The 115343-nt window shown below is 37.7% G+C and carries 93 protein-coding genes and 1 pseudogene (2 of these 94 cut by a window edge); 39 read left to right on the top strand and 55 right to left on the bottom strand.

The features are described 5' to 3' along the window. The 5 genes from NRL14_RS02980 to NRL14_RS02960 all read right to left on the bottom strand — a co-directional run. Window positions 1-68 carry the beginning of a DUF3185 family protein gene (locus NRL14_RS02980; RefSeq protein WP_306723960.1) on the bottom strand. 124 nt of this gene lie to the left of the window's left edge, so only the first 68 of its 192 coding nucleotides appear in the window; it begins with the start codon at window positions 66-68; its stop codon lies off the left edge, out of view. A gap of 49 nt (window positions 69-117) precedes the next feature. After that, a complete protein-coding gene (rmuC, locus tag NRL14_RS02975) occupies window positions 118-1584 on the bottom strand; it encodes a DNA recombination protein RmuC (RefSeq protein ID WP_007378811.1) in 1467 nt (488 codons plus the stop codon). A gap of 1320 nt (window positions 1585-2904) precedes the next feature. Next, the gene (locus tag NRL14_RS02970; RefSeq protein ID WP_306723959.1) at window positions 2905-6051 is read right to left on the bottom strand and encodes a DEAD/DEAH box helicase; all 3147 of its coding nucleotides are present in this window, start codon (window positions 6049-6051) and stop codon (window positions 2905-2907) included. 423 nt (window positions 6052-6474) lie between these two features. After that, complete coding sequence (locus tag NRL14_RS02965; RefSeq protein WP_306723958.1) at window positions 6475-7437, bottom strand: transcriptional regulator; 963 nt, start codon at window positions 7435-7437, stop codon at window positions 6475-6477. Window positions 7438-7452: 15 nt separating this feature from the next. Next, entirely contained in the window at window positions 7453-8691 is a 1239-nt protein-coding gene (locus NRL14_RS02960) for an AAA family ATPase (protein ID WP_007378808.1), read from the bottom strand. 774 nt (window positions 8692-9465) lie between these two features. Here NRL14_RS02960 and NRL14_RS02955 point away from each other — a divergent pair. Continuing rightward, window positions 9466-10680: a hypothetical protein gene (locus tag NRL14_RS02955; RefSeq protein ID WP_008134405.1), complete on the top strand. Its 1215-nt coding sequence runs from the start codon at window positions 9466-9468 to the stop codon at window positions 10678-10680. Window positions 10681-10745: 65 nt separating this feature from the next. On the opposite strand, the gene NRL14_RS02950 is transcribed toward NRL14_RS02955, so the two are convergent. Further along, window positions 10746-11621: a DNA replication terminus site-binding protein gene (locus NRL14_RS02950; RefSeq protein ID WP_007378806.1), complete on the bottom strand. Its 876-nt coding sequence runs from the start codon at window positions 11619-11621 to the stop codon at window positions 10746-10748. An 859-nt stretch (window positions 11622-12480) separates the two neighbouring features. Between NRL14_RS02950 and NRL14_RS02945 the strand changes: the two genes are divergently transcribed. Then, window positions 12481-13830 (top strand): class II 3-deoxy-7-phosphoheptulonate synthase, encoded by a 1350-nt coding sequence (locus tag NRL14_RS02945; RefSeq protein WP_306723957.1) that lies wholly within the window; start codon window positions 12481-12483, stop codon window positions 13828-13830. A gap of 63 nt (window positions 13831-13893) precedes the next feature. On the opposite strand, the gene NRL14_RS02940 is transcribed toward NRL14_RS02945, so the two are convergent. After that, window positions 13894-14703 carry a pyruvate, water dikinase regulatory protein gene (locus tag NRL14_RS02940; protein WP_007583184.1) on the bottom strand — a complete coding sequence of 270 codons (810 nt, stop codon included), beginning with the start codon at window positions 14701-14703 and terminating at the stop codon, window positions 13894-13896. Window positions 14704-14860: 157 nt separating this feature from the next. Here NRL14_RS02940 and ppsA point away from each other — a divergent pair, with 157 nt between their 5' ends. Then, a complete protein-coding gene (ppsA, locus tag NRL14_RS02935; protein WP_306723956.1) occupies window positions 14861-17236 on the top strand; it encodes a phosphoenolpyruvate synthase in 2376 nt (791 codons plus the stop codon). An 83-nt stretch (window positions 17237-17319) separates the two neighbouring features. Here ppsA and NRL14_RS02930 read toward each other — a convergent pair whose 3' ends face one another. After that, entirely contained in the window at window positions 17320-17529 is a 210-nt protein-coding gene (locus tag NRL14_RS02930; RefSeq protein WP_039488918.1) for a PGPGW domain-containing protein, read from the bottom strand. Window positions 17530-17674: 145 nt separating this feature from the next. Here NRL14_RS02930 and NRL14_RS02925 point away from each other — a divergent pair, with 145 nt between their 5' ends. Beyond that, window positions 17675-20722, top strand: a complete 3048-nt coding sequence (locus NRL14_RS02925) for an FAD-binding and (Fe-S)-binding domain-containing protein (protein WP_306723955.1) — start codon at window positions 17675-17677, stop codon at window positions 20720-20722. A gap of 141 nt (window positions 20723-20863) precedes the next feature. On the opposite strand, the gene NRL14_RS02920 is transcribed toward NRL14_RS02925, so the two are convergent. Together NRL14_RS02920 and NRL14_RS02915 are read right to left on the bottom strand one after the other, a co-directional pair. Next, window positions 20864-22063, bottom strand: a complete 1200-nt coding sequence (locus NRL14_RS02920) for a sodium:proton antiporter (protein ID WP_306723954.1) — start codon at window positions 22061-22063, stop codon at window positions 20864-20866. Beyond that, the gene (locus NRL14_RS02915) at window positions 22063-23274 is read right to left on the bottom strand and encodes a tyrosine-type recombinase/integrase (protein WP_306723953.1); all 1212 of its coding nucleotides are present in this window, start codon (window positions 23272-23274) and stop codon (window positions 22063-22065) included. Before NRL14_RS02915 ends, NRL14_RS02920 begins: the two co-directional genes overlap by 1 nt. Window positions 23275-23423: 149 nt before the next feature. On the opposite strand from NRL14_RS02915, the gene NRL14_RS02910 reads away from it, so the two are divergent. Together NRL14_RS02910 and NRL14_RS02905 are read left to right on the top strand one after the other, a co-directional pair. After that, window positions 23424-23987 (top strand): YSC84-related protein, encoded by a 564-nt coding sequence (locus tag NRL14_RS02910; RefSeq protein ID WP_306723952.1) that lies wholly within the window; start codon window positions 23424-23426, stop codon window positions 23985-23987. 215 nt (window positions 23988-24202) lie between these two features. Further along, window positions 24203-24886 (top strand): hypothetical protein, encoded by a 684-nt coding sequence (locus NRL14_RS02905; RefSeq protein ID WP_306723951.1) that lies wholly within the window; start codon window positions 24203-24205, stop codon window positions 24884-24886. Between the two features lie 15 nt (window positions 24887-24901). Here NRL14_RS02905 and NRL14_RS02900 read toward each other — a convergent pair whose 3' ends face one another. From NRL14_RS02900 to NRL14_RS02885, 4 genes are all read right to left on the bottom strand, one after another. After that, on the bottom strand, window positions 24902-25933 hold the full coding sequence (locus tag NRL14_RS02900) for a patatin-like phospholipase family protein (RefSeq protein ID WP_306723950.1): 1032 nt from the start codon (window positions 25931-25933) through the stop codon (window positions 24902-24904). Between the two features lie 138 nt (window positions 25934-26071). Then, window positions 26072-27478, bottom strand: coding sequence for a sodium:alanine symporter family protein (locus NRL14_RS02895; protein WP_149606761.1), 1407 nt, complete (start codon window positions 27476-27478; stop codon window positions 26072-26074). 121 nt (window positions 27479-27599) lie between these two features. After that, window positions 27600-28511, bottom strand: coding sequence for a citrulline utilization hydrolase CtlX (gene ctlX, locus NRL14_RS02890; RefSeq protein WP_306723949.1), 912 nt, complete (start codon window positions 28509-28511; stop codon window positions 27600-27602). Then, a complete protein-coding gene (locus NRL14_RS02885; RefSeq protein ID WP_182672346.1) occupies window positions 28508-29578 on the bottom strand; it encodes an ornithine cyclodeaminase in 1071 nt (356 codons plus the stop codon). The genes ctlX and NRL14_RS02885 overlap by 4 nt, the downstream gene beginning before the upstream one ends. A 171-nt stretch (window positions 29579-29749) precedes the next feature. Between NRL14_RS02885 and NRL14_RS02880 the strand changes: the two genes are divergently transcribed. After that, the gene (locus NRL14_RS02880; RefSeq protein WP_149606764.1) at window positions 29750-30181 is read left to right on the top strand and encodes an Lrp/AsnC family transcriptional regulator; all 432 of its coding nucleotides are present in this window, start codon (window positions 29750-29752) and stop codon (window positions 30179-30181) included. 93 nt (window positions 30182-30274) lie between these two features. On the opposite strand, the gene NRL14_RS02875 is transcribed toward NRL14_RS02880, so the two are convergent. The 3 genes from NRL14_RS02875 to NRL14_RS02865 all read right to left on the bottom strand — a co-directional run bounded on the left by NRL14_RS02875 (window position 30275) and on the right by NRL14_RS02865 (window position 33460). Then, entirely contained in the window at window positions 30275-31288 is a 1014-nt protein-coding gene (locus NRL14_RS02875; RefSeq protein WP_007377580.1) for a patatin family protein, read from the bottom strand. Between the two features lie 297 nt (window positions 31289-31585). Further along, window positions 31586-32575 (bottom strand): LLM class flavin-dependent oxidoreductase, encoded by a 990-nt coding sequence (locus NRL14_RS02870; RefSeq protein WP_306723948.1) that lies wholly within the window; start codon window positions 32573-32575, stop codon window positions 31586-31588. A gap of 141 nt (window positions 32576-32716) precedes the next feature. Further along, entirely contained in the window at window positions 32717-33460 is a 744-nt protein-coding gene (locus tag NRL14_RS02865; protein WP_008139016.1) for a siderophore-interacting protein, read from the bottom strand. A gap of 134 nt (window positions 33461-33594) precedes the next feature. On the opposite strand from NRL14_RS02865, the gene NRL14_RS02860 reads away from it, so the two are divergent. From NRL14_RS02860 to NRL14_RS02850, 3 genes are all read left to right on the top strand, one after another. Beyond that, window positions 33595-34014 carry a MarR family winged helix-turn-helix transcriptional regulator gene (locus NRL14_RS02860; protein WP_306723947.1) on the top strand — a complete coding sequence of 140 codons (420 nt, stop codon included), beginning with the start codon at window positions 33595-33597 and terminating at the stop codon, window positions 34012-34014. Window positions 34015-34094: 80 nt separating this feature from the next. Continuing rightward, on the top strand, window positions 34095-34508 hold the full coding sequence (locus NRL14_RS02855; protein ID WP_007377584.1) for a S24 family peptidase: 414 nt from the start codon (window positions 34095-34097) through the stop codon (window positions 34506-34508). After that, window positions 34496-35755 (top strand): Y-family DNA polymerase, encoded by a 1260-nt coding sequence (locus tag NRL14_RS02850; RefSeq protein ID WP_306723946.1) that lies wholly within the window; start codon window positions 34496-34498, stop codon window positions 35753-35755. The genes NRL14_RS02855 and NRL14_RS02850 overlap by 13 nt, the downstream gene beginning before the upstream one ends. A 20-nt stretch (window positions 35756-35775) precedes the next feature. On the opposite strand, the gene NRL14_RS02845 is transcribed toward NRL14_RS02850, so the two are convergent. From NRL14_RS02845 to NRL14_RS02825, 5 genes are all read right to left on the bottom strand, one after another. Then, window positions 35776-36237, bottom strand: a complete 462-nt coding sequence (locus tag NRL14_RS02845) for a hypothetical protein (protein WP_306723945.1) — start codon at window positions 36235-36237, stop codon at window positions 35776-35778. 443 nt (window positions 36238-36680) lie between these two features. Continuing rightward, the gene (locus tag NRL14_RS02840; protein WP_007377587.1) at window positions 36681-37199 is read right to left on the bottom strand and encodes a DUF4240 domain-containing protein; all 519 of its coding nucleotides are present in this window, start codon (window positions 37197-37199) and stop codon (window positions 36681-36683) included. Then, entirely contained in the window at window positions 37199-37390 is a 192-nt protein-coding gene (locus tag NRL14_RS02835; protein ID WP_007377588.1) for a YwbE family protein, read from the bottom strand. The genes NRL14_RS02840 and NRL14_RS02835 overlap by 1 nt, the downstream gene beginning before the upstream one ends. 69 nt (window positions 37391-37459) lie before the next feature. After that, entirely contained in the window at window positions 37460-37741 is a 282-nt protein-coding gene (locus tag NRL14_RS02830) for a hypothetical protein (RefSeq protein ID WP_306723944.1), read from the bottom strand. A gap of 17 nt (window positions 37742-37758) precedes the next feature. Beyond that, window positions 37759-37971 (bottom strand): hypothetical protein, encoded by a 213-nt coding sequence (locus NRL14_RS02825; RefSeq protein ID WP_007377590.1) that lies wholly within the window; start codon window positions 37969-37971, stop codon window positions 37759-37761. Between the two features lie 100 nt (window positions 37972-38071). Here NRL14_RS02825 and NRL14_RS02820 point away from each other — a divergent pair, with 100 nt between their 5' ends. Further along, window positions 38072-38881: an ion transporter gene (locus tag NRL14_RS02820; RefSeq protein ID WP_149606769.1), complete on the top strand. Its 810-nt coding sequence runs from the start codon at window positions 38072-38074 to the stop codon at window positions 38879-38881. Between the two features lie 88 nt (window positions 38882-38969). On the opposite strand, the gene NRL14_RS02815 is transcribed toward NRL14_RS02820, so the two are convergent. After that, on the bottom strand, window positions 38970-40094 hold the full coding sequence (locus NRL14_RS02815; RefSeq protein WP_306723943.1) for a DUF748 domain-containing protein: 1125 nt from the start codon (window positions 40092-40094) through the stop codon (window positions 38970-38972). A 253-nt stretch (window positions 40095-40347) separates the two neighbouring features. Further along, window positions 40348-41487: an aspartate-semialdehyde dehydrogenase gene (asd, locus tag NRL14_RS02810; RefSeq protein ID WP_306723942.1), complete on the bottom strand. Its 1140-nt coding sequence runs from the start codon at window positions 41485-41487 to the stop codon at window positions 40348-40350. A gap of 268 nt (window positions 41488-41755) precedes the next feature. Here asd and NRL14_RS02805 point away from each other — a divergent pair, with 268 nt between their 5' ends. Next, the gene (locus NRL14_RS02805; RefSeq protein ID WP_007377594.1) at window positions 41756-42175 is read left to right on the top strand and encodes a hypothetical protein; all 420 of its coding nucleotides are present in this window, start codon (window positions 41756-41758) and stop codon (window positions 42173-42175) included. Between the two features lie 92 nt (window positions 42176-42267). Here the strand turns inward: NRL14_RS02805 and NRL14_RS02800 are convergent, their stop codons facing one another. From NRL14_RS02800 to NRL14_RS02730, 15 genes are all read right to left on the bottom strand, one after another. Further along, window positions 42268-44901 (bottom strand): TonB-dependent receptor domain-containing protein, encoded by a 2634-nt coding sequence (locus NRL14_RS02800; protein WP_306723941.1) that lies wholly within the window; start codon window positions 44899-44901, stop codon window positions 42268-42270. 74 nt (window positions 44902-44975) lie between these two features. Then, the gene (locus NRL14_RS02795) at window positions 44976-47771 is read right to left on the bottom strand and encodes a hypothetical protein (protein ID WP_306723940.1); all 2796 of its coding nucleotides are present in this window, start codon (window positions 47769-47771) and stop codon (window positions 44976-44978) included. Between the two features lie 304 nt (window positions 47772-48075). Continuing rightward, window positions 48076-49416 carry a lipopolysaccharide assembly protein LapB gene (locus NRL14_RS02790; RefSeq protein WP_306723939.1) on the bottom strand — a complete coding sequence of 447 codons (1341 nt, stop codon included), beginning with the start codon at window positions 49414-49416 and terminating at the stop codon, window positions 48076-48078. A gap of 51 nt (window positions 49417-49467) precedes the next feature. Next, on the bottom strand, window positions 49468-50073 hold the full coding sequence (locus NRL14_RS02785) for an energy transducer TonB (RefSeq protein WP_306723938.1): 606 nt from the start codon (window positions 50071-50073) through the stop codon (window positions 49468-49470). Window positions 50074-50082: 9 nt separating this feature from the next. Further along, window positions 50083-50493, bottom strand: coding sequence for a biopolymer transporter ExbD (locus NRL14_RS02780; RefSeq protein WP_007377599.1), 411 nt, complete (start codon window positions 50491-50493; stop codon window positions 50083-50085). Between the two features lie 51 nt (window positions 50494-50544). Further along, window positions 50545-51072: a MotA/TolQ/ExbB proton channel family protein gene (locus NRL14_RS02775; protein ID WP_306723937.1), complete on the bottom strand. Its 528-nt coding sequence runs from the start codon at window positions 51070-51072 to the stop codon at window positions 50545-50547. Window positions 51073-51075: 3 nt separating this feature from the next. Beyond that, window positions 51076-52443 carry a MotA/TolQ/ExbB proton channel family protein gene (locus NRL14_RS02770; protein WP_008139039.1) on the bottom strand — a complete coding sequence of 456 codons (1368 nt, stop codon included), beginning with the start codon at window positions 52441-52443 and terminating at the stop codon, window positions 51076-51078. A 10-nt stretch (window positions 52444-52453) separates the two neighbouring features. Beyond that, window positions 52454-53206: a DUF3450 domain-containing protein gene (locus tag NRL14_RS02765; protein ID WP_096794623.1), complete on the bottom strand. Its 753-nt coding sequence runs from the start codon at window positions 53204-53206 to the stop codon at window positions 52454-52456. Between the two features lie 231 nt (window positions 53207-53437). Beyond that, complete coding sequence (locus NRL14_RS02760) at window positions 53438-54052, bottom strand: DsbA family protein (RefSeq protein WP_007377603.1); 615 nt, start codon at window positions 54050-54052, stop codon at window positions 53438-53440. 8 nt (window positions 54053-54060) lie between these two features. Next, window positions 54061-55149: a GGDEF domain-containing protein gene (locus NRL14_RS02755; RefSeq protein ID WP_306723936.1), complete on the bottom strand. Its 1089-nt coding sequence runs from the start codon at window positions 55147-55149 to the stop codon at window positions 54061-54063. 932 nt (window positions 55150-56081) lie between these two features. Then, a complete protein-coding gene (locus NRL14_RS02750) occupies window positions 56082-57335 on the bottom strand; it encodes a sugar MFS transporter (protein WP_306723935.1) in 1254 nt (417 codons plus the stop codon). A 291-nt stretch (window positions 57336-57626) separates the two neighbouring features. Continuing rightward, window positions 57627-58520, bottom strand: coding sequence for an ABC transporter substrate-binding protein (locus tag NRL14_RS02745; RefSeq protein WP_007377606.1), 894 nt, complete (start codon window positions 58518-58520; stop codon window positions 57627-57629). Between the two features lie 363 nt (window positions 58521-58883). Beyond that, window positions 58884-59396 (bottom strand): RNA methyltransferase, encoded by a 513-nt coding sequence (locus NRL14_RS02740; protein ID WP_033029664.1) that lies wholly within the window; start codon window positions 59394-59396, stop codon window positions 58884-58886. Continuing rightward, window positions 59396-59908 (bottom strand): YcgN family cysteine cluster protein, encoded by a 513-nt coding sequence (locus tag NRL14_RS02735; protein ID WP_306723934.1) that lies wholly within the window; start codon window positions 59906-59908, stop codon window positions 59396-59398. The genes NRL14_RS02740 and NRL14_RS02735 overlap by 1 nt, the downstream gene beginning before the upstream one ends. A 97-nt stretch (window positions 59909-60005) precedes the next feature. Continuing rightward, window positions 60006-61847: a DUF885 family protein gene (locus NRL14_RS02730; RefSeq protein ID WP_306723933.1), complete on the bottom strand. Its 1842-nt coding sequence runs from the start codon at window positions 61845-61847 to the stop codon at window positions 60006-60008. 154 nt (window positions 61848-62001) lie between these two features. On the opposite strand from NRL14_RS02730, the gene NRL14_RS02725 reads away from it, so the two are divergent. Both NRL14_RS02725 and NRL14_RS02720 read left to right on the top strand, forming a co-directional pair. Then, on the top strand, window positions 62002-63279 hold the full coding sequence (locus NRL14_RS02725; RefSeq protein ID WP_306723932.1) for an amidohydrolase family protein: 1278 nt from the start codon (window positions 62002-62004) through the stop codon (window positions 63277-63279). Between the two features lie 319 nt (window positions 63280-63598). Then, a complete protein-coding gene (locus NRL14_RS02720) occupies window positions 63599-66019 on the top strand; it encodes a TonB-dependent siderophore receptor (RefSeq protein ID WP_149606780.1) in 2421 nt (806 codons plus the stop codon). Between the two features lie 131 nt (window positions 66020-66150). On the opposite strand, the gene adhP is transcribed toward NRL14_RS02720, so the two are convergent. After that, window positions 66151-67161, bottom strand: coding sequence for an alcohol dehydrogenase AdhP (adhP, locus tag NRL14_RS02715; RefSeq protein WP_306723931.1), 1011 nt, complete (start codon window positions 67159-67161; stop codon window positions 66151-66153). Window positions 67162-67368: 207 nt separating this feature from the next. Between adhP and NRL14_RS02710 the strand changes: the two genes are divergently transcribed. Then, window positions 67369-67914 (top strand): GbsR/MarR family transcriptional regulator, encoded by a 546-nt coding sequence (locus NRL14_RS02710; RefSeq protein WP_033015088.1) that lies wholly within the window; start codon window positions 67369-67371, stop codon window positions 67912-67914. A gap of 40 nt (window positions 67915-67954) precedes the next feature. Here NRL14_RS02710 and NRL14_RS02705 read toward each other — a convergent pair whose 3' ends face one another. Then, the gene (locus NRL14_RS02705; protein WP_306723930.1) at window positions 67955-68971 is read right to left on the bottom strand and encodes a lytic transglycosylase domain-containing protein; all 1017 of its coding nucleotides are present in this window, start codon (window positions 68969-68971) and stop codon (window positions 67955-67957) included. Beyond that, entirely contained in the window at window positions 68964-69251 is a 288-nt protein-coding gene (locus NRL14_RS02700) for a YcgL domain-containing protein (RefSeq protein ID WP_007377616.1), read from the bottom strand. The genes NRL14_RS02705 and NRL14_RS02700 overlap by 8 nt, the downstream gene beginning before the upstream one ends. Before the next feature lie 155 nt (window positions 69252-69406). On the opposite strand from NRL14_RS02700, the gene minC reads away from it, so the two are divergent. From minC to minE, 3 genes are read left to right on the top strand one after another with little or no spacing between them, the layout of a single operon-like run. After that, the gene (gene minC / locus NRL14_RS02695) at window positions 69407-70111 is read left to right on the top strand and encodes a septum site-determining protein MinC (RefSeq protein ID WP_007377617.1); all 705 of its coding nucleotides are present in this window, start codon (window positions 69407-69409) and stop codon (window positions 70109-70111) included. 5 nt (window positions 70112-70116) lie between these two features. Further along, complete coding sequence (gene minD, locus NRL14_RS02690; protein ID WP_007377618.1) at window positions 70117-70926, top strand: septum site-determining protein MinD; 810 nt, start codon at window positions 70117-70119, stop codon at window positions 70924-70926. A 1-nt stretch (window position 70927) separates the two neighbouring features. Further along, on the top strand, window positions 70928-71191 hold the full coding sequence (minE, locus tag NRL14_RS02685) for a cell division topological specificity factor MinE (protein WP_007377619.1): 264 nt from the start codon (window positions 70928-70930) through the stop codon (window positions 71189-71191). A gap of 155 nt (window positions 71192-71346) precedes the next feature. Here minE and rnd read toward each other — a convergent pair whose 3' ends face one another. The 3 genes from rnd to NRL14_RS02670 form a co-directional block, all read right to left on the bottom strand. Next, window positions 71347-72477 carry a ribonuclease D gene (rnd, locus tag NRL14_RS02680; RefSeq protein ID WP_033029677.1) on the bottom strand — a complete coding sequence of 377 codons (1131 nt, stop codon included), beginning with the start codon at window positions 72475-72477 and terminating at the stop codon, window positions 71347-71349. Window positions 72478-72528: 51 nt separating this feature from the next. Further along, a complete protein-coding gene (fadD, locus tag NRL14_RS02675; RefSeq protein WP_033039982.1) occupies window positions 72529-74181 on the bottom strand; it encodes a long-chain-fatty-acid--CoA ligase FadD in 1653 nt (550 codons plus the stop codon). A 115-nt stretch (window positions 74182-74296) separates the two neighbouring features. Next, complete coding sequence (locus tag NRL14_RS02670; protein WP_306723928.1) at window positions 74297-75148, bottom strand: alpha/beta hydrolase; 852 nt, start codon at window positions 75146-75148, stop codon at window positions 74297-74299. Between the two features lie 391 nt (window positions 75149-75539). On the opposite strand from NRL14_RS02670, the gene NRL14_RS02665 reads away from it, so the two are divergent. After that, window positions 75540-76829 carry an alkaline phosphatase gene (locus tag NRL14_RS02665; RefSeq protein WP_306723927.1) on the top strand — a complete coding sequence of 430 codons (1290 nt, stop codon included), beginning with the start codon at window positions 75540-75542 and terminating at the stop codon, window positions 76827-76829. A 98-nt stretch (window positions 76830-76927) separates the two neighbouring features. Here the strand turns inward: NRL14_RS02665 and NRL14_RS02660 are convergent, their stop codons facing one another. From NRL14_RS02660 to NRL14_RS02640, 5 genes are all read right to left on the bottom strand, one after another. Next, entirely contained in the window at window positions 76928-77257 is a 330-nt protein-coding gene (locus NRL14_RS02660) for a hypothetical protein (RefSeq protein WP_033029686.1), read from the bottom strand. A gap of 68 nt (window positions 77258-77325) precedes the next feature. After that, on the bottom strand, window positions 77326-78027 hold the full coding sequence (tsaB, locus tag NRL14_RS02655; protein WP_149606784.1) for a tRNA (adenosine(37)-N6)-threonylcarbamoyltransferase complex dimerization subunit type 1 TsaB: 702 nt from the start codon (window positions 78025-78027) through the stop codon (window positions 77326-77328). Between the two features lie 9 nt (window positions 78028-78036). Continuing rightward, window positions 78037-79953 carry an ATP-dependent DNA helicase gene (locus tag NRL14_RS02650; protein WP_306723926.1) on the bottom strand — a complete coding sequence of 639 codons (1917 nt, stop codon included), beginning with the start codon at window positions 79951-79953 and terminating at the stop codon, window positions 78037-78039. A 106-nt stretch (window positions 79954-80059) separates the two neighbouring features. Next, the gene (locus NRL14_RS02645) at window positions 80060-81922 is read right to left on the bottom strand and encodes a M28 family metallopeptidase (protein WP_306723925.1); all 1863 of its coding nucleotides are present in this window, start codon (window positions 81920-81922) and stop codon (window positions 80060-80062) included. Window positions 81923-82011: 89 nt separating this feature from the next. Beyond that, window positions 82012-84204 carry a M4 family metallopeptidase gene (locus NRL14_RS02640; RefSeq protein WP_008138583.1) on the bottom strand — a complete coding sequence of 731 codons (2193 nt, stop codon included), beginning with the start codon at window positions 84202-84204 and terminating at the stop codon, window positions 82012-82014. Window positions 84205-84725: 521 nt separating this feature from the next. Between NRL14_RS02640 and NRL14_RS02635 the strand changes: the two genes are divergently transcribed. After that, entirely contained in the window at window positions 84726-86009 is a 1284-nt protein-coding gene (locus NRL14_RS02635; protein WP_306723924.1) for a sodium:proton antiporter, read from the top strand. Window positions 86010-86292: 283 nt separating this feature from the next. Then, window positions 86293-88149, top strand: coding sequence for a cytochrome c/FTR1 family iron permease (locus NRL14_RS02630; RefSeq protein WP_306724045.1), 1857 nt, complete (start codon window positions 86293-86295; stop codon window positions 88147-88149). Window positions 88150-88261: 112 nt separating this feature from the next. Here NRL14_RS02630 and NRL14_RS02625 read toward each other — a convergent pair whose 3' ends face one another. After that, a complete protein-coding gene (locus NRL14_RS02625) occupies window positions 88262-88498 on the bottom strand; it encodes a hypothetical protein (RefSeq protein ID WP_306723923.1) in 237 nt (78 codons plus the stop codon). Between the two features lie 419 nt (window positions 88499-88917). Between NRL14_RS02625 and hisG the strand changes: the two genes are divergently transcribed. The 10 genes and pseudogenes from hisG to NRL14_RS02575 all read left to right on the top strand — a co-directional run bounded on the left by hisG (window position 88918) and on the right by NRL14_RS02575 (window position 96869). After that, on the top strand, window positions 88918-89817 hold the full coding sequence (hisG, locus tag NRL14_RS02620; protein WP_007376294.1) for an ATP phosphoribosyltransferase: 900 nt from the start codon (window positions 88918-88920) through the stop codon (window positions 89815-89817). A gap of 5 nt (window positions 89818-89822) precedes the next feature. Beyond that, on the top strand, window positions 89823-91124 hold the full coding sequence (gene hisD, locus NRL14_RS02615) for a histidinol dehydrogenase (protein ID WP_024597350.1): 1302 nt from the start codon (window positions 89823-89825) through the stop codon (window positions 91122-91124). Continuing rightward, complete coding sequence (gene hisC / locus NRL14_RS02610; protein ID WP_306723922.1) at window positions 91114-92223, top strand: histidinol-phosphate transaminase; 1110 nt, start codon at window positions 91114-91116, stop codon at window positions 92221-92223. Before hisD ends, hisC begins: the two co-directional genes overlap by 11 nt. Beyond that, complete coding sequence (hisB, locus tag NRL14_RS02605) at window positions 92220-93281, top strand: bifunctional histidinol-phosphatase/imidazoleglycerol-phosphate dehydratase HisB (protein ID WP_306723921.1); 1062 nt, start codon at window positions 92220-92222, stop codon at window positions 93279-93281. Before hisC ends, hisB begins: the two co-directional genes overlap by 4 nt. Continuing rightward, window positions 93278-93868 carry an imidazole glycerol phosphate synthase subunit HisH gene (hisH, locus tag NRL14_RS02600; protein ID WP_002960265.1) on the top strand — a complete coding sequence of 197 codons (591 nt, stop codon included), beginning with the start codon at window positions 93278-93280 and terminating at the stop codon, window positions 93866-93868. The genes hisB and hisH overlap by 4 nt, the downstream gene beginning before the upstream one ends. Window positions 93869-93901: 33 nt before the next feature. Then, window positions 93902-94636 carry a 1-(5-phosphoribosyl)-5-[(5-phosphoribosylamino)methylideneamino] imidazole-4-carboxamide isomerase gene (locus tag NRL14_RS02595; protein WP_306723920.1) on the top strand — a complete coding sequence of 245 codons (735 nt, stop codon included), beginning with the start codon at window positions 93902-93904 and terminating at the stop codon, window positions 94634-94636. Then, on the top strand, window positions 94618-95397 hold the full coding sequence (gene hisF, locus NRL14_RS02590; protein WP_007376298.1) for an imidazole glycerol phosphate synthase subunit HisF: 780 nt from the start codon (window positions 94618-94620) through the stop codon (window positions 95395-95397). Before NRL14_RS02595 ends, hisF begins: the two co-directional genes overlap by 19 nt. Further along, entirely contained in the window at window positions 95388-96002 is a 615-nt protein-coding gene (gene hisIE, locus NRL14_RS02585) for a bifunctional phosphoribosyl-AMP cyclohydrolase/phosphoribosyl-ATP diphosphatase HisIE (RefSeq protein ID WP_306723919.1), read from the top strand. Before hisF ends, hisIE begins: the two co-directional genes overlap by 10 nt. 119 nt (window positions 96003-96121) lie before the next feature. Next, a pseudogene (locus NRL14_RS02580) lies at window positions 96122-96676 on the top strand (hypothetical protein). 1 nt (window position 96677) lies between these two features. Continuing rightward, window positions 96678-96869, top strand: a complete 192-nt coding sequence (locus NRL14_RS02575; protein WP_149592920.1) for a DUF1289 domain-containing protein — start codon at window positions 96678-96680, stop codon at window positions 96867-96869. Between the two features lie 41 nt (window positions 96870-96910). Here the strand turns inward: NRL14_RS02575 and NRL14_RS02570 are convergent, their stop codons facing one another. Continuing rightward, the gene (locus tag NRL14_RS02570; RefSeq protein ID WP_306723918.1) at window positions 96911-98182 is read right to left on the bottom strand and encodes an O-acetylhomoserine aminocarboxypropyltransferase/cysteine synthase family protein; all 1272 of its coding nucleotides are present in this window, start codon (window positions 98180-98182) and stop codon (window positions 96911-96913) included. Between the two features lie 521 nt (window positions 98183-98703). Between NRL14_RS02570 and NRL14_RS02565 the strand changes: the two genes are divergently transcribed. Both NRL14_RS02565 and NRL14_RS02560 read left to right on the top strand, forming a co-directional pair. Beyond that, complete coding sequence (locus tag NRL14_RS02565; protein WP_306724044.1) at window positions 98704-99582, top strand: GTP pyrophosphokinase family protein; 879 nt, start codon at window positions 98704-98706, stop codon at window positions 99580-99582. Window positions 99583-99627: 45 nt separating this feature from the next. Beyond that, complete coding sequence (locus NRL14_RS02560; RefSeq protein ID WP_306723917.1) at window positions 99628-100419, top strand: FRG domain-containing protein; 792 nt, start codon at window positions 99628-99630, stop codon at window positions 100417-100419. 132 nt (window positions 100420-100551) lie between these two features. Here NRL14_RS02560 and NRL14_RS02555 read toward each other — a convergent pair whose 3' ends face one another. Both NRL14_RS02555 and NRL14_RS02550 read right to left on the bottom strand, forming a co-directional pair. Continuing rightward, a complete protein-coding gene (locus NRL14_RS02555) occupies window positions 100552-102723 on the bottom strand; it encodes a S46 family peptidase (protein WP_306723916.1) in 2172 nt (723 codons plus the stop codon). 310 nt (window positions 102724-103033) lie between these two features. Further along, complete coding sequence (locus NRL14_RS02550) at window positions 103034-104821, bottom strand: M61 family metallopeptidase (RefSeq protein WP_306723915.1); 1788 nt, start codon at window positions 104819-104821, stop codon at window positions 103034-103036. A 204-nt stretch (window positions 104822-105025) separates the two neighbouring features. On the opposite strand from NRL14_RS02550, the gene NRL14_RS02545 reads away from it, so the two are divergent. The 6 genes from NRL14_RS02545 (at window position 105026) to NRL14_RS02520 (ending at window position 112313) form a co-directional block, all read left to right on the top strand. Beyond that, complete coding sequence (locus NRL14_RS02545; RefSeq protein ID WP_306723914.1) at window positions 105026-106561, top strand: GGDEF domain-containing protein; 1536 nt, start codon at window positions 105026-105028, stop codon at window positions 106559-106561. A gap of 75 nt (window positions 106562-106636) precedes the next feature. Next, entirely contained in the window at window positions 106637-107980 is a 1344-nt protein-coding gene (ppnN, locus tag NRL14_RS02540) for a nucleotide 5'-monophosphate nucleosidase PpnN (RefSeq protein WP_007376311.1), read from the top strand. 10 nt (window positions 107981-107990) lie between these two features. Further along, the gene (gene xni, locus NRL14_RS02535) at window positions 107991-108764 is read left to right on the top strand and encodes a flap endonuclease Xni (RefSeq protein WP_306723913.1); all 774 of its coding nucleotides are present in this window, start codon (window positions 107991-107993) and stop codon (window positions 108762-108764) included. 69 nt (window positions 108765-108833) lie between these two features. Further along, on the top strand, window positions 108834-109211 hold the full coding sequence (locus NRL14_RS02530; RefSeq protein WP_007376313.1) for a DUF3192 domain-containing protein: 378 nt from the start codon (window positions 108834-108836) through the stop codon (window positions 109209-109211). 17 nt (window positions 109212-109228) lie between these two features. Beyond that, complete coding sequence (locus tag NRL14_RS02525) at window positions 109229-110917, top strand: hypothetical protein (RefSeq protein ID WP_306723912.1); 1689 nt, start codon at window positions 109229-109231, stop codon at window positions 110915-110917. A 388-nt stretch (window positions 110918-111305) separates the two neighbouring features. Continuing rightward, window positions 111306-112313: an isocitrate dehydrogenase gene (locus tag NRL14_RS02520; RefSeq protein WP_007376316.1), complete on the top strand. Its 1008-nt coding sequence runs from the start codon at window positions 111306-111308 to the stop codon at window positions 112311-112313. 67 nt (window positions 112314-112380) lie between these two features. Here NRL14_RS02520 and NRL14_RS02515 read toward each other — a convergent pair whose 3' ends face one another. Further along, on the bottom strand, window positions 112381-115343 hold the 3' portion of the coding sequence (locus NRL14_RS02515) for an immune inhibitor A domain-containing protein (RefSeq protein ID WP_306723911.1). Its footprint extends 58 nt past the window's final position; only the last 2963 of its 3021 coding nucleotides appear in the window; its start codon lies off the right edge, out of view; its stop codon occupies window positions 112381-112383.

Raw genomic sequence — 115343 nt, 5'->3', positions numbered from 1 at the left:
TCATATCCCCACATAATTAAAGCGATACCTATAACGATTAAAACAATTCCTACAATCTTATTATTCATAAATATCCTTAAGGTTTAACTTACATAAGCTAAATAAAATAAATCAGGGTTAATCTAATTCTAATTGAGCACGTTCAACGCTCTCACTAGGTAACTCTTTTTGTACCGATACACCAAGCTCTTTAAACTCTGATGCTTGTTTAATTAAATTACCTTTACCACGGTATAATTGCGAGAACGCTTTGTCGTAACTTTCTTTCGCTTTATCAAGCTGCTTACCTACGCCTTCCATACTCAATAAAAAACCATTGAGCTTGTTATAAAAACGCTCAGCTCGATTTGCCAACTCTTTTGAATATTTGGTTTGCTCTTCAAAACGCCAAAGCTGTTTAACGATATTTAAACTAGTCAGCAGGGTAGTGGGTGTGGCTACTAATATATTTTTTTCGATTGCTTGTTGGTAAATATCACTTTGATATTTAAGTGCTTCAACAAAAGCTGATTCTATTGGTACAAACATAACCACCACTTCTGGCGAGTTAATACCAGGCAAACGGTCGTAAGATTTACTCGCAAGCTCATTAATACGTGCTGTAACCGCATTTACATGCTCTTTAATCGCTTGATTAGCATCTAACTCATTTTCAGCATTTACGTAGCGTGTATAAGCATTTAATGATGTTTTAGCATCAATAACTAAGTGGCGGCCTTGTGGTAAGTACACAACTACATCAGGGCGTAAGCGGCCATCTTCAGTGTTAAACGACACTTCGCGCTTGTAATCAACACCTGCGCGTAAGCCTGCGCTATCTAACACGTTTTCGAGCATGAGTTCCCCCCAATTACCTTGGGTCTTCTTTTGCCCTTGTAGCGCGTTACTGAGCTTATCGGCTTGATCTGTTATAGCTTGGCTTTTGGCTTGTAAATGCAGTAGCTCAGTTTTTAGCGCGGTCCGTTGCTTTATATCTTCAACGTGTATTGATTCCATTTTTTCTCTAAAACCTTTTAGCTCGCCTTGAACTGGTTTTAATAATTGCTCAATGCTTTCTTGATTTAAGGTTTTAAAGCTTTGTGATTTTTCTTCTAGAATTTTATTGGCTAGATTTTCAAACTCTTTTTTGAGCATATTTTTACTTTGCTCAATTTGCGCGAGTTGCTCGCTAAAGCTTTGCTGTTTCTGCTCAAGGGTGGTGCGCATATTATTATACTCAACATCGCGTTGATTATATTGCTCACGAAGCATTGTAAGCTCGTCTTCGGCTTTGCGCCAAAAATGGTTGTATTGAATGCTTTGTTTTTCTTGTTCGCTAAAACGCGTTTTAAAATGCTGCGCCTCATCGCGCTGCTCTTGGTGAGTATGTTCGAGTAGTTCGTGATCCTCGAGTAAGGTGCTGTATTGTAGCTCTTTATTATCAAACTGATTTTGTAAGAGTGAAAGCTGTTGTTGTTGTTCGCTTATTTTTAGGTGTAGCTTTTTGCTAAGCTGCGCAGATATAACACCATAAAATACAATACCTAAAATAGCACCAGCGCCTGCACTTAACCAATCGATGTTAGTGAGTATTTGAGTGAGCATAAAAATAAACTTATAAGATTTAGAGACATGCCATCATAACCAATAACAAGCAATAGAAGTAGAGGAGCAAAGAAATTACAGACATAAAAAAACCAGCTCAAATAAGCTGGCTAAATATTACTAAATTAAGTAATCAAAGGGAAAATCAACATGTACCCGAGCAAGCTGCAACTTAAATACACACTTGCCAAAATAAATTACATTATTTGGCTAAGTTGTATAACAACAGGTATTACAGTAGACCGGTAAATGAAGTAATTAATTCAAAAATAATTTAATAACTTTAAGTGATACCAATCAGCATAGGTATTTGAACAACTGAACGAATTAAATCACTTCATACCAAAGCAGATTGGTACAAATTCGTTTATCTGAGTAGTGGTTGATTGGAATTGGCAAATTTTAGGCATAAAAAAAGCCAGTTCAAAATGAAGTGGCTTAATTATTACTAAAATTAGTAATTAAATAGGGGGGAATCAACATGAAAACTTGTATTAACTGCAATTAATCAACAAGCATAATAGTAGACGCCTGCTTTTAAATTAAGTTCATAAAAAAATAAAAAATTTTAAAATAAGTGCTTAACGCTAAATTTTAGACATAAAAAAAGCCAACTCAAAATGGGCTGGCTCAATCATTACTAAAATTAGTAATCAAATAGGGGAAATCAACATAAAACTTGTATTAACTGCAATTAATCAACAAGCATAATAGTAGACGCCTGCTTTTAAATTAAGTTCATAAAAAAATAAAAAATTTTAAAATAAGTGCTTAACACATATTTTAGACATAAAAAAAGCCAACTCAAAATGGGCTGGCTCAATCATTACTAAAATTAGTAATCAAATAGGGGAAATCAACATAAAACTTGTATTAACTGCAATTAATCAACAAGCATAATAGTAGACGCCTGTTTTTAAATTAAGTTCATAAAAAAATAAAAAATTTTAAAATAACTGCTTAACACTATATTTTAGACATAAAAAAAGCCAACTCAAAATGGGCTGGCTTAATTATTACTAAAGTTAGTAATTAAATAGGGGGAAATCAACATAAAACTTGTATTAACTGCAATTAATCAACAAGCATAATAGTAGACGCCTGTTTTTAAATTAAGTTCATAAAAAAATAAAAAATTTTAAAATAAGTGCTTAATGCTAAATTTTAGACATAAAAAAAGCCAACTCAAAATGGGCTGGCTCAATCATTACTAAAATTAGTAACTAAATAGGGAAATCAACATTATCGCTTGTGTAAACTGCAATTTAACAACAAGCAAAGTAGTAGACGCACTTTAATTAATTAAGTTCAAAAAAGATTCTAGTTTTTTATTAATGACAACATTTGCTGTTCATCAAACTGGGTAAAACTCATTGATTTATCGGTAAATAATGCATCAACTAAAGCTTGCTTATCTTCTTGCATTTTAAATACTTTTTGCTCAATTGAGTTACTCATTATGAGTTTATATACAAACACAGGGTTCGTTTGTCCAATTCTATAAGCGCGATCGGTTGCTTGTTTTTCTACTGCGGGGTTCCACCAAGGGTCAAAATGTATAACGGTATCTGCCTGCGTTAAATTAAGACCTGTGCCGCCGGCCTTTAAACTAATTAAAAATACCGATGTTTTACCGCTAGTAAATTCATCAATTACTTTATCTCGATGGCGAGTTTGTCCTGTAAGTAGACTAAAATCTATATTTATTTCATCTAGGCGCTTAGCAATTAAGTCGAGTGCCGAAGTAAACTGGCTGAATATAATTACTTTACGACCAAGGCTCAGCATCAATGGTAAATGGGTCGTGAGCCATTCTAATTTAGCAGAGCCAGCTTGCGTATCAGGCTCTATTAATTTAGGGTGACAACAAATTTGCCTAAGCTTTAATAATGCTTCTAAAAAGGCTAGTTTACTTTTTTGAACACCTTGCTCTGCAAATAAGTCTATTAACTTTTCTTCAAGAGAGCGTGTAATCCCCTGATACATTTCTTTTTGTTTAGGTTCAAACTCAAACTCTTTTGTTATCTCTGTTTTTTCAGGTAACTCTTGAGCTACTTGCGCTTTAGTACGGCGCAATATAAAAGGCATAATCAACGCTTTTAACTGTTCAGCACGTTCCATGTCAGCTTCACGTTCAATTGGAGTTTGAAAATGTTGCTTAAAATGAGCTTGTGAACCAAGTAATGATGGCATAGCAAAATCGAGTAAAGATTTAAGCTCAAGTAAATTATTTTCGATTGGCGTACCACTTAAACATAACTTAAAATCAGCATTAAGTCGTTTAACTAAGCGCGATACTTGTGCTGTGTCATTCTTAATGTATTGCGCTTCATCGAGAATTATATTTTCGAAATATAATGGCGAGTAATACGCTATATCACGTTTTAACAGCGGATAAGTTGTCAGTATGCATTGCGATTGAGCAAGGTGCTGTAGTGGCTCGTTTCGATGAGAACCAAAAATAGTTGTTACTTTTAAGCCTTTAGCAAACTTAGTTATTTCATTTTCCCAATTACTCACCAAACTTGTCGGACACACGATTAAAGTAGGGCCAGCTTGCGGACGATTATACGTGCTAGTTAAAAAAGCAATCACTTGCAGTGTTTTCCCTAAACCCATATCGTCAGCTAAAATACCACCAAGCTTATGACGTTTTAAAAAGCTTAACCAATCAACGCCCTGTTGTTGGTATTCTCTAAGCTCTACCGACTCATTTAAGCCATGTAAAGATACCTTTGGTATAGCGTGGTCGGTATTATTTAGTTCTTGTAAGTAAAGCTCTAAAGAGTCGTCATGAAGCTCAACATTTATTGCGGTGTGTTTTACAAGCTCAGGCAAGTACGAAAGCGGAATATTAAATTCGTCTCTTGTTTTTACAAACTCAAAGCGTTGCTTAAATTCAGTTAGTAAATTAATAGCTGATTTATTGATAACGCCAAATTGACGACCCATTGGATAGTAATGAAATAGCTCACTTTGACGATTTAATGATTGATAAGTTAAATCTTCATTATTAAAAAGTAGCGCAGCTTTTGCACCACTAAGTAATACTTTACAATGCATTTGATGCCCTGCGGCTCGATTCGCATAAAGTGTAACTTCGCTTTGTGGATTGGCAACTGTCATTTTGCTAATCGTTACTTTCCAACCGCGCTCTTTAAAACTTGGAAATACTTCATAGGTAAGCCAATGTAAATGAATAGGGGACTGCTTAGTAAAAACAAACTCACTTTGTAAACCCCCTTTACAAAACTCAAAACCTAAATTCACTAATTCATTTTTAACGGTATTTTCAAACGCATTGTTTATTAAACTAGCAGGCGCTGCACCTGCTAAATAATTCTTGTTTTTATACTTAAATAACAATGAAAGCGTTAAGCCTTGTTCACCCGTAGTTACTTTTAAAACAGCATTACTAGCTGCTTTAGGTAGCGTTGTTTGTGAATTTGTTGGATGTGGTATAACGCCCGCACCAAAATTATCTGCTAACTGCTTATAAATTCGATCGAAGTTAGCACTATGTAAAGCGGGTATTGTTTGCAAATGTGCGATTTCATCAGCGCTTAATGGCGTACGTATACGCCCTATTTTTAAATAATCTAAATCTATGTATGTAGGTGGCGTTGTTTTAATCAGTGCCCAATTTTTGCTTTGCTCTAAATTAATACCCAACTGCGTTAAATCTTTTTCTTGTTTCCAATTAAAGTTCAGCGCTTGGGCACTTTGTGGCTTAATTGCAACACGAGAGCGTTGTAAAAATAATCGTTCTGTAGCAATAAGTTGTTGCAACGCATTAAAACCCCATAAACCTTTGAGTTCAATATTACCTACAGCATTTTGTGAACGGATCCAACTATAAAGTCTAAAATCACTTTCGAGTAAGTCATTCGGGGTTATAAAGCTATTAAGTTGCTGATCGGTAAGGTTACGACCTAATGTGTAATTTTGATCTTTATCATAATTAGCTATTTTAGGTGATAAAAATACTTTGTTATTTTCAATATCTAATACAAAGAGTAAAACTTGCGACGGTATTGTTTGCTCGGCGCTTTTGAGTGCGCTTAACTCACTAAACCAATCATTAATAAAGTAATCTTCTCCGTATTCACCAGAGTGCTCTATTTTTAGTTTTAATAAAATTGCTGCTAGGTGACGGCATTTAGTTTTTATATTACACGTACAATGTGTATCAACCGAATAACCAGTTGGTATTTTACTGATCTCTATACGCTGATTGAACGGTGTACCGTTATCACCTTGCACAGTTGAATCAACAACAGAAAAGTTAGGAGTATGCTCTAACCAACTGATTTTTCCGTTTTTGTAATACTCTTTACCTTTGGCTAGCACATTGGGCCGAAACAGCTTATTTATAAAGCGTTCTGAAAGAGGAAACTGAGTAGCCTGCTCATTTTTAATTTCTTCAAAAATAGCCAGTAAATCATTTTTTGATAAGTTAGCAGACATGTCACTCTAAGGATTAGTTTTTAAAAATAATTCTGCCAGTATATGCCTTATGTGCTCTGAGCTAAAGCTATATTAACGCAATATAAACTGGTTGGAGTTGATTGGTTAGTAAAAAATCGGTTTATAACTAAATTTAGAATGGATTTTGTTGAATAAATTGCAAAATGTTGCTGATTCAAAAAATAAAAACAACTTAAACAATAGTTAGAGCGCTTTTAGATCAGAATTTTACTAACACTTTTTAAAACATATGGTGAATAGATAAAAAAGAGGCGAATAGTTAGTAAAAAAATGATCTACGCAATAAAACAGGCTAAATAAGCACATTAACGGCGTGTACAGATCAGATTTATACTAACTAAATAATATTGCAGATCAATATTTAACTAACAAAAAAAACTGGATAGATCGCTATTTTACTAACTAATTAAAAGCACTTAATAGCTTTGTAAGTTGCTCTAAGCGCTTATCTGTCATCACTTTATTGTTTATTTTTATAGAAACATCGCCACTTTTAAGATTTCGTTGAAGTGAAACAAAATCATTTTCGAGAACAGCTTCGCGTTTTACTGTAGTTTGCGGTTCAGCTGTTAAGCATTTAGTAACAGCCATTGCACGCTTGTCGTCGCTTGTAATCGCGTTAATGTCATTGTTACTTGCTAGCTCTTCAACCAACCGATTAAAGCTCTCAGGATCACGCTCCTTTGCAATAACAAGCTTTTTAGCAACTTCTCTACCAACATGATTAGCCGTAGGATAAAGCGCAATAACCTCAGCTGGTATTTGTTCATAGGCTTTAATTGCATCTGCAATGGCAGTATGCGAAACACCTTCAAGAGCAGCTATTTCTCGGTAGGATCCTTTTTTACCTTGTTCAATTAATTCATTTTTAGTTTGTTGATAAGCTTGTCCTAACTCCCATAAACTTGGTGCTATATATTGATCAGATGAAACAGCTAAAATTTTTGCATCTTGTTCAGTAAAGTCACTTGAGCTAAGCACTAAATAATCAGCGTTACCTAGAATACAGGCCATACGACGACGTGAACCTGCAAGAACTAAACTTTTGTCACCTTGATCCCAAAGCAAAGCAGGGTGCTGATTTCGACCATCATCGCTAATTGCAGGAAGAATATCTGATACTGACTTTTCGTTAAGAAGTGCCTGTACGCGACGATTTTTGCCATATACACCAGTGGTAGATTCAATATCAGCATGTGCGATCACTTTACAAACAAGCGTAATTTGACGAGCAGGGTCGCTCGGTGCAGGCATTCTAATTACATCGCCAGCATTCGCTTGTTCTAATAATGCATCAAGACTACTGCTGCCTACAGCTGTTGCAAATGGATCTAAGCGGGTGTCATTTTTACGTTTTTTAGCCATTTTTATTTAACATCCTTACTTAGGCGTATTTAATTTTGATTGTGTGGATTGCCAATTAGATCGAATTAGCATTTCAAGTTCGTCAACAACATCTTTAATGTTTTCTTGTGCACGCATAAGCGATTCACGACTGGCTAAACTATCAGACGCTTTTTGATCAAAAATAGTATTAAAAGATGAAGAGCTCGCTGTAATTGCAGAACTGTGGTTAATTGGGTAACTCATTACTTGGCGGCCAAATGCACTACGAACATCTTTAACAATATCGCGTTGTGAATGGTTACCTTTTACATAATTGGTTACAAGAAACTGCATAAAGTCCCAACCTTCATGTCCAAGCGCAGCAACAGTATGATAAATCTCGCCTAACCTTTTTAGATATTTATTGTTTGCATCAAAATCGACAGCTTCAGGATGAACAGGAATAAGCATCGCTGTAGATGCCATTAATGCATTATAAAACATAAAGTTAAGAGTTGGAGCTGTATCAATAAGTAAAATATCAAACTCATCTTGAACCGGCTCGATTACTTTTTCTAATAACTTATGATAATGGCGAGTTTGCTCATAATTTGAAGTATCTTTTAATAAAGTGGCAGTTTCGTGCTCAAAATAAAAGTCATCCATACCCGATGGTAAAACGCGAATATTTGGAATATGCGTAGGTAAAAATGAGTTTGATACAAATTCAGGCCATGTTTCGCCTTCGTCTAGATCTATGCAATCGCGCATTAAATCACCAACAGTAATTGGATCATGTTCGCTAGAGGGGAAGAAGCTAGATGATGATCCTTGCGGATCTAAATCAATAATACCAATGCGATAACGTTTAATATTGGTTGTGGCAAGTGCCGCTGCAATATTAACCATACTGGTTGTTTTACCACAACCGCCTTTGAGGGAGTTTATAACAATAACTTGAAGTTTGTCGTCGCTAGTGCGGTGATCAGGCTTGATATCCATAATATCAGCCATTGCAAAAATATTTACAAGTGTGTAAGCATAATGGCCATTTGCACCGCGTTTTATGTTTAAATCATCAAAATCACCATTATCATGGCGTCTTTTTAAGGTACGATTATTACAACCTAGTAAATCGGCTGCTGCTTTTTGGGTGTATGTTCTTAACTCTTTTTCTTCGGATTTAAGATGAGCGCGATAATGTTGAATACGTCCTTCTAATGACTTTTCTGCAACTTCAGCAGTCGCTTTTAAAAGTCGATAGGTATTTAGCGCATTATTGTTGATAGACATACTTTCCTTCCTCAAAGTTAGGCAGTAAGTATAATGTCCATTCAATTTGCTGTAAACAACTATTTATGGCGACATGCATTTTAAAAAGAAGACATCTAATAATATTTTTACATCATTAATATTGCTTAGTATAAATAAAGAAGTTTAAAGGTGGTTAAATATATAAGGTAATAAAGGTTAAGGGTGTATAATTAGCATATAACTTGATGATAAATATGAATAATATTAAAAAAAGCAGATCACCTTTATACTTGGTTAAGATCAGATCTTTATTAACACTCAGATCAGCTTTTTACTAAGGACTAATTGAGATATATAGTTATGCACAGCTTACTCATTAAGTTATGAACAAAAACACCTCTTGAGATCTGATTTTTACTAAGTAAATTATAAAGTTATGCACGGGTCTACTAGATAAAAGGGGCATTGAATTAGTATAGATCTGATCTGTAGTAAGTACAGATCAGATCTATTCTAACTCGATATTGCTTTATCCACAGGAGAATTACTTAAAAGCGTAATTTGTCGTGTTTAATTTAATAAAATATCAATTACACTGGACAAAATAATAGCCGAGTTAGTAAAAAAGAGATTTATAACTCACTTGTTAGTATAATAATGATCTGAAAACACCAAAAATTGACAACAGTTGGTATAAAAGTGATCTGAATGTTTTATTTAAAGTCAGATCACTTTTATACTAACTTAAACATTTAACTTTTCTTGTTTTATGTGTTGTTATTAACTGTCGCAATAAAAATGGAAATAAGAACAATGAGCCGAAAGGTCAACATCTCGGTAGATAACTTGCCTGATACACTAAGAGGCCAAATTCACGGGGTGGAAAGTGCAATTGATAACGAGAGTTTAGCACTATTTACAGATAATAAAGATGTTCGCATTTCTATTGAAAATGCTGCTCATGGATTACGTGCTTATTCAAATACGTTTAATCACTATGATTTATGGGGACGCTTTGTTCGTTCTGGCCATAAGAAATTGCCGCTTGAAGAAGCACCGAAAAAAACAATCATTACACGTAAAATATCAGAAAAAGTGGACGGTATTTTATACGATGGCGAAATAAAAATAACACCTGCTGTTGTGAGTACTCGTAAAGATGGCGAAGATGTAGAATATTTGGTTTGGCCATCAGATAGAGAAGAAAAAGTAGAGCGAGCCTTAATTCGTTTGGCTTCAAAAGGTAAAATAGTAAAAATTAATTTTAAGTCCGGTATTCAATATGCCGTGGTTTTTTCTATGAATGAGTTAGCGCAAGAACTCAAAGCGGTAGGGCAATCAATGCCGTATCCTGCAATTAAAGAATCACTTGAAGCATTACAAGGCTCTAAACTTTCGTTTAAATATTCGGCAACAGATACAAAAAACTCTGACATTGATGATTCCTTTTACGAATCAAACATGAACTTTTTATCGTCACTACATTTTAGTGGGAAAAAAGGTCAAGGCGGCAATGTTAAATGTGTAGCTTGTTTAAATGCATTTGTTCATAACATGATTGATAACCTTGAATACAAAGGGTATTACTTTAATAGCGCACAAGAATTAAAACGGGGATTGTCGCGTTGGATGATGCTTCGTTTGTACCATCTTTGGCGATATGCTGCTCCAGGTAAAACATATCATTTTAGATTGCTTTCTATTATGGAAAAGTACGGTTCTATTTATTCAACTGACAATATTACTGAGAATAAATTAAAAGCATTACGCCGTGATATGACAACAACAATGAAAGACTTGATTGAAAAAGGTGCAATATCAGAATACAGCATTACGAACGTAAAAGATGATAAAACAGGTAATATTATTGATTACACATACGAAATGCACCCGTCTGATCAGTTTTGTGACGAAATACTGACATTAAATAAGCATAACAAACGTATTGAGATTCAAGGTGGCAAACGTATTGTTGAAAATGCGGTTTTAATAGATGAAGATAAAATTGAAGAGATAGTAGAAAAATAGTAACGAATTTATTTATTATCCAATAGCTACCTAAAAGGCCACTTAATGTGGCCTTTTTAACATAATCATTTATCTACTTGTTCTAAGTAAAGTCTGTTGACTAAAAAGTCATAATCTCGTTTGCGTGGATGGCTTAATGGTTTTTCATAGTTTTGTAATATGCCAAGTTTTACATCGGGTTCCGGATTAATTAAGATAAATGGCAATGCTGCACTAACGTGATATCTATTTTGTGCCGTGTATCTTACATTTACTTGGGGACTTACGCGAGTAGGGCGGCGTATTCGTAGTTTTTCTTTTTCACCTAAACTAGCAACTCGTGCTTGTTCTTGAGCTACAAGTAATTGCCATTTTTGCTGATCGATCATTCTTGGGTTTCGATAACCGGCCGATTTATCGAGCATCTCTAGTGCCATTTTTTTAGTAAGTGTTTTTGTTGCATGTTTGTGCATCCAGGTAAACCTAACTGAAAATGGGGATTCACTCTCACTATGAATTTTACGATATGCAGCAAGCGTTATTAAATTTGGTATAGCATTGTGAACAGCTTCAAATCGCGCATCGTTGCTATCAATAGCTAAAATACATTCTTTAAATGTAGCTTTAGCTTTATTCACTTGGGCTATACGATTATTTAAAGCGTGTTTATCTGCATTTTTAATAACAAGCAAGCCTGGGTGCCTTTTTAAAACACGACTGCTTAAGCCCGATTTTTTATAAATGTCAGAAAATGAGTGCAGGATTGCTTTTTGAGCCGGAGCGCCCGATATTTTAGAAACGATTATAGATTCTGGAACTTTACTTTCATCTATACTACTAACATCAGGTAACTGATAGTACTCTGCTTTGGAAAATTCACACTCTTTCAGTTCTTCAATTAACCTTAAAGTTAACTCGTTCATTAAATCAAACTGACTTCTAATTTGTACCTTAGTTACCATTACACACCTTAAAGAACACATCTTACTACGTCAATATTATTACATGCACTTTGCTTTGTCTAAATAATTAATAATTTTCACTCAGTGCTAACATATATCTATCAGCTAAAGTAAGTATGATGTGTTCTTTGTTTAAAGTGAAATCCCTAAACAAAGAATTAAACTTTACATATTAGATCTTTGTATTACATCAACCAGTTAATGCGCTTAGTTCTGAATTGGCTGATTAACTAAGAGTAGGGAAGATGAGTTAAACGAACTTATATCGTATTAGTAACACAGTAATGAGACTAAATATAAAAGTTTTTAACTTCAGCATCATTCTAAAGATATCTCTACCATTTGGGTTTTTAATCATGATAAACACACTATCGTGTTGGTAGAGAAAACGTAAATTGCGCACCACACCTTTACGTTTTGGCGCTTGTGAATCTAGTTCTGTTTGTGAATACTTTACTATGCAAATAAATGATTAACACCCGCTATATCATACATTAAGGCCTGCACATAGTAGTTGCTAACTATTAATTAAATTTCACTGTAAAGTTAAGGCTACATTACACATCATTTAAGTATGATGTGTTCTTTGATAAGTTACATATAATAAACCCTTATGCTCTATTTATTCTCAATGCGCTAAAATTGCAATTAGCGCTCTATAATTGCTTGTATTTAAACACTTTAGTTTATTAAAGATAAAACTAAAGTGTATGTTATATAACCACATGGATTAAATAAGATTACTATTATACTTAACTCATAACTAAATAATTGGTAAATAGTGAATTTAGTCCTTGAACATAGGGGCCTGCATACGGTAATTTCTTCTTATCAGGTAATGTAGGAATGAGGAAAGAACATGCAATCGTGGAACCCAAATAGCTGGAGAGAGCTGCCAATACTGCAGCAACCACAGTACCCAGATCAAGAAATACTTAAATCAGTAGAAGGCCAATTAAAGACGGCTCCGCCTTTAGTTTTTGCTGAAGAAACAAGAAGCTTATTTAAACAACTTGAAGATGTGTGCGAAGGCCGTGCATTTTTACTTCAAGGTGGTGACTGTGCAGAGTCGTTTAGCGATTTTAATGCAGCTAACATTCGCGATACATTCAAAACAATTTTACAGATGGCTGTTGTATTAACTTACGGCGGTAAATGCCCTGTAGTTAAAATAGCGCGTATGGCTGGTCAATACGCTAAACCTCGTTCAGCAGACTTAGAAACAATTAATGGCGTGTCTTTACCATCTTACCGTGGCGACATCATTAATAATATTGAGTTTACTGAAGAAGCACGTATACCGGATCCACAACGTTTAATGACGGCTTATCATCACAGTGCCGCTACGTTAAACTTATTACGTGCATTTGCACAAGGCGGCCTAGCCGATCTTCACCAGGTTAACCGCTGGAACATGGGCTTTGTTGCTGCAAATCCACTTAAAGAAAAATACCAACAACTTGCAGATAAAATTCAAGACGCACTAGAGTTTATGGAAGTGTGCGGAATTAACTCTACAATTGCGCCAAGCTTAAAAGAAACTGATTTATACACTTCTCACGAAGCTTTATTACTTGGTTACGAAGAGGCGCTTACTCGTCGCGACCACTTATCGGGTGATTGGTACGATTGTTCAGCTCACTTTGTTTGGATTGGTGAACGTACTCGTCAACTAGACCATGCACATATTGAATTTTTTAAAGGCATTAAAAACCCAATTGGTGTTAAAGTTGGCCCAGGTATGGACCCAAATGACCTAATTCGTTTAATTGATGCATTAAACCCAGATAACATTCCTGGTCGTTTAACGCTAATTACGCGTATGGGTGCAGACGTACTGCCAGAAAAACTCCCAGCGCTAGTAAGAAGAGTTCAACAAGAAGGCCGTAAAGTAATTTGGAGCTCAGATCCAATGCACGGCAATACTGAAAAAGCGACATCAGGTTACAAAACGCGTAACTTCGATAATATCATGCGTGAGATCAGTCAGTTCTTCGCTGTACATAAATCAGAAGGTTCATATGCAGGTGGTGTTCACCTAGAAATGACAGGCCAGCACGTAACAGAGTGTACCGGCGGTGCTTACGGTTTATCTGACGATGACCTAGCACAGCGTTACAAAACGCAGTGTGATCCACGCCTTAACGCCGACCAAGTATTAGAGTTAGGCTTTTTAGTCGCAGATTTACTAAAAGACGCACGTAAATAATATTTGTTAATACTAAAAAAACCGCTTAATTGCGGTTTTTTTATTTCAAATTTGATGAGTAAGTTAGTACTTACGTCGTTCTAAATCTGTTTCTATCAGTATTTTTGCAGAAATTTCTTCAACAGAATGATGCGTAGAATTAAAGTAAGCTATTTTGTGCCGCTTATACAACATTTCCACTTCGCGCACCTCAATACGGCACTGTTTAATAGACGCATACTTAGAGTTAGCCATACGTCGATGCCTTATAGCCGCAAGCCTCTCAGGGTCAATCGTGAGTCCAAATAACTTATGTTTATAAGGGACTAAACATTTAGGCAAACCTTCATTATCTAAATCTTCTTCTGTAATAGGGTAGTTAGCCGCTTTAATGCCGTACTGCAGTGCTAAGTATAAGCTTGTCGGTGTTTTACCACTTCTGCTAACGCCAATTAAAATGATGTCTGCTTCGGAGAAGTTTTTAATATTTCCGCCATCATCATTCATAAGAGCATAGTTAACCGCATCAATTCTAAAATCATAACTTTTTTCGTGGATAGAATGCGTACGATGCATTTTTGGAACAGGGGCTACATTGAGTTCTTTTTCTATTTTTTCGCTATACGTAGTTAAAAAATCATACGTAACTGCATCAGCCGATTTTATAATTTCACTTAAATTGTGATTCACAAAAGTAAAAAACACGAAAGGCTTTTCACCTGTTTTTGCAGCAGTTGCATTAATTAAAGCTTTAATTTCGTGCGCTTTTTCTTCAGTTTCTACAAATGGAATTGTTTTATGATTAAAATCGATAGGAAACAACGACAAAGTCGCATGCCCAAACACCTCTGAAGTAATTGCTGTTCCATCTGATATATAAAAAGCAGTTCTCATAATTAACCTTTTTATTGCGTTTAAATCCCTAAAATGGGTTTCCCACGGTTTACGTGAGGACTGTTGCCAGTGTAGAATGATGACGACCTTTATAAAAGGTTTTCTTTCTTAACTCTCACAGTTAGACCTACAATTTGTTTTTTTTGGAGAAAGATCCGTGCAAGAATACGTTCTCTGGTATCAAGAGCTTGGTATGCAAGATGTTCCTCGAGTTGGCGGTAAAAACGCGTCACTTGGCGAAATGATTTCAAACCTCGCAAACGCTGGTGTACAAGTACCGGGTGGTTTTGCAACTACCGCAGATGCTTTTAATGAGTTTCTAGATCAATCAGGACTCACCGCCAAAATTCATGACATCCTAGATACACTTGATGTTGATGATGTAAATACACTCGCTAAAGTAGGTGCCGACATCCGCCAATGGATAATCGACACACCATTCCAACCAAACCTAGATCTAGCCATTCGCGACGCATATAGCCAACTCCATGGTGATACTGCAGCAGATGTTTCATTTGCAGTACGTTCATCAGCTACCGCTGAAGATATGCCTGATGCATCATTCGCAGGCCAACAAGAAACTTTCCTTAACGTTGTCGGTATCGATTCAGTCATGGTCGCAATTAAACACGTATTTGCTTCATTATTTAATGACCGCGCAATCTCATATCGTGTTCATCAAGGTTACGATCACCGTGGTGTTGCGTTATCAGCAGGTATACAGCGCATGGTACGTTCAGATAAATCAGCATCTGGCGTAATGTTTAGTATCGATACTGAATCTGGTTTCGAAGACGTTGTATTTATTACATCAAGCTACGGCTTAGGTGAAATGGTTGTACAGGGCGCGGTTAACCCTGATGAATTTTATGTTCATAAACCAACACTCCTTAAAAATAAACCTTCAGTAGTACGTCGTAATATTGGCTCTAAAGCCATTCAAATGATTTACTCAGAAGATAAAGCACACGGTAAGCAAGTAGACATCGTTGATGTTGCCCCTGAGCTTTCAAATAAATTTTCGATTACAGATGAAGAAGTGCAAGAGCTTGCCAAGCAAGCTGTAATCATCGAAAAACATTACGGTCGTCCTATGGACATCGAATGGGCAAAAGACGGTAACGACGGCAAACTATATATAGTCCAAGCACGCCCAGAAACTGTACGCTCAAACGAAGACTCTAACGTAATGGAACGCTTTCAATTAAATGGCACAAGTAATGTACTTGTTGAAGGCCGTGCAATTGGTCATAAAATTGGTAGCGGTGTTGTTCGTGTTCTTGATTCAATCAAAGAAATGGATCAAGTACAAGTAGGCGACATTTTAGTAACCGATATGACCGACCCTGATTGGGAACCAATCATGAAACGTGCTGCAGCGATTGTTACAAATCGTGGTGGTCGTACGTGCCACGCGGCAATCATTGCACGCGAACTTGGTATTCCAGCAGTTGTTGGTTGTGGTAACGCAACAGATTTAATTAAAGCGGGTCAAGAAGTCACTGTATCATGCGCCGAAGGCGATACTGGCTTTATTTACGAAGGTATTTTAGATTTTGAAATATTAACGTCGCGCGTTGATAAAATGCCAGAACTGCCAATGAAGGTTATGATGAACGTGGGTAACCCCGATCGCGCCTTTGACTTTGCACGCTTACCGCATGCGGGTGTTGGCCTTGCGCGGGTTGAATTTATTATCAACCGTATGATTGGCGTTCATCCTAAAGCGTTATTAAATTTTGATGCTCAAACAGATGCATTAAAAGCAGAAATTACTGACATGATTGCCGGTTACGAATCACCAGTAGAGTTTTACATAACAAAACTGGTTGAAGGTATTTCTACTCTAGGGTGTGCATTTGCACCAGAGCGTGTAATTGTTCGTATGTCTGATTTTAAATCAAACGAATACGCAAACCTAGTGGGTGGCCAGCAATACGAGCCAGAAGAAGAAAACCCAATGATTGGTTTTCGTGGTGCAGCTCGTTATATCTCTGAAGACTTCCGCGATTGTTTTGCACTAGAATGTGAAGCTATAAAACGCGTAAAAAATGACATGGATATGGCTAACATAGAAATCATGATCCCATTCGTACGTACCCTTGAAGAAGGCAAACGCGTAATTGAATTACTAGAAGAACATGGCCTTAAACGCGGCGATAATGGTCTTAAAGTAATCATGATGTGTGAGCTGCCTTCGAATGCATTACTTGCAGATGAATTCTTAGAAATGTTTGATGGTTTTTCTATTGGCTCTAACGATTTAACACAGTTAACGCTTGGTCTTGATCGTGATTCTGGTTTAATCGCACATTTATTTGATGAGCGTGACCCTGCAATTAAAAAGCTACTTTCTATGGCAATTAAAACAGCTAAAGCAAAAGGAAAGTACGTAGGTATTTGTGGTCAAGGTCCTTCAGATCACGAAGACTTTGCAGCATGGTTAGTAGAGCAGGGTATTGACTCTGTTTCACTAAATCCAGATACAGTAATAGAAACATGGTTATACCTAGCTAAAAAATTAGCAAAGTAATAAATATGTAAGCTATAAATAGGTAAGCTATAAAAATGCCAGCAATAAATTGCTGGCATTTTTTATACTCAATTAAAAGTAAATTAACGGGCTAATTTTTTATCTAAATAAGCACATGATTTAGTTAACGCCTTTTGACAAAGTGATAAGTAATGTCGCGCTTTAGGGTAGTAAAACGAAAAACACAATAAACCCGCCATAAAAAATATAAGCGATGGGCCAGGGACGATCGCAAAAAATAATCCTAGCAAAATAAATAACACGCCACTGATCTGTAATAGTAATTTTTTCATATAACACACCTCATTACTTGTTAACTTGAGTATAATTTAAGCTGCATTAAAATCGACTAAAAGAGTGTTACAAACTGTAAAATCTTCAATTTCTATTCGCCATCACCATGATATAATTAGTCAAATGCCCTAAAATATCGCCGTCATGATAGCAACAATTACACAGCAAGATGCCGCGACAGAACTTGTCGCTAACTACCTAAATACCATTACAAGCCAAGGTTTTACCGGAGATACCGACGCAAGTTATGCAACGCGTATTACTGCTTCAACCGATAACAGTGTGTATCAGGAAATACCGCAAGGTGTTATTTTTCCAAAAAGTGAAAAAGATATTCAGCTCGCATTGCAAACAGCATCTCGCGACCCGTTTTTATCATTAACTTTTGGGCCTCGTGGCGGTGGAACAGGCACTAACGGACAATCGTTAACACCTGGTATTGTTGTAGATTTGTCTCGCTATATGCGCGAAATCCTCGAAATAAATGTAGAAGAAGGCTGGGTACGCGTTCAAACCGGCGTAATAAAAGATCAACTTAATGACTTTTTAAAACCTTATGGTTTTTTCTTCTCACCCGATTTATCTACTAGTAACAGGGCAACTATTGGTGGAATGATAAGTACTGACGCCTCTGGGCAAGGTTCGTTAGTTTACGGAAAAACAAGCGATCATGTTTTAGGGCTTACAACTTATTTAGTCGATGGCACACCTATGTGTACCTCCCCAATAGACATCGACAAAGCAAAAATTATAGCCGAGCAAGACTCTCTAATTGGTCGTTTATATAAAACAGTTTTAGATATTTCAGTTAATGAACGCGCAGCTATTTTAGCTAAGTTTCCACGGTTAAATAGGTTTTTAACCGGCTACGACCTAGAGCATGTACTAAGTGATGACTTACTTACTTTTGACATGAGCCGACTAATAACAGGTTCAGAAGGCTCATTAGGTATAGTAACTGAAGCTAAATTAAACCTAACACCGATTGCTGAATTTAAAACCCTTATAAATATCAAGTACGATAGTTTTGACTCAGCACTTCGTCATTCACCGTTTTTAGTTGATGCACGCGCAACATCGGTAGAAACCGTAGATAGCAAAGTTTTAAACTTAGCGCGTGAAGACATCATTTGGAATTTAGTATCGGACTTAATAACCGACGTACCAAATAAAGATATGCAAGGCCTTAACATGGTCGAGTTTAATGCAGTATCAAACGATGATATAAAAGACAAAGTAGACACGCTTTGTAAGCTTCTAGATGAATGCGTAATAAATCAAACTAATGGCGTTATTGGTTATCAGTTAACCAGTGATAAAAGCGATATACTAAAAATTTACGCAATGCGTAAAAAGTCAGTGGGTTTATTAGGTAATGTAAAAGGCAGCCAAAAACCGCTCGCCTTTGCAGAAGACACTGCAGTACCGCCTGAAAATTTAGCAGATTATATTGTCGAATTTAGAGCATTACTCGACAGTCATAATTTACAGTATGGTATGTTTGGCCATGTTGATGCGGGGGTTTTACATGTACGCCCAGCACTTGATATGTGCGACCCAGAACAAGAAAAACTACTTAGAACTATTTCAGATCAGGTCGTAAAACTAACCGCTAAGTACGGCGGTTTAATGTGGGGCGAGCACGGTAAAGGTTACCGAAGTGAATACAGCCCTGAATTTTTTGGTGAGCATTTATATACACAACTTCGTAAAATAAAAACAGCTTTCGATCCTAACAACCGTATTAACCCCGGCAAAATATGTACTCCTATCGATAGTGAAGACTCACTAGTTAGTGTAGATGGACAAAAGAGATCGCACTTCGATAAGCAAATATCAATAGAAGTTAAAACCAGTTTTAACAATGCAATGACCTGTAATGGTAATGGCATATGCTTTAATTACGATGAAAATTCACCTATGTGTCCATCGTATAAAGTAACTGGCGATCGCCGTAATTCACCAAAAGGACGCGCAAGTTTAATGCGCGAGTGGCTTCGATTACAAGAGTCAAAAAATGTAGATTTGCTCGAAGTAGAAAAGCAACTTAACAAAGGTGAAGTAATCACCTGGTGGGAACGTTTCGTTCATAGCCGCGAAAAACGAAAAGGTATTTACGACTTTTCTCACGAAGTAAAAGCGTCAATGGATGAATGTTTAGCGTGTAAGGCATGTACAACAGCATGTCCAATTAAAGTAGATGTACCCACTTTTCGTTCGCGCTTTTTAAATTATTATCATAGTTATTATGCACGCCCGCTAAAAGATTACCTTGTTGGTAACATAGAAAACAGCGCGCCATTAATGGCAAAGTTCGCTAAAGTCATAAATCCAATTGTTAAAACATCATTAGTAAGCAATGTTATAAAAAAAACAGTTGGCTATGTTGATACACCACAGTTAAGTATTCCTGCACTTTCAAAGCGTATTACTAAAACACAAAAATTTGATTTTGATTTATTAAATAAATTAAATGCAGAGCAACAAAGTGACTATGTATTAATAGTACAAGACCCATTTACGAGCTTTTACGAAGCAGAACTAGTAGAAAGTTTTATTACTTTAATAACCCAACTTGGCAAAAAACCAATGCTATTACCTTTTAAACCAAATGGTAAACCGCAACACGTAAAAGGTTTTTTGCATGAATTTAAAGTTACAGCTAAAAATGCAGCCGAGTTTTTAAATAAATTAAATGATATCAATGCACCGTTAGTCGGTTTAGATGCCTCACTCGTTATGTGTTACCGCGATGAATATAATACAATTTTAGAAAATAACCGTGGTGAATTTAACGTGCAACTTGCCCATGAATGGCTCGAAACACAATCGTTTAAATTACTAAGCGCACAGCAAAATACAGATACCGAATTTACATTACTGAGTCACTGTACTGAAACAACTGCATTGCCAAAAGCGGCAAATGTTTGGCAAACAATTTTCAATGATATTGGTTTAACATTAAAAACAACAAATACAGGTTGTTGTGGAATGGCGGGAACTTATGGCCACGAAGCACAAAATCAAGATAACTCACGTGCGCTTTATGAAATGAGTTGGAAACCAATTGTAGATAAAAATAAACCAGAGCAACTTTTATCTACGGGCTTTTCTTGTCGTAGCCAAGTTAAACGTTTTGAGAAATTTAAACCAAAACACCCAATTGAATTACTCGCACAGGTACTTAGCTAATAAAAGTTAAAAAAAAGGCGTAACTTAAAAATAAGTTACGCCTTTTTTTATTAATACCCATTCGCTTAATTAAATGATCGTTTTTGAGGCTGGAAAAACGCCTTGATACCTCGGCAAAAAATTCACTAATTTTTATAAAAGCTATTTAGATTTTTTAGCGAAACTGTCTGCAATTGGCTTTGTACTTATACCGTGAATAAATACACTAAACAAAATAGTCGTCATTGCTATTGTCGCTATTTGATATTTGTTTTCTATTTGCGTATCAATCACCATCAATGTAAAAACAATTGATGCTAATCCTCTTGGTCCAAACCACGCAAATGTATAACGCTCTTTAATATTCAATGCCGTAAACTGCAATGACAACATAACAGGAATTATTCTAATCAATGTTGTACTTAACAAAGCGTAAATTATAATTTCAGTATTTAATTTCGGAATAACTAAGTAAGCACAAACAAACCCGAACAAGCACCAAATCATTAGCGATGTAAAATCTGCAATGTGCTCTGAGTCTTCAATTAATTCTGTTCTTACTTCTTCAGTCGAAAATTTATCAAATAATAAACCGGCAATAAACACCGCAATAAATCCACTGCCATGAAAATACTGAGTGACAGAAAAAACAGCCATAGCAAAACCGAGTAATAAAAATGGACTGGTATTTTGTGCAAAGTAATGACGTTTCATTGCAAAGTTTAAACTCGGTATAAAAACAGCGATACTTGTAATAGCTATTAATAAAGCCAAGCCAAGCTCTCGGCCAAACACACTTAATGTTTGTTTTGCGGTAATAGCTGAATCAGGATTTTTAGCGAGTAATATAAATATTAAAAATATGGGCACACATAATCCATCGTTCAAACCACTTTCAGTATTTATCCCTTCACGTATTTTTTCAGGCACTTGTGTACTTGCTAGTAACCCTTTACTTAATGCCGCATCGGTAGGTGTTAAAATAATAGCGAGCAACGCTGCTTGAATAAGTGAAAGCTCAGCAAAGAAAAATAAAGCAACAGCAATACCAAGTAACAAAGTTAAGGGTAGGGCAACAAACAACAGTAAACTAGGATACTGAAAACTATGCCTTAATACACTTAGCTTTGATTTAGCTGCATCGGAAAATAAAAATATACTTAGCGTAAGCTCTATAAATGGTAATAAAAGATCAACGCCTTCTTTTATTTTATCCCCTTCGTTGGGTAGCATTGAAGCTAAACATATTCCGCCAACAACAAAAAACATTGGGCCTGTTACTTCTGTTTTTTCTAACTGGCGAAGTGCTAAAGAATAAATTAAAAATAATCCGCCTATAAATGCTATTACTAAATACTCCATTAAATTTTCCTTTTAAGTCCTGACTTTGCTCGCTCTTTAATATTTGTTTGAATATAAATTTGATCGGTAGTCGCAATTTTAGAATGACCTAAATCTTCTGATAAATGTTTGAGCGGTCTGGTTTGCGCATCATGAGTTGCACCAGTATGACGAAGCCAATGCGCAGTTGCAGCGCCAAGTTGTTCAGCATCATCTTTAAAACCATCATCGAGTAATGATTGCTGTGCATAATCAAAACTTTGTTGAACTAAACGCCTAATTTGCCTTACGGTCATACCACCTTGCCCGCGAATTTTATGAACCAAAGGATCTGACTCATCAACACGGGGAAGGGCAGGTAAACCTCTGTATAGTCTATAACGTTTTAAATATTCAACAAAATCATCGCTTAAGGTTACATCTCGTAATTTATTACCTTTTCCCATTATACGTAAAAACCAAAAACCATCATTATCTTGCCAAAAATGAGACATCACCGGCGACCATTGTGGGCGCTCAGATAATTCTGAAATTCGTAAATAAAGACCTTTTAAGCAGGCAAGCGTAAATAAGTTTCGCTCTAAATCAGGGTTATGTTCGCATAAATCACGCGTTACACCAAAAACGTATTCCCATTGAATATCGCTTAATGTGTCTGGAATTTGAATTTGTGATTGAACAACTAAGTACGGACTATTTTTTTTAACAACAGGGACAAAGTTAGCAAATGTTTTTTCTTCTAGTAGGGCAAACTTATAAAATACATTTAAGGCAGTAAACATAGACGATAAAGTTTGTTGGCTGGCAGTTGATTCTTTTAGCATAAAAGGGCGCCAGTTTTGATTTAATCTACGAATTCCTTGCTCATCTTTATAACGCCATTGCACTGAAGTTGCAGCCCATGCTTTATCGGGTTCAACCATAAAATCAACATAAGCTTCAATATCTTCACGTTTTAAATCGAATACTGATTTTTCTGCTATTAACCACGACCATAAATAAAAGCGTTCAAGCTCATTTCGAAAACGACTATAAGTGGCTTCTGACTTACGGCCATAAACATATAAAAACTGATACAAGAATGTCAGATCGGCTTTTGATTCAGTTACAGTCAAGCCAATTTCCTGTATAAAGGATGCAAGTTCTGGGTATTCTGAATTTAGAGTAGCGTCATCTAGATGGGCAATTTGATATCTTAATTGTTTTAACGTATCAACCAAAGCAACAAGCATAATTTATAAATATTCAATTAAATAATAGACTTACAGAATAACGTTAAAGTCCGATACTGTCTAGTATTGGACATAGTAAAGTTCTAATTATTTTAATACCGTGATTTTCCTATGGTTGTTGGTTGCTATATCTTATTAAGGAAAACATTATGAAAAAACTAATTATACTAAGCGTACTTGCTTTAACAGTTGCGTTAACTGGTTGTGCTACTACAGGTAGTGCACCACCAAGCGAAAAACGTTCACTTGTACAAAGTATGAAAACAAATACATTAGATAAATTATACGCTGAAAAACCTGACGTTAAAAAACAAATTGCTAATTCGGCTGGTTACGCTGTTTTTGATAACGCGAACGTAAATGTTGTTTTAGCCAGTTTTGGTGGCGGTTACGGCTTAGTTAAAAATAACCTTACAGGTAAATCGACTTACATGAATATGGGCGAAGCCGGTTTAGGGCTTGGCTTAGGTGTAAAAGATTTTAACGTTGTAATGGTTTTTCATAACCAAGCTGCACTAAATAGATTTATTGAACATGGTTGGGCTTTTGGCGGAAACGCTGATGCAGCAGCTAAATATGAAGATAAAGGCGGTGCATTGGTTGCCGAAGCGATTGCAGATCAAGTAACTGTATATTCTGTAACCGAAAATGGCCTTGCACTACAAGCTGTATTAAAAGGAACTAAGTTTTGGGTTGATTCAGAGCTTAATTAACCACCAAATTACTCTCCTAAAAGCGAGCTGGTTTGTATAATCACGCTCGCTTTATTAAAACCTAATCAATTTAACATAACGTAATTTATGGGCTGTAATGATTTTGATACTACATCTAAACCCTATACAGTATATTTTATTTAGTTTAATATCGGTCTTTAATCTGTATTATACAATTATATCAGTAACGAAATTAATAATAGAAAGGAAGCAAAATGTTTATAAAAACTGATACTGATCAATTATTAGTATTTAGGACATGTGAAAAAGAAGTATATGATTTTGTAATGAATACAGGGTCTTTATGGCTTAGGACTTCTCATTATTATCAAAATATTGAAGATGATATAGCTCGTGAAGATAAATTAGAGGGTTTGAGTACATCTAAAATTAGCTTACCTCTTACTTTTGAATCAAGTCGTTCTAATATTACTTCAATTGAAGGTGAAGGTTTTATCGGTGAAACTCCTGAAAAAGCCTATATTATATCCTTTCATGGTATTTCAATTGAGCAAAAAACAAAAAGAGGTTTTGGGCCTAAAACATTTGGTATTTATAATATTGAAAAATTTATAAATAACATTCTAAATGAAGCAAAAAAGCAGCTTGATATAAAAAGTTATATTTTCGGGAAAGTAATTTATCAGTATTCCCCTGTATTTATATCCTCAAGTAATTTAGGTGGTTCTTATAAATTAAATGAAAAAGAGCACTTATCAATTTTTGATCAGAACCTCCTTAGAAAACGTCCTGTTGAACCATTTATCCTTCAAGATGAATTTAGATTTGTTCTATTTGTTGATGAATATATAGATAACAATATTGATTCAATTTTAAAAATTAATATATCAAATAAAAATTTTTATGACTACAGTGAAAATCATTTCTATATCCAGTAATTTTTTATTCGAAAATTATAATAATTTTAAACTATTTAACTTTTTATCAAACGCCTCAGCCAATTTCTCAGTTTCACTAAAAACAGTATTCCAGTATTTTATACGTGTATCTGCATCGAGATCGGTAAAGTCGTTTCTGTCTGGGATTTTTCCGTAAGGTAAGCTTGCTATAAATTCTTTTGATGGAGTGATCATCACCACATTATCGTAATTAAGTGGTGATACTTTACGTTTTAAATTTTTATCGAACCACCCTGCTTTTGGCTCTGAATTAAAATGCGGATATAAAATAAGTCCTGGGTTATTAATTTTTAAATCAAAGTGGTAATCAATTATTCCGCCATCGCGATATATTCCTTGCGGCGAGCCTGCAATATTTTTTATGCCTTGCATAACAAGTGGTATTGAACCCGATGCAAGTAACGCGTCTTTTAAATTATTTTGAGTAAGCGCTATATTTTGCGTTTTAAAATTGTAGCTGTCGGTAATTGATAAGCCACTTGTTGCTGGGCCAAATATAAAACGCTCATACTGTGAGCCTAATAATTTTCGGTTAACGCGGTTAAGCATGTAACTTTTTGACAAGCCCATAAGTTGTATAAGTTTATTTTCGCTGGCAATAAAGCCATTCGATTTTGCTACTATAAAGTGCGCTTTAAATATTGGGTTATTTATAATTTCGGTTACGCCGTTATCGCCAAAAACATCTTCAAGTAATGCGCGCGCTTTTATTGTTATTTCATTTGGTGTTGGTTTATTACTTGAATATCGGGTTTGCGAATACGATTTTGCTAATCGCTCAATGGCAGCAACGGGATCGCTTTGTGCAAAACATGCAGAGCGAAAAGCGCCGGCAGATGAGCCAATTAAATTAAGTGGTTGGGTGCGGTTTTTAAAAAATTCACCAAAAATATATTTATCTAAGCCAAATAATGTAAACCATTTAGGACCGCCACTTGCACCTAAAAAAGAGGTGAAAAGTTCAGGTTTAAAGCCCTGTTCGTTAATAATTTTAGCCGCTGTTTTCCCTGCGTGAATCTCGATCATCTAAAAAATTATGCCTTTTACTTTGGTTGCTTCAGTTATTTTTACAATACTGAAAGTGAATATTTATGCAAAGTAAAAAGCGGATTTATGTTGCCATAAAACCGCTTTTTATAGTTAAGTGTGCTTAAAATACGTGAGTTAATCCCAAATGCCGTCTTCGCATTTGCCCTGTACTTTTACATCTTTTACTTTAAATTCGGGCTCTAAACCTTTGTCTCTTTGTGCGTGGTAATCGCTCGTGACAGACAAAATAGTCGGCGTTAACAGTATAATAGCGATAACGTTAACCACTGTCATTAACCCTAAAGCAATATCGGCTAAATCCCAGACTTCTTTTAAGGTGGCCGACGCGCCCCACAACATCATTGATAAATACAGCAAAGTGTAAATGCCGCGCCCTACTTTGTTGTCGAGCTTAAATAAGTGCAAGTTACTCTCTGCATAGGCGTAGTTTGCCACTACCGATGTAAAAGCAAATAAGGTTATAGCGGCTGCTACAAAGTAAACACCACCTTGTGCTAAGTGAGCGGTCATCGCGCTTTGTGTTAAACGAATGCCTTCCATTTCACCGCTTATGTCTATATCGGCTAATAAAATGATCACTGCGGTACAGCTACACAGTACGATTGTATCGAAAAATACGCCTAGCATTTGTATGTAACCTTGCGTTATAGGGTGATTAGGAATTGGGCTGGCACTTGCTGAAGCATGCGGCACACTACCTGCACCGGCCTCATTAGAATATAAACCACGTTGAATACCGTTTTTAATGGCAGCGCCCATTGCACCCGCTCCGGCTTCTTGTAAACCAAATGCTGATAAAAATATATCTTTAAGCATGGCGGGTACTTGCGTGAAATTTATAATCGTAATAATAACGGCGGCAAGTACAAACACAATGCCCATTATTGGCACAACACGCTCTGCAAATCGGGCAATTGCTTTAAAGCCACCGAGTATAATTGAGCCTGCTAGTACTGTAATAACTAGGCCTGAATAAAATGTAGGAACTTCAAACGCGTAATTAAGTGCGTCGGTAATTGTGTTCGTTTGCATTGCGCTAAACGTAAAGCCGTAACCTAAAAATAAACACGCGGCAAACACAATGGCAAACGCCCGGCTACCCAAACCTTGTTGAATATAATATGCAGGGCCGCCTCTAAACTCGCCGCCACTATCACGCACTTTATATACTTGCCCAAGTACACTTTCGGCAAAGCCTGTAGCCATACCCAATATGGCTATAACCCACATCCAAAATATAGCGCCGCTGCCACCAAGTGAAATTGCAACCGCCACACCGGCTAAATTACCGGTACCGACCCGCGCACAAAGCCCTGTACACAACGCTTGAAATGATGAAATGTCGTCTTTTTTACATTTGCTACTGCCTTTTAAAAGGCTAAACATATGTTTAAATTTAAGTATTTGAATTGCTTTTAGTCGTACTGAAAACCATACCCCCGTAAACAAGAGTATATAAATAAGTACTTGCCCTTCTCCCCATAAAAGGTTGTTTACGCTTTTGACGACGGTATCGAACATTGCTAATTCCTTCTTATATTTTTTATATTAATACCCTGTTTTGGGTATAACGGCATTTGCTTGCGACATCGACTAAAAATTTAATGCAAATAAGGCAGCTAAGCTGCCTTAAAACTATACATTATTTATTTTGCAAATGAACTCCTGCAATCATGCACCTAACTGAGCCACCAGCCGACTCAATAGTAGGTATTGGTAATGGCACAAGCTTAGCCGTTTTTTGTATAACTATTATTTGTTCAGGTGTAAGTGCATTAAACGCAGTTTGCGATAACGCTAAAATACGACCATTTTTACCCTGTAGCTCAATAGCATTGCCACAAAAGTTATTAATTTGCTCAAGCGTTAAATCGATAACTTGATGATGGCTTTTTAAAAAATGTTTAGCTAACTGTGCACGTTGATTAATTGGCACCATATTTAAACTGATCATTACAAATTTTGTAGCAATACACATTAAAACATTAGTGTGATAAACCGCAGTTCCTTGTTCGTCATATGCGTTAAACACTATGGGTGATAGTTTTAATTGCTCACATATTGTATTAACCACCGACTTGGTAGTTCTTTTTGATTCTACCGCGTAAGCGAGTTTATTTTGATGATCGATAACCAGTGAACCAGTGCCTTCAAGAAATGAATTTTCTTTCGATAAAAATGAATAATCAGTCACTGAAGACACTTTATAGTGATCCGTTAAAAAATCAATAATATCTTTTCGATATTCTAACCTTCTGTTTTCTACAAACATTGGATAGATTATTAATTGGCCACTCTGATGAGTTGAAAACCAATTGTTAGGAAAAACTGAATCGGGAGTGTGTGTTTGCTCATCTTCAAAAAGGTGAACTGTTACCCCTTCATTTTTTAATATTTGTACGGCATTAGTCACCTCTTTAAATGCTTGTTCACTTTGGTTTTGTGCTAAGCATTCACTTTGAAATGCGTTATCGAGCATTGTGTGTGGGTTAGATGTAAAGTGATGCGGTCTTACCATCACTACAGCTCTGGGGGCTTGGTTTACTTCGCTCATGCCACGTGCTCTTTTACTAATGGTTGATCACTAAGCACTGAAAATAAATTACGAGGGTCCGCTTGTTGTGTAATTAAATCAAGCAAAGCAAACTCGCCCGTTTTAATTAACTCATCGCGTATAAATACCAGTGCTGTAAAGTCTTCGCTCGCAAAGCCAACGCCGTCAAAAATGGTTAATTCATCTTGGCTAGTACGACCAAGCGACTGCTTATTAATAACTTTATGAAACTCAGTTACTGTAAAGCCTGGACTCATTTGTTGAATTTCGCCCTCTATTCGAGTTTGCGGCTCGTACTCAACAAATACATTAGCACGCTCAAGCAATCTAGCATCTAACTCTGTTTTACCTGGGCAATCACCACCTATGGCATTAATGTGCACACCTTGTGGGATCATGTCGTTTGTTAAAATAGTAGCGTTAGTTTTATCAGCAGTACAGGTAGTGATAATATCAGCCCCTTTTACTGCCTCTTGTACACTATTACAAATAGCCACGTTTAATCCGCATGCACTTAAATTAGCAAATGCTTTTTTAGAGGCGCTTTTATCTATATCGTATAAACGAATATGCGTAATACCTAGTACCGCTTTAAAAGCGAGTGCCTGAAACTCTGATTGAGCGCCATTGCCTATTAAAGTAAGGGTTGTTGAGTTTTTAGGTGCTAAATATTTAGCTACCATTGCAGAAGTTGCGGCTGTACGTAGTGCTGTTAGTAAACACATTTCGCTTATCATAACCGGATAGCCACTATCTACATCGGCTAAAATACCAAATGCAGCGACTGTTTGAAGTTCTCTAAAGGTGTTTTTTGGGTGACCATTTACATATTTACAGCTGAACATTTGGCCATCACTCACTGGCATTAGCTCTATTACACCCTCTGGTGAGTGTGCTGCATAGCGAGGTGACTTATCAAACTCCGTCCAACGGGCAAAGTCGGTTTCTAATTTATGTGTTAGATCTAGCAAAACGTTTTCGACCCCTAAGCTATTTATATGCTTAGCCATTGCCTGAACGCTAATAAATGGAACGCCTTGTTTTGGCTGTGCTATAAAATGACTCATGTTGAAACCCCTTGAATAAATGTATTAGTTAATTTAAAACAAGTTTAGCGAGGCTTCGTGCTATTTAATATGGTAATTAATTACACAAATAGTACTAATTTTTATCATTTTGCTATGCAGTTATGTGCAATTTATGTATTTTAGTCAGTAACTTCTTTAAAGGTTTGATTTATGACTCCCTATATTTATGACTCTCTTGATAATGCTTTAATAGCAGAATTACGAAAAGACGGCCGCGCTTCTATTTCAGCTTTAGCCGGATCTTTAAATGTATCACGCGGGACAGTGCAAAATAGATTAGATAGATTAGTTAACTCAGGCGCTATATTAGGGTTTACTGTACGCGTTCACGAACACATAGAAACAGAAGCCGTGCGCGCAATTATGATGATAGAAGTCGTTGGTAAATCTACCTCACAAGTAATTAAAACAATGCGCGGAATACCCGAGCTTATAAAATTACACACCACTAATGGTGCATGGGATTTAGTTGCAGAACTACAAGCTGCAAATTTAAGTGAGTTTGATGGAGTGCTAAGGCAAGTACGTGAAATTGACGGTATTTTAAATAGTGAAACAAGCATATTGCTTTCATCAACTTAAGTTATTTTTAATATTTCAATTGAAAAATTTTTGAATGAATAATACTGCAACTTCAAGTTCCAGTATTATTCATGATTTGGGTATCCGATTGGCTTAATTGTAACGATACTCGCTTTGTGAGTAGTTATGCGTATTGCTGATCTCAAATTGGCTTTGCTTCGCTAAATAAGACCGACCTGCAGCCAAGCCTAATTTATGATCAAAACGTAAATCGTTATTTGAACTACCTAATAATTTGCTATGCAGTTTTTCGTCTGCAAAAATTTGTATTATTTCCACATCACTTGGTGGATTTGCAATAAACTCAAGCTCATCTAAATACGCTTTTTCGTGCTGTATTAAGTAGTCCAATGTTTTTGGACAATAACCTGATGCTATAGCAAATGTTCTTAGCTTTTGTACCCATGCAGATTGCGCTTGAAAATTAGCGTCAACCGTTCTTATTACCACAATTTTACGAGCGCCTCGGTTGTAAGCTTCACGCACGGGTAGTGGAGCGGCTAAACCGCCGTCTAGATAAAAGTCGCTCTGTGCTTGCTCTTCAACAAGATGTGTTTCATTCGCTGCTTTTGCGTTTAACCAAGGTGTTAACTTTACACCTTGTTTGTATAAAAACGGCAGTGCGCTAGAAGCCTTTAACAAATCACGCCATTGACCACTATCACCAGTTGGCGATAAGTAATAAGCTTTTCTGTCTCGTGCATTTGTAGCTGTTATAAGTAACTCGCGCTCACCTAAACTAGTTTTCGCTGTTTTGAAATCTATAGCTCTGTTTACTTCAGTGGTTTTGTCAAAGTACCAATCTAAATCAACTATATGCTTACCCACTAATCCGCGACCAAGCTGAAAAAAACGCTTATTACGCGAAAGCCCTCTAATCAGGCGTTTAGCGTAGCCTTTTTGACGCGCTAAGTAGCTAGTTAAGTTTTGCGAACCCGCTGAAGTACCAATGAATAAATCAAAAGGGTCATAGCTTTGCTCTAACCACGCATCAAGCACGCCCGCTGTGAAGATCCCTCGCTGCCCGCCACCTTCAGCAACCAGTGCAACTTTTGGTTGCGCTGTTTTGTTAACTGAATTAGCTGTTGCGCTATTTAGAGACTTCACGGTGAACCTACCTTTATTTAATGATGTTTGGTTTAATACATACATTATAAAAAATAAAAGTGATATCTTAAAACGGATTGTTTAAATCAGTTCGATTGATAAAACAGAACGCTATATAGTTACTAAATCCACTTACTATAAGCTAGTTATTTAAAAAAAGACTGGTTTTAAACTTTGCAGACATCACATAAATTAATTCAATGTATAAATGAATGTTCTTTAATTGATGCCTGCAACATTAACAGAGGCAAGGTGTACGCTTGCTTAACTACACTATCTAAACTAATAGTTTTTGAGCTAATGTTTTATTTCCATTAAAATTTCGAGTGCACGGTGGCGTTTTTCACTATCGAATACATCATTGGTAAATATAAACTCATCTACTTCTAGCTGTTTCGCTATCATCTCTAACTTGTGTTTAATACTTACATGTCCTCCTACTACGCTTAGGCTTAAAAAGTTCTCTACATGAGCGCGTTCTTGTTCGCTCCATAACCCGTCCATGCTTTCAACAGGTGGTTTTAGCCACAGCTCATTACCGCGTATAAGTTCGAGTACACGTTGCTTAGAAGTAGTCGACAAGTATTGCGCTTCATCGTCGGTATCTGCAGCCACTAAAGGCAGTGCAAGCATTACGTATGGCTTATCAAGTACGCTTGATGCTTTAAATTCGCGCTTATACAGCGCTATTGCATCGTGCACGAAGCGCGGTGCAAAATGTCCTGCAAATACATACGGTAACCCTTTTTGCGCCGCTAGTTGCGCGCTAAATAAACTCGAGCCTAATAACCAAATAGGCACGTTTGTGTCCTCCCCCGGTATAGCACGTACAAGGTGTGTACCATTGTAAGAACCTAACAATGTTTGCAGTTCAGTTACTTCACCTGGGAAGTTTTCTGCACGGCTCATATCGTTGTTTAATGCACGACTCGTTACAGGGTCGCTACCAGGTGCGCGCCCGAGTCCTAAATCTATTCGCCCTGGATATAAACTCTCTAATGTACCAAATTGTTCAGCAACAACTAATGGGGAGTGGTTTGGCAGCATAATACCGCCCGATCCAACGCGTATCTTTTTGGTATTACCTGCAATGTGACCAACCAAAATTGAAGTGGCCGCACAAATTATACCAGGCATATTATGATGCTCAGCAAGCCAAAAACGGTTAAAGCCAAGCTCATCAGCACGTTGAGCGTATTTAGTACTTTTATGAAGAGTGTTAGTAACGCTGTCCCCTTTGATCATGGGGGCAAGTTCTAATAACGAAAAAGGAATGGAATTTAACAAAATAGCAGCTCCTAAAAATGCATGCTAATAATGGATTACATCATTAGCATAAAACACTTAAATGGGTCTGCTATTAGGTCAATTCAAGTTACGCAGTGGTATTAGAGCAAAATAGGTATATGTTATTTTGCTCTAAGGTATTCAGGCAAGCTGTGCATCACGTTGGCGCAGCTTTTTATAGCCTTCTGAATCCACGCCTTTTTTCCAATACCCTGAGGAAAAAATATTACCGCGTGGTATATTAAATTGCTCTGTTAGCAGTGCTTTTGCTTTACGAACAAGCCCAGCTTCCAATGCCATAAATACAATGGGAGGCTCTGCTGTAATGTGCAAATTTTGAAGCGCGCTAAGTAGCGCCTCGTCAGCGTTGTCGGTAACAAGCCAATTAACATCGCGGCTTGTTTCTAAATCAATAATATCTTTTTCGGTGGGTACATGTACAAAGGCATCAATTTTTGAAATTAAAGGTAATTGCTGCACATACCCTTTTATTGCATTTACCGATGTTAAATCGCCGAGCAATACATAATGCGAATGCGCATAATTATCTAGCTTTTTAGGGCCAGGACCTGCAATACCTAACTCGTCGCCTACTTTTGCAATTTTAGCCCAGTCAGTTGCCGGACCTTGGTGCATATTTATCACAAAATCAAGTGTTAGCGAGCCTGTTTGTGCATCTACATGCCTTATTGTGTATGATCGCATACAGGCTGTTTTTAAGTTAAAATCTACTTCACCATCTTTTGGAAATAGTACTTTTACATAGTTACCAATGTACTGTGAGGTTAAGTCGTTAAAATCTTCAGAGCCTACAACAATGCGCTGTAAATGCGGTGTGATTTGCTCTGTACTTAATACGTTGGCTTTGCGAACTTGTTTACTCATGTATTACCTCGTTTTACAAAACTTAGACTTTAATACCAACCTGCTATAAAAAGCAGGCATTGCACAACGCCCCATTGGTTGATAAAATCAACTATAACAAGTTAATTGACTTTGTCAACTATATTGAGAGTTCTATGAATACACCTTTATCAAATACGCTGTTTGAATTAATGCAAAATTACCGTGTAACAATTCGTGAAGCAATTAACGCAGGCGAACTTGGTATTAATGCTATGCACGTACGCTGCATACATATTATCGCGAACGTAAATAACTGTACGGCTAACGATATTGTTACTAAAACGCAGCGCGATAAAGCGCAAATAGCACGTTTAATTAAAGATCTTATTAGCTTAAATTTAATTAATAAACAGGCGAGTGAGCACGATAAACGCTGCTTTATTTTATCGCTCACAGAGCAAGGTAAAGTTCTTTTTGATAAGTTATTAGCCTCAGAGCAAAAAATAAATAATCAAATGTGTAAAAACTTAAACCCTCAACAAATCAAAGACTTTTTAGATACCGCACAAAAAATGATCAAAAACATGGATTGATCAGCCATACATTCTTGGCATAACTTACACAAAATGCATATACTGTACACTTATACAGTATATGCATTTTAGGTTGTGTTATGTTTGTCATTCCCATTTATATAGAAGCAGGCGTGTGTGGTTTTGAATCACCCGCAGCGCAGTACACCGAGCTAGGTGTAACCCTTGATGAGCTTTTAATAAAGCATCCAGATGCTACGTTTATTGGTATTGCATCGGGTAACTCTATGCAAGAAGTCGGAATTTTTGAAGGTGACTTATTAGTTATCGACCGTGCAGAGCCGGTAAAAAATGGTGACGTTATTGTTGCTAACTTAAATGGTCTTTTTGTATGCAAACTGCTTGATAAAACCAATGCGCGGCTGCTTTCAGCTTCTTCTTTACATAAGCCTGTACAACTAACCTCTGCAGACGAGTTTCAGCTCGAAGGCGTAGTAACGCTATCAATAAGAATGCACAGGCAAAGCCCAGAGTTACTAAAATGTATGCCTTAGTTGATGCTGTGTCATTTTATGCCAGTGCCGAAAAAGTATTCGACCCTGCTATTCGATCCAAACCCGTGGTTGTACTTACTAATAACGATGGCTGTGTATGCGCTATTTGCCCTATTGCTCGGCGCTTAAATATTCCTAAATTTGGCCCGTACTTTAAAGTTAAACATTTACTTGAGCAAAACAACGTTGTTATTCGTTCTAGCAATTACGAGCTTTATGCTGATTTAAGCGACAAGATGATGAATATTATTGGCCGCTTTTGCGATACACAACACATATACAGTATTGATGAATCGTTTTTGCACTTTAATGGCTACACATCATTAATTAAAGACTGGCACGAATACGGCCATACAATAAGGCGCACAGTGTGGCGCGAAACGAAGCTTCCTGTAGGTATAGGTTTTGGCCCAACCCCTACTTTAGCAAAAGCCGCTAACCACGCCGCTAAAAAACTCAGTGGTTTTAATGGTGTAGCAGTAATAAATAGCGAACAAACTCGCCAAGCTATTTTACAAAGAATGAGCTGCGAAGATGTATGGGGAATAGGCCGGCGACTAGCTAAAAAGCTTAAAATAATGAATATACACACCGCCTGGGATCTTGCTCAGCAAAACCCTAAAGCAATGCGCCGTGCATTTAGTGTGGTTGTTGAACGTACAGTAAGCGAGCTTAACGGGATAACATGTTTAAACTGGGATGATGTACGACAAGACAAGCGGGAAATTTATTCGACCCGTAGTTTTGGAGAGCGCATATGTGAGCCAACAGCCCTTAAAACGGCGCTAATTAACCATGTAACCACAGTGGCTAATAAGCTAAGAGCGCAACGTTCGCTCACTCACCAGCTTTATATTTTTGCAGCCAGTGGCGCGCACGAAAATAGATATTATAAAAAGTCGTTTGTGTATAAGTTCCCCTCACCCACTAACGATACCTGCGTGATGGCTAATGCTGTATCTGAGGTATTTGATCAAATATACCAACCTGCAGTTAGGTTTTACAAGTGTGGTGTAGGCGCTTTAGAACTTACGTCACAGCAATTTCAACAAAGTGATTTGTTTAACCAACGTACTGACAACCCACAATTAATGAGTTGCCTAGATGCTATAAATACACGGTATGGGAAAGGAATGCTTAGTTTAGCTAGTAGTAAATTAAATGACCGGTGGCACATGAACCGTGATTTTTTGTCGCCGCAGTACACCACGCGTTGGCGCGATATCCCTAAAATATACTGCGAATGATTTGCTACTTACTAGATGCTTTATTTACTTTCATCTGCTTTTTTAAATGTGCACTCTACACTGGGTTTGCTCAATGTGTACTTTAGTGTGTTATCAGCTAAAAATTGGATACTTTGGCTAATTGTTTTTTCGTTTATTGCATCTTCACAACGGCTCATTCTTAAACCGTTTTCAAGGCCATCACTTTTATATTTAAGTGTGCTGGTTATAAAACAAAAGTTTGGTTTTTTAATGGTTCGGGTACCATTGTGGAGCGATCCAAATATAATTTTCTTACCTAGTTTAAAACCCGCACTTGCATCACTTTCATCTGTCAAACTCAAATTACTATTAACACATAATCCAGAATTGGCCGACACAACTTCGTAGGCTCCCAATTTTGACTTTAAAAGCGGTATAAATCGTGTTTTATTACTCGGCTCAGAAAAAGCATTTGCACTTGTAAAAGCGACAGTTAATAAAGCGAGTGTTAAATATTTCATTTCGTGGGTGTATCCTCGTGAGTCAGCGTGTTAAATAATAGCAAAATGCCTAATCACTTAGCTTTTATAACTTTTAACAACTATAACAGAGATTTACTATAAAAGGAGAGAAGTCGTATTCAGTAACCAAGGCGTGAGCAGCTAGCGGAAGCTTTGCTCGACTATTACTTATTCTTACATGTGTATAAGCCAATAAGGTAACGCAGAAGCAATTACCGAGCTCACTAGGTTACAAACCTCGTGCCGCAATTAAATCCCTCTAGATTAAATACGTTTAAATCAACAAAGATTCCTCCTAGATACTGCATTACAAACCATTTTGCTGTTAAATACTTTAGTTAATACGTACTTAAACAACAAAACGATTTATATCAATGCGCTTACTTGTAAGGAGAAATTGGACTCATTAAATTGTTTAGGTAGTACAAAAATTACTGTTTATTTTATTGCCAGTACTTTGCAAATAATAAAGGGTAGCTTTGCTTTAAAAACTTAGGTTTGTCTTTAAAACGTTTACCTTTGGGTTCATCGCTGCCTGATGGAATAAACGGCAATTCGTCTTCGCTGCGTTCTTCAAATAATAAACCGGCTATTAAATCATACTCATCAATATACGGATAAGGCTGCTCGTTTAAGTAATAAACAGGTGTACACTGCGCTATCGAGTCAGCATTTTCTAAGGCGTTTTCGAATACTGTTTTACCGCGAGAAATTAACCAACATCTAAACTCGCTAAAACCGTAATCGTCATTACACCCAGCCATTACAAAGGCGGCGCCAAACAAATCCCAGGTAAAGCATTTGCGCATATGTATGCCAAAGTGCTTATCAAAATCAATAAGGTGTTGATCGCTTAAATCATTAAGTTTAGTTTTTAGGTTATCGCTCACACTTTGCGGATCGAGCCCTAAATCAGGCGTGGTTACTAATTCCCAAAAAGCCTGTTCTGTTAACGCTGCCATTATAAAATCTCTTTTACTCGGCCAACTTGACCATCTTCTAAACGTACTTTAATACCGTGCGGGTGATTAGGTGATTTTGTTAAAAGACGCTCAACAACACCTTCGGTTAATGTACCGCTACGTTGATCTTCTTTTAATACAATATTTACTGTTATGCCTGGTGAAATTTGCGAACGCGTAGGAACGGCCATAATTGAAACCTTTAAAGTAATTTATGTAATTATAAACATCACTGTGCTGTCAAACCAACTAAACCACTATTAATTGGCGAAAAATAAGATATGTGCTGGTTTAATATTCAGTTTAATACTTGCTAGCTGATTTAGTATAATATCTTTTAATTCGTCAAGCTGGGGGGTTGCACTTTCAAGAGCTATATCATCATTAAAAAAGCACTGCACTTTTAACGTGTCTGTTTCGTTATTTAAATCCACTGAATGCGTTAAATAGTGAAAGCCAAATACGGTTTCTTTTATTGTTTCACACGCAATAGTCAATACTGAGCGAATTTGCTTATCGCGTTGTTTTTGAGTTTTAGTCATAAATGTACTATCGCTACTTATTTAGTCTGGGCTTGCTGCTGCTTTTTAAACTCTTCGTAATTAGAGTCCTGTTTATTTAAGCATTCGTAATATTCTTTATCCGCTTTATAGTTGCACTCATCAAGACGTGCAGATTGAACTTCGTGAAAACGTGCATCAGAGCTGCAACCAGCCAAAATACAAAATCCGATAATAAGTAATGCGCTGTTTTTTAGTTTATTGATAAACATTAAATTTCCTTACACTTTCGATATCGAAAAAGCGTTAAATTATTACAATATTATTGTATATTAGCGCCATTAAACCTTAATACTCACAGGACCCATTATTATGATGTCGCAGTTACAAAAGTTGTTTCAGCGTATAGACAAAAGCAAGATATTTCAATCATTTGTTATAGCTGTAATTATTGTTTCTGCCCTAACAGTAGGTGCGCACACTTACTCACTGCATCCAACGGTAGAGCTTGCTCTAAATTGGATGGACGTTGGCATTACCGCATTCTTTTTAATTGAACTAATAATCCGCTTTATTGCAAGTAAAGGTATAAAAGACTTCTTTTCTAAGGGATGGAATATATTCGATACAATTATAGTACTAGGTAGCTTATACCCTGCAGCAGGTTCTACGATGCTAATTGCACGATTACTGCGCATATTTAGAGTACTGCGATTGGTTTCGATGATCCCAGAGCTGCGCTTATTGGTTAACTCTCTGCTCAAAGCTATTCCGCAAATGGGTTATATCGCTTTATTAATGTTTGTTATTTTTTATATTTACGCCGCTATGGGCAGCATGATGTTTGCTGAAATAAACCCCGTACTTTGGCAAGACGTCTCAATATCAATGCTTACCTTGTTTAGGGTAGCAACATTTGAAGATTGGACCGACATAATGTACGAAACAATGGCGGTGTACGAATTAAGCTGGATTTACTACCTTACATTTATATTTTTAACCGCATTTGTATTTTTAAATATGATGGTAGGTGCCATTTTAGAAGTTATGAGCGAGGAGCACCGAAAAGCGCGAGAAGAGCTCGCAGACGACAGCTCATTACCTGCAACGCAAGGACAAGTAAACGAACTACAATCACAAATTGCTGAGCTTAAAGCGCTATTGAGTAGCCGCAAAAACTAATCTGATAAGAGTACTAAAGCACCCACTTAAAGTTTAAAAAGTGGGTGCAGCTTAGGCATTCAACTAAAACATGCATTCCCAAAATGCTTTAATTATCCTCGTTATTAGATTTGTTATCCGTATCTTCAAAAGAAATGATGTTATCTACTTTCATTTTAAACGCATCAAAAAATGCGTTTTTTAGTACAGAAATAACAGCTTGGAAAGTCGAAACATCCGTATTATCTAGTTGACCTTCAATAGGAATGCGTGCAGCAACAAGTTTAGATTCATCGTTTTCGAGTATAGAGCCGAGTAAATCAACACTGCCTTCAAATATAGCAGTAAATATGCCGTCATCATCTTTTTCTATATCTTCGCGCCACGAAAAAACACTAAGGTTTTGAACGCCTGCTTTTACATAACCATTTAAGTTATTGTCTTTAGCCACAAGTTCCATAGCGCCATCAATACCCCCTGCTTCAATATCAAACGGTGTATATACTTTAAATACAGTGTCTAAATTTTCAACTGAAAAGCGCTGTACCTCTGCATTAAAATCAAAATTAGCGTGCTTGCTAAAAGGGTCTAATTTGCCATTAAGCCTTAATGCCGCCTCCCCCATTAACGCACCTTCTACGTTTAGAGTAGTCACAAGTGTTTTTGATAGGTTTTGAGCATTCGTTATGTTTTCAATTCTGGCATTGATATTTGATATAAAAGTGGGATTTTCACCCTGACTAGTTGCATTAACTAGGGACAACTTACCTTGTTCAATAGTTAAGGTATCGATTGAGAACAACACCAAATCGTTGGCGAGTCCGATCCAAGTTGTTTCATCTTTTACACGTTGATTTTGCTCTGCTGCGTTTGGGTTTTTATCATAAATAACAATTTCAGGGCGCATAAAAGCCATATTTGTTACCAGATTCCCTTTTAAAAGCGCCGACCATGCAAGTGAAAAATCAAGTGTTTTTACCGCAAGTAAAGGTCTAGGTGCTGTGGTTGCGTTAGTAGCGTAAATTTCTACATCGTCAATGGCATAAGCGCCACGATATAAAAACAAATCTACATCACCTATATGTCCCGTAATACCTTGCGTATGTTTTAGCTGGTAATTTACATACTGCTGCACTGCATAAGGCGCAGCTATTCTGAGGGTAATTAGCAGTAATACAATTACGACAAGAAAGCTGAACCATTTACGGTGTAATGAATTTAAAAATGAACGCATTGTAATTTCCTTTATTTCCACCTACAAAGCAGTATTTTAAACATGTAAAAACTACGCAATTTTGTAATAGCAGTACATATAATGCGAGTAAAATACGTATTCTATAAGGTTTGTTGTAGTTAGCTGGTTAACATGGGAATTACAGCAAATGATGTACCAGTTTACAAAGCCCGATTTATAAACTGGTAAAGCAGGTTAAATAAAAAGGGTTAGCAAATTGCTAACCCTGAAAAATAAAATTTACTAACAATGTTTACTCATCATCAATAATAATGCGTAACATGCGGCGCAATGGCTCTGCGGCGCCCCATAAGAGCTGATCTCCCACTGTAAACGCGCTTATGTATTTAGGGCCCATGGCTAATTTACGAATACGGCCAACAGGAATACTTAATGTCCCCGTTACTTTAACTGGGGTTAAGTCAGTAGCGCTAATTTCGCGCTCATTTGGGATAACTTTAACCCATTCATTATGCGAGGCTAAAATTTCTTCAATTTTGTCTACGCTAATATCTTCACGTAGTTTGATGGTCATTGCTTGGCTATGACAGCGCATTGCACCAATACGTACACATAAACCATCAATTGGCACTGGTTGCTTAGAAGAGCCTAAAATTTTATTGGCTTCAACCTGCGCTTTCCATTCTTCTTTAGACTGACCGCTTGCCATAGGTACGTCAATCCACGGAATTAAACTGCCTGCTAATGGCACACCAAACTGGTCTTGTGGCAAATCACTTGAAGCCATTTTTTCGCTTACTATCTTATCAATTTCTAAAATAGCAGAGCTTGGGTTATCTAGTTTATCTGCGACACTTGCATGAATAGCGCCCATTTGTGCAATAAGCTCTTTCATATTTCGTGCACCGGCGCCCGACGCTGCTTGGTAAGTCATTGGGCTTACCCATTCAATTAGGTCTTGCTCAAATAAACCACCTAATGCAAGTAACATTAGCGATACTGTACAGTTACCGCCCACAAACGTTTTAACGCCTTGCGCTAAGCCTTGTTCAATAACATCTTTGTTTACAGGATCCAGTACTATAATGCTATCGTCACTCATTCGCAGTGCTGAAGCGGCATCAATCCAGTAGCCATCCCAACCAGATTCTCTAAGTTTTGGATATACGGAATTGGTGTAATCGCCGCCTTGGCAAGTAACAATAATATCCATTTTAGCAAGTTCGCTAATGTCACTTGCATCAAGCAATGGTTTTGCATCGCCTGCAATGTCCGGTCCTAACTGACCCGCTTGCGAGGTGGTGAAGAAGGTAGTGTCGATATGGGCAAAATCACTTTGTTGCTGCATACGTTCTAATAACACGGAGCCTACCATGCCACGCCAACCGACTAATCCTACTTTTTTCATTGTTTTTTCCACTGTTTTGTTCATAAAAGATGCCTTAATACATTAAAAATTAAATTCATTGCGTGAGATTTAATTTTCATTAACGTCAAAATAACACCACCAGCCCCCTAAAACTAGTGAATAAAGTAGAACTCAAATTTTTTTCATAGTGTAAAAAATGCAAAGGCATGCAGTGCTTATTTTAAACTTTAATAAAAGCTTAACCTTGTTGAAACTTATATTTACCACGCTTAATAGACACATTGAATAAAGATGTTTTGTGTAATTCTACATTCAACTAAAGGAAAAGATAATGAAGACATTCACTCTTGCTCTACTTACTTTAAGTTCAGTATCACTTAATGTATTTGCAGATACTACGCTTTCAGCAAGCACAATAACGCTAAAAGAAAATGAAAAAGTATCCTTTGAGCGCGCAGAAATAAATATGGAACAGCAACAAGGTATATTGGTAAATACTGCAACAACCTATTACGCACCACAGGTTTGGATAAATGGGCGCTTAGAGCTGTTTTTTGTGGGTTCTACAAATGGAAATCAATTTTGTGAAGAGCGTGGTCACAATCAAGAAATTTCTGGAAGCACAATTACCTGCGGAGAGGATGAAAGCGCCTACGGAGACTTCGATTGGTATAACCAATCATGGGGCATGAAAAGTACTGGTAGTAAAAACCAATGTTATCAGCTCTATGCAACTATAAAGTGCAAATAGAAAAAATATTGACACAAAAAAGCCCCGTTAAATAACGGGGCTAATCGGTAACTATGGTTATTATAATTCCCTTCCTTGGGCAAAGCTATGCGTTAAAATTGATACTTATACTCAACCGAAAACTCAGTTCCTTTTTCCTTAGAACGAGTTAATACTCCATCCGCTTCAATTTTTTGATCTTGGCCTAAAATATTCAACACTTTAAACTTAATGCTCGAATTGAAATCAGGGAAGTAAGTATAGTTTAAGTCTACAGAATGAAATGGCTGCTCCATCCAATCCTCTTGACCTTCAATACCCGGTATAATGATACGTTCACCAAATACATTATAAATAATTGTCGCAGCATGCTCTCCACTTGGCGCATCGTAGCCTAACTGCATATTTACCACGTATTTAGAGTGTCCGGTTAAACGTCTCTTTGTATTTGTTACAGCAGCTGAAACCCCTGTTTGATCCACAATTGCTTGTCGATCTAACTTTATTTCAGAATCACTTAATGTAACATTACCACTTAAAAAGATATCTTGGCCGATACCACCTAAAAAAGTAAAATCTTTTAGGTAATCAAATTCAATGCCTGATACATAACCTTCCTCAGCATTCGCTATTCGTACTAATGGAGGACCGTCTTGAGAAGGTGATTGCACTGATTCAATAGGGTCAGTCATATCTTTATAAAATAAACCTACTGAAAAGTTTTCACCTGTATCGTAGTAATTTTCCCATCGGAAATCATAGTTTTTGATTTGTGTTGTACGCAGGCCCGGTGTTCCCCCTACTGGATATTCTGTAAGTGGATCGATATATGTTGATTCTGAGATCTCACGTAAATCAGGGCGTACAACTGTTTCACCATAGCTTAAACGATATTGGGTTTCATCATCATAAACATATGTAAATGCTAACGCACCATAAACATCATCTTCTTGAAAAGCTAAATCTGCAAGCTCGTCGTACTCAATTGATGAGTCAAGACCCCCTGTAAATGGATCTAAAGGGACAGACACTTGCCTAAAGTCTTCCCAACGAATACCACCACTTATACGCCATTTATTATTGAAGAAAAAATCTGCTTCAAAATAATAAGCATCCGTTTTTTGAGCCGACCTATAATCATCACCGGAAACAGTCGTATCATTTAAAATAGGTAAATTAAGCTGAGCATTAGCAATTACATCGTCAGATAAAATGCTGTTTAATTTATTGCCATTTAAATCTACACCGCTAAAGGCACGCGTATTAATGTCAAAACGACGATTAGACGCTGAGCGTTCTTTTGATATAAAATCAGCACCTGATTTTAATTCAATATCAACGCCATCAAGCATAATAGGGAACGTGAAGTTAAACCCGTAATTCTCTACTTCATCATTTAAATCTTGATACGTATAGCGTGCTGCCGTTGTTGCATTAGTTAAAGCGATTTCATTTTGAACATCATAATTACCATCTTCGTTTTCATCAGTAACAATAAATCGCGTTGTTAAGTTACCTGGTGCATAACGATTTGAACGACCATTAGAGTATTTCCAATCAAAGCCTGCAAAGTTTAACCAATCAAACGTATGCGTGCCTTTAATCTGATTTACAATTAACTCACGCTCTTCGTAGCTAATATCGTAAGAACGAATGCGTTTGTTATCCGATTGATTGTTGTTCTCATCAATACCTAACCGGTCTCTAACTTTGTCTTCAGTATCACGAAGTATCAGCGAACTAATATCAATACGATGAGACTTATCGTACTCAATACCAAAATTAAACATCCCAGAAAGCTTTACGTTATGCTCACTAGAGGTCACTTTGTCATAACCTCGCGTAAGCGCAGCAGTAGACTCCCCTAGACGGAAATCTTGCCCTTGGTATTCTTCACCTACAAAATATTTATTATCGTAACTTACAGCAGATAAAAACCCATAACGCCAATCACCTGACTCAAAGCTATTACCCAGTGTTACAGTAAATTTAGTATTTGGGTCTAAACTTGTTTCAGTTGGGTCATAATCTCTATTTAAATCAAGTGCTAATGCACGACTTTGCTCAGGTGTAACATCATCAATTGATTGACCTGATTTATAAATAGCTTTAATCGAATCGGGCATTTCACGTGTGCCGTCATCAAAACCATACCAATCATCAGAACCGCCATTGTATTCAAGGCCATCATCAAAATTGTTGCTGTTGTAACCTAACTGACCTGTAACATCAAAAACAAACTGATTCGGAATACTTTTTAATCTTATATCTACATTACCACCACCAAATGAAGCAGGCATTGATGGTGAATAAGATTTTTGTACTGATAAGCTCTCGATTATACCTGCTGGAAATAAATCCAAAGGGATAACTGAACGTGTTGGATCAGGACTTGGCACAGCAGCACTATTTAATTGCGTACTCGAATAGCGCTCGCCTAAACCCCGTACATATATAAACTTACCGTCAACTAATGTAAGACCCGTTACACGGCGCAAAGCGCCCGCAGCATCGCTGTCACCACTACGGGATATTTGCTCTGCTCCCATGATATCGGCAACAAATGCTTGTTGCTTACGCTCTTCAAGTACAGCCGTTGCAGTGCCTTTTAAACGACTAGCACTAACCACAACTTCTTCGAGTACAGCTTCATCATCAACTTCAGCAGCATTAACTGACATGCTTAGACTACATAAAATTGCGGTACTTAAAGCTGATAAACTAAAATGTTTGGAAAATTGTTTCATGTTTACCTCTATCTGATATAAAACAGAAAGTTATAAAAAGGTGTTAAACAAATTTAACACCTGTTCTTACTGTGTTATTCCAGACCTACAGTCCAACCAGCGGTCCAATCATTAGTACTTGAAACTGCACCTATATGGTCAGTAGTATCAAAGAAGCTATCGATTGCCTTTACGTCTGTTGGAACTGTTGTATCTATTGTAAAAATACCATTTACAACATCAGGTTGTCCTGTTGCAACTAGATTACCTAAGGTTGTCGTCCACCAGTTTTGCGTATCAAAAGTAACGCCACTTGGGTCTTTAAAGTTTTCTGAGCAAGCAATAACCGAAGACTTAATCAATAAAGTTCCGTCGTTGGCATTATTCACTGTTTCGCTCTCAGTAAATAACGGGGTTCCAGAGTCATCTTTTGCAATACCTTCAATTTCTAAACACTCACCCATCCCTACTGGACCGGTAACAATAGTGTTATAGATTTGAGCGCCTGTGCCTTCACGGAAATACATACCTTCACTATCATCTTCACCATCAAAGGTATTACCTATGATAGTTAAGTTAGCAATAGTCGGATTTGATTTAGGTAATTTTGACGGTGATTTACCATCGTTATCTGATTCAATACCACGGTTTGCATCCGAATTATCAGCAGCTTGCTTTACAAGTACATGTTGTAATTTACCTTGGAATCCATTATCCCAGTCAATACTGTCATCTTGAATACTTGTAAGCACAACGTATTTTGCTTGAACGTTACCGCCAAAAAACTCTATTCCATCATCTGCATTTTGGTGAACCTGTAAGTATTCAACGGTTGTACCAGAGCCAACACCGCCAAAAGTAATACCGTTTATTTCATTACCCGGTGAAAGTAAGTAGCCACCATTCATTACACGAACATAACGCAAAGTACCTGAGTTATCAGTCGTCTCTGTACCACCAAATACCGCTCCACTTTCTACGCCCTCTACTTGAAGAGCACAATCACCAGTATCTGGGCATTTGTTAGACGGGGCATTACCAAGAAGCACTAAACCGCCCCATTGTCCTGCAGCTGTTGCTTCGCCAGCTACATCTTGACTAGATGTAAACGAAATAGGCTTATCTTTTGTGCCGTTAGCTTCTATTTTAGAATCACGACCAACAACTAAATAATCTTTACCGTTTCTACCATAAACGGTAACACCAGGTTCAATTGTCAAAGTAGCAGAGTCTGTTTTATCACCCCCAACGAATACAGCGCCGTCAAGTGCATAAAGGTTACCAGCGGTTAGTGTTAAATCAGCTGTAATACGACCCGATATTTCACACGTTGTCGTTGTGCCATCACCTGGTGAAATTGAAGTTGTTCCTGTAGGGCAACCTGCAACGGCTTCAGGTGCGGTAACAATTCCGCCACCATAACCAAATGCCCAGCCTTCACGCCAATCATCAGAATCATTCAATGCACCCGCAAAATCAACTGTGTCGAAAAATGCGTCAACGGTATTAGCAACATCCTGACCAGCACCTAACAAAGGAGAGCCGGCAATAGGCTGACCATTAACACCTAGCATAGGTTTGTCATTAATAACGTTACCAGATTGCGCCGTAAACCACCCTTCTAACGCTAAAAGTACTGAACCATCTGCACCTTTAGGGTCTTTAAAGTTTTCACCATTAGTACAAGACATAAAAGTGTTTTGCATTAATATAGTGCCATCGTTAGCATTATTTACTGTTTCGCTATCAGAAAATAAAGCCGTGCCATCATCGGCCAATGCAATACCTTCAAGCTCTAAACACTCACCCATTTCATCAGAGCCTGTGATCACTGAGTTGTATAGGTGTAAACCCGTGCCTTCACGTAAGTAAATACCTTCAGCATCGTCTTCACCATTAAAGTTATTACCAACAATGGTTAAATTAGAAATCATAGGCAACGATTTTGGATCTTTAGAAGGGATTTTACCGTCGTTATCAGCTTCAATTCCTCGGTTTGCATCTGTAGAGTTTTTATCTTGCTCGACGTAAACAAACTGCATTTTTCCTTGGAAGCCATTATCCCAGTCAATGCTATCATCATCGATACTTGTTAAAACAACGTGTTTTAAATTAACCGCGCCACCAAAAAATTCAACGCCATCATCCGCATTATTATGAACTTGTAAGTAATCAACTGTTGTACCAGAGCCTACCGCACCAAATGTAATGCCGTTTAACTCATTACCAACAGAAAGTTCAAAACCCGCATTTTTAACGACTACGTATTTAAGAGTACCTGAACTATCAGTGTTATCAGTACCGCCAAACACAGCACCAGACTCAACACCTTCTACTTGAAGTGCACAATCGCCTTCAGCAGGACATTTATTTGAAATACCATTGCCTAATAACACCATACCGCCCCATTGACCTGCAGCAGTTGTTTCACCTAAAACATCTTGCTTAGATGTAAAGATAATTGGGTCGTTTTTAGTTCCTGACGCTTCAATTTTTGAGTCGCGACTAACAACAATGTAATCGCCTCCATTATTACCAAAGACGACAGCGCCTGGCTCAATAGTAAGCGTTGCACTTTCTGATTTATCTTTACCAACAAAAACAGCGCCATCAAGTGCCCAAATTGCATCAGTTGAAAGTGTTGTATCTTGTGTTATTACACCAGAAAGAACCTGAACAGTAACAGAACGACCTAAGGCAGTAGATACCTCAGTTGATAAACTTTGGCTAAATGTACCGGGTAACTCTTCAGCTGTTGGTGGTGTTGGATTTGTAGGTGAAGTTGGTTGTTCAACCGTTTCTTCAACATTTAGATTTATATCACCGCCACAGCCGGCTAATGTAATTGCAGTAGCCACAAGGCTGACCTTGAATAAGTCAGATAATTTCATTGTTCACTCCGTTAAAGTATTTAATTATTTTGTTAGCGCTTTATTAAACTCAAGTCACCTTAAGGCACTTTTTAATGCATTAAGGTCACTTGAGTTCTTAGCTGCGACTACCTTACGGGAGCTGTATGACAGAGCCGTTACACTTTAATAAACATAAGATGACAAAGTTATTCTCATAAATTTCAAATGGTTAATTAAAAAAGCAAAAAAACCGCCAAAAATAAATTTAAGGCGGTTTGCATAGTGCGATTATGAAATAGCTTGACGTGTATACCTGTTACCAAATAATCACGCTAGTTAAAAGTTAAAGTAACGCTGTTCTGAGTGTTTCTGCATGTACTTTTTCACGCTTCACATATTTGATCCATTGCTGTGCTAAACGCTGTGACTTTTTATGCTTTTGGGCTTGTTCAAACGCTAAAATTGATGCATCAAAATTTTGTAAATTGTACTGCGCCATTCCCAAAGCAACAAAAGCGTTTGATTCAAAATCAAGGTCACCTTTATCAAGCGCTTTACGCGCAGCATCGGCAGCTTCTTCAAACTGCTCAGTATTTACATACACTTCGGCTAAACGTTGGTCGTACTTACCACTTGGCGATAAATCAGCCGCCTTAGCAAAATACGTGATTGATTTTTCATCTTCTTTTGCCTGGATCATCGCCTCAGCAACAAAAGCATAATTTTTTGCAGTTTGCTCTGCAATTCCAGCATCTATAGCTTTACTCATAACAGTGGCGGCTTTATACGCTAAGCCATTATATAAATACACCTGAGCCAATTGGCGTAAATCAGATTTAGAGGTTAAAAAACCTTGCTGATACGCGGCTTCAATAACACTAAGCTGTTGCCTTTCTTTCCCTAATTCACCATACATACCCGATAACTGAACCCAGTATTCAGGTTTGTTGTAAAGCTTTACCATACGTTCCAATACATCAACCACTTTATCTGTTTGGTTAAGCGAGTAATACATTGCACGCTGTAAGACTAGCCAATTTTCTTTAGGTGTTTTACCTTCACTATCGCTTAGAGTAATTGCTTGAGTAATATAATTAAGGCCTTGCTTAAAATCTTTTAACTGGTAATAGGTTTGTGCTCGCAATACATAATAACCATCAGTAATCGGTTTAGTATTAATAGCATCCCATTGGTCTAAAAATGCAATCACTTTTTCATAGTCACTATTAGCCATTGCCAATTGAGCTAAACTGAACGTCGTGCTCACACGCAGTGATTCTGGGATACCTTCCTCAGCAACTACTTTTTCAAACGCTGCAATAGCTTTTGGTAAGTCATTTTCATTGTAATATATGAAACCATAAAAATTATGCATCATCGCAATTTCGTACGAGTTCATACTCGATGAGCGCTCATTTATGCTATCAAGTGCTTCAAGTCCTGCCTTAACATCGCCATCATCAGCGAGCTTTTGTGCACGTGCCAGCTGGCTATATACTTTTTCACGTAAAGCTGGCACACGTTTAGTTTTTTGTTCTTGCGCCGCATTGGCTGTAGCTACATCTACACTGGGTAAAATGCTCAGTGCACTAGGAGTAATAATACTTGTACTTATCGCTGCGGTACAAAACAGTGTTAATTTTAAAAGTTTTGCCACAGGTCGTAATGTTGTCATTGATTTCATAATCGCCTCGCTTTTCGAACCATTTACTCGTAGGTTTAATTAATCGCTAAATTAACCACTGATCTGGAAAGAAATTTTGTTCTGGACACCCGCAACTTCAACAGCTTCGCCATTAACTACGCGCGGTTTGTATTTAAATTTAAGGGCTGCATCCATTGCAGCTTTATCAAATAGTGACTCAGGCTCTGCTTTTAAAACGTGGGGCTCACGCACAGTACCTTGTTTAGTTACAGTGAATTCAACAATAACGTAACCCTCAATACCACGTGACAATGCACGGCGCGGGTAAACTGGAGCCACTTTTACTATCGGTAAATATTCGCCATCACTTGAGTCCAGCGATAAGCCACCTGATAAATTGACATCCGCATCAACATTGGCACCAAAGTCAAAGTTGTTAGCATTTGCATTAGCTTCACTACTTTGCATTTGCGGTGACTCCATTGGTGGAGGCGGTTCTTTTGGTGTGGGTGGCTTTTGTGGTTTACGTTCTTTTTTTTGTACGCTTTCTTCTTTTTTAAGCCTTACAAAATCAAGTACGTTCCCTTTAGCGGGTTCACTCATCGCTCCATCACCGCCAGTTATAAGTGCTTGCATGCCTAAAAAAAGCATGAAAGTCACTACACCAGCTATAATTAATGCTACTAAATAACGCATTGCTAACCCTTATGCTTCTTGAGCTGCAATCGACACATCAAACACACCTGCGGCACGTGCTGCATCCATTACCTTTATCAATGTATCTGTTGTAGATTTTTTGTCTGCCTGAATTACAACACTGCCTTGAGGGTTTTCAGCTTTTAAACGCTCAATGTTTGCTTGAACAGCTCGTATATCAATTTGACGTTTATTGATCCAAATTTCACCTTTGTCTGAAATAGCCACTAGTATGTTTGCACGTTCCTTTTTTACAGCTGTTGCAGCTTCTGGACGATTTACATCAATACCAGCTTCTTTAACAAACGATGCTGTCACAATAAAGAAAATAAGCATTATAAAAACAACATCTAACATAGGTGTCATGTTTATTTCTTCTGCTTCATCTTCTTGCATTAAATTACCTAAAGGGGCTCTCATTTTTTATTCTCCTAGGGTAAGCGAACTTGTAAGGCGCTTATCAAAATTTATTTAATGGTCTAACACCATGCTGTCTTCAAGAAGCTCTACTTCGCGCTTAGCTTTACGTTGTAAGTACGTTGAGGCAAACACTCCTGATAACGCACCTACCATACCTGCCATTGTTGGAATAGTTGCTTTAGATACACCTGACGCCATTGAGCGAGCACTACCGGTACCTGTAATTGCCATAACATCAAATACTTCTATCATTCCGGTTACCGTTCCTAATAAACCGAGTAGCGGGCATAACGCCACCATCACATTAATTAAAGGCAAATTGGTATTAAGGCGCATACTTGCTCGCGAGATCATAGCTTGACGTATTTGTTCAGCATTCCAGCTATTACGCTCATCACGAATAGTCCATGTGCTTTTAACACCTTTTTTATAACTGCGAAAACCATTGAAAAAGTAAATAAATCGCTCGAGTATCAATAACCACATCACGAAGATTAACACCCCGATGACCAACAAAACTTGGCCACCGGTGTCGAGAAAATCACGGATAGCATTGATTGAATCAATCAATAGCACCATGGTTTATGCTCCCTTCTCGCTTCGCTCTGCGATAATACCTGCGCTCTGCTCTTGTAAAATAAGCAGTAACCCTTTTGAACGTGTATTAAGCAGCGTATATATGAACACAGTAGGAATCGCGACAACTAAACCTAGGACCGTTGTTACTAGTGCTTGTGAAATACCACCCGCCATGAGTTTTGGGTCGCCTGTGCCAAATAAAGTAATTGCTTGGAAAGTATTAATCATACCGGTTACCGTACCTAATAAACCCAATAACGGTGCAACAACAGAGATGATTTTAATGAGAGTAAGGTTACGTGTTATTTTTGGCATTTCACGTAGAATAGCTTCGCTTAATTTTAGTTCAAGCGTGTCGTAGGCCACATTTGGATAGTCGTCTTTTACTTTCATAACACGACCCAGAGGATTGTCATCTCGCGCTACATTATCTTTTAGCTGACGACGAATTTTGCCACCAACAAGTAATAAAGATACAAAGCGTTCTATCGCAATCAACAGTGCAAGTAAACCTACACCTAAAATAACATACCCAACCGCACCACCTTGGTGTACTTGCTCGGCAGTATCTGGGGCTTGTACTAATAAACCTAAAATTGAACCGCCTGTTGGGTCAAGTGCAAACTGAACTGCACCACTTTTAGCATTTTGTAGATCACTCGCTGTTGCGGTAAAACGTGAAACAGGCTGACGAGTAAGTTCACTTAACGTGTTTGTACCTGGATTGTACTCTAAGTATTTACCATTTGAGATTAAATTAAATGCACCAACACGAAGTACTTCTTGCTCAGCCTTGTTACCACCTTCGACTATGACGGTGGTATTAAAGCGACTTACTTTGCCCTGCTCAGTCATTTCACGTTGTAATTCGTACCATACTTTTTCAATATCTTCGATTGATGCAAGTTTAGACGTCGACCCCATTTTTTGGGCTAACTCATCCATAAATGCGCTGCGACCAGGGATTTGCGCCGATACGACAGATGTCGCAAATTTATTACTCGAATCACCAGCAACCTGCTGTAATACACCAAATAGTTCTTTAAGTGAGCCCATACGCTTTGATAAGGTATCCGTTAAATTGGCTAATTTAACTTCATTTTCTTCAAACTGCGTTTCCAGTCGCTCTGACTCAACAAGCATTTGATTACGTTTTGCTTGTGTGTTTTTTAACATCTGCACTTGTTCATTTTGACGCGTTGCAAACGCTTGCTCTCGTTGTTGGTTTTGTACGCTTTGGGCTGATTTCCCCTCTTCTAACGTTTTAAGTAATGAATCAAGGTTCATTGGCTCAGCGGCTAAACTCGAACCGGTAAAGCTAAGGCTTGCAACGAATAAAGCCATTTTTGTCATTTGAGTAAACAATTTCATTTTCAACCTCTTATTCTGCTGCATGTACTGGCAGAGTTAGCATATCTGGGGCAAGTTGTTTACGCGCTATGCGCAAACCTTTGTTAATTTGACTTATTGTCGAATCAGGCAGTGCTGCAAACGATTTCGTTTCTATATTCCAGCTACCTGCTTGTTTGCCATCACGTGTTAAGTAAATAAGTTCTAAACGGCCTATGCGTAAGAAATCAACTTCACGTTCTTTGCCACTAACTTCTAACAAAGCGGTGTACGCTTCGATTGTACGGCCGTAATCAACTTCTACTTGGTACGCTTCGAGAACACGACGAAACTTTTCGCTTGAAGTAATATCAGCACGATCCATCATCGTTTTTAAAGACGTTAAACGTTTTGCACGTTCATCTTGTAAAAATGGCACATCAAGAGATATGAACTGTTCAAGACCAGTGATCATGCGCATCATTAAAGGTGTTATTTGACGTTCAATAATCGAAACCTGATCCATTGATAAATTCAATGATTCCATTTCTTCGATTTGATTATTTAATTGCTTAGTTAGCTGAGAGTTGTAAACAGCTAAGCCGTCAATTTCTTTATTTAGGGTTTTAAATTGCTGTAAACGTCCCTGCATTGAATCTGCAATCTTGTCTATTTTTGTTTGTGATTGCGCAGCGGATATATTAATTTCACTGCTTTTATCAATAATCTTATTTAAATCGTTTGCCTGTACTGCTGCACTTGCGGCCACAATACCAGCTAAGATTAATGGTTTAACGCCTTTCATCGCATACACCTTCACTCGTTAATTAGCAGATTTGCTAGTTTATTTTTCAAGGCCAAAAACTTTGTTAGACAAATAATTTATGGCTTGAGATTTCCAATGAGCAGAAGTTTATAGATAAAACATGACAGGGATGTTGCGCAAAAAAGTCTATTTTATGACAACTGAAACAATTAAGACTTAAAAGGAAGGAGTGAGTATTTGTTGAGCAAACACTCACAATAAAGAGATAAATTAATCTAACAGTTTAATAATTTGATTATACGTGTGGCGCCAGTCTTTATAATTAATCTCAATTGAATACAGCTTATCCTCACGAAGAAATACTAAAGATGGGAATCCATGAATAGGTAAACTCCGTGTATATTGTAATTCAGCTTTGAGTTCATTATTAACTTCATCTGATAGGAAAGCGACGGTAAATTCATTTTTATTTAAACCTATTTGTTCAGCTAAACAAATTAAAACGCTATCATCTGACGGGTTTTGTGCATTTAAATAATAAGCATGTTGAATTGCTTCGATCATTTCACTTTCTTTATTTTTTTTTCGTGCAATTAATGCAGCTCTACATGCTGGGTATGTTGAACGTCTTGGTTGGTTTTTCTGCCAAAATTCGAAATTAAATTGTGTACCTAATTCGCTCTCTATTTTATGCCATATACTTTCAAGCCGCTCTTTCATATTTTGCGTCATTGCAGTTTGGCTATCAGGGGCTAAACCACCTACTTTATATTCAACCGTCAGTTTATTTTCAAGCTCAGCTTTTAATTTAAGCCAGGTTGGTGTGTAGCCCCAACACCAGCTGCACATTGGGTCATGGATATAAATAAGTTTACATTGATTCATATTAATCCTTAATCTTTTGTAGAAACAACCTTGTTACGACCAAGCGCTTTGGCGTTATAAAGATACTCATCAGCTTGTTTTAGCGCACTATTATAATCGCCTACTTTATCAACTTGTACCACACCAATACTACAGGTAAGTGATATTTGTAGGTTATCTTCAGCTAATAACACTTGTGCTGCTACGTGTTCACGAAAACGGTTAGCAATATCAACAGCATTCGTACTTGTTTCTTTTGGTAAAATAACAACAAATTCTTCACCGCCGTACCGTGCTTTTACTGCTGATGTAGGAAATTGTGATTCGAGTATTTTGGTAAATTCAATTAACACAATATCACCAAAATCATGGCCGTAAGTATCGTTAAGTCGTTTAAAATGATCTAAATCCAGTAATAATAATGAAAATGGAAGGTATTCATTCGGTCGACTATCAACAAGCTTTAAAAAATGAGAAGTAATAAAGCGTCTATTAGCAATCCCTGTAAGTTGATCGGTATAAGCATCTTGTTTTTGTTCCAGTGTAATATCAGCAATTGCCATATGACTTCGATACCTAAAAAACTCACCAATAAATGAGAATATGTACACTAAGGTAAACGATGCTATAAATCGTGTTTTTTCAATATCACCATACACAACTTGACCGAAATTTGGACCATATAAAATGGCGATACAACACAGTAATAAAGTTAAACCTAGCCATGTGCCCAGTCTTACACCTAAAGAAGAAAAGGTAACAACAGGGTAGAACATGAGCCAATACAATGCAGTATTTTCCTTTCCTCCAGTATAAGTAAGGACAATACACAATATAAAAACAATACTCATACAAATTAATGCGACAGTTTCTAATTTCCCAGTTTTTATAAAGTAAAACATACTACAAATAATGGTTACATTAACTGCAATTAATGCACTTGTTAATATTGGTGAGTAAACATCATAATTCAAAAAAATTAGAATGCTAATAACAACAATAGATATAGCAATCATAGTGAATAAAGAAAACGCTTGACGTTGTTTGTCAGAACTATAAACACTGTCAATGTTAATTAAGTTTAGCCAGCTTTGTTTGTTAGAAATTTTATTCACCATTATTTTATTGCTTTAAATACTTTATGAGAGTTGTTAAATGCCTTGTATTTCAATAAGAATACGTCGACAAGGAGGGTTTTCACTCGTCATCATACTGGTATAAAGTAAAGCGAAAGGCATTTTTAACTTTTCTTCACTTATTTATACGTATAGCCTATCAAAAATAAAACCGCTTCATCATTTAGTAAAAATAACTGACTAAATTTATTCACATACATGTAATTAATCGAATACGGCTAAAATACGAAAGCTTAAATGCATAACGCTGCAATAGTCACCTTGCTATAAAGTTCAGGCTTAGCGGACATAAATGCATTATTCTTATATTCGTTAGCCTGTTAATTTTAGCAAAATTTAGAAAGTTTTCTTACTTAATAACCCCTGCAAGCTGCGATTTCGTTGAAAATAAGAGTAAAGGACTAACTGACAGAACGTGGATTATCTGTGTGATGAGTTAAACATAAAATTGGAACGTTCTACAAAGTGACGGCTTGATTAGTAATTGAATACGTATTCAATCACTAAAAACATTGTGCATTAAGGGATGAATGTACGCTAACTAAATAAGGCTTAATCATTGCAGAGGAGTATTTACTATGGTCGGCTTATTTTCAGGCAGACCTATGCGGTGTCGTTATTTCCCGTAAATAACCGAGAATACAGTGTAGACGTCAAACATGCGCAGCGCGGTAATTAAATTTACTCGTTAGAGCAACTTTCGAATTGTAAAAGTTAGTAAGCCCTAATAAAATCTTCAATCGCATTTTATAAAGGCAACAAGCTGATCTAGTTTACTTGTACCAATCTGTATAGGTATTTGGACAACTTAACAAATTAAATTACCTCATATCTAAGCAGATTGGTATTATTTAAACCAAATATGATAAAAACTTAAACTTATGAAATTAAAAAGATTAAGTACAACGGCTCAATCACCATTTTTTTGCTAGTTTAACTACGTTCAAACCGTACCAAGCAATAAATACATAACACAACATTGGGACAAAGAAACTAGCTTGTATATTAACCGTGTCAGCAAAGTACCCTTGTATCAGAGGGATCAACGCACCACCGACAATTGCAAGGCATAACCAACCAGATCCTTTACTCGTTAATGAGCCTAATCGTTCTATTGCAACAGAAAAGATGGTTGGAAACATAATAGAATTAAATAAACCAACTGCTAATACTGAATATAATGCAACGTCGCCGTCGCTAAATATTGTTATCAATAATAAAACAATGACACTGCATGCATTAAAAGCAATAGCTTTAGATGGTGCAATTTTTTGTAAAAGTGCAGAACCAATAAAGCGACCGACCATGGCACCTCCCCAGTAATAACTAATGAGTTTAGCTGCTGAGTGTTCTTCAAGACCTGCAATATGTGCCTCGCCAAAGTAATTAACTAAGAAGCTTCCTATAGCAACCTCTCCTCCTACATAACAAAATATAGCTAACACACCCATTGTTAAATGAGGCGCTTGAGTTAATGAGCGAGTTTGAGTTTGTTGATCGTTATTGTCTTTATGCGCTTCTATTTCTGGTAATTTAATAAAGGCAAAAATAATAGCAATTGACAACAGAGCTACTGCTAGCAGTAAGTAAGGAATTTTCACTGATTCTGCAGAAACTGCTGAGACAGCAAGGCTACCTGCAGCGCCAAAAAACAATAACCCACCAACATAAGGACCAACGGTGGTACCTAATGCATTAAGAGCTTGTGCTAAGTTTAAGCGCGACGAGGCTGTTTTTTCAGGACCAAGAGCGGCCACATAAGGGTTTGCAGATACCTGTAAAACTGTAATACCTGAAGCAAGGACAAATAGCGCACTTAAAAAAAGCCAATATTCATGCACAACCACAGCAGGATAAAATAACATGCACCCAATCGATGCCACAACTAAGCCTGTTAAAATACCTTTTTTATAGCCTAGTTGTTTAACTAAAATTCCAGCGGGTAACGATACAATAAAATAAGCACCAAAAAAGCAAAATTGCACAAGCATTGCTTCAAAGTAGCTTAAATCAAATACGCTCTTTAAGCGGGGTATTAGTACATCATTTAATACCGTTATAAAACCCCATAAAAAAAATAGGGTTGTCATTGCAGTCAGCGGAAACAGATAATTTTTCTTTTGCTGTCCGTTGACCGAAAATGATTGTTTTGTATTTATTTCACTCACGTCGTTTTCACTCCATTAACAAATTGAAAACGATTTTACATGTTTATTTGTGAATAATACGCCACCCACTAGGAACGTTCCACTACAACGTTTATTGTAACTAACCTAAACTCTGGTCAAGAGATTTACTAATGTATTGAATCATGATTAAATTTATTTTCTCTAACCGGAGATTTTCAGTGGAAACAAGGCGAATTTAGGCGTCAATAGCTGACCTATTGCAGTAACCCAACGCAGACAGCGCTGAAAATAGCTGCTCGAGATAGATTTGTTATTCACAGTTTAGGTTAACTAGTATCCACACTCAGAATTAAGGCTATCAATTAAACGTTGAGTTTCGCCGCTATTATTAAATTTATATAATCCCTTATTAATATCCTCCAAAACACCAAGCCAATTATGACTCAATTTACTTATTGCAAAATACAGAGGGTTATTTTGTAGTGGGATACTTTCTTCTTCGATTGAATTTAATAAAAATTGTTTTTGTGAATGACTTAACGATGAGTATTGAACTGAAAACTTTAACACTGTCGGATCGCCAATAATTAAATCAACTCTTTTCGCCACTAATAGCTGAACAAGCTGTAAGTCATCAACTGAATGCATTATTTGAAATTCATTATTGTCCATCATTGCATCAAACTCAGGCGTATTTTGATAGCCACGGACCACACCAATCCGTTGACCTTTGAGTGATTTCAAATTGCCAGAAAAGCGGTCAGCCTCATGCTTTCTTTTTAGAAACGCAATTTCGCCGCCTTTAAATGAATTTGATAAACCTAATAAGTCGCTGCGAGTTTTTCCTAATACATAATCAGAAGGTGCTGTGTCTTCAATAAAATATTCAGGCATTAAAATATCTGCTTTGCCTAACTCAACATTTCTTACCGCTCGTGCCCAAGGTAAAAATTCAATATGGACGCTATAACCTTGACTATTAAGTAGTGAAACTGCAAATTGGTACACCCACCCTTTATTGCATAATTTATCACCAATGTATGGGGGCCAATCTAATGTCGCAATATGAAGCGTTTGTTTACTGTTATTTGCTTTATAGAGCGTCCCTGATTTATAAGGTTCACCGTGCAGCATAATATTATTACCGCTACTTTGATAAGTAATCGGTATTTCAGCAGCCGTCTCCGCAGTAAAGATCAAAAGGAGAATAAACAAAAATCGCATGGCATACCTATTAAAAAATAGTATTAATAGCAATAAGTGTAGGAGAAAATTTAACCTTGTGTGTTTATATTCTCTTTAATTAGCCTAATTAAAGAGTTAATAATGTTAAACACGACTTTACTTAATACTTACCAGCTTACTTAAATCATCGAAGCCAACTTCTACGCAAGTGAGATCAAGCAAGTGTAATTCGTTTACTCTATGTCCGAATCTTTTAAGCACAAATATAATAACTGCGGAATGCTGAATTAGGGTTATCATTTTTAAATAGGCAAAAACAACACCAACCTATTTAGATGAGAAAAGCTTAACTCGTCAATAAACTCAATAACTTATAGTGATTTGCGCAAGAGGAAAGATGAGCTAACATTTCACCCATTTCATTTTATTGTTGGTATCACGTGAGCTTATAATTGTTGTATCGCTGCTCTCAACACCGCCTAATTTAGCCAAGCGGTCGTACAAAACCACATTACAAGTAGCCGCTAGGTTCATACAGCCAATAGTTGGAATATACACAACTTCATCACACCACTTTAGAACGTCTTTTGATACAGAGCCATCTTCGGGGCCAAATACATAAAATGCATTTTCAGGATGTTTAAACTCAGGTAAAGGTGTTGCACCTTCAATAAGCTCAATAACAACAACGGTAGCGCCCTCTGGTTTTACCATCTCTAAACTGTCGGTTTCAGTTAAAGGGATACGTTCAACCACATTTTTTGTATCTGTATGAAATTTTTTAGCGTTTAAGTAGCGATTACCGGTAAAAAAAACTTGTTTAGCATCGTAACAACCTGCTGCACGCAATACACCGCCAACATTAGTCGGGCTTTTAGGATTGATTAAACCAATTACGGCTTGTTGCTTACTCATTAATTTACGTCCTTTGTTGGCCACTCTGCAATGTACAAATCAAAGTCGTCGAGCTTAACATCACAATCTTTTACTGTTTTGTCTTTTACAGAAATACCTAACTCATGCATACTCGTTTTATCGCCATTATTTAATAACGGGTGCCAAGAAGCCAAACCACGACCTTCGTGTAAACGACGGTAACTGCAGCTTTGTGGCATAAAAAAGATGTCTTTAAGGTTTTCTTTGGTAAGTTTTACACAAGAAGGTACAAGGGTTTGGCGGTTTTCGTACTCGCTACAACCACACGTGTTGTTATCCAGGTACTGGCACACAATATTAGTAAATATTAATTGCTCGCCTTCACGTAGTTGATCGGTTGCAGTAAATTCGTCTTCATCTTCACTATCAATAAAGGTATTTAAACAACATTTTCCGCATCCATCACAAATGGCTTCCCATTCGTTTTGACTCATGTCGCTTAAGCTTTCTTTAAGCCAAAATTGTGTATTTGCTAATTGTTGATCAAACATAGTTTACTCGTGCCCCCTAAAGAGCGCGCATTCTACCGTATTGCTGTAAATGGCGCAAAGCCAATACCCTTTAAAAATACTGTCTTTGCGCTACAAATTAGCGTTGGTATTTAACCCAACGCTTAATTTTTTCTTCTAAAATTGGCATCGGCAATGCCCCATCGATTAATATTTGTGTATGAAACGCTTTAATATCAAACTGATCACCGAGCTCTTTTTTACAGTATTCACGCAGATCTTGAATTTTAAACTGCCCTAACTTATAAGAAAGTGCTTGCCCAGGCCATGCGATATAACGTTCCACTTCAGCAACGACGTCGCTTTTTGCCATAGACGAATTAGCAAGCATGTAGTCAATCCCCTGCTGACGCGTCCACCCTTTTGCATGAAAACCGGTATCAAGCACTAAACGCATAGCACGTAATTGCTCATCAGATAAACGGCCATACCACATATAAGGGTCGGTAAATAAACCAAGCTCTTTACCAAGACTTTCAGCGTACAGAGCCCAGCCTTCAGCAAATACGGTGTAACCACCAAATTTTCTAAAATTAGGTAAACCTTCTATTTCTTGCTGTAGCGCAATTTGAAAGTGGTGCCCTGGGGCAGCTTCATGAATCGATAAAGTTTCGAGTAAAAATTTAGGTTGTGCTTTTAAGTTAAAGGTATTGATATAAAAAATACCAGGGCGAGAGCCATCTGGTGCGGGAGATGAGTAAGATGCCCCTGCAGCCGACTGTGCTCGGTATGCTTCAACCGGCTTCACTATATAAGGTGCTTTTGGGGCGACATCGAATAATAAAGGTACACGTGCATCTATCTTTTTTTTAACGTTTTCGTACGCTGCAACAAGTTCATCCGCTGTATCAAAGTAAAACTCATCTGAATCTCGTAAGTGAATAAAAAATGCAGCTAAGTCATCTTTAAAGCCGACTGTCTCTTTTACTTTTTTCATTTCACTTAAAATACGCGACACTTCACTCAAACCAATTTCATGGATTTCGTCAGCAGATAAGCTCAGTGTGGTATTTTTTTTAATTTTGTATTCGTACCATGCCTTACCATTTGGTAAATCGCTATAGCCTACTGTTTCTCGGCTATTAGGAATATATTGCTCAACTAAAAACTCACTCATGCTGTTGTAGGCAGGTACTAAACGCTGCATAATTAGCTCACGATATTGTGCGGTAATGTCTTCTTTTTGCTGTGCACTGAACGATTCGGGTAGGTTTTTAATTGGCCCCCAAAATAACGAATCCTCGGCTTTTGTCGTAACATGCGCTTTAAACTGTGGGGCAAGTTTTTGTGCAAGGGGTTTAGGCAACACCACCCCTAACTCAATGCCTTGAGCCATTGATTTCTCAACACTTGCTAGCCACTTAATAAAACCATCGCTACGGGTTAGAAAATGACGATAGTCATCTAGCGTTTTAAATGGCTGTGCACTTTGCCCTGAGCCAAAGCCCGCATAGGTATTATGTGCGCCCGACATTTGATTAATAGGCAATAAATAATCAGGGAATTGCATACCTTCTAGCTTCAATGCTAAATCACGATTTAGTATTTCGTAACTTAATAATGCTTGCCCGCTTAGCTGAGTTTGATCAATATATGCTAATCGTTGTTGATATTTTTTATAAAAAGCCGCTTTTTTATCACGATTGTGTTGTGAGATTTCAGCCGTAAATTTATCGTTAAATTCACTACGACCATTATAGGTTGCGCTGATTGGGCTAAATGTAAGAGACTCATCGTAATATTGTGCAACAAGCACATCAAGTTGTTGCTGGGCAGAAAGTTCTGAAATAATACTTGCTGGATCGTTTGTTGTGGTTGGCTCAGTACTGTTGCTAGCACTTGCGTTAAGCTCTGTATTAATGCAGCCACTTAATGTAAACATTACACCGCTGGCTACTAAAGCTAATTTAATTAATTTCATGATAATCCTTTTAAAATTTACCCGCTGATTATGAGCATTAATAGTGACTAAATAAAGAAATTACGACAGATTACGTTCATCGCTATTTATTTGCTCTTTTAATTAAGCTTGGTACAGTCAAGGAAGTTCCTACTTTCTCTATAAGAAGAATAAAATGAAAAAACACCTGCTGTCAGCTTCTATCACATTATTGTGTTTAACGAGTTTAAATGTGCACGCCGTAACTTATGTATCGGCAAAAGCCATGCTAGATGTAGAAAACGGTACGTTAATACAATCGCCATTAATTACCATTGATAATGGCATGATCATATCCATAGAACGCAATAAAAAACCAACGCTCACCAAAACAGATAAGTTAATTGATTTACCAGCGCTAACGCTGCTTCCAGGTTTAATGGATATGCATGTGCATTTAACGAGCGATCCTACGGTGCCGCGCAGTGAACGTTTAGGCCAGTCAGTTCCTAGAATGGCGATTAAAGCAGCTCATTTTGCCAAAGAAACCTTAGAAGCTGGATTTACAACAGTACGTAATGTTGGCGCAGAAGGTTACAGCGTTATAGCCGTGCGTGACGGCATAAATGCGGGTGACATAGTTGGCCCTCGTATTTGGGCTGCAGGCCCATCACTCGGCATTACTGGCGGGCACTGTGATAACAACCGATTACCTCCTGAGCTTAAATATACTTCAAGTGGCGTCGCAGACGGTCCATGGGCTGCGCGTATAAAAGTACGCGAAAACATTAAATACGGGGCAAACGCTATTAAGTTTTGCGCCACAGGTGGAGTATTTTCAAAAGGGACTAAAGTAGGTGTACAGCAATATTCTTTTGAAGAAATGAAAGCCATTGTTGATGAAGCCCATATGCGAGATTTACCAGTTGCAGCCCATGCACACGGTACAAGCGGGATTAAAACAGCCATTAAAGCAGGTGTTGATAGCGTAGAGCATGCCAGCTTTTTAGATGACGAGGCCATAGCGCTTGCCAAAAAGCATGGTACGTGGCTTTCTATGGATATTTATAATACCGAATACACGCTAACTTATGGCGAGCAAAACGGCGTAGACGAAGAAAACCTAAATAAAGAGCGCCAAGTGTCTAAAAGGCAGCGTGATAGTTTTAGCCGTGCTGTAAAAGCGGGTGTGAAAATGGTGTTCGGTACTGATGCAGCAATTTACCCGCACGGAGATAATGCTAAACAGTTTAGCCGCATGGTTGAGCTTGGCATGACAGAACTGCAAGCAATCCAAGCATCAACGATTAATAGCGCGAAACTATTAAAAATGGATGATCAGTTAGGACAAATTAAAGCAGGCTTTGCCGCAGATATAATTGCCGTTAAAGGCAACCCATTAACAAACATATCCCTTTTAGAGCAAATCCCTTTTGTTATGAAAGCAGGTGTTGTGTATAGAGCTAAAAAATAATACCGAGCTTTGGGTAAAGCCGCTATTTTCAGCGCTAACTGTGTTGAACTTACTTACCATAGGCCACAAAACCTAATAAAAGGCTGAATAATTAAAACTCAGCCTTAATTATTTTTTAACATATACATTTTCTATTTTACCAAACTGCTCCCAAACTAAATGTTAACAAATTTGCATTAATGTTTATAAAAAATCACTTAAAGCTCAAATATAAAGCAATCAACTCTATTAAATAAAAATTATTGAATTTTTTATTCACTTTAAAAACAATAACCATTATCATTCGCGCAAATAGTTAAATACGAATGCTTATCACATTATGAAAAAATTTAAATACTCATTACTTACCTTAGCTTGCTTGAACGCGCACGCAGCAATCGCAGCGACAACCTCTGTTGAAGACGATATTGAACGCATCAGCGTATACGAAAAACAAAACCGCGTTGTAATGAGCTCTGGTCTTGCTACTAAGTCAGACATGTCTTTAATGCAAACACCCGCACCGGTTGTTGTTATTGACCGTGAATTAATTGAATCTCAGGGCGTTGATAGCCTTCAAGATTTAGTAAGGAACGTAAGTGGCTTAACGCAGGCTGGCAATAACTATGGTATTGGTGATAATTTAGTAATTCGTGGTTTAGACGCAAACTACACCTACGATGGCATGTACGGTGGCGCAGGTTTAGGCAATACATTTAACCCAACTCGTTCACTTACAAATGTTGAATCTGTTGAGGTTTTAAAAGGCCCTGCAACAGGTTTATATGGCATTGGTAGTGCAGGTGGCGTAATTAACCTAATTGAAAAAAAGCCGGAGTTTGAAGAAAAACACAAAGTAGCGGCTGAGCTTGGCCAGTGGGATAGCTATTCATTATCATTTGATAGTACTAACGCTATAACAGATGATTTAGCTTATCGTGTAATGGCTAAAACAGCGTCAAGTGACGGCTTTCGTGATTTAAAAGAAGATCGCGATGAAATTTATACCTCACTTAAATACGTGCTTAATGACAGACAAAACATCATACTTTCTGCAGCCTATATAAAAGATGAAATAGCGGTTGATTCTATTGGTCACCCTATTCGTATTTACAATGCAGAAACTGCAAACGGCTTAAGCGCGGGTGAAGTAACTGGTGCCGATTTAGTAAACGATCCTACAGGAAGCGGCGTACAGTTAAGTGATGCACAACGCGACCAACTTGCTAATTCGCTATCTGCATCTGATGGCTTAACACCTTATAGCTTTGGCACAAATGGTATTATTTCACCAATGGCTGATGCCAACGAAGGTGAAGAGCTGCGTTTTAAATTAACGCATAACTACTACATTACTGACGATTTATTTTTAAACCAGCAGCTACAGTACCGCAACTACACATCTAGTTTTGCACGCCAAACAGGTGCATATAACTACGTCTATTCAACGCGCAGTGGCATTATTAATAATGACCCTCGTGCACCTTTAGTTGAAGACGGCGTACTTTACCCGTTTGCAGCACGCCGTCAAGAATACCGCCAAGTAGAAGCCGATGAAAAATCGTGGCAGTACTTTTTAGATTTACGTTATGACTTTATGTTAGGCGACGTAGATAACGAATTGCTTGTTAACGCCAACTACGAAGATAGGGATATTCGTTTTAAACAATTCTCAATATGGGATCAAGATTACGTACTCACAAACAATGATGGTGATGTAACGTACCAAGGTTCATTGCCATATATTTACGACATCAGAGAACCAAATTGGCCAACCGGTAACTTTGAAGATTACGATCCACTTAAAACAAGTGACTACAATAAAAAAGTACAAGCATGGGGCTTAGGTATTCAACATGTAGGCTACATAACTGAAGAGCTTACAACGCGTATTGGTGTGGCATATAACCGAATTGAACAAACTTATGAGCACTTTGGTGTTGATGAGCGTTACAGCTCTAGCCGTGCAGAGCCAACTCCTGAAGCGAGTACATCAGATTCTGGCTTAACATATAACCTTGGTGCAACTTATCAGCCATCTGAAGATTTATCTGTATTTGTAAATCATTCAAAAGGCCGTACAGCGTATAGTGTATTAGGCTCAGTGGCAGGTAATGAAGCTGACCGAGAAGATTCAGAGTCTATAAGTAACGACCTAGGCTTTAGATTTAAAGCGTTTGATGATCAACTACTGGCTTCTGTTGTTGTATTTGAAAGCGCTCGTACTAATTTAGAATATGCAAATCCGCTTTATGACGCTTTAACATCAGGCTCAAATGTACCTGAAAGCTATTATGATGGTAAAGAGCAAACAAAAGGTGTTGAGCTTGATTTAAACGCTTACTTGAACGATAAATGGAAAGTAAACGTAAACGGTATTTATCAAGATGCACGTGACAAAAGTAATCCTAACAGCAGCAGTTACGACACACGCCAAAAAGGTGTGCCTTACGTAACAGCAAGTACGTGGGTAACCTACTACGCAGATATGTTTAACTTACCTGAAGCTGTGAACATAAGTGGTGGTATTACGTTTGTAGATAACCGCAGTACTAATTCAAGTTCGTTCTCGATTCCTGATGGTTATGTACCAAGCTACACGATTTACGATACAGCGGTATCGTATACAACTGATAAATGGCATATGCAGTTAAACTTAAATAACTTGTTCAACAAAAAGTATTACTCAAAAGCGATGTTTTTAGGTGGTATGCCAGGGGAAGAGCGTAATGCAAAACTAAGTTTTAGTTACACACTTTAACTAGTTAACCTGAACTCTGGATAATAAATCTATCTCAAGCAGCTATTTTCAGCGCTCAGGTTAGTTAAATACTTAAAAAGCACGGTTTTTTAGAAACCGTGCTTTTTTGTTTGATGAGCGTTTAATTTAAGTTAGATAGTAACCACTATGCGACCGTTAATTTCACCTTTGAGCATATCGTCAAAAATTTCGTTAATGTCCTCTAAGCGCTTTTCTTCAATAATTGCTTTTACTTTACCTTGAGCAGCAAATTCTAAACATTCTTGCAAATCTTTACGTGTACCAACAATAGAGCCCACTACTGACACGCCATTGAGCACTGTATCAAAAATAGGAAGTGGCATATCCTCTGGAGGTAATCCCACTAATACACATTTACCGCCACGGCGTACACTTTTATAAGCTTGTTCAAACCCTGCTTTAGAGACCGCAGTACACACAACACCATGCGCGCCACCTACTTGTTCGAAAATAGCTTCACTCGAAACCACGTCTTTAAAATCGAGTGTTATATCTGCGCCAAGCTCCTTAGCAAGCGCGAGTTTTTCTTTGCCTGTATCAACAGCTATTACATTAAAACCCATTGCTTTGGCGTATTGAACCGCTAGGTGCCCAAGACCACCGACGCCAACAATAGCAACCCACTGCCCTGGTTTAGCACCGGATACTTTTAATGCTTTATAGGTTGTAACGCCTGCACAAAATAATGGAGCGGCCTCAGAAAATCCTAACCCCTCTGGTATTTTTACAACGAAATCGCCATGGGCCAAGCAATACTCTGCATAACTACCATCAATAGAATAACCAGTATTGTGCTGCGATAAACACAGTGTTTCTTTACCATCTAAACAAAACTCACAATGCCCACATGCACTATATAACCAAGGAATACCCACTCTATCGCCAACTTTAAGGTGTTTTATGTTACTGCCTAGTTTTTCAATAACACCAACCCCTTCATGCCCTGGTACTAGTGGCATTTTGGGTTTTACAGGCCAATCACCATGACAGGCATGTAAATCAGTATGGCAAACACCACAGGCTGCTATTTTTACTAGTACATCGTTAGTTCCAACTTCAGGAATTGGCAGGTCAGTAATTTCTAATTTACCTTTATATTCATTATTTATTGCAGCTTTCATAATCATTCCATCGTATGTAAGAAGTCGTAAGTTAAAAAAAGTATTTTCGTCAGGTTATTTAAATAACATAACCTAATATAGGCGGATACAAGTTAATCTAAATCAAACTTTAGTAGCGAAAAACAAATTTTACACTGCGTAAGATCTTGCTATCCAAAATCAGCGTGCTAGCATTTACTTTCTGAAATTATTGAAAGTTAATAAGCTATGAGTTTATCCGAAAAGAATTTTGCCTTTGTAATGCATTGTGGTGAGATGGGCAGCCGCTGGGGATTCAATCGTACCATCGGACAAATGTGTGGTTTGCTGATTATTACTAAAAACCCAATGACAGCCAATGAGATTGCAGATGCGCTTAGTATTTCTCGCGGTAATGTAAGTATGGGTATTAAAGAGCTGCAATCGTGGCAGTTAATTAAGGTGCAACATATACCTGGAGATCGAAAAGAATACTACGCCCCTGCAGGTGAGATTTGGGATATGGCTAATCGTGTTTTCGAAGAACGAAAAAAACGAGAAATAGAGCCAACGCTTACGCTTCTACGCGATAACTTATTAGACGAAGCCAGTAATGACGATGAACTTTACGCGCAAAAACAAATGGGGGAAATTCACAACCTACTTGAAACCGTCACTAAATGGTCATCAGAGCTGCAACGTTTAACGCCAGAGCAACTTAATAAACTGATGAAGCTAGGTTCTGGAATTGGTAAAGTTATTGACCTAAAAGATAAGATATTCAAAAAAGAATAAAGCCGCAATTGCGGCTTTATTTATAGGTATATTTCAAAAATTAGATTTTTGGATAACCAATTCTATCCGACAAGTAACCTACGCTAGTAGCAAAGTAATACGAGCGATTCCAATGCATAAACACTTTGTAGTTATCGTAGGCTAAATACATACGACCATTTATGTCATCAGGCATAACCAGCGCAGCACGTACGTCTACATTAGGTAAATCAGAACCATCAGCTTTACGAACACCCAGTGCTTGCCAATCAGCTAATGAGCGCTCTGAGTCATTCCAATATTCTAACCACTGCTTGCGTGTTTTTGTTCCACGAACTAAAACAAATTTACTATCAAAATTTTCAGGTAACTGAACTTGGCGACCCCAAGTAAGTGAGTCATTCCAACCCTCTTGCTTTAAATAATTAGCGATTGAAGCAAATGCATCTTCCTTTGTAGTCCAAATATCTTTACGACCATCGTTATTGTAATCAACCGCGTAAGCATTAAAAGAGGTAGGCATAAATTGCGTTTGCCCCATTGCGCCTGCCCATGAGCCTTTAAATTTATCAAGCGTTATATGACCTGATTTTAAAATATCCAGTGCAGCCCAAAGCTGGCGTTTATAAAGTGCTTCTCGGCGTCCATCAAAAGCAAGCGTCACTAATGATGAAATAACGTTATGACCACCTTGTATAGTGCCAAAGTTACTTTCAAGTCCCCAAAGCGCGACTATAAAGCGTGCTTGTACGCCAAACTCTTTCGCTACTTTTTCAAGTACCTCTTTGTTTTCTGCGTAAAGCTTACGTGCGCGGTCAATTTTCCATTGTGGTACACGTTTTGGTAAATACGTTTCAAGGGTTTCTTTTACTTCAGGCTGGTTTTTGTCAGCCGAAACCACTTTTTCTTTATACGTTGCTGTTGCAAACGCATCGTCAATAAGTTTGGCCTCATAACCTTTTGCAATAGCTTCTTGCTTTAAATTAGCTAAGTAATCTTGAAAATCAGCCTGAGTTTTTGCAATCACAGGTGAGCTTAAACATACACCACATAATATAACGATAAGTTTTTTAATCACTATCGACTCCATTGTCTTTTTGTAATTGGCTTAGCAAATTTTGCTCAGGTGGTGGAATTTGTAAGTAGTAGCCTTTATCAGGGTTTGATAACGCTGCTTTTACAGTTTCTAAATCTGCCCCACCTAAATGCTCACGTTTTGCTAAATTGATGATCATCACATAAACAGGTTGACCAAACATAGTCATCAAAGGTTCCGGAACTTTACTAAAATCATCTCTTTTTTCAACAAATAAGAACGTATCCGCTTTTTTCTTACTTTTATATACTGCAGTGAGCATTATGGCCCTATAAATTCTTGCTTAACAATGCCGCACACTATAACATGAGAGTAATAATAAGTTAGAAAAATTAGATTAGAAATTTCATTAAAGGCCTTATTCAGCCTATGTTTATCTAAGATTAATTTCTGATCAGACAATTCAATTGAGCGTGTATGTCGGACCAAATTTTTGAGTTAAAAGGGAATCTTTTTACGTTATCAGTTTTGCATCTCTATACTACTGATATAAATCTTTTAGCAGAACAACTGTATATAAAAATAGCCCAAGCACCTAAGTTTTTTGAGGGTGCACCTATTGTTGTTAACTTAATTGAGATAAAAAATAGTTCACTCGATTTTGTTCACTTAAAATCATTAATCGAGCGGATGAGTTTTAATGCTGTTGGTGTGTGTAATGGTTCTGATGAACAACACATAGATGCGAAAGCTGCTGGGCTCTCTGTTTTAAATTATTCACAAGACGTTAAGAGTGAACCTGTTAAACAGGAAACTAATACGTCTATCATTGAAAAAAATGTAATTTTACCAGCACAAATTATCAATGGTGCTGTACGTTCGGGACAGCAAGTTTATGCAAAAGACAGAGACCTAATTGTGTTAGGTGCTGTAAGTCATGGCGCCGAAGTTATTGCCGATGGTAACGTGCATATTTATGGCACGCTACGCGGGCGGGCTATCGCCGGTGCAAAAGGATTAAAAAATGCACATATATTCTGCCAAAAATTAGAGGCAGAGCTTGTTTCCATTAATGGTAATTATTGGATCAGTGATTCACTCCAAGGTGAGCATTGGGGAAACGCCGTGCAAATACAACAAAAAAATGAATCATTAGAAATTTCAGCTTTGGTTAAAGGATAAATCTCATGGCAAAAGTAATTGTCGTTACCTCAGGTAAAGGCGGTGTTGGAAAAACAACATCAAGTGCTGCAATCGGCACAGGCTTAGCACTAAAAGGCTATAAAACTGTTATTATCGATTTTGATATTGGTTTACGTAACCTAGACTTAATTATGGGTTGTGAACGCCGTGTGGTTTATGACTTTGTAAACGTAATCAACGGTGAAGCAAAACTTAATCAGGCGCTTATTAAAGACAAGCGTGTTGATAAATTGTTTTTACTCCCTGCATCGCAAACGCGTGATAAAGACGCATTAACACGTGAAGGTGTTGAACGCGTACTAAACGAATTAAAAGAAGACTTTGATTACATTGTTTGTGACTCGCCAGCTGGTATTGAAGCTGGTGCGATGATGGCAATGTATTTTGCTGACGAAGCAATTGTAACAACTAATCCAGAAGTGTCGTCAGTTCGAGATTCAGATCGTATTTTAGGTATTTTACACAGCAAATCGAAACGTGCTGAAGAAGGCCTAGAAAACATTAAAGAACACTTACTATTAACACGCTACAATCCTGATCGAGTTGCTAAAGGTGAAATGTTATCAGTCGAAGACGTACAAGACATTTTAGCTATTGATTTATTAGGTGTTATTCCAGAATCTCAAGCGGTACTAAGTGCATCTAACTCAGGTCAGCCCGTTATATTAGACAGTGAGTCTGACGCTGGGCAAGCTTATGCTGATGCTATTAACCGCTTACTCGGTGAAACCGTCGATTTTCGCTTCTTAGATGTAGAGAAAAAAGGCTTATTTAAACGGATTTTTGGAGGTTAACGTGTCTTTACTTGACTACTTCCGCTCAGAAAAGAAAAACAGTGCGTCATTAGCAAAAGAGCGATTGCAGATCATTGTCGCGCACGAGCGTTCTCAACGAGGAACGCCGGATTACTTACCACAATTAAAACAAGATATTTTAGATGTGATCCGTAAATACGTGAACGTAAGTAGCGATGCGGTACAAGTTCAATTCGATCAAAACGAAGATGATCTAGCTGTTCTTGAGCTAAACGTTACGTTACCTGATGAAGAAAAGAAGTAAATATAAAATGGGCGCTTAAAGCGCCCATTTTATTTATATCTGCTTTGTAATAGCGGCTCTAAATACCTATGCTTTGATCCTCTGCGCTGAACTAAAAGTTTTTCACCATGCAAATCAACAGATAAATGTCACACAATTAAAGGGTATATTTAATCTTAAGTATCCCACTCTTTTAGCGCATCTTGAACATATGAATAACGCCAAGAGCTAAGTAAGTCAGGCTTTATATGACTCTTTTTTTGCTCATTAGTAAGCTTCCAATTCCAACTGATCAATTGATTAATTTGCTTTTTAGAAGCCATAACGTCTTCTGGTATATTGTGCTCTTTAGCTACTTTGGTGATTTTTTGCTTTATATCTTTAGCAACTTTTTTGTAAGTAGGAAAATCAATTAAGCGCTTAAGTACTTCGGGGTGCTCGTTCTCAGGTATTGCTTTAGCTGCTTCAATACATTTTAGTACCTCAACACCAGAACGATTAACTTCTATAGCTTCAACACCAGGAATTTGACGAAGAGCATTTAGACTAGAAGGGCCACGTTTTGCAATTTCAGTCATGTTATGTTCTTTTAAAACAAAATTAAGCGCTAAATTTTTTCTAATTGCTTTATTTCGTCGCCATACAGCAAGCTCTTTTAATACAGCCAGCTCATGTGGTTTAAGTTGCCATGCATTTTTAATATCTTTATATAAAAGCTCATCGGGTGTTTGAAACGCACGTTTATTAGCAATTAATTCGCTTTCATTAATAACAATATCAAATAAATCAGCTGCTTTAATACGCTCAATAATTAATTTAAAACACGGCAGCAAATGAAATGTGTCAGCTGCTGCATAATCAAGTTGTTTAGTCGTTAACGGACGTTGCAACCAATTAGTACGCGATTCACTTTTATCTATTTCAATACCCAGCAGCTCTTTTACCATAAGCGCAAAACCCATACAGTTGCCTTCACCTAGCAATTGCAGTGCAAATTGTGTATCAAATAACGGCGCAGGGACAAAGCCTGCGTATTTTTGAAATACTTCAATATCCTCTGAAGGTGAATGTAATACTTTTAGTACGGTGGGGTCTTTTAATATTTGCCAAAAATCAAACAAAGAAAGTTCAGCCAGTGGATCAATCAAAGCTAAATGCTCGCCATCAAATACTTGGATAAGTGCAACTTCTGGATACAAAGTGCGACGACGCATAAACTCGGTATCAATAGCTAAAATAGGCTTGTTTTTTATTTGTTCAACAAAAGTGTTCAGTTGATTTTGTGTTTCGATTAATTGATATTGCACTTAGTCTCCTACAATAAAAAAGCCGGCTATTGCCGGCTTTTTTATAGGTTGCTAATCTTTCAAGGCTCTTCTGAGTATTTTACCTACATTAGTTTTAGGTAATTCATCCCTAAACTCAACGAGCTTGGGAACCTTATAATTAGTTAAATTATCACGACAGTGATTTATTATATCTTTTTCAGTCAAAGAAGGGTCTTTTTTTACAACAAAAACTTTAACTTGTTCACCGCTTGCATCATGTGGAATACCAATAGCTGCTACTTCAAGCACACCTTCGTGCATAGCGATAACTTCTTCAATTTCATTTGGGAAAACATTGAAACCAGAAACAATAATCATGTCTTTTTTACGATCGACAATAAAAAAGAAACCTTCCTCATCATAGGTTGCAATATCACCTGTTGCAAACCAACCATCTTTTAAACATTCAGCGGTTGCATCTGGTCGCTTGTAGTAACCAAGCATTACCTGAGGTCCCTTAACGCATAGCTCACCAGGCTCACCTTGTGCAGCCTCTTCACCATTATCAAGAATTAACTTTATATCAGTATTTGGCGCTGGTAAGCCAATAGAGCCGTTGTACGCTTTCAAATCGTAAGGACTGATAGTCACTAAAGGAGCACATTCAGTAAGGCCGTAGCCTTCCATTAATTTTGAGCCAGTTACTTTTTGCCATTTTTCAGCGACTGGACGTTGAACGGCCATACCGCCGCCTAATGACATTTTCAAATGGCTAAAATCAAGTTCAGCAAAACCTGGAGTATTTAACAAGCCATTAAATAACGTATTAACACCCGTAATGGCAGTAAATTTTGTTTGTCCTAATTCTTTAACAAACCCGGGCATATCGCGCGGATTAGTAATTAATAAGTTTAAACCACCATATTTCATAAAGGTTAAGCAGTTAGCCGTTAATGCAAAAATATGATAAAGCGGCAATGCGGTAACAACAACTTCTTTACCTCGTTCCAATACTTTATCTAAACAGCCCGATACTTGCTCAAGATTCCCCACCATATTACCGTGGCTCAACATTGCTCCTTTAGATACACCCGTTGTACCACCAGTGTATTGTAAAAAAGCTAAATCGCTTAAGTTCATTTCCGGGCGTTTATATGCATCTGCATCTGCTTCTAACAAGTCAGAAAACTTAATCGTATTAGGTAAATTGTATGTAGGCACCATTTTTTTAACGTGCTTAACAACAAAGTTTACTATGTGTTTTTTAAGGCCACCAACCAAATCGCCTACTTGCGTAACTACGATATGTTTAACATCAGTATGTGCAAGTGATTTTTCAAGCGTATCTGCAAAGTTTGCAAGAATAAAAATTGCGGTGGTATCAGAGTCTTTTAATTGATGCTCTAACTCACGCACGGTATAAAGTGGATTAACGTTAACAACCACACAACCCGCACGTAAAATACCTAAAATTGATATCGGCGTTTGCAATAAATTGGGCATCATAACAGCGACTTTGTCGCCTTTTTTGAGACCTAAATTATTTTGAATGTAAGAAGCAACTTTTTTGGTTGCTGTATCAATTTCGTCATAAGACAGTGTTTTACCCATATTAGTAAATGCAGGTAAATCTTTGTAGTCACTAAAACTTTTTTCGAACACTTCGAGTAACGAGTTGTAATGCTCAGGATCGATTGTTTCAGGCATACCCTCTGGGTAGCGCTTAAGCCAGATTTTTTCCACTCTTAGCCCCTGTTTATAATTATATTTTTATTAACCTTAATCTAAGTAAGGCACTTTAACAATTGAGCAAATACTCTAATGCGGGAATAATCCCACATTTATCGACAATATACAATTAACGTACACCACTTTGCACCATAAATGCTTGAATATATTCAAAACATTCGTTACTACTTTGCATATGACAATGATGTCCACCACCAACATTAATTACACTTAAGTCACTGTAATAACTAATATACTTAGCTAAATTCTGTTTTACAAACGTATAACCTTCATTACCTATAATTAATTGACATGGTGCAATTAAATCTTTTATTGCACCAATACATTGCGCTTCATCAAACCTAAAACCTGAATGATTTTTAAGCTTTGGGTCAGTCGTTAATTCAAACCCTCCATCGATTGCTTTTATGTTTCGATTCATTAAAAGCATAATTAGTTCATTATTCAAATCGGTAGTTTGTGAGCGTGCTTCATAAATTAGCGTTTTCGATTTATAAATTCTCGATTTCTTATTTTTTAATCTTGTTCTATTTAATACCGCGTTTTTTAACTGTTCGCATACATCTTGGCTAGGGGTTGTAACGCAGCCAATGCCTTCAATAAAGGTAACCGACTTAACATAATCGTTAAAACAGCTAGCAAAAAGTCCTGCCACCATGGCTCCCATCGAGTGACCAACTAAATGTACTTTTTTTACACCAAGCGCATTTATAAACTGGTATAAATCATCAATATAATCAACAAAATAATAGTGAGCATCTTGACTTCGCCAAGATGACAAACCGTGGCCTGCAAAGTCAATACAGTACCAAGTATGCTCAGGTTCAACGCCATCAAGCATAGGAGCAAAGCTATTACTATTATCGAGCCAACCGTGCAGTGCAATTACAACATCAGCGCCCGACCCTTTCTTTTGACCATGAATATTTAAATTGTTGGTTTGAATATTAAATGGCTGCACACCAAACCTCTTGTTGTTTTTAATGCATTGTCACTTATAGCATACAAGTTGTCAGACCACTAACATCTCCCTATTTGTTCAGCCTTGATGAGACTTTCACTCAATAAATAAAAAACAAAGTAACCATTAATTTTCAATAAGTTAAATAAACCCTAAATTTAAGAAAAGATCAACTTTCTAAAAACTAAACAGCGTTTTAATCTATTGCATGTTTTTATAAATAATAACGAGTATAAATACTGTGAATGACAGCTTTAATTACTATTTATAACCTATCGGCTTAAATAATCCACCTACCGAAATGGTTTCTTACAAATATTCATTTATTTATCATACTAAGTCTATACAATAAAAGCGGCTATTAAATAAGGTACACTCATAAGGTACAACCATGAAAAAACAGATCAGCTTATTGGCACTTTTATGCGCCACATCAGGTGTTTACGCAGAATCAGCACCTAAAAATGTAATTTATATGATTGGTGACGGCATGGGTCCAGCTTACACCACTGCTTATCGCTATTTTAAAGATGACCCTGCGACTAAAGAGATTGAAGGAACTGTTTTCGATACAATTTTGAAAGGTATGGCACATACTTATCCTGACGATCATACTTATGTAACCGACAGCGCAGCAGGTGCAACAGCACTGAGTAGCGGTCATAAAAGTTACAATGGCGCAATTGCAGTAGATACAGACAAAAAATCAGTTAAAACCATGCTTGAAATAGCAAAAGAGCGCGGTATGACAACAGCGCTTGTAGCAACATCACAAATAAATCATGCCACTCCAGCAAGCTTTGCTGCACATAATGAATCGCGTAATAACTACGACGATATCGCCAACGATTACATTGATAATAAAATTGTAGGTAAATTACCTGTCGATTTAATGCTCGGTGGTGGTACTCAATACTTTATTAGAGACGATCGTAATTTAGTTGATGAGTTTAAAGCTGCTGGTTATCAATACGGTGACGATATTAAAAACCTTGGCCAGATAACAAAAATACCAGCCATTGGCTTATACGCACCTAAAGGACTGCCTTTCGCACTTGATGAAAATCCAACTCGCCTAACTCAACTCACATCTAAAGCGCTCAAATTGCTAGATGACCAAAACAAGAATGGTTTTTTTGTAATGATTGAAGGCAGCCAAATTGATTGGTGTGGTCACGCAAACGATATAGCCTGTGCAATGGCTGAGATGGATGATTTTGCTAAATCAATAGAACAAGCAAAAGCGTATGTTGATAAAAACAAAGACACTATATTAGTCATAACGGCCGATCATTCAACAGGCGGTTTAACCCTTGGCGCACATGGTCAATACAAATGGGAAACTGATGTAGTAAAAGGTGTTAAAGCAACTGCTGGTAAACTAACTCAACTTTTACTGGATTCTGATGATTTAAAGCCAGTATGGACTGCTAACACCAATATTGAATTTACAACTGAAAATCAAATAAAACTTGAGCAAGCTAAAAAAATGGGTGAAAAAGCGCTTAATTTAGCTGTTAAAAGCATTATTAGCGATGCAAGCTTTACTGGCTGGACAACCGGCGGACACACCGCTGTAGACGTGCAGGTATTTGCTTATGGTAAAGGCAGTGAACAATTTATTGGATCGCAAAACAATACCGATATTGCTGATAAACTAATCGGCTTTATTGAAAAATAAAAATTGTATTTCATTTTGAATGACAAAAAGCCCGAACACATGTTCGGGCTTTTTATTAAATCTTATAGCTATATTCAAGTAAAGCGCGGTAATGCACTTTAAGCGTATATATCAACGCCTATTAAATTTTGTACTTCTGCTCTGCGTTCTAAATTAGCAAATTCAGTATAAGTAGAAATCGCTTTGCTTACTTGAGCTGTCGGTTGGTCGTAAATTGTTTGCCTGTACTCATTGCTTTTAGCACTGCTTTTAAACAGCTGATTAGCCAGTTCAACACCCTCGACACTGCTTTTTACATAATCGGTATTCGTTTTTTTAGCAGCCGGTTGGTCTAATAAGCTCTGTGGTTTATTAGTAACAACTTTGGTAGAGCTAACCCTACCCGGAATATCTCCGGTAAAAAAACCTGAACCAATAGGCAGCGTCATTACGCGTCTCCAACCTTAATAATGCATAAAATTATGATTTAAAAACAACCAATTTGCAAATAATATGATTACTCACGTCCTGGTAGCTTTTTCCAAGTCACCGTATCGCGCACATATTTAGGTTGAGCGTCGCTCGCTTTTACAACATCACCCGCTAAAAACGCGGCTTCAACATGCGCTAGCATATAACGTGCATCGGGTAATGTAATTTCACTATTAATTGTCACATTTTCAAAGTCATTAAGCGCATCAGGATAGGTTTTAAAACCCGTGCCCACCGCTACAGATGGCTCAGTGGTTGCTATATAATCATTATTTAGTAAATCAGGTTTTATAACGCATTCTTGGTTAACTAAAAGCATTAAATTATTTTGCGCTTGGTAATGGGCAAAATATATTTCACCCATACGCGCATCTATACTTGGGTAAACACTAAGACTGCCGTTTTGTTCAAACGCTTGTTGCGCCATAATAGCCAGTGTCGAAACACCAACAAGCGGTAAGTTAGTTGAGTACGCTAAACCCTGCGCTATTGCTACACTAATACGTACACCAGTGAAACTACCTGGCCCTTGGCCAAAACCGATTACATCTAAATCTTTTAATTTGCAGTTTGCTTTAGTTAACAGCTCATCCACGAGTGGAAGTATTTTTTGGCTGTGCTGCTGCGGACACTCTTCAAAATGATGAAATGTTTGGCCCTGAAAATGTAAAACAATTGAAAGCGCCTCAGTAGAAGCATCAAGGGCTAGAATGTTACTTTTTATCATTTTATTACTCTAATTAATTTGTTGTAAAAATTTATTGGCATCTTCTAAACTTCGTGTTCGGCGCATTGGCGGTAAGCTTTTTAAAAATACTTGGCCATATTGTCGTGTAACTAAGCGATTATCACATATGACAAGTACACCTTTATCTTTGCTATCGCGTATTAAACGCCCAACACCTTGTTTAAGTGCAATAACAGCTTGTGGCAATTGTATATGCGCAAAAGGGTCTTTGCCCTGCATTTGGCAATCTTGCATTTTAGCTTGTAATAATGGGTCATCGGGTGCTGCAAATGGCAATTTATCAATAATAACACAACTTAACGTACTGCCGCGTACATCAACACCTTCCCAAAAAGAAGCAGTGCCGAGTAATACCGCATTACCATGGCGGGTAAATTTCTCTAAAATAATACGCTTAGACATTTGCCCTTGCATATAAACTGGGTAGTCTATTTGTGTAGTTAGCCCTTCGGCTACCAAATGCATCATTCGATAGCTAGTAAATAATACAAAACAACGCCCTTGTGCTGATTTTATAAGCTCAAGCGTTAATTTTACAATTGCATGGGGCATATTATCAGCGTGTGATTCGGGTAAGTAGCGAGGTAAACACAGCAGCGCCTGATTAGGGTAATCAAATGGGCTATCTACCATCATGCTTTGTTTTGGTTTTAAACCTAGGCTTGCATTAAAATGCGCTAGTTTGTTGTCAACCGAGAGTGTTGCTGAAGTGAATACAAAACCTGCGCCCGTGTCTTGCATCATTTGAGCAAACTTAGCTGATACATTTAATGGCGTTATATTAATTGTTAAATAACGGCGCGTTGTTTCATACCAATAACTAAAGCCGGTTTGGGCTGTATCAAAAACCCGCTCTAACTGCCCTTTAAACGCAAGTGCACGTTCAAATGGATGCTCAATTTTGTCGCTTCTATCTAGGCAAAGCTTAAGTACTTGGTAAACAAAATCTAAATCACTGATCACACGATGAAGTGCTGCGCATATTTGTTTATCACTGAGCTTTTCACGCCAATCGCCACGGCTGCCATCAACGCCAAACTGTAATCGTAAATCAGCAACGCTTGTCTCAAGCTTATTTAAGCTTTTACCGAGCTGCAGCATATCGGGAATTTCGGCTCTATAAATAGCACGTAAGTCATTAATTAAGTCCACCAGCTTTTTAGTGCTAACACTTTCACCAAAGTAATCGCTGGCAATTTCGCTTAACTGATGGGCTTCATCAAATATGTAATCATCTGCTTTTGGCATAAGCTCAGCGAAGCCGCTTTCTTTTACGGCCATATCGGCAAAAAACAAATGATGGTTAATCACGACAACATCGGCATCGGCCGCAGTTAAACGTGCTTTGCGTATATAACAACTTTGAAAGTCTGGGCATTCTTTACCTAAACAATTATCGGCTGTTGAATTTACATAAGGCAGTACTTTGGCATCATCCTCTATACCAATACAATCAGCTAAATCGCCTGATTGCGTTTCGCTGGCAAATTTAGCAACCATGGCTAGTTGATGCATAACATCAGAGTCGTCCGTAGGTACATGTGCAACATGCTGATTAAGCCTGTATGTACATAGATAGTTTGCACGACCTTTTAATAGGGCCGTTTTTTTAGAGGCGCTGAGCGCTTTAACTAATTGAGGTAAATCGCGATGGTACAGCTGCTCTTGTAGGGCTTTAGAGCCTGTCGATATTATCGTTCGGCCTTTTGATTTAAGTGCTGGGGCTAAATATGCAAACGTTTTACCCGTACCAGTACCGGCTTCAACGACCAATTGCGAACTGTTTTTTAATGCATCAGCAACGGCGACAGCCATATCTATTTGAGGTTGGCGAGGAGTGTATCCATCTAAAGACAACGCCAAAGGCCCGGTTGCGCTAAACAGTTGTTTGATAATACCAATCACTTTACAATAAATAATAGCGGGATTTTACGTAAGCTAAACATCAAGGGCAAGTAATTAAGTAATCGGTTTGAGTATATAAATAAGGGAGCAGAGCTCCCATTAGTTATTATTGCGCATTTATAGTTAAGGTTATTCCACTAGCTGCGCTGTACCCCTTTAAGTCAATATACCACTTGCCCGCTTGCGGGCTGGTAATACTACACGTTTCAGCATTACCATTTTTATACGGTCTACATTGATATACAGATTCAGTTGATTGACTGGCAAAATTCACATATAAATCGGCATCGCCTGAGCCACCAGCCATAGTTATATTTAAAGAGGAATACCCAGCTTCTAAGTCTTGTGTAAACCGCCCCCAATCTCCCGTAGCAACACTAATATCAGTTTCTGTTCGATTAATGGGTTCAATCGCTGTTGTTTCACTATAACTGGCAATAAGAGAAACATTAGCAATAGCGTTCCATGCTTCTACCATAACGTAATAAATACCGTTTTGGGCACTCGCAATATCACAACTTTCATTGCTCGATGATGTTGTACTTTTACAATCAAAATTTTCTAATGTAGGCGCTGTATTAAATTTAACATATAGGTCTGCATCACCACTGCCCCCTGAGGTAGTAAAGTTTAAGTTACTTGCATTATCAGGTACCTGTAGCGTATAGATAAGCTGCGCTTTAGCATCACCTGCAAGGCCAGAAACTGCAACACCATTTTGTAACTCATTATTAGCTGGTGGCACTATATCACCAGCATTTTTTGCCATTTCAGCTAAATAACTCACAGCAAGTTTTGCAAATTTACTAGCGTGGTCAGCATCAAAATTAGCGTCATTCTGTGTATGAATTAACGGATTAATATCAGCCATCCTAGATTCAAATGGCATTGATGCTGCAAAGCCTTGTTGATACCATGATGCATGATCAGAACACCCATACCCACATTGGTCAAAACCATAGGTAATGCTAGGTAAGTAGGTATCAATTAACTGACCTAAAAATTGGTTTTGAGCATTTGTAGTGTAATCAGTCATCATTACAATATCTTCGCTACTGCCATTGTTTCCAGTCATATCAAATTGCACCATGCCGATCACATTTTTTCCTTGTGATTTATAAGATGAAGCAATATCTTTTGAACCTCTTAAACCAACTTCCTCTGCAGCAAAAGCCATTATATGAATTGTTTTTTGCGGTTTATAATCATTTTCAACAATCGATCTTAACACTTCAGATAATACAGCAATCCCCGATGCATTATCATCAGCCCCTGGTGAGCGACCGTTGCTTGGATTTGATTGATTAATTGAGTCTAAATGCCCACCAATAATGACAATTTCATCAGCCTCTTCATCTCCTGCAATAGTAACAATGACCGACGACTGCGCCCAGCTATGAGTAAAGTAATCAACATTTATATCATTACGTGTAGCTGCTAACTGTTGCCAGTAATCTTTTAGCCATTGTGAGGCATCTACCCCAGTTTGAGCCGTGTAATAGCGATTATAAAAGCTACTCATCGAATTAACTGTGTTCGTCAAATTATTTGGACTAATACTATTTATTAATTGCTGAGTTGTTTGCGGATTGTCAATGCTATATGTAGCAGCTAACGCACTTAGATTTTGATTTTGAACGGCAGCTAACTGCTGAGTGTATTCATTAGCCTCGATTAACGAATCATGAGCAACAAACCCTCCACAGCGATGATAATTATCATGCATAAACTCACTTAAATGAGCAATATTTGCAGGCCTTATTTTTAACAAATTCACTGTTTGTAATGTTGTATCTTGTATACTCAATAATTCATCATTTGGTTTAAGCGAGTTTTGAACCTGTTTATAATGTTTGGCTGCAACGGGATCTATCGTTACCCAAACACTTTCAGTATCTTGTGCGTATGAGGGTTGGGTAAGTAATAAAGTACTAGCACTGAATAGCATAATTTTTATCGCGTGTTTCATTAATTGATACCTTTTAAGTCGAGTAATGCCTTTGAGACGAGGAAGTTTTGAAAAATAAAAAAGGGAGCGAATGCTCCCTAGAAATTAACTTAATTGGCTGAAATACTTAATGTTATACCGCTTGCCGCGCTATAACCTTGTAAGTCTATATACCATGTACCTGCTTGAGGATTTTCTATCGTACACGTTTCAACGTTTCCATTTTTATATGGGCGGCACTCATAAGAGCTAGTACTAGATGCTGAACCAAAATTTACATATAAATCAGCATCACCAGAACCACCGGCCATTGAAATATCGAGTGAAGAATACCCTGCATCTAAATTTTGCGTAAAGCGTGTCCAACCACCTGAAGCAACGCTCACATTGCTTTCTGTACGGTTAATTGGCGAAACACCTCCGCCAGTAGACCCGTCATAACTACCTGTTAATGAAACCCCTGAAATAGCATTCCATGCCTCTACCATAACGTAGTATGTACCCGCTTGAGCACTACCTATAGAGCAGCTTTCAGTACTTGTAGAAGTTGTACTGTTGCAATCATAAGTGCTAAGTGTCGGTTTGCTTCCAAATCGTACGTATAAATCTGCATCACCAGAGCCGCCATTAGTATTAAATACTAAATTGCTAGCACCCGCTGGTACATCAAGTGTAAAAAACAACTGCTCTTTAGCTGAGCCACTTATACCAGTACGAGTAACGCCATTAGATAACGCTTCATCTTCCGCTGGCGGAGTGGTTGTGCCACATGAACTACCCGAACTTAAATTAGAGTTTACGCCAACAGCACTTAGAGCTGCTTTAACAGCACTTGGATCGTAATTTAAATCACAAGCTGCATCCATAACGCCGTTACCAGCAAGATCCCAGTTAGTGCTTGCAGTCCAATATAATTGGTTTGCACGTGCCATCACTTTAAATGCCTTTTCAGTATCCCAACCAGATGTAGTTGCTAAGTTATAAAATGCTTTATTAAACACCCCAGAACTATAATGAACATCCATTCCTGAAGAGTAGCTTGATTGATTATCAATTGATCTACCATCTTGTGTTGGATTATTCATGTAACGAAGAGCACCGTTGCCTTTAAATATATCTTTACCAACTAACCAATCGTTTGTGCCTTTCATGTAAAATTCAGCCGCTTCACCAGCCATATCAGAGAATGCTTCGTTTAAACCACCTGACTTTCCACTGTAAACTAAACCTGAGTTTTGCTCAGTAAAGCCGTGGCTTACTTCATGAGCTGATACGTCTAGGCTAACAAGTGGATAAAACGTATTTTGGCCATCACCAAAGGTCATCGCACTGCCATCCCAAAATGCATTTTCATAGTTACTACTATAGTGAACTCGCATTTGCAGTTGGAATGAAAGCGGCGGCGTACCAATCCAATCGTTATACATATTAAAAATTACGTTACCAAAATAATGTGCATCATTAAGTGGCGAATAGGCACCATTAATTTCTTTAAAGGTATTTTCAGGACATGTAAATGAATATGCACTTGAGCCACTAGTACCACCATTTAGGTTAATGGTTTTTACATTTGTGGTATTCATTGAACAGTTATTGCCCGTCTGACTTACATTTAAGCTGTCAAAATCAGTGCCATAAATGTATTTCCCGGTTTTTAGATTACCACCTGGGCCTGTCGCATCAGCATGTTGAAGGTTATCAAAGCTAAAAAGTACATCTCCAGAATTTGCATCTATGATTTGATATGGACGTGATGGGTTACTTCCGTAAGTAACATAAGACACTTCATAAACCAAATGCGCTTCACCTTGCTCATCAACCCAAATGGCTAATTGTGATTTTTCATTATGTTTTTCTAAGCCAACAGACTTTATCGCTGCAGATGATTTTTGCAATCCCTTAGCTACTGCCAATTTTTGATTTAACTTTGGAGTAACTGTGTCAATATCGCTTGATATATCATATACAGCAGCACCATGAGCACGTTTAAGTTGCCCATTATTGTTAAACGTCAAGCTCACCGTATCTCCAATTACCGGTAATCCATTATATACTTGTTGATAACGACGAGTTGTATCACCGTTATTACTTTTTATTTCTTTTAATACAACCAGCTCATTTCCTGCCTCTAAACCTACTAACTGATCAGGGCTAACCATCAATACAGAAGACACACCATTTTGTGCTGAATTATTTATATTTGCTTGTTGATTTAAATATTTTTTATTTGCAGCTACTGCGCTTGTTGCTTGTACCAAAGTAAAAGCAGCAAGTGTTGCTATTGTGATTTTTGATAAATTCACGTTTACGCTCCATTTGTTTATTTGTTTGAATATACTTTTATTAATCGGTACATCTTGTTCCCGATTAAAGCAATCCTAGGCTACAAATCACACAATTGAAAATGAAACAAAAAATTTACAATTAAAGTATTAAAAAATAAATTAAAAGACTTTAATTCAACAACTTAATAAAAACCCACTAAATATTAAAAACATTTAATTAACACAATGTAAACATTTATTTACTTTGAGTAACATATTGAAATAAAAATAATACAATTAAGTGTATAAATTTAATAAAGTGATTTTTACAATACAAACACTATTAAATTTAACAAAAGGCCTAAAAAAACAAACCTATTTTTAAAGGCGCGGCTGAAGCTTTAACATCTTTAATTTCTTATTTACCAAAACTATTTTTATTAAAAATAAAAATACAAATTGTCTAACAAACACTGTGACATAGCTATATCTCGGGAGTAACATAGGCATGTTTAGATCCCGCTTAACCATATGTTTTTCTCGTTAATTAAGGTTATTAAATGAATGCTTGGTACCTCATTTGTTTTCTCTCTGCACTTGCTATTTTTATTGCTTTTGCAAATCAATACATCCTCAAAATGCAAACTACTATTGCAATAACTACAGGCTCGGTTGTTATTTCTTTACTTTTGATTGTTGCAGTAAAATTATTAGGCGATCAGAACGCACTTGAAATGACAAAAATCGTCTCGAGTATTAACTTTAACGAATTACTCCTCAAAGGTATGTTAGGTTTCTTGCTTTATGCAGGTGCACTGGAAATAAACCTGTTAGCACTTAGAAAACAACGCTGGGAAATAACGGTGTTGGTACTGTTTTCCACTCTTGTTTCTACTTTTATTGTTGGCTACTTAAGCTTTTACTTATTTGCTTTTCTTGGCTGGCCAGTGCCTTTTATTTATTGTTTATTATTTGGTGCGCTTATTAGCCCAACCGACCCTATTGCTGTACTTGCTATTATTAAACAAATGCGAGCGCCAGAAGGAATCTCAGTTCAAGTAGAAGGTGAGTCGCTATTTAACGACGGTATTGGTTTAGTAATATTTACGACCATTTTTTCGGTTGCTTTTTATGGCACCGATGCACAATTTGGCGATATAGCAGAACTCTTTTTTGTAGACGCCCTAGGCGGTATTGCGTTTGGTTTGGTTATCGCTTTGGTTGGCCACTTTTTAATTATTAACAGCCGCGATGTAAATATTCGTTTATTGATAACCTTAACTATTCCTACTGCAGGTTTTGCTGCTGCAAATATTTGGGAAATATCAGGCGCACTTGCCATGGTAACGAGCGGCATATTAATGGGTAACATTACTCGTACTAAAGCAACCGAGCGCACGGGGCCTGAAGATACTCGTTACGTAAAAGATTTTTGGCATGCAACCGATAGCTTTTTAAATGCCCTACTGTTTTTAATAATAGGTATGCTAATTGTGACTATGCCTATTACAATCGGGGAAATTGGCTTAGGGTTGTTAATGGTACCGGCTGTATTACTAGCGCGTTTTATAAGTGTTGGAGCACCGTTTATTATCTTTAAACGCTTTAGAACTTACGACAAGCACAGTGTTAAAATATTAACTTGGGGTGGTTTACGTGGCGGACTTGCACTTGCAATGGCGGCAGCAATCCCTCGCGAGCAAGTTTTTGTAGGCGGCTCTGACTTACACAACCTTATTGTTATTGTTACTTACGTTGTGGTTATATTTTCTATTATTGTACAAGGTTTAACTATCTCGCCGCTTATTCAAAGCAGCATTAAGTCAGCTGAGCAAGCAAAGTAATAAATGCTTTGTGAGCAATCAAATCAGTAACCAAGTTATTATATAAATCACTTGGTTACTGTTACTCTCGTGTTACAAAAACACTTTAAAGTTCTATAAATTGTTATCCTTTTTATTTATCTGCTTTGTTTAAATTAATCCGCTTGAAATACAAATGAAAACAATTATAATTTTGGCTTTTCCTCTGTAGGGCTTTTCAATGTCCAAAAATAATTCTCACGTGTTTTTTAATTTTGTATCTCTAGGCAAACATCAATTTCATTGTTTTTTTGTGTTTTTTATAATGGCTATGGCAAGCTTTAATGTGTCGGCCTCACCTAATGAGCAAACAAAAATAAAACAAATTGCACAGCTTGCAGAGTATGTAGGTGTAGATTACGTGGCAGCTGTTGGAAATGGTGAAATACTAGACCCTGACGAATATCAAGAAATGACTGAATTTTCGCACGTCATTATTGAGCAAGCTGGACAGCTATCAAGCCAAACCAATGAGTTTGATACAGTAAAGGCACAAGCTAAAGCACTGCATACAGCGATTGCTAATAAAGCGAGTGTTGTAGATGTACGTGCAGCAAGCTCAGCACTTCGTGAGTCACTACTTACCTTTATGCCGCAATTATCGTTACCTACATCACTACTTCCCGTTGAGCAAACCAAAGCGCTTTTTGCTGCTAACTGTTCAATGTGCCACGGCCCAAATGGTCAAGGCGACGGCCCGCTTGCAAAAAACTTATCGCCAGAGCCTACCAACTTTACCGATGAAGAACGCGCAACAAACCGCTCTTTAATGGGGTTGTTTGACGCTATAAGTAACGGCATTGACGACACACCTATGGTTGCTTTTACCCAATTTAATGAACAACAACGATGGTCTTTAGCTTTTTATGTAGGTAGCTTGGCATTTAAAGATGTTCAAAAACCACAAACTGTAGAACAAAACATTACCGCTTCGCAGATTGTAAACCTAAACCCCGCACAATTATCGGCAGGTCAAAGTGAAGCACAAGCACATTACGTTAAATGGCTTCGTGGTAATCCAGAGCAATTATTTAGCGCTAACAAAAATCCGATAACAGTTACTCGCACGCAGTTACTTGCAGCGCAAGCAGCGCATGCTAAAGGCAATTACTCACAAGCAAGTGATTTAGCAATTAGCGCATACTTAGATGGCTTTGAGCTTGTTGAAAACAACTTAAATGCCTACGATGAAACACTGCGTAAAAACATCGAAGTACAACTGATGAACCTGCGCCAAACATTCAAAAACGAAAAAGATACGGCTGTTGTTGCCGAAAAAGTAAGTGCCGCACTAACTCAACTCGCTAAAGCAGATAGCATGCTAAACGAAACTAAGCTAACTGACGGCGCGCTACTCTCAGCAAGTTTAGTTATATTACTGCGAGAAGGCTTAGAAGCACTCTTAGTTATTATTGCCCTTATGACTGTGCTTATTAAAACTAAACGCAAAGATGCGCTAAAATATGTACATATTGGTTGGATAACAGCACTTATTGCTGGTGGTTTAACGTGGGCTGCTGCGCAAACATTAATAGAAATAAGTGGTGCGAGCCGCGAAGTAATGGAAGGTGTTGGCGCATTGTTTGCCGCTGTAATTTTACTGTATGTTGGCGTATGGATGCACAGTAAAACAAGTGCGCAGCAATGGCAAAAATACATAAAAGACAATATAGATAAGCGCCTTGAGTCGGGTACATTATGGGGATTAGCGGGGCTTTCTTTTATTGCCGTATACCGAGAAGTATTCGAAACCGTATTGTTTTATCAGTCACTATTAACGCAAAGCTCACCTGCTCAATATTCATCTATTGCATCGGGTTTTGCGATAGCTATAGCAATACTGGCTATTATTACGTGGGTATTAATTAAATACTCAATTAAATTACCGGTGGCTAAGTTTTTTGCCATTACCACTTACCTATTATTTGCACTCTCGTTTGTGCTTATGGGCAAAGCTGTTATTGCATTACAAGAGGCCGATATAATAGGTATTGCGTCGCTACCAATAAGCTTTGATATAGCATGGCTTGGTATTAAGTCAACATGGCAAGGTATTATAGCTCAGGTATGTGTGTTCGCTATATTTAGCTTTTATATATTTAAAAGCAAAAACCAAGAGTAATGCCTATCTGCTTAAGAGTTTAAGCTAATTGGCATAAGCAAAATACATAGTAAAAAGGCCCGCAAGGGCCTTTTTGAGTTAATTGCTTATGTATTTAGTAAAGTTGGTATTATCAAGCCCATGTATCTAAATGGGGGTTTTCGTCATCGTCTACGTTAGACTTTTTTTTACTATTTTGATCATCAAGCATATTGAGCTTTTTCTTTTTTTGTAACTCACGCCTTTTTTTATTCTCTAGTTCAACTTTTTCAGTAGCCGATCCACTTTGCACACCCGCAATATGGAAAGCGCCTTTTGACTCAACTTCTAGCCTGGTGATTCTTCCTAAATAAGGGATCATGATATCCATACGTACTTCCTTATTTAACTGTTTGATTATCAAAATGCTAAATTTGAATGATAAACAAACAATTATTCGCTAAAATTGCGCTTATTATCTTAATATTATCGACAGTTATAACATATGCTTTAATTAAGCTAAAAAAAACTTGCCATAATATAGCTGTTTATGTTTTTATGAATGCGAAATTTATTTAAACAGATAACAACTGCACGTTAACAAAGCAACGGGCAGTTATATAGGATAAAAAATGCGCTTAAACCTGACAACAGTACATCATCACCACCATTCACCGGAATAACCTGTCAGGTCTTTCGCTGAGAGGTTATTCCTAAAAGGAACCTCTGGCGATTCAAATAACATTGATTCATTTTCGCCCTGAGGTTCCCCTCGGGGTTTTTAGTTTTTAAATTAAAGGAAAATGAATAATGAACAACAGTAATCGTCTACGTATCGCCATCCAAAAAGGCGGCCGCCTATCTAAAGATTGTCAAGATCTACTAAAACAGTTAGGTGTTAAACTTAACCTTCGTGAACAACGCTTAATTGCACACTCAACTAATATGCCAATTGACGTACTACGTGTGCGCGATGACGATATTCCGGGTTTAGTAATGGACGGTGTATGTGACTTAGGTATTGTTGGCGAAAACGTACTAGTAGAAGTTCAAGCAGAACGTGAACGTCAAGGTGTTCCCAGCGAAGTAAACAAACTTTCAAAACTAGATTTTGGTTATTGTCGTCTTGCACTTGCATGGCCACAAGAGCTAGGCGCTCGCGATAAGAGCTGGTTTGAAGGCAAACGTATTGCAACTACCTACCCAGAAATTTTAACTCAGTGGTTAAAGCGCGAAGGCATTAACGCAAGTACAGTAATGCTTACTGGCTCTGTTGAAGTAGCACCACGTGCGGGTTTATCTGATGCAATTTGTGATTTAGTATCTACTGGCGCAACACTTGAAGCTAACGGCTTAATTCAAGGTGATACAATTTTAGAATCAAACGCATGTTTAATTCAAAATAAAGATCTTCAAGATGCTGACAAACTAGCACTAATCAATAAGCTTATGCCGCGCCTACGTGGTGTTAGACAAGCTAAAGAAAGCAAATACATCATGCTACACGCACCAAAAAACAAACTTGATGAAATTTGTGAAATTTTACCTGGTTCTGGTCAACCGACTCTACTTGCCCTTGCGGGTAATGAAGAATACGTAGCACTGCACATGGTAAGCAGCGAAACATTATTTTGGGAAACAATGGAGCAGTTAAAAGCCCTAGGCGCTAACTCTATTTTAGTTATGCCAATTGAAAAAATGATGGAGTAAGTACCATGCTTCGTTGGAATGAGGAATCTTCACAAGTACAAGCAGCGGCGCTAATGCGCCCTGCAGTTTCTGTAAGCGCAAAGGTTGAAGCAATATGCAAAACTATTTTAGCTAACGTAAAAGAGCAAGGCGATGAGGCCTTACTTAGCATGGCCAAAGAGTTTGATAATAGAGCTAACCCACGTTTGCGCGTACCGCTAGATGAAATTAACGCATCTGAGCAAGCACTAAGTGCTGAGCTTAAATACGCAATTGACACCGCTTATGCAAATGTTAAACGTTTTCACGAAGCGCAGTTGCCAAAAGATATTAAATTATCAACCCAACCAGGCGTTGTATGTGAACTGAAATATCAAGCCATCGAAGCAGTCGGTATTTATGTACCCGGTGGCAGTGCTCCACTGCCATCGTCGGTTATTATGCAGGGTGTATTAGCGCAGTTAAGTGGCGCAAAAACCGTTGTACTTGCTACACCGGTACAAGGTGATAAAGCGATTAACCCTGCTATTTTATATGCAGCTAAGTTATGTGGCATTACTACTTTGATAGAAAGTGGTGGCGCAGGCGCAATTGCAGCAATGGCTTATGGCACCGAATCGGTCCCTAAAGTAAACAAAATTTTTGGCCCAGGTAATAGCTTCGTAACAATGGCTAAACAGCTCGTTGCGCAAACTATTCCAGGTATGGCAATTGATATGCCAGCAGGTCCTTCTGAAGTATTAGTTATTGCAGATGAACGTGCAAACCCAGAATTTATAGCCGCCGATTTACTCTCACAAGCAGAGCACGGCGCAGACTCGCAAGTTATTTTATTATGTAACAGCGAAAGTATTATAGAACAAACTCAGCAGGCACTTACACGCCAGTTAGCTAATTTGAGCCGCAAAGAAACAGCCGAGCAAGCGCTCGCTAATTCTTCACTTATTTTGGTTGATTCAGTTGAGCAAGCATTTGACGTATCGGCGCAATACGGCCCAGAGCACTTAATTTTACAACTAGGCGATGCAACACCTTACCTAGATAAAGTTAAAAATGCAGGCTCAGTATTTGTAGGTGACTACACACCAGAATCTGCAGGCGATTACGCATCGGGTACTAACCACGTGTTACCAACATATGGTTACAGTGCAACTTACTCGAGTTTAAACTTGCTTGATTTTTTTCGTACATACACAGTGCAAACAATTACTAAAAGTGGTTTAACGCAGCTTTCAAAAGCAATTTTACCACTTGCAGATGCAGAAGGCCTTGATGCCCACGCTAATGCGGTTTCAATTCGTTTAGAGGCAATTAAAAATGAGCAATGAGAGCGCACAAGCGTCTAGCTTATTACCTAAGAATATTGCAGCCCTTGCTGCATACAGCTCTGCAAAAAGTGAAAAGCTAACCGGTACTACGTGGCTAAATGCTAACGAAAGCCCGTATGCTAAAAACCTTGAACTGAGTATTGAGGATTTAAATCGCTACCCTGATCCACAACCGCAACTGGTGATTGACCGCTACGCAGCTTATACAGAGCTTAAAAGCGAAAATGTATTAATGACACGCGGTGCAGATGAAGGCATTGAGCTTTTAGTACGCACTTATTGCGAACCTGCAAAAGACAGCATTGCGTTATTTTTACCAACCTACGGTATGTACAAAGTAACGGCTGATACTCATAACGTTGCTATTAATAGCCTAACGCAAGCGCTATTACTTGATGGTAGTGTAGATGAAATAGTTGCAGCTGTTGGCAGCTCAAAATTAGTATTTATTTGTAACCCAAATAATCCAACGGGTAGCTTAACGCCTCTTGATAAAGTAAAAGCAATTGCAACAGCCCTTACAGGTTCTGCACTGGTTATTGTTGATGAAGCCTATATAGAGTTTTGCCCAGAGCAAAGTGCCACTAAACTTATTAATGAGTTTAGTAATGTAGTGGTTTTGCGTACGCTTTCTAAAGCCTTTGCGCTGGCAGGGCTCAGAACGGGCTTTACCCTTGCACAAGAGAGCGTACTAGCGCCAATTCGTAAAGTCATTGCGCCGTATCCGGTATCGGGCGTTGTAGCTAGTATTGCAGCGCAAGCAATTGCACCCGATGCAATTACATCAATGCGCCGCCAAGTTACTATTTTAAATAGCTTAAAAGCTAAGTTGGTAGATTGGCTAAACGCCTCTCCTGCTGCATTAAAAATTCTCACTGGTGAAGGTAACTTTGTTACTTTAAAATTAGCCGATAAAAACTACTTTAAAGTTGCACTTGAGCAAGGTTTGGTTATGCGCGCTTTTACACTATACGGTGAAGACGACTGGCTACGAATTTCAATTGGCAGTGAACAAGAACTTGAACAAGTAAAAATTTGGTTAGATGGCTTACAAACGCCGACTACCGCAGCATCTTTAGCAGGAAACGAAGTATCATGAGTAACCCCTATTTATTTATAGACCGCGACGGCACTATTATTGAAGAGCCAATTACCGACAAACAGGTGGATAGCCTTGAAAAGCTAGCATTTTTACCTGGTGTTATCCCTGCGTTATTACAATTACAAGCCGCAGGTTACCGTTTAGTAATGGTATCTAACCAAGATGGCTTAGGCACAGACAGCTTTCCTACTGCTGACTTTGATATAGCACAAGATAAAATGATAGACATAATGCAAAGCCAAGGCATTAGCTTTGACGAGGTATTAATTTGCCCACACTTTGACGAGCAAAATTGTGACTGCCGTAAACCTAAAACGGGCTTACTTACCGAGCTTATGCGCTCTGGCAAAGTAGACTTAGCGCGCTCTTTTGTTATTGGCGATCGCCAGACCGATATTGGCCTTGCTCAAAACTTATGTTGTGAAGGTATTTTATACGACGGCGATTGGAGTGCCATAGTAACTAAATTGACCACCGCAAACCGCGAAGGTCGTGTTACACGCAACACCAAAGAAACCCAAATTGATGTAGCCATAAACTTAGATCAAACTAAAAATGGCAGCATAGACACCGGCCTTGGCTTTTTTGATCACATGCTTGATCAAATCCGTACTCACGCAAACATTGGTTTAAATATTAAAGCCAAAGGCGATTTACACATAGATGAGCACCACCTTGTTGAAGACATTGGTATTGCACTCGGTGTTGCACTAAAACAAGCCCTCGGTACTAAATCGCAAATTGCGCGCTATGGTTTTGCGCTGCCGATGGATGAATGTAAAGCTGAAGCACAAATTGATTTATCGGGCCGTGCATCATTTGTATTAAACGCTAACTTTAGCCGCGAAAAAGCAGGCGATTTAGACGTACAAATGGTTGAGCACTTTTTCAAAAGCTTAAGTGATAACGCCGCCATTAGCCTTATTTTATCGGTAAGCGATGGTAACTGTCATCACCAAGTTGAAGGTTTATTTAAAGCGTTTTCACGTGCTCTTCGTATGGCAGTAGCACAAGACACGACCCAACAAACAGCCAGCTCTAAGGGATGTTTATGATTGCCATAATTAATACTGGTTGTGCCAATATAAATTCAGTACGCTTTGCGTTTGAACGCCTAGGCCAAACGCCAACAGTAATTACTTCACCAGAGCAATTAGCGGGTTTTGAGCGCGCTATATTGCCAGGTGTAGGTCACGCGTCGGTTGCCATGAAACGCCTAGTCGATAACGGCTGGCAACAAGCAATAAATGAATACCAGCGCCCGCTTATGGGTATTTGCTTAGGCATGCAGTTACTGTGCGAAAGCACCGAAGAAGGTAACGTACAGTGCTTGGGTAAAATACCAGGGCAAGTAAAAGCGCTTGATGTAGGCAATTTAACGTCGCCGCATATGGGTTGGAATAACTTAAGCGTTAACAAAGAGCATGCATTAACTAAAGGGCTAACGCTTGATGAGCAAGTGTATTTTGTTCATAGCTTTGCGCACACCGTAAACGACGCCACACTAGTGAGCGGCGAATATGGTCAAACCTTTTCAGCCATTGTTGCTAAAGACAATTACGCAGGCATGCAATTTCACCCAGAGCGCAGCGCAAAAGTTGGCGCACGTTTATTACAAAATTTTGTTGATTGGCAGTTATAAGCTGCCCATTAACTAACAAAAAAGAGATTATTTGTGATTATTCCAGCATTAGACGTATTACAAAATCAAATTGTGCGCTTGTACCAAGGTAAATACGACACAGCACAGTTTTACCCTTTCGAACTTGGCGCGCGTTTAAAAGAATACGCCGACAGTGGCGCAGGTAAACTACACCTTGTAGATTTAGAAGGTGCACGCGATCCAAGTAAAAAACAGTGGAAACATATTCAAGCTGCAACCAAAGCACTTAACGTACCTTACCAAGTGGGCGGCGGTATTCGCTCAGAGCAAGATGTAAGTGATTGGCTAAAAGCCGGTGCAAACCAAGTTGTTATTGGTTCAATGGCAGTAGAAAAACGCGAACAAGTAAAAGCCTGGATTGAGCAATTTGGCGCAGAGCACTTTGTAATTGCCCTAGATGTAAATAAAACAGCTACGGGCTGGGCACCAGCAACACACGGTTGGTTAAGTGAATCTGAATTTGGTTTACTTGAGCTGGTAGATTTTTATGTAAGCTTAGGTGTTATCGATTTTTTATGCACGGACATCAGTAAAGATGGCACTATGGCGGGCCCATCGTTTGAATTATATGAAGATCTAACTCGCCATAACAGCACAATTAAAGTACAAGCCTCAGGGGGCGTAAGCTCACTAGATGACATTAAAAAGCTTAAAGAGCTAGGTGTTGGCGGCGTTATTTTAGGTAAATCATTGCTTGATGGCGCATTTAGCGTTGAGGAGGCACTGGCATGTTATCAAAACGCATAATCCCGTGTTTAGACGTTAAAGACGGCCAAGTAGTTAAAGGCGTTAAGTTTAAAGGCCATGAAGTTGTTGGCGATATTTTAACAATGGCTAAAGCCTACAGCGAAGCTGGCGCCGATGAACTGGTTTTTTACGAAATCAGTGCAAGCGTTGAAAAACGCCTACTTGATGTAAATTGGGTAGAAAGTATTGCACGAAATATCGATATTCCATTTTGTGTAGCGGGCGGTATTAAATCAGTGGCTGATGCAGCACGGGTACTTGAGCGCGGCGCAGACAAAATAAGTATTAACAGCCCTGCTATTGCGCGTCCTGAACTTATTAAAGAATTACACGATGAGTTTGGTAAGCAATGTGTTGTAGTCGGCATTGACAGCTTTTTTGATGAAATTACCGGTGAGTACTTAGTGTATCAATTAACCGGCGATCCTAATGCATCTAGCCGTACACGTTATAAAACACAAGAATGGGTTAAACGCGTACAAGACCTAGGCGCAGGCGAAATTGTATTAAACTGTATGAACCAAGATGGCGTTCGTAACGGTTACGACAACGAGCAACTAAGTAAAATTCGCGAGCTGTGTGACATTCCTTTAATCGCCTCTGGCGGTGCAGGTAGTATGCAAGATTTTGTTGATGTATTTAAACAAAGCAAAGTAGATGGTGCACTAGCCGCCAGCGTTTTTCATAAAAATGTGATTAACATTGGCGAACTAAAACAATTTTTAACAGATAACCAAGTGGCAGCAAGATTATGCAAGTAACACAACAAAACCAAGCTCAAGTCGATTTCGCTAAAAGTGACATGATCCCTGCTATTATTCAAGATGCCCGCTCGGGTGTTATTTTAATGCAAGGCTTTATGAACAGCGAAGCACTCGCTGTTACGCTTGATACCAATAAGGTAACGTTTTACTCGCGTTCAAAATCGCGTTTATGGACTAAAGGTGAGTCATCAGAAAACTACTTAAACGTAGTATCTGTGCATACAGATTGTGACTACGATTCAATTTTAGTCCTTGCCAACCCAGAAGGCCCAACGTGCCACTTAGGCACACAAAGTTGCTTTGGCGATAATGCTAAACCTAGCCTGAGCTTTTTAGCGCAATTAGAAGATGTGATTGTTGAGCGTAAAAACGACGACCCATCAAAAAGCTACACAGCTTCTTTGTTTGCAAAAGACTTAAGCCGTAGTTGTCAAAAAGTAGGTGAAGAAGGCGTAGAAGTGGCACTTGCTGCTATGAAACACGATAACGATGAGCTAACAAACGAGTCTGCTGATTTAATTTATCACCTGACTGTATTGCTACAACGCCAAGGCTTAGCCCTTGAAGATGTAGTTAAATGCTTGCAAGGTCGCCATAAATAGCACTTGCTAAAGCAAATTACAAAAGGCCCATATTTTATGGGCCTTTTTGTTTTTCGCTTTTAGTTGAGTAAATTATGTATGGTATAGTGCGAGGCTCAATTAATCGGTTACTGTGAACTATGAAAAACTATATTACTCCTTCCTTCGTCGCATTTGTTTTAGTTGTCGCATTTATTTTAGCGGGCTGTACCAGCAAAACTAATCAGACTACAACTACAGCAACCACTACTACAACGAAGCAGTCTGTAAAAACCACAGTAATACCCGATGAATGCAGCACCATTAATAACCTAATAAATGGTTTTTAGTCTGGTTTTAATTCAATAAAAACAGATAAAGTAAATAACCAGTTTACTAATCAATGGCGTACTAATTCTCATATGATTGGAGCAAACTGTACAGTTACTTTAAATAAGTCAGAGCAAGCAAGCTACCAATGCCAAACACCTGTTAATACACAAACGCAAACCGTAAAGTCTCATCAAAAACTGGCTAAGCAATTACGCCTATGCTTAACCAAAACAGGTTGGTTTGAAAGCCAAAAAGAAACAGCAAGTTCAATTTACAGCACCTTTGTACTTGATACTAAGACCCCAGTGATTACACTTTCAACTAATCAAGAAGGTAGAGGATTTACTACTCGCTTTGAAATTGCACCACCGTTAGGACTTTAATATGCGCCAATTAAATCAAAACAAAAAACCGTCTAAATTTAAAACTGATTGCCTAGGAATATGCGAAAGGCGCAGCGGTTACTGCACCGGATGCGGACGTACCAACGAAGAAATTTTTGATTGGATAATATTATCTGAAGATGAAAAAAAAGCGATTTTAGAAACACCACGAGCCGATATCTCAAAAGCGTAATGAAGCTAAAAGCCTCTATATCCCGAGGCTATAAATTAACGTTAAGCTTTATCGAGCGCTTGGCTCACATCGGCAATTATGTCAGCAATGTTTTCAATACCGACTGACAAACGAATTAAATCGCGACTTACGCCCGCATTAGCAAGCTCTTCATCATTTAATTGGCGGTGTGTGGTTGATGCAGGATGGCACGCAAGCGACTTGGCATCGCCAATATTAACTAAGCGTAAAATCATGTTTAGCGCATCAATAAAACGAGTACCTACTTCTAGGCCACCAGCAATACCAAAGCTTAAAATACCCGATGCTTTACCACTAGTAATTTTTTGACTCATTTCGTTATACGGGCTTGATTTAAGCCCTGCGTAATTAACCCAAAGCACTTTTGGATGATTTTCTAAATACTCAGCCAAGTGCTGTGCATTTTCGCAGTGGCGATCCATTCTTAAGCCTAAGGTTTCAAGGCCGATTAAAATGTCAGATGCGTTTTTAGGGGCAAGCGCTGCACCGGTATTTCTAAGTGGCACTACTCTGCAGCGACCAATAAATGCAGCTTCAGCAAAAGCTTCGGTATAAACCACATTGTGATACGACGGATCGGGCTCGTTCATCATTGCAAAACGCGTGGCATTTGCTTTCCAATCAAATTTACCTGAGTCGACAATCATGCCGCCAATGGCAGTACCGTGCCCGTTTATATACTTTGTCAGTGAGTGAACCACTATATCAGCGCCCAGCTCAAATGGGCGGCATAAATACGGCGTAGCCACGGTATTATCAACAATAAGCGGCACACCTTTGCTGTGTGCAATACGTGCTAAACGTTCAATATCAACAATATTACCTGCCGGATTACCAATAGATTCACAAAAAACAGCGCGGGTGTTCTCGTCAATTGCATTCTCGAACGCGGTAAAGTCATCGGCTTTAATCATGCGTGCTTCAATACCTTGCCTAGGTAAGGTATGTGCAAATAAGTTATACGTGCCACCATATACTTGGCTGGTGCTTACAATATTAGTACCGACTTCACACAAACATTGAATAGCATACGTAATAGCAGCCATCCCAGAGGCAACAGCCAGCCCACCAATACCCCCTTCCATCGCAGCAATACGTTGTTCAAGTACGGCATTGGTTGGGTTCATTATGCGGGTGTAAATATTTCCAGGTACTTTTAAATCGAATAAATCAGCGCCATGCTGCGTGTTATCAAATGTATAAGAAGAAGTGTGATAGATAGGCACGGCTGCCGATTTGCTCGTAGGCTCAGATTCGTAACCGTGGTGCAGTGCTAATGACTCTAATTTCATAATTATTTCCTTCAATTAATTTACCACTAACCTAGCACTTCTTGGTTATAAAATGCACATGAAATATATTTAAGGGTGTTGAGGAGGTTTGATTTAAGTTAAAGGCGGATAAGAGCGATAAGCGGTCATTGAGGTGAGTAGTCATTAATTTATTAAGAATAAAAAGACACCTGCCCATTTTTTACATTTTCATATTAATATCAGAAAGGATAATATTTATAGCTAGCAATAACCTAAACTGTTTGCTATTAATGTAAGTTCACAAAAAAGGACTTTTCACACTAAAAGGGGAAGGTGTCCTCTGATAAAGTTGTTAGCCATCAAGGAGTACAAATGGCATCTTTGGATTTTGAAAAAGAAAAGAATCAATTTAGAGAGTATTATTCAAACAATATCAAGCTTCTTGAAGGTGCTACTGACTCATTTAGGACATTAATAGATGCATTGCTAACGCATTCTGAAAATATTTATATTTCGAAGGTCGAGTTAAAGATAAAGAAGAATGTGTCAAAAAATTCAATATCAAATACCGCAAAAAATTAGAGGAGTCAAAGACGGAGTATGAAATAAAAGATCATATTACTGATCTAATAGGTCTAAGAGTTGTCTGCTTGTATGAAGATGATATTGATAAAATTAAAGAAGTCCTTTCTCAACACTTTTCAGTAATTGATGAAACTAATAAAATTTCACAAGTCGAAAGCACTGAAGATTCATTTGGTTATAAAGGTTTACACTTAGATTTAAAACTTGGTGAAACTAGAACTGAAATGCCTGAATACAAAGCTTTCGTAGGCTTTAACTTTGAAATACAAATAAGAACTATTATTCAAGACTCATGGAGTGTTCTGGATCATAAAATAAAGTACAAAAAGAGTATTCCAAACTTCTTAAAAAGAAGAATAAATACGCTTGCTGCATTGTTCGAACTTGCAGACAGAGAATTTAAAGAGATAAGGCTTGCTACAGTAGCTGAAATTGAAAAAGCCGAAAGTGAAGAGTCTGAAGATACGCATATGCTTAGCGAAGGTCAAGTTGGGCCAACGAAACGACCTAAAAATGGTCATTTAAATGCTTTCGGTTTCTTGAAAATAGCAAAACACTTCTTTAACGATTATGAATTCGAAGATTTTAAAGTCGATGGATTTACTGAAGAAATTGTGTCTATAGAACCTGAGATCACTCGAACTGATTTCAATGAATATATGAAAGCAACAATAGCGAAAGTTAAGCAGTATCAGGCATATTTTGAGAGCCAAGGTGATTCTAAAGAAAGCCTAAACCCTTTTACCATTATCAGACACTGCTTGTACCTTAATAATAAAGAAAAATATTCTTCATTCTTGACCAATGTTTCTAAAGAGACTTTTGAAAATTGGCTTTCTGAAAATGATGGCTAACAAGCTGTACAAATTGTAATTCCAATATAACTATGGAGTAATTAAATGGGTAGGAAACCTAGGTGGGTAAGAAAAAATATATCTTCCACTATTGTTGAATTTCAGCTTACATCTTGGAAATATTTTTCTGACTTTATCAACCAAGAATTGTTAAATGCTACAAACTACTTCTTTCGTGGTCATGGAGATAGTAAATGGAAATTAGAACCTACACTTGATCGCATCATTAAAGAACCTGAATCAATCAAAAGGGAACTACTCTTAAATAAGTTTAAATTTGAAACTAGAGGGCGAAGAGGGAAAAATCCTTCGAAATTAATTAGTGAAAATGATTGGTGGGCACTAGGACAGCACCATGGATTAGCTACTCCATTATTAGACTGGACAGAATCGCCATTTGTAGCTTTATACTTTGCTGCTCATACCGCTTTAAATAGCACTTCGGATGCTTTTGCTGTTTATGCATTAGCATCTTCTGCCATTGAAAAAAGAAGTAAAGTAATTAAAAATGATGAGTCTATTGACTTCATTAACAAGCGAAAGCCAACAACTAAAATAATCAGACCTTTTAGTGATGAAAATGAGAGGCTAGTAAGCCAACGAGGACTATTCACACGTTCTCCTAATAATATGGATATAGAAAGATGGATTAAAACGTATGAAACTAAAGATTCAGGCAATTTTATTGAACTAGCAAAATTTATAATTCCGAATAAAAACATCCACGATTGTCTCAAGTACTTAAACAGGATGAATATAAATCATTCAACACTGTTCCCTGACTTAAGTGGAGCTAGCCAATATTGTAATATGCATTTAAATATTCAAACTTACTAATTGCACTTAACAACTGACTAAGGCTATGACCGTCCGCTTCTGGCACTTAGCAGTCATAAATAAGCGAATCCAACATCAATAAAAAAGGCGCTTCCTTTACGGTAAGCGCCCTTCTCTTATCTCACCAATTACTTATTTTACGATTGTCATTTCGTCTAACAAGTTTTGTGCATTATCTACTTTATCCATTACCCACAGCATGTAGCGTGAATCAACATGGATTGAGCGATTAAGCTCAGGGTTGTAATCCCAGTCACCAATAATACTTTCGTAAACACCGTCGAACAGTAAGCCTACAAGCTCTGCTTTACCGTTAAGCGTTGGCGAACCTGAGTTACCACCGGTAGTGTCTACATTTGATAAAAAGTTAACGGGTACTGTATTCATGCCACCCGTGTAATCACCATAAAGCTTGGCTTTAATTTGCTCTTGTAACTTTTTAGGTGCATTAAATGGGTCAACATCGGTGTTTTTAGCGAGTAACCCTTCAAGCGATGTAAACGGCGTTGCTACCAAGCCATCTTGAGGTGAATAGCCGCCTACGGTGCCATAGGTTACACGTAGTGTGCTGTTGGCATCGGCGTATACAGGTTTGTTTTTAGCTTTGTTAAACGCAATTATTGCGCTCATTAGCTCTGGGCGAGCTGCTTGTAATTTACCTGCAAGTGCTTTTGATTTATCTTCCTGTGCTTTCATTACTTTAAAGATTGCTTTAGCGTACTGCACAAATGGGTCTTGGCTTTGATTTAGTTGGCTAAACGATTGCTCAAATAATGAATTACGAACAGTGGCATTATCGAGTCTTGACTGTTCATACATACTATCAAGTAACGCGCTTTGGGTTGCTTTATCAAACCCATTTTGTACTTTAAATACGTTATCAACGTCGCTAAAACGCTCTTCTTTTGGAAGTGCTGCATACAGTTCTAAAAAGTGCAGTAAAATAGCTTTGTCTACTTTGCTATCATAACGGCGCGTCATACGCTCAAGCCCTGCTTTAATGCGAGGTAAGTCACGTTCTTGATAACCAGATTCACGTTCGCTATTTGGCTGTTGTTTTTCGTAAGCTAAGCGGTATAAACGTCGTGCTGTGCTGATCATTTGTGAGCGATGTACATAACCTAACATTCGGTCGCGTTCACTGTGCTCTTGTGATTGCGCAATTAGCTCAGATAGCTCACCTAATACGCTTCCGTATTGTTCTTTACGCTCACCATCACTATTGATCCATTGTGTTAAGTCTTGTTCAAACTGTTTTTTGCGCTCAAGCATAGTGCCTTTTTTAAAGCTTTCGATCATCGAACCATAGTTTTTAATATAGTTGTTATAACCTGCAATGGTGCTTTCGTAAGCAATACGAGCTTTACTGCCGTCTTCTGAGTTTTCTTCAATAAGCGACACGTATTTTGAATTATGAACACGTGCTTTAGGGTAGCTGTCGTTAAATACGTTATCTACCTCTGTTGCAATGCGGTATCGGTTAGTACGCCCTGGGTAGCCTGTAACCATTACAAAGTCGCCTTCTTGCACGCCTTTGGCACTTACTTTTAGGTAAGAGTCAGGTACGTAAGGTACGTTATCTTCACTGTACTCTGCAGGTTTTCCATCTTTGCCTACATAAGCGCGGTAAAAACCAAAGTCGCCTGTGTGGCGCGGCCACATCCAGTTATCTATATCGCCACCGTATTTACCTACGCCCATAGCTGGTGCGTAAGATAAACGTACGTCTTTAATTTCAAGTGACTTAATTAGGTAAAACTCTAAACCACCATGAAACGAATACACGTTACAACGATAGCTTTCGTCCGCTTCACACTGGGCTACTAGGGCTTTTTCGTTTTTTACTATTGCGTCGTAGCGTGCTTTAGCGCTTAGTTTTTCGATACCTTTATTAACTTTGCCAGTCACATTAGTAACTGTTTCTGTGACGTATACACGTGACCCTGGGGCTGCTGGTAAATCCTCAGCAGGACTTTTAGCTAAAAAGCCATTTTCTAAAATATTGTTCTCAGGCGTTGAATTGTACTGAACAGAGCCATAAACACAGTGATGATTTGTAACCACTAAGCCTTTTGGCGATACAAACGATGCTGTACAACCGCCCAGGCTAATTACTGCATTCATTGGGAATTCGGTCAATTTAGAAATAGATTCAACATCAATTTCAAGCCCTTTGGCTTTTAAAATTGATTCTAACTCTGGAAGTTGGTGTGGTTGCCACATGCCTTCGTCGGCTATGGCACTACTTGAAAGTGATAAAGAAAATGTGGCTGCTAATGTAGCTACAAGAGGTTTTAAACGCATTATAGAATCCTTTTTATTGTTTGTTCGATAGTAACCGATTTACTTATTAAATAATTGAGCCATTACTAAGATGGATAAATGACAAAGTAAAGGGAGCACACACTCCCTTACTTTAAATTAATGTATTTAAACTAGATTTAATACCAATCTGCTTATATATGAAATCTATTTAACGTTAAGAAAATCACGCTAGAACTAGGCAAAAATTTTTGTATCTAGTTGTTCTAAATAAAAAATTTTTAACGACGTTATAGTGAAATTTAATTCGTTAAATTGTTCAAGTATTTATGCAGGTTGGTATAAATCACTTTTAGTCTTTTTTTACATCTGCAGGGTGTTCTACACCGATCCACGCTTTAAATAGCGTTTTTTGTTCAAGCGTAGCGTCTTTATTAGCAACTACTTTTTTAGGTTTATCAAAATCTTCTGATAATACTAATGTTAAGCTATCAAGAGCATCGCGACGAATATAGTCAACGGTTACTTTCTCGCCTGCTTTAAATGTTTCTAGGCTCGTTTTTAAATCTTTACCTACATGATGCTTATTTATAGCAACAATTTTATCATTGGTAGTTAAACCCGCTTCCCATGCACTTCCGCCACGACGAACGTAACTTAGTGTTAGTAACTCACCGGTATTTTTAGCGGTGGCGTCAATACTCGCAAGCGCTTTTGCTTTTTCTGGTCGTTCATATTTTAAGCCCACTTTAGCAAGTAACTCATCAAAGTTGATACTTGCAGGCGATTCTACATTTTCTTGCCACCAGCTTGAGTAATCACGCCCTGTTAAATCTTTTAAAATGTTAAGCACATCTACGTCTGTAAACCCTGCTGGCATTTTATGATTGTTATAAAGTGCTTTGTGCACATCGCGGTAGCTTATTGTACCTTGGCTTTTTTCTAGTAAGTCGATATCTAAAGCGAGTGAAAGTAACGAACCTTCTGAATAAATATTGGTACTGTAATTACGTGCGTGATCGCCACCTTGATTAATCCATTTATCAAAACTTGTTTCGCTTGCGCTTTGCACTTCACGGCCCGGTGTTTGTAAATGACGATTAATTGTTTTACTCATTACTTTAAAAAATTCATCTGTTGTTTGAATGCCTGAGCGCACTAATAAATGATCTTCAAAGTAACTTGTTGAACCTTCTGCGATCCAAAGTAGTTTAGAGTAATTCATATTCGTGTAATCGTACGGCACTAAACCCTGTGGGCGGTATGCTTTTACATTCCATGTATGAATAAATTCGTGTGCGGCTGTGCTTATAAAACCTAAGTAATCTTCTCGGCTACCAAATCGATCGCGTGGGCGTTGTATAATAGTAGAGTTTAAATGCTCAGTTGCACCACCCGCTCCCGACGTTGCATGTACCATAAATACATAACGCTCATACGGATAGCCATCCCAAATTACATTACCTGTCGCTACTAGCTTTTTCAGATCTGTAAGCATTAAATCTACATCGTAGTTACCATCGCCCCATACAACTAAGCCATATTCCCGGTCATCTACTTCAAATGTGTGTAATTGATTTATACCTGTTTCGATTGGCGAATCAACAAGCACATCGTAGTTAGCTGCTTTGAATGAATTTTTACCTTCTAAATTATCCATACCTGATACAGAACGCCATTTTTTAGGTATATCTAAATTGACTGTTACTGGCTCTTGACGAAACGACTCGCTAAACATAAAAAAACCTGATGCATCAATAAATGCATGGCTGTCGTCAATATGACGGGCGCGTTTGCCTAGTTCATTTGCATACACTTGATAATCAACATTAACTTCTGTTGGCTTATTAAGATGTACACGCCATGTACTATGGTCAACTTTTTCCCACGTTAACTCTTTGCCATCTTCATCTTTTGCATTGAAGTAACGTACGCCATTGGCTAAGTTTAAAATTTCGTATCGGCCTGTACGCCAAGCAGGAAGTTTTACATCGATATGAGATTGTGCTGATTTTGGAAATTCAACACTTACATTACCCAAATGATGCTGTGGTTCAGATATTTTTAATTCGTAATTTACATCAGCAAAAGCTGAAGTAGAACATGCAGCTACAATCGATAAAGCTAATAACTTTTTCATAAAAACTCTTAATAGAAACTTAATTACTAGCTAGATTAACAAGCTCGGATTTAAATGTGAATTAAATACGATAAAGAGTCTTGTACATGAGTTTATACGCATTAGCTTACTAAAATTACTAAGTTTTTAGTTAGATAACTACACATAACAAAAATTTGTTGTAAACTGAAGATAATATAACTAATACGATGGCGGTAAGCTTAGGTGTCTGATAAATCTAACGCTACAGATAAGAAACTAAAACAAGCAATTGACGCCCGAATGGCTGTTGAAGACGCGCGTAAATATCAGGTGGACACTCTTTCTGATTTCTCAGCTAAATTATCATTGAGTTGTAAAGGACTTGATACTGAATTAGACAATAGGCTTGCTAAGTTCAGGGCTGCACTCATTAAAGGTGTCAGCTTTGAAGATCTATCGCCATTGATAAGTGAAACAATTGTTTTATTAAAAAACCAAGAATCAGTACAACTCTCCCAACAACGAGATTTGTATAACAGCGTACAGAGTGCTGGTAAACAACTGCAAAAAACAAAAGGGTTACCAGAGGATACACGTAGAACACTTCGCCATTTATTAGATCACGAAATTAATCAAGTGCACTCTACCCATGATTTTATACCTTTACTTGACCAACTAATTTCTTTTTATCATCAAACATTAAGTCTCAAACTAGAAGCCGCGTCTGATGATGAATGTACTGCAACACCTGAACTTGCACAAAAATTACTAAAATTAGCTAACGAATTAGTGTTGGAAGACGAAGCAACTGAAGAAATTAAATACATAAAAAATTGTATTACAGAAAGCGACACGTTAGATGCACTGTTAAAGGCTTCTATTAATATAATTAGTGTTATTGTAAAGAATATTAATAAAGAGCGTAAATCGGCACAAAGCTTTTTATCTTCTTTAAACCAAACACTTGAAGATTTACACCATTCGATTGTATCAACAAGTAAACACTCAAAATCGATGGGAATTGAGTTTGATGTTTTAAATAAAAGCATTGAAAGTAAAATTAAGAATCTTAATGTGCAAACGCAAAATGCAACTTCTATATCATCTTTAAAAGAGTTGGTTGATAACGAATTAAAATCGCTTAGTGAAGACTTTATTGCAAAAGAAAAACTCGAACGCACTGACAGAGAAATGCTGGTTTCTAGCTTTGATGAAATTAATGGTCGTATTGGTAGCCTTGAAAGCAAACTAACAAAATATAAAAAACGCTTAAATGAACAACGTTTTAAAAGTCTATTGGATAGTTTAACAAAACTGCCTAATCGTGCTGCATTTGATGAACGTTACAACCATGAAATACACCTATTTAATGTTCAGTCATCGGATGTCACTCTTGCGGTGATTGATGTTGACCATTTTAAATCCATTAATGATAGATTTGGTCATACTGCTGGGGATATAACACTACAAGTTATAGCCAAAGCACTACAAAAATCTGTTAGAAAATCAGATTTTATTGCCCGTTATGGCGGTGAAGAGTTTGTTTTACTTATGCCTAGTACTTCGCTCATAAATGCTACGGCCCCTCTTGATAAACTGAGGAAGATAATTAAAAGTATTCCTTTTAAATTTAAAGATAAACAAATTGAAATAACTATTTCTCTAGGTGTTACTCAGTTAAAGAAAGGCGATACACCTATAATCGCTTTTGACCGAGCAGATGATGCTCTTTATGAAGCGAAAAATACAGGTCGGGATCGTCTTTGTATAAGTAAATAATGTCATATTTTTTATTTTAAATAAAAGATATCACGAAGTGGTAATTTACATAAAAGAATAGCAAGGAGAACGCCGATGCTAATACAATTAAACCCAACTGGGGTTTTAGATTTATTGTCACAACTAGAAGTTGATTTATTAGAACAATCATCCACTAGCGAGCGCTATAAACTATTTAGAAATTGTGCACTTGCTGTGCTAAACGTGGGGAGTCATACGGACGCCAGCAACGAAATTTATGATAAATATCAAGATTTTGATATACGCCTATTGAGCCGTGAACGCGGGATTAAAATTGAGCTTGAAAATCCACCCTTAACTGCTTTTGTAGATGGTGAGATCATCACCGGTATTCACGAACATATTTTCTCTGTTATCCGCGATATTTTATTTATATGTCAAAAATACGAAAAAAATCTTAAAGAACAAAAAGCCATTACTCATATGGTGTTTGACATGCTAAGAAATGCCGATGCATTGCGCGTAAATAGCGAACCTAGCATGGTAGTTTGTTGGGGCGGACATTCTATTAATGAAGTTGAATACAAATATACTAAGCAAGTGGGATACGAATTAGGCTTACGCGGTTTAAATATTTGCACAGGCTGTGGACCTGGCGCAATGAAAGGCCCTATGAAAGGAGCCACCATTGGCCACGCGAAACAACGCATTAAAGATAATCGTTACTTAGGCTTGACTGAACCAAGTATTATTGCTGCTGAACCACCGAACCCAATTGTAAATGAGCTGGTAATTTTACCTGATATAGAAAAGCGTTTAGAGGCATTTATACGCACCGCTCACGCTATAATTATTTTTCCTGGTGGAGCTGGCACCGCAGAAGAGCTTTTGTATTTATTAGGTATATTGTTACATCCTGACAACGCCAAACAATGCATGCCTGTGATTTTAACGGGCCCAAAAGAAAGCGAAGCTTATTTTAAAGAACTGTGCGAATTTGTTGAAATGACATTAGGTAAAGAAGCGCTCAACAAATTTGAAGTAATTATTGATGACCCTAAATTAGTTGGACAAACATTAAAGTCAGCAATGACTGATGTACGCAATTATCGTAAAAGCGAAGGTGATGCGTATTACTTTAACTGGACGCTAAAGATTGATAACGATTTTCAGCAACCTTTTGCACCAACCCATGAAAATATGGCTGGTCTTGATTTACACCTTAATCAACCAAAACAGTTATTAGCAGCTAATTTACGACGAGCATTTTCAGGAATTGTTGCCGGCAATGTAAAAGACGAAGGTATAAAAGCGATTAAACAAAATGGCCGTTATATTTTAAGCGGTGAGCCCGCTTTGATGAAAGATATGGATAAACTGCTTCAGGCATTTGTTGACCAAGGACGTATGAAACTCCCTGGTAGTAAGTACACTCCATGTTATGAAATAAAAGCATGAGTTTTATAATTTGAAACCACATTTACTTCTTATAGATGCGCTTAATCTAATTAGGCGCATTTACGCGGTTGACGTAAACCAAAAACACCACAGTGATGATCAAATGGTCGAAGCATGTTGTGCTAGAGTAGCTCATGCATGCAAAAAACTACTAAACACTACCAACGCCACCCATGCTATTGCTGTGTTTGATGGTGACAGAAGTTGGCGTTACCATTTCTATAAAAATTACAAACATTCACGCTCGCCAATGCCACAAATTTTGAAAGATGCATTAATACATTTCAAAACAGCCATTGAAGAAACAGGTATTGTAGTATTTGAACCTATTAATGACGAAGCTGACGACATTATTACCACCCTTGCGTGCAAAGCTGCAACGAATAATGTAAGCAACACAATTGTATCTACTGACAAAGGTTTCTTACCTCATTTAGGTCAATACATAACTATTTATGATTACTTTAAAAAGCAATATCTTGATGAGCACAGTATAAAAGAACGTTTTGGAGTTCAACAAAGTAGGTTAGTAGACTTTTGGGCACTCGCTGGTGATAAAGCCAATGATATTCCAGGCGTAAAAGGCATAGGGATAAAGTCGGCTCAACAACTTATTAATAATTATAATACTGTTGAGCAAGCGCTAGAAGATAAATTACTAAGCCCAAGTATTCATAAAAAGCTAGAAGCAAATATGGATATGTATGTAATCTCAAAACAACTGGTTAGTTTACGCACGGATATAAACTTGGGTTTTAGTTTAAAGCAATTAAGGCTTAGTTAGTCGCATGTTTATAGCGTGTGCTAATTACAATACGTATACTATTATTAGATTCTGTGACCAGAGTAAATAATGTTGAAAAAGTTTTTTAGGTATTTAATTCTAGGTTTAGGGCTATATGCGCTAATAGCAACATTGGTGATCACTTTTTATAAAGATGACCCCCAAGCGATGATTTGGCAAGACCGCGAAGCATTTAATAAACGTTATATCGAAAAGCTTTCACTAGAGCAGCCTACTACTATTAATAGTGTACTTGACTACTTAGGCAGCCCAGATCTTACTTTTGCAAAACGCAATAGTGATGAAGTACTTCAAATCATTTTTTATCGCACGCAACATAAAACGTCCGATGGCATAACAACCATAGATGAATGTACCGGACTGTTATTTAAAAATGGTCAACTTATTTTGTGGGGGCCTAGTGCTTATAAAAAATATCAGGATTAAAACTAGGTGAAGGCATAATGAATGAGCCTATTTCTGTCAAACTAAACCAATTACTTGAAAATACAAAACTATTTTTAACTTTATATAATGTAAAAAAACAATGGCAGACAGTCTACCCTGCAGTATGTAAACTTTCTGAGCAATACAGAGAATTATATGAGCAATACCCTGTAGCTTTACAAGCTAGGTGTGCTGTATTTAACCCTAAATATAGTTCCTCTGTTAATTTGGTTATCAATCAATGTGTTTTAACCGCTGCTTTGTGTAAAAGCCAGCAATACAATAATCAACTTAGTGAATTATATATCTGTGCTGCACTTGTTGATCACTTATGTGTGGGTGAGCAACTAAACAAGCTTTCCAAACAATTAAAGTTTAGTGATAGTGATAAAAAAATATGGCAACTACGCCACCAGCTCACCGCTAAAATAATCTTAACTGGTGGTGATTCAGCAAAACCAATAACGCAAGTTCTTGCAAAACTAAGTAAGTACAAGCAAGCATTAGTCACTACACCAAAAATAATGCTTTATGATGGTGGCATTACGCTTGTTGCTATCGCTAATATAATTGCAATGAACATTACTTATAGCCCTTCTAAACAACATATTAGTCTTTTTAAAGCTCTTGGCGATTTATATATACGTACACCTAACCTATTTGCGCAACAGCTAATAAAATTTTTAATCGCACATATAGGCCCATTATTACCGGGTAGCCGAGTTATATATAATGATCAATTAATGGTGTATTTGGCCAGCGACAATCAGCAGCGTCATATACTAATAAACGTCGAGAATAAAAATAAAATAGCGTGGTATAGAGTCAAGACATTGCTAAACAGCAACGCTATCCAGTGGCAATCAAATGATTCACGTATCCAAATTAGTGTATGGGACAGTGAGCATATAACTTCCACTGCCAATATACTAAATAATGGGTCGCTAGCTTTGATAGAGTTAATTAGTCGTTTTAAGTTGCAGCATGAATACAGCTACAAAGCGTTAAGCCAAATTATGGCGCCTTATCCTAATGTAATAGAAAATCTATGTGAGGCTGTAAAACCTTATAACAATGAACATCAAGCGGCTAAAAATTTGAAACATAGTCTATCTATGGTTGGTTATTTTAATGCCCCTGCAATTATTCAGCGAGTTATATTTGAGCAACTGGTTAAGGTAACTCCTCACCCTTTACAACAATTTGTTTTAACGCGACTAGAGTGCATAGTAGAAATTATTGCTCTATTGGTTAGTAAAAATAAAATGATTCAATTTGAACATATCGCACTTCCTCTCTATGGCTATGCTTATTTTTTATTAACACAATGCAGTACACATATATCTAGAAAAATAATGATTGATGAAACACCTAACACCACATTGAATACGCCTATTAGTGCCTTTTTTGGTGTTAGTTCATTAGACACTGAGCAGCTAAAAGCACAACTTACATTACTATTAAGTGATAACCCTTGGGCAATCGCATTATTGGAAGCTGAACATCTTCCAAAAAAGCAGCTCAACGAACGCAGTAAACTATGGGTAGCAATAAAGGCGCTTACACAAACCGTATTTAAACCGCAGCTAAAGCTAAGCACTTGGCAACAGCAAATATTAGATCAGCAATTAACTACTCAAAAATGGGAAAACCATCACTTATTTAATGAACAGCTCCAAGAGCTTGCCTTATCTAATACTATTTAATACCAATCCGTAATAATACTTAATCAATTTGAGGGATTAAACCTGACGCTAACTGCGTTTAATCTACTTGCAATAAGCAAGCTAATGACGCGCAAATTCGCCTTTTTTCATTGAAAATCTCTGGCTAGAAAAATAATTTTAAATATCATTATGGTTCAATATGTTAGTAAATATCTTATATCTGTGTTCAGGTTATTTAGTCTTTTTATTTCCATTATAAATACAATTTATACCCAGTATTTGTAGTATAAACTGGCAAAATGGGCGATAAGTTGGTATAAATGCGCCCTTACAATTTTCAATCCCATTCACATAAATGACCTAACAAGCTGTTACTCTCTCAGAGTAATAATTTATGTGCAAATCAAAATCTTTAAAGGAAAAGTCAATGGCCAAACAAACCATCACAGTGATCAAAGGCGACGGCATCGGTCCGAGCATTATCGACTCAGCACTTGAAATATTAAAAGCCGCAGGTTGCGACTTTGATTATGAATTTGTTGATGCAGGCCTTGCTGCACTTGAAAAAACAGGTGAGTTACTTCCGCAAGAAACGGTTGATACCATTGCTAGAAACAAAATCACATTAAAAGGTCCTTTAACTACGCCTGTAGGTGAAGGTTTTACGTCTATTAACGTAACGCTTCGTAAGCAATTTGGTTTATACGCTAACGTACGCCCAGTTAAATCATTTGTTGGTACTAAAGCGCGTTACGACGATATTGATATCATTACTATTCGTGAAAACACCCAAGGTATGTACTCAGGTGCTGGCCAAGTAGTAAGTGAAGACGGAAATGAAGCACAAGCAAAATCGATAATTACGCGTGAAGGCGCAGAAAAAATCGTAACTTTTGCATACGAGCTAGCGGTACGCGAAGGCCGTAAAAAAGTAACTGCCGTTCATAAAGCTAACATTTTAAAATCAACATCTGGTTTGTTTTTAAAAGTAGCACGTGAAGTAGCTGAGCGCTACCCACAAATTGAATCAAATGAAATGATTGTTGATGCAACATGTATGAAACTGGTAATGACACCTGAAGAGTTTGACGTAATTGTTACGACTAACTTATTTGGTGATATTTTATCTGACCTTTGTGCTGGTTTAGTTGGCGGTTTAGGCATGGCACCAGGTGCTAATATTGGTGAAGATGCAGCAATTTTTGAAGCTGTACATGGTAGTGCGCCTGATATTGCAGGCAAAAATCTAGCTAACCCAACATCTGTAATTTTAGCATCTATTCAAATGCTTGAGCATTTAAATATGGGCGATACGGCAGAGCGTATTCGTAGTGCTGTTGCTGATGTAATTAAATCAGGCGACCGTACAACTCGCGATTTAGGTGGCAGCCACGGTACAACTGATTTCACTCAATCAGTAATTGACCGTTTATAATTAATATTTGTTATTAATTTAAAAAGCCCGCTAATTTAGCGGGCTTTTTTATGTTTGCTAACTACGTTTATACTAACCTAGTGTATTTATGCAAGTTAGTATTAAACCTAAATAAGCCCAAAAGTAGTAATCCTAATAAACCTGAAAGTGATCCGCCACTTGAACCCGAACTACTTTGTTGTTTTTGCACAGTAGCAGATAACTCTTTAGTAAAAGTATCATTGGTTTGAGTATCAGTAACATTCAACGTTACGTTATATGTCCCGTCAGTTTGATAAGTATGTATTGGGTTTTGTAAATTTGATAACGCACTGCCATCACCAAAATCCCAACTGTAAGTATAACTATTAAAGCCGCCGGTTACTTGGGCATTAAATTGTGCGCTTAAATCACTAACGGTAGCGTTTGCGTTTATGCTAAGCGGAACAGTTGCAGTTACATCAATCGCTTTAGTTTGCTCCGTGCCTTCGTTATCCGTCACTGTAAGCGTTACTTGGTAATCACCAGAGTATAAATAATTATAAGTAAGCGATTGCGTCGTTAAAGTACTTCCATCCCCTAGCTGCCAATTATAAGTATACGGTGCGGCCCCACCTGTAAGCGAAGCCTCAGCTGTTAAAGTTCCTTGGTTTATTTCATATTCAATTTCATTTACAGATAATGGTTCAGCTAGTGTAACTTGAACTACAGCTACTTGATCTGAAGTACCATTACTTGCCATAAACTCAACGTTGTAAGTGCCATAGTCTTGGTATTCATGAGTAGGGGTTAACTCTATGCTTGAGCTACCATCATCAAAATTCCACGTAAATGTATCCGAAGGCGTGAGTGCAAAACCTTCTACATTAAAATTAACGGTTAAACCTGTTTTGGTAAAATTAATACTCTTAGTGACATCGTAATTAAGCTCTACTTCTATGTCTTCACTATCAGCTGACTGATTTATAATATTAAACCCAAAACCAACCTGTGGAAGCATAACACCCGATGGTTTTTGCGCTGAAAAGCTATAATCGTTTTTATCAGTGAACTGGGTGATAGCTGATAAATCATCATCACCTAACCCTGCCCTTTGTTGGTATAGACTAAAAGCAGCATCACGTATTTGAATTGCTGAAGCAGCCGGAGTTTGCGTACTGCCTTTATTTATTGAGCGCTGATCGGCATCTACCACTAATGCAAAACCACTGCCTGGATGCTCGGTAGTGTTATTATCTGCTTGAGATTCATTGCTGTACCACAATAATAACCCCGGTGAGTACTGCTCTGCTTGTAAGCTACTGTCAACGTCTGTGTATGAACGCAATTGTAAATAGTAATGTGATGGTGATGCATATGTGTAATTACCAATTTTTTCAAAGCCATTAAACTCAGTGTTAACTTGATCTTGTGCATTATTTTGCCAAATTAAAGTATCACTTTGCTCAATGCGCATATCATCAACAACAAAACCATAATAATGTGTGTTCGCATCTGTTATGTATTCAATTTTTAAATCAATTGTTTGCCCAGCATAAGCTGATAAATCAAACTTATGGGTTAAATAGCCGTTAGGTTGCTTAGCATCACTATTAAGAAATGAATCACCTGAGATATACGGACCAATATCACCGTAGTATGGATTCAGCGCTTGCGTATAATTACTCGCAATTGGCTCACCATTTACTTTTACTTGAACTAAATCGTAATCGCGCTCAATACTGTAATAAGCAATAAAGCTTAAAGTAAGTGTCTCAGTTGTGCTTGGTAGCGCTATTGTATTCGCTAAGCTGTTGCTAATATTGTCGCCCGTATTTGAATAGTATTGAAAATCACCTTCTACTGGAGCCCTAAATTTTTCGAGCCTTGGTGGCAGTGTTATTTTTATTTGATTTTGCAGTTGTGAAGTACTCGCAGTATTAATTAATGTTTGCTGTGAGTTAGCCTCTATCTCATCCATATCAAGCGTAAGCTGGTTAACCCAGTTACCCCGGTATCGTTTTTGTAAATACTCAAGCGCATAAGGACTAAACATAACCGGCTCTGAGCCTCTTGGCGAACCAGCCCAACTTCCTGTCGACATAACTGACCAAGACGCGACGGGCTCACCTACCGTGTTAGATTGCAAGTCGTATTCATCCAATAATCCTAAGTCATGTCCAAACTCATGCACTACCACACCAATCCCTGCATCAATAGGGTTAATGGTATAACCAAAGAGCTTAATATTGCTGCCTGCAATCTCGCTCGGCCCGCTATTTTCATCAAACACATAGTAGCGGTGCGACCAAATAGCATCGGTGCTTAGGTAACCGCCACCCGCTTCCTCACCAATACTTGAATGAAAAATCATTACATGGTCAATGATGCCATTAGGTTCATTAACAATACCGTCGCCATCAATATCATCTAAATCGGTTAAATCATAATCCGCTAAATTAATATTAAACTTTGCAACCGCCTTCTCCACAGCCTCTTTAATTAAAGCGGGTGCATTTATATCCCGTGTACTGCCTTGGCGCTCACCATATATTTTTGCATTGCTATCAGCGGTTACCCAGCCATATACCTGTCCGTTAAAGTTTAAGCTGTTCCCCGAAGCCACTTTATAATAATCAGCAGCCGTTTTTAAGCTTTGTCCATCAGGGCCCGTATAACCTTGAGTATTAAAAAGCATTTGCTGATAGTGCTCAGTTGAATATTCAGCGTAAAACATGTCGGTGTCTTGCTCTACAAGCTGATTGTCGTCATGTTTTAGATCAGGAAAATCAATTAAGATAGCTAACACTTTTACATCATTAACACTTTGATCTGGCACTAGTGACGTTGAAAAAGCAACCTGCTGTTTATTTGTGTTTGAAAAAACCTTGGAGGAGGATTTAAATTGCCTAAAGCCATTTTTAATTGAGTGATTGGCAGCTTCTTTATTACTCATATATGACTTAAATGAACTATCTAACTCACTTGAAGATATTTGGTCTCTTTTTTTAAGCCAATATAAAATACGTTCTTCGTTAGTTATACCAACATCATGCGGACTTATATTATTAG

It is taken from the genome of Pseudoalteromonas sp. 20-92 (assembly GCF_030847595.1).
Lineage (GTDB): Bacteria > Pseudomonadota > Gammaproteobacteria > Enterobacterales > Alteromonadaceae > Pseudoalteromonas > Pseudoalteromonas fuliginea.
This window is presented reverse-complemented; position numbering and strand designations above follow the sequence as displayed.

Excerpts from the sequence above, each read along its gene's own strand:
- NRL14_RS02775 (WP_306723937.1), bottom strand. The coding sequence starts at position 51,072 with ATGGTGCTATTGATTGATTCAATCAATGCTATCCGTGATTTTCTCGAC.
- NRL14_RS02745 (WP_007377606.1), bottom strand. The coding sequence starts at position 58,520 with ATGCGATTTTTGTTTATTCTCCTTTTGATCTTTACTGCGGAGACGGCT.
- NRL14_RS02520 (WP_007376316.1), top strand. The coding sequence starts at position 111,306 with ATGGCCAAACAAACCATCACAGTGATCAAAGGCGACGGCATCGGTCCG.
- NRL14_RS02770 (WP_008139039.1), bottom strand. The coding sequence starts at position 52,443 with ATGAAATTGTTTACTCAAATGACAAAAATGGCTTTATTCGTTGCAAGC.
- NRL14_RS02885 (WP_182672346.1), bottom strand. The coding sequence starts at position 29,578 with ATGAGTCATTTTATAGCACAGCCAAAACAAGGCGTTCCATTTATTAGC.
- NRL14_RS02865 (WP_008139016.1), bottom strand. The coding sequence starts at position 33,460 with ATGAGTAAACAAGTTCGCAAAGCCAACGTATTAAGTACAGAGCAAATC.
- NRL14_RS02710 (WP_033015088.1), top strand. The coding sequence starts at position 67,369 with ATGAGTTTATCCGAAAAGAATTTTGCCTTTGTAATGCATTGTGGTGAG.
- NRL14_RS02965 (WP_306723958.1), bottom strand. The coding sequence starts at position 7,437 with ATGGCTAAAAAACGTAAAAATGACACCCGCTTAGATCCATTTGCAACA.
- NRL14_RS02805 (WP_007377594.1), top strand. The coding sequence starts at position 41,756 with ATGAAGACATTCACTCTTGCTCTACTTACTTTAAGTTCAGTATCACTT.
- NRL14_RS02930 (WP_039488918.1), bottom strand. The coding sequence starts at position 17,529 with ATGAAAAAATTACTATTACAGATCAGTGGCGTGTTATTTATTTTGCTA.
- NRL14_RS02780 (WP_007377599.1), bottom strand. The coding sequence starts at position 50,493 with ATGAGAGCCCCTTTAGGTAATTTAATGCAAGAAGATGAAGCAGAAGAA.
- hisC (WP_306723922.1), top strand. The coding sequence starts at position 91,114 with ATGAGCAATGAGAGCGCACAAGCGTCTAGCTTATTACCTAAGAATATT.
- NRL14_RS02850 (WP_306723946.1), top strand. The coding sequence starts at position 34,496 with ATGTATGCCTTAGTTGATGCTGTGTCATTTTATGCCAGTGCCGAAAAA.
- NRL14_RS02560 (WP_306723917.1), top strand. The coding sequence starts at position 99,628 with ATGGGTAGGAAACCTAGGTGGGTAAGAAAAAATATATCTTCCACTATT.
- NRL14_RS02915 (WP_306723953.1), bottom strand. The coding sequence starts at position 23,274 with ATGCTTGTTGCTTTGGTTGATACGTTAAAACAATTAAGATATCAAATT.
- asd (WP_306723942.1), bottom strand. The coding sequence starts at position 41,487 with ATGAACAAAACAGTGGAAAAAACAATGAAAAAAGTAGGATTAGTCGGT.
- NRL14_RS02530 (WP_007376313.1), top strand. The coding sequence starts at position 108,834 with ATGTTGAAAAAGTTTTTTAGGTATTTAATTCTAGGTTTAGGGCTATAT.
- ctlX (WP_306723949.1), bottom strand. The coding sequence starts at position 28,511 with ATGAGCGAAGTAAACCAAGCCCCCAGAGCTGTAGTGATGGTAAGACCG.
- hisIE (WP_306723919.1), top strand. The coding sequence starts at position 95,388 with ATGCAAGTAACACAACAAAACCAAGCTCAAGTCGATTTCGCTAAAAGT.
- NRL14_RS02645 (WP_306723925.1), bottom strand. The coding sequence starts at position 81,922 with ATGAAACACGCGATAAAAATTATGCTATTCAGTGCTAGTACTTTATTA.
- NRL14_RS02820 (WP_149606769.1), top strand. The coding sequence starts at position 38,072 with ATGATGTCGCAGTTACAAAAGTTGTTTCAGCGTATAGACAAAAGCAAG.
- NRL14_RS02815 (WP_306723943.1), bottom strand. The coding sequence starts at position 40,094 with ATGCGTTCATTTTTAAATTCATTACACCGTAAATGGTTCAGCTTTCTT.
- NRL14_RS02955 (WP_008134405.1), top strand. The coding sequence starts at position 9,466 with ATGAGCCGAAAGGTCAACATCTCGGTAGATAACTTGCCTGATACACTA.
- NRL14_RS02910 (WP_306723952.1), top strand. The coding sequence starts at position 23,424 with ATGAAAAAACTAATTATACTAAGCGTACTTGCTTTAACAGTTGCGTTA.
- NRL14_RS02525 (WP_306723912.1), top strand. The coding sequence starts at position 109,229 with ATGAATGAGCCTATTTCTGTCAAACTAAACCAATTACTTGAAAATACA.
- NRL14_RS02720 (WP_149606780.1), top strand. The coding sequence starts at position 63,599 with ATGAAAAAATTTAAATACTCATTACTTACCTTAGCTTGCTTGAACGCG.
- NRL14_RS02730 (WP_306723933.1), bottom strand. The coding sequence starts at position 61,847 with ATGAAATTAATTAAATTAGCTTTAGTAGCCAGCGGTGTAATGTTTACA.
- NRL14_RS02785 (WP_306723938.1), bottom strand. The coding sequence starts at position 50,073 with ATGCGTTATTTAGTAGCATTAATTATAGCTGGTGTAGTGACTTTCATG.
- NRL14_RS02575 (WP_149592920.1), top strand. The coding sequence starts at position 96,678 with ATGCGCCAATTAAATCAAAACAAAAAACCGTCTAAATTTAAAACTGAT.
- NRL14_RS02920 (WP_306723954.1), bottom strand. The coding sequence starts at position 22,063 with ATGGAGTATTTAGTAATAGCATTTATAGGCGGATTATTTTTAATTTAT.
- NRL14_RS02555 (WP_306723916.1), bottom strand. The coding sequence starts at position 102,723 with ATGCGTTTAAAACCTCTTGTAGCTACATTAGCAGCCACATTTTCTTTA.
- NRL14_RS02665 (WP_306723927.1), top strand. The coding sequence starts at position 75,540 with ATGAAAAAACAGATCAGCTTATTGGCACTTTTATGCGCCACATCAGGT.
- NRL14_RS02635 (WP_306723924.1), top strand. The coding sequence starts at position 84,726 with ATGAATGCTTGGTACCTCATTTGTTTTCTCTCTGCACTTGCTATTTTT.
- hisF (WP_007376298.1), top strand. The coding sequence starts at position 94,618 with ATGTTATCAAAACGCATAATCCCGTGTTTAGACGTTAAAGACGGCCAA.
- NRL14_RS02825 (WP_007377590.1), bottom strand. The coding sequence starts at position 37,971 with ATGTTTATCAATAAACTAAAAAACAGCGCATTACTTATTATCGGATTT.
- NRL14_RS02795 (WP_306723940.1), bottom strand. The coding sequence starts at position 47,771 with ATGAAATTATCTGACTTATTCAAGGTCAGCCTTGTGGCTACTGCAATT.
- NRL14_RS02845 (WP_306723945.1), bottom strand. The coding sequence starts at position 36,237 with ATGAAATATTTAACACTCGCTTTATTAACTGTCGCTTTTACAAGTGCA.
- NRL14_RS02800 (WP_306723941.1), bottom strand. The coding sequence starts at position 44,901 with ATGAAACAATTTTCCAAACATTTTAGTTTATCAGCTTTAAGTACCGCA.
- minD (WP_007377618.1), top strand. The coding sequence starts at position 70,117 with ATGGCAAAAGTAATTGTCGTTACCTCAGGTAAAGGCGGTGTTGGAAAA.
- NRL14_RS02725 (WP_306723932.1), top strand. The coding sequence starts at position 62,002 with ATGAAAAAACACCTGCTGTCAGCTTCTATCACATTATTGTGTTTAACG.
- NRL14_RS02790 (WP_306723939.1), bottom strand. The coding sequence starts at position 49,416 with ATGAAATCAATGACAACATTACGACCTGTGGCAAAACTTTTAAAATTA.
- NRL14_RS02740 (WP_033029664.1), bottom strand. The coding sequence starts at position 59,396 with ATGAGTAAGCAACAAGCCGTAATTGGTTTAATCAATCCTAAAAGCCCG.
- NRL14_RS02760 (WP_007377603.1), bottom strand. The coding sequence starts at position 54,052 with ATGAATCAATGTAAACTTATTTATATCCATGACCCAATGTGCAGCTGG.
- NRL14_RS02970 (WP_306723959.1), bottom strand. The coding sequence starts at position 6,051 with ATGTCTGCTAACTTATCAAAAAATGATTTACTGGCTATTTTTGAAGAA.
- NRL14_RS02925 (WP_306723955.1), top strand. The coding sequence starts at position 17,675 with ATGATAGCAACAATTACACAGCAAGATGCCGCGACAGAACTTGTCGCT.
- hisH (WP_002960265.1), top strand. The coding sequence starts at position 93,278 with ATGATTGCCATAATTAATACTGGTTGTGCCAATATAAATTCAGTACGC.
- NRL14_RS02625 (WP_306723923.1), bottom strand. The coding sequence starts at position 88,498 with ATGGATATCATGATCCCTTATTTAGGAAGAATCACCAGGCTAGAAGTT.
- hisB (WP_306723921.1), top strand. The coding sequence starts at position 92,220 with ATGAGTAACCCCTATTTATTTATAGACCGCGACGGCACTATTATTGAA.
- minC (WP_007377617.1), top strand. The coding sequence starts at position 69,407 with ATGTCGGACCAAATTTTTGAGTTAAAAGGGAATCTTTTTACGTTATCA.
- NRL14_RS02630 (WP_306724045.1), top strand. The coding sequence starts at position 86,293 with ATGGCTATGGCAAGCTTTAATGTGTCGGCCTCACCTAATGAGCAAACA.
- NRL14_RS02700 (WP_007377616.1), bottom strand. The coding sequence starts at position 69,251 with ATGCTCACTGCAGTATATAAAAGTAAGAAAAAAGCGGATACGTTCTTA.
- adhP (WP_306723931.1), bottom strand. The coding sequence starts at position 67,161 with ATGAAAGCTGCAATAAATAATGAATATAAAGGTAAATTAGAAATTACT.
- NRL14_RS02840 (WP_007377587.1), bottom strand. The coding sequence starts at position 37,199 with ATGGCAGCGTTAACAGAACAGGCTTTTTGGGAATTAGTAACCACGCCT.
- hisD (WP_024597350.1), top strand. The coding sequence starts at position 89,823 with ATGCTTCGTTGGAATGAGGAATCTTCACAAGTACAAGCAGCGGCGCTA.
- NRL14_RS02765 (WP_096794623.1), bottom strand. The coding sequence starts at position 53,206 with ATGAAAGGCGTTAAACCATTAATCTTAGCTGGTATTGTGGCCGCAAGT.
- NRL14_RS02950 (WP_007378806.1), bottom strand. The coding sequence starts at position 11,621 with ATGGTAACTAAGGTACAAATTAGAAGTCAGTTTGATTTAATGAACGAG.
- NRL14_RS02960 (WP_007378808.1), bottom strand. The coding sequence starts at position 8,691 with ATGTCTATCAACAATAATGCGCTAAATACCTATCGACTTTTAAAAGCG.
- NRL14_RS02900 (WP_306723950.1), bottom strand. The coding sequence starts at position 25,933 with ATGATCGAGATTCACGCAGGGAAAACAGCGGCTAAAATTATTAACGAA.
- NRL14_RS02905 (WP_306723951.1), top strand. The coding sequence starts at position 24,203 with ATGTTTATAAAAACTGATACTGATCAATTATTAGTATTTAGGACATGT.
- NRL14_RS02735 (WP_306723934.1), bottom strand. The coding sequence starts at position 59,908 with ATGTTTGATCAACAATTAGCAAATACACAATTTTGGCTTAAAGAAAGC.
- tsaB (WP_149606784.1), bottom strand. The coding sequence starts at position 78,027 with ATGATAAAAAGTAACATTCTAGCCCTTGATGCTTCTACTGAGGCGCTT.
- rmuC (WP_007378811.1), bottom strand. The coding sequence starts at position 1,584 with ATGCTCACTCAAATACTCACTAACATCGATTGGTTAAGTGCAGGCGCT.
- NRL14_RS02945 (WP_306723957.1), top strand. The coding sequence starts at position 12,481 with ATGCAATCGTGGAACCCAAATAGCTGGAGAGAGCTGCCAATACTGCAG.
- NRL14_RS02895 (WP_149606761.1), bottom strand. The coding sequence starts at position 27,478 with ATGTTCGATACCGTCGTCAAAAGCGTAAACAACCTTTTATGGGGAGAA.
- NRL14_RS02660 (WP_033029686.1), bottom strand. The coding sequence starts at position 77,257 with ATGACGCTGCCTATTGGTTCAGGTTTTTTTACCGGAGATATTCCGGGT.
- NRL14_RS02880 (WP_149606764.1), top strand. The coding sequence starts at position 29,750 with ATGACTCCCTATATTTATGACTCTCTTGATAATGCTTTAATAGCAGAA.
- NRL14_RS02835 (WP_007377588.1), bottom strand. The coding sequence starts at position 37,390 with ATGGCCGTTCCTACGCGTTCGCAAATTTCACCAGGCATAACAGTAAAT.
- NRL14_RS02570 (WP_306723918.1), bottom strand. The coding sequence starts at position 98,182 with ATGAAATTAGAGTCATTAGCACTGCACCACGGTTACGAATCTGAGCCT.
- NRL14_RS02855 (WP_007377584.1), top strand. The coding sequence starts at position 34,095 with ATGTTTGTCATTCCCATTTATATAGAAGCAGGCGTGTGTGGTTTTGAA.
- NRL14_RS02830 (WP_306723944.1), bottom strand. The coding sequence starts at position 37,741 with ATGACTAAAACTCAAAAACAACGCGATAAGCAAATTCGCTCAGTATTG.
- NRL14_RS02940 (WP_007583184.1), bottom strand. The coding sequence starts at position 14,703 with ATGAGAACTGCTTTTTATATATCAGATGGAACAGCAATTACTTCAGAG.
- NRL14_RS02550 (WP_306723915.1), bottom strand. The coding sequence starts at position 104,821 with ATGAAAAAGTTATTAGCTTTATCGATTGTAGCTGCATGTTCTACTTCA.
- ppnN (WP_007376311.1), top strand. The coding sequence starts at position 106,637 with ATGCTAATACAATTAAACCCAACTGGGGTTTTAGATTTATTGTCACAA.
- hisG (WP_007376294.1), top strand. The coding sequence starts at position 88,918 with ATGAACAACAGTAATCGTCTACGTATCGCCATCCAAAAAGGCGGCCGC.
- NRL14_RS02755 (WP_306723936.1), bottom strand. The coding sequence starts at position 55,149 with ATGGTGAATAAAATTTCTAACAAACAAAGCTGGCTAAACTTAATTAAC.
- NRL14_RS02860 (WP_306723947.1), top strand. The coding sequence starts at position 33,595 with ATGAATACACCTTTATCAAATACGCTGTTTGAATTAATGCAAAATTAC.